Origin of the sequence: Citrobacter sp. CK189 (assembly GCF_030333505.1) — a bacterium.
GTDB classification, from domain to species: Bacteria; Pseudomonadota; Gammaproteobacteria; order Enterobacterales; family Enterobacteriaceae; genus Citrobacter_B; species Citrobacter_B koseri.
This window is the reverse complement of sequence record NZ_JAOWFV010000032.1, coordinates 286,977-402,319: the sequence shown is the minus strand read 5'-3', so window position 1 is coordinate 402,319 and position 115,343 is coordinate 286,977. Positions and strand designations below refer to the sequence as shown.

The window sequence follows — 115,343 nt, the reverse complement described above, 5'->3', positions numbered from 1 at the left end:
AACTTCGCAAAACCTGAAGCAGGTAACTGTTACGCGTAAAAGTAAACACCGTTAAGCGAATGCCAGGATAGTTTATCTGCATATCATAAATGAAATTAAGCGCCTCCAGCGCACTCTCCTCCAGCGTAAAAACTTCCATGACGACATTATCAATAATATGGTTTTCTATTTTGTATTTTGCTTCTCTGAATGTCGGGCTGGTGTGTAATACCAAAGGGTTGATCAGATGTTTGCAAAGAAAATTAATCATATAGTTATCGGTATCAATAATTAACGTTGAATGGAGCGGCTGCGTAACGCTATTTAATGACTTGACAGAGTTTTCTATCATGACTAAATCAAATCTTGCAGTGGAAGGATTACAGGGGGAGTCCTCACTGCTGAGATAAAGAAATTGATCGTTCTGTAGTGTACGCATTATATTTTTCGATCCGCATATCGTTTACAATAATGACAAGATGTAAAATTTAACTGTAACTATTTATAAAATAAGAAAATAATAGTGATGCTATTAAAACACACCATGATAAGGCGTTGATATACACTTCATCCTTCAGACTGCCTATTTGTTGGCTGCGCTCATTCACCCCGGTCACGTACTACGTGTACGCTCCTGGGGGCTCATTCACTTGCCGCCTCGATGCTTCTCAAATGATTTTGTGTATAAATATTTTTCTTTTTTTGTTGAGGCTTCTGATTATTTCAGTAGATGACTATTCTGTTTCTCGCCTTTTATCATGGGTAAATGATATTTACTTTCGCCGTGGTCTGTATTCTGCCTTCCGTCGGTTTTGCACCATAGATGTAATAATATGCTCTCAGTGGAATATCAAAATTACTTCCCCACTGCGCAATCTTATAGAGCTCATACTCGCTGGTAATATTACCTGCGGTAAGCTCTGTCTGGCTGATGGCAATTTTTTTACTGGTATCGGCACGCATAATTCGTACCCCAATATTCCTTGCCGTTCCCTGGGTGTTTTTCAGGGTGTATTTATCCGTATCGACGCTGGCGCTACTGAGATAAAACTGAATGGTGCGTGTACTCATGCCTTCTAACAGGTCGCTGCATTCGGCATGCAGAGTGAAGTTTTCATAAAACTGCGCTTCCTTTCCTGCGGATATCAGGCTGGTAAGATCGGTTTCCGGTAGCGTGACCGTCGTATCCGGGATGCTACAGGTGCTGACATGAGGACGATAATTGATCGTGATATTCTGGTAGAACAGGCGTTTCTCTTCGTCAGAACCGATAAGGCCTAATATCCATTTAATGAATTCGGCTAAATTAACGCCGGGAAACCAGAAATCGATACCTGAAGCATCAACAACGGATATAGCGTGAGCAAGAGTAATACTGGTTGCGTCCGGGCCAACGTTATAGACATAGGCCGGGTTGGCGCCGCTCGGTACGCTTTTGAGTAACTTAGCCTTATAGGTATAGACCACGTTATTCAGCGAAGTACCGGGAATATGACTTTCTCCAGAGCGACTATAGTCTTTTTTCGTGGGTACAATATTGCCGATGGTGAATTGCAATACATAGTTACTATAATTGATATAGGCCGTGCTGTTGGCCATTTCAGAGATAATGGCAACACGGTTAGCATAACCAATCCATTCGCCGGTACAGCTAAACGTACCGGATGACAGCGACAGGTTCTGCGAACCTGTGGTTTCGCTGCTGAGGGAAAGTGAATCCAGGTTGAGCACCAGATTGCTCTCTTTTTGCGCGCCGGAATCGCTTTTACAGGAGGCCTGTACGCCATAGCTTATCGATCCCAGTAGCCAGGCAAGAATTAACGTTATTGTACGCATAGTGATTTTCATCCTCTGCTCCTGCCATTAGCGGCAAATATTTATCTGACCATCGTGGGTCGGCTGGCTAATAACACAGCTTTGGCGGCCGTCACTGCTGGTTTTGATATGTAAACGTGACGGGAGCTGTTCCGTTTTCAGGTACAACATTCCTCCCTGGGCGACATATCCGACGCTGGCGCCAGCATCGTCAAAAATTTCGGTGCCGAAGGGGAGAGGGCGCCCGTTAACGGCCCGTGCTGGCAACATGAACTGCCGCCGTTGGTCGGTATCGAAGCGCACATAGGTGACGGAACCCGCATAAGGCACCACTTCCTGGATATTGCCTTTCAGCTCAACGCCTTCCTTCATATGGGTGGTATCTAACTGGATTCGGTTTTTACGGTACGGGGACAGGTAAGGAACCAACGCTTTCCCGGCGGTATTCGTGGTGCGTGTGCCGTCGCCGCCCAGCGTGGCCCCTTGAGCGCCTGGCGCGTCGATAATTGCGAAGGTATCGCCCAACTGGCTGGACGTCAGCAGGCCGCCCCGATAAGCCACCAGGCTACCGCTGGCTCCCGCGCCGATCTGACGATAGTCTCCTGACTCGCTATAGCTGCCGTTTAAGGTGGTAAACGCAGTGCGATAGCTCAGGCTGCTGCTGGCCGAGTTATTCCCACCGCGACGGTTGCTGCCGCTGACGCTATAGGTCGCCTGATTAAATTCGCCTGCGGTTCCGCTGATCCCCATGTTCGTGTCGGAATAGCCGTCACGATTAAATGTAACGCTGCTGTTGAGGAAGACGGGCCGTTCAAAGAGACTCAGGGGCACCGAGAATGTGAGGTAATAACGTCGCTCTTCGCGCTGATTATCATTACGCATGCTGCTGGCTGAGAGGGTATAACTTACGGCGCCAACGTGGTTGGAATACCCCAGTTGATACTCTTTTGTTGTGCCATGACCATTCCAGTAGTCCCGCCAGGTTCCTGATAAGTAAAGGGAACCCAGTTCCTCACCCAGAGACTGGCTCAGGTTGATATTAAAGGTGTTTTTCTGGCGCATATATCTGGCATTAGGGCTGTCAGCGTTCTCTTTTTGCCAGTTATGCAAAGCGATTGCATCATTGAAGCTGTAATAGTTTTTCGTGGAATAGCGATACGCCGCCAGCGCAAAGTTCGTCCCGGTGACATTGAAGAAGCGGCTAAAGGCGACTTTGTAACTTTGCCCGCGGACTTTTTTATCTGCCGGAATTTGCGTTTGTGACTGTGTGACGTCAAAAGACAGCGCGCCAAACGGGAGATTAAGGCCGCTCCCGAGAAGAAACGCGTTATAGTCTTCGCTGTAAATTACCCCGGTATAACCGGTGATCAGGTTATTGATCCCGTATTGATAGCTGCCCTGGGCAAACTGGGGGCGATAGCGGCTTTCTTCCGTGCGCGCTTCCCCCAGCAACAGACCATATTTCCCAATCCCTTCTTGCAGCATGTTTGGCACCGAAGAAAAGGGGACGATGAAACTGCTGGTGCGCCCGTCTGCTTCAATGACTTCGACATTCAGATCGCCGCCTGAGCCGGTAGGAAGGATATCCGCAATTTCAAATGGGCCAGGCGACACGTTTTTCTGATAAATAACCTGCCCGTTCTGACTAATTTTAACCAGCGCGTTAGACTGTGCGACGCCGCGTACAATCGGGGAAAAGCCCTGCTGAGAATCGGGTAACATGCGCATATCCGTGCCCATGCTGACGCCGCGAAAACGCAAAGAGTCAAAAAGATCGTTGCTGGAATAGCTGTCACCCATGCGGATGATCGATTTAAGCGCAGCGATCCCGCGCTCAACGTAGCGTGTATTGTTTGTCCATGATCCTTCCACGCCCTTGCTTTTGTTATAGCTGGAGCTATCGCGAAATTGCCAGCCAAACGCATTCAGCCCGCTGTTTAACTGGAAATAGGCGTTTTCCTGATTGCGTCCGCCGCCTTTGGCTTCGTTGTAGTTATAGTTGGCATTGTATCCCAGCATCAGCGCCGGAATGCCTTCATCCCAAAAGACAGGATCGACATAGCCGCGCAGCGTCTGGCGAATATACGCCTGGGGAGTGGTCAGACGCAGCGACATATCGGCCGCATTGACTTTCATACTGCCTCCGTGCAGTAACGTATTCACATCCACTCGCTCGCTGGCGCTATTTGCGGCAGGGACTATTGAGGGAAGAAGCCCAAGTTGGGCAATATTCTCATGCTGGAAAAACGTTCCTTCATCCGTGATATAAACGGGAAGCCGGCCTTTCCACTCCTCGTTAATAAAAACATCAAACGGGTATTCACCAGGAGGAAGCGCAGAGGCACGATAAAAACGCGACATATCGGCATTTTTAGAGTCACCGGCTAAAAAGTCAGTATTGAAAGCCACGGCATACGCCCGACTATAAATAGACATCATCGCCAGTATTGGCAATAAACATGCGTATTGACTCTTTTTAACAGCCATTGCCATCCCCATTCATTTGGACATTATTATATTATTTTGTGGTGAATGAATATTTTTGATATGAACCGTAATCATCAACTAACAGAATATCCAAAGCCTGCCCCGATAAAACCGCCCCTGTCGTGGGTATTGTCAGTGTTGACAATGGCGCAATCATTTTCGGTTCGCCAGTAAGAGATTTACCTCGTGAACTCATTGTGGCAATCGATGCGAAATAAGGAGCCCGGTTTGTGGCGACAAGTTGATTACCCTGCGCGCTAAACGATAAATACTTATGTAAATCGCTGACCGGAATCGTGAGTTCGGTAGGGCGATAAAATAATTTGATGCGCGACTTAATGGCGATTTGCATCGTGTTTTTGCCATCAAGATTTTCCTGTTTTGGCGGAATATCCAGCACATTCAGGTAATAAACGGACTCCCTGTCCTGAGGCAGCGCGTTGGCTGAACCGGTATAGCGAATGCGCAGCTGCTGGCCGCTACCGCCTTCAACTTTCACCACTGGCGGCGTCAGCAAAAAGGGAACCTGAGCGGTTTCTGGCGTAGAGTCTGGATTACCTTCGTCTATCCAGGCCTGAATTAACGCCGGACTGTTGCCACGGTTAATCAGCTGAACCGTTGTTTCTTTTTGTTCTTCAGGATAGATAACCCTGGTATTGCTAATAATAACATTCGCCAGACTGCTAAAGCTGAAGGCAATAAGCGTTAGAAAAATGAGAGAACGTTTCATATTAACCTGAAAAAAGAGAGCCTAATCTAATCAATATACCTGGTCGCGTTTATTTTCTCTCTTCCCTTCTGAATTGCAGGTATAAGAATACCTCACCAGAAGGTGAAAATAATTCGCGAATACAATAAGTCAATAATGACGGATCAGGCTCTTTATTTATATGAGTAAATTAACCCGTTGCTTATAAATACGCGACGGTATAAGTCAGCATGGTGTTAACGGCACCGGTATCGGCAGCGTCTGAACCGACTTTATAGTAGTTCGCATACAGATCGACAGTGGCGCTATCACCTTCAACATTCGTATCAAGGTTAGTATGCAGGTTCAGCGGCGTCTGGCTATTGGCCAGCGTGCTGAGTGCGATACCCACGTTTTTCTTCGTGCCGTCGGTTCTCAACTGTGTGTTGTTCAGATACAGACCATCGTTAGAAATACTGTCTGAACTCAGGATCAGATTCAGGGTATTTTTATTTCCCGCGCCATCGTCCTGCCCCAGGGAAGCAGAAGTACAGCCGGTAAATTCCAGAGTAAATTGTTTACGGTTTTTCTGGATCAGACCTGCGGTAGATGCATCGCTAACGGCGATGGGATCTAATGGAATCGTCAGGTCAGCAGAGTTTCCGCCGTTAATTGTACAGGTTGTATCAGTAACCTGGCCGGTAAAGGTGATAGTACCGCCAGAAGCCTCGGTTGCAGCGCTGACATTAAAGGCTGCGAAGGATGACGCGATAACAAAAGAAGAGATAGCGAGCTTTTTCATTGATATTAACTCCAGTATGTTTGCTCCCGTCCTGGGGACGAACATTTCATGTCACAAAACCGTCCTGGTCTTGCTGTCTACATCCGTAAAATCCCTGAAAACGGAAAAATGGAGCCTGCATCATTATTTCCATCAGGTTAGGTGATGATCCTAATTGATGTAACACAATCTTAAAATATCAGTTTAAGAATTTACTTAAATTAAGTGTATAAGTCTGCTGTTTTGGTTTTTTTTCTTGTTTATCAGCATATGGCACTGATCGTGTAACTGAGATGTAACTTTAAATTTTAAAATTCTTATAAAACGAAAGGCAAAATGGAAAAAATCTGATGCTTACATTCAGTAATATTGATTTACACAATCAGGTAACGACAAAAAAAGAGAATATTTTGCGCGCTAATGTTATATTTATAAATAAATATAGTTAAATGTTCTTTATTTGTTTTGTTTTTGTTTCATTGTTCGGGGTGAATTATTTTAATTAATAAGATTTATTAAAATGAAAGTGGGTGAAGAGGATGAGCAAAAGGGATAAAAACGCCCTGGCATGCAATATAAAATGGCGTTTTAATAAAAAGGAGAGAAGAGGAGGATTGCTGCTTATTCTTGCAGGTACGCACTGACGCTAACTAAATAGCGCAATGGCAGGGGAGCAGAGTGTACGGCTTTGCCATATGGGGACTGTTATATACCGCAAACTCCGTATTTTTATAGGCGGGGCTGCGTTCTGTCGTTGCATTCCGGCCTTTATCTGTCCCTTAATTTGCTCCCGATCACCGCAGACTTCCCAGCATTTTATCTTCTTCGGCGCCGCTGATTAACCGGGTTAATTCCTGACAGGCAGCAATACGGCCATTTTCTAATGTGAAACAGGCAAAGACTTCGGTTTGTGCCTGTTCGCCGTTCGTTTTGATGACGGTCACCAGGTGATGGGTCAGAACGTGATTGCCCTGCTGAGCGATGGCCAGAATGTTCACCTTCATGGTACGAGTAACCTGTTTTAGTTTTGCCATGTGCGTGACGAAGTTCTCGTAATCAAGGTCGATGCCATTTACCGTCTGGCGATAATCGGGCGTGAAAAATGATTCGATAGTGTGTTCATCGTGCCCGGGTCGGGAAATAACGGCATCAAGCGCCTGAGCAACGCGTTGCATCATATTTTCCAATGTTCTCTTCCTCATCGTGATTGCGTACAGGGAAGATTACCCTCAGACTGAAGCGGCAAAGTAACCGTAGTAAGACAATAAATACGTTAAATCGGCCATGATGATAGAAAGTATTCAACCTTTACATCACTCCTCTAAGCATACGACTCAGTGGCACCATCACCCTGGCGGGCAGTTGTACTGGATCACGCGTGGCATGGTGATGGTCGAAACGGAGCAAGGGCAGTGGGCGTTGACGCCCGGTTCGGTAGGGTGGATTCCGCCGTCGTTACCCCATTGCGCGTGGATGCCGGTGAGTGCATATGGCGCCAGTCTGCACTTCAGCGCGGAATTTTGCGGGGTCTTTCCCTCCTCACCGTGCGTTCGGGCAGCGTCGCCTTTTTTACTGCTGTTGCTTGAGAAAATTTGTGGGGAGGGAACCATCGGAGAGCCTTCAGAGCGGCTGGCCCACCTGTTGCAGGTTATGGTCGATGAGATTCGCTATGCTGATGCGCTCTCTTCACTATTGATCCTTCCCGACGACAGAAGGGTCAGACAGATTGCGCAAAAAATACTGGCCGACAGGGCCTGTACGCTGAGTCAGGCAGAGCTGGCGAAACAGGCCGGGCTGAGCGTCAGGACGTTGAGCCGCCTTTTTATACAGCAGACGGGTTTAACATTCGGTCAGTGGAAGCAAAAAGCGAAAGTCATTTTGTCGCTGGAATATTTACTGCGCGGAGAACCTGTCAGCCTTGTCGCGCAATTAGCGGGTTATGAGAATGTGAGTGCATTTATTGCCGTGTTCAGGCGTTTTATGGGAATGACGCCAGGGCAGTTCTATCTGCGTTTCGGTCATGGTACGAATGTGGTTTAAAAAAAGGTCGCATAAATAGAGTCACTTATGCGACAAGGCACACGGAGTCAGACATCCCTGCCTGTATAATAGAATCTTATGATTTGTTCTTCGTTTTCTCCAGAATGACGCCTTCCAGAAAAATAATTCTGTTTTCCAGCAGATTAATATAATCCTTCATCAGGACATTTTCTTGTCGCAACGTTTTAAAGACATTAATTTTTAAGCTAAGGTCGTGGTCTATTTTATTTCTTCCTGTTTTTTTTATGTTTAACAGTTCCCTTTTCATAAATATTCCTTATGCTTATAAGGTTATGCCTTTATTTCTTATTGCCCATATTTATGCTGTGTAATTATCTTGTCAAGATTATTATTTTTTCTCATTGGATTTAAGATGCAAGGACAATGTACCGGAGAGAATAAATGAGACTCTGGACTCAGGTGTGTTCTGTTTACATTGATGTATTATGCTTTTATCAGTGTTGACATGTTATCAGTTAGTTGTTTATATAACATATATTTTACAGGGAAAAGTTCATAATTGTGATATGGTCACTTGAACTCTTTTTTATTGGACTGCATGTCTTTCATTTTTTTGCTTATTTAGCACGCTCATACAGATCTTTTCTAAACTTTACCTGATGTGCGCCTGTCTTCTTCTTCCTGAAAAGACGTATAATTGTGAAACACAATTCGTACAAGGATAATAATTATGCCGAAAATCATTCAGTCTTTATTATTATTTATTGCACTAAGTAATATCTCAATGGCATCGACGCAGGAAACGGCGTTTTTGGCTGAACGCGGGCTGGCGGGAAAATCGGTTGAGCAAATGGTGGATGCTATCGATCAAAACCCTCAGGCGCGTCCTTTACCGTATACCGCTTCTGTGACCAGCACGGATCTGAAACTGTCGGCGAATGGCGAAACGTACACCTTTCCGCTGGGTGAGAAATTTTATCTCTCGCTGGCGCCTTATGAATATCAAACCCATCCCTGTTTTAACCACAGTCTTTCAGGTTGCCAGGGAGAAATGCCGGACAGCTGGTTTGATGTGAACGTGACAGATCGGAACGGTACGGTGTTGATACATAAGAAAATGAAAAGTTATCAGAATGGCTTTATCGGGTTATGGCTGCCGCGTAACACTGAGGGGATGATTGAAATCAGTCATGAGGGGAAAAAAGCGGCTTATTCGTTTAAAACCGCGAATGACAGTCAGACTTGCCTGACCGACCTGCAATTACGTGCTGCCTCGTAAAGGGATAAACAGCCTGGAGAGATGACTGACGATGTGCTGCATTCTTCGCCAGTCTCTATCTTCAGGGCGATTCCCTTGCCGGTGACTCAGCCCCGCATCGGGTGTGAATCACGTATCATGTAATGGTGACTTCTTTTCGGATTTTGTTTTGAAATTCCGTAGACAGCGATTTAAATTGCGCTCGCTTTTCTGTCAGTGTGGTAATGACTTTATTGCTGCTGGTACATCTGCCGTAGATAAAGTCAAAATAGATAGAGCAGTTTGAAACTTTACACAGCGTATTATAATCATCCTGTAGATGCGGAAAGTAAATAGATATTAATGCTTTTATTTTGGAGTAAAGTTTGCTGTCGCCGCTTATTGTCGGTTGTGTTATCGGCGTTTCTGTGGCGCTTTTACTCTTCACTTTTGTAATGAAAAACTCAATGGTGGATATTCGATACGTATGCCATTCGATTTCCATTGCTAACAGCTCCTCATATTTTTGCAGAATTTTATTATTCTGATCCTCTTTCCTTTTGAGTTCCAGCCCATCCATTATTTTTTGTTCTATTTTAGCTTCGGCTTTCAGAATGAGTATCCATCCTCCAGACAGTGCCAGGATGCAGCCAATTATGATTAAGGAGATAATAAATATTATGTCCATACATCAGACTCCTTCATTTGTTATTTTGCTCAAATTGCCTGAGTACCATTGCGACACAATCCGGCCTGTACTTAAATCTTATGTTGTATGATTGCTATAAATTCTGTTGATATTTTAAAAAATAGATGCAGAGTTAGCTGATATGTTTCATTAAGTCAAATCAGATCGCCTTGTCAATGTGTAAATAAAGTATTTGTTTTCTGTTCAAGCGTAAGGTTTTTGATTTTTCTTATTTCTGTTAGACATGAGGCAGAGTATTAGTAATTCTCTTAGGGCGTTAATGGACGAACATACAACAAAAGGAGTTTGTTATGGAGTGGAGCGTCGAAAATAACCTGGTGTGCCCGACAACGGGAACCGCCTTTGCGCTGACCAGCGGAGCGGAAAATCTTAAGTTCATTCTGTGGTATAAGGGCGATTATTTTTTACGCACAGGTTCCGTTATCTCCCCGGAGGATTCAGGCGTCCTGGCGAACGGGAAAAAAAGAAACATCAAAATCCTGCACGTTTTCCCCTACAGCAATGCGTTATGGGCCTCTTTTCATAACCGAATTGACTGCCCGGGAAATGGCGTTGTTACCATCAATCACTGTGCGCGACAGCAGCGGTGCGTATTCACGCTTTGTCCGTATGGCGCGAGGACTGTCACCGGATAAAATAATTTATGGCGTGACTATTCTGGCATCGCAGAACGTCGTCGTTACATGCAGATTGGGTATCCATCCTTTTTATTGCTGTCATTTAAGACGGGCCGGTTTTGTGTCGCCTGAATACAGAGTGCCCTGAGTAGAAAAGAAGCGACCTGATATGTCTTTAAGGTTTATAACAAAATCAGATAAAAGAATCCTTACAGCTTCTGTCTTTCTGTTTTTTCTGGTATTTGCCAGCGTGCTGTGGCTGGAGTTAACGAGCGTACAGCAAAGTAAGCAGGCGCTGCTGCAATCTGAGGTCAAAAGTCTGGCTTTTGTCGTCGATAAAGTATTAGGCGATGCCCGACTGGCGATTGCGCAGGCGCAACCGTTACTGGGTCAGCCCTGTAATACGACACTGGAAAAAAAGCTCAATATTATCCCCACACGCTACCCGCATCTTCAGTCGCTTAACTTTACGCAGGGCAATACGATTTATTGTTCCTCGCTACTCTACAACAAAGGGTACACCCTGAGTCCTGCTCTCTCTTTACAGCAGGGCATAAGGGTTGATCGGGTGATCACCTCTCCGCATGATTTCATCATGATGCTTTATGTTTCTTATCCGGCGGGAAGAATATTTGCGGCTTCTGATGTGCGCATTATTGTTGAGCGCATCAAAAATATGGCGTTCAGCGATCGTATTGTTTTACGCACGAACGATAAAATTTTAACCGCCTCTGGCGTTAAACCGGGGAGTTTGCAGGAGTCGCATTTTTCACACTATATAAAAGCGGAAAGTTATAACAAACTTTATACGATTGCCTGGCGAAAAACCGAACTGGGGGATGCGCTGGTCGTGATCGCCCACTCATGGCGCTATATTGCGATGATTATCGCCAGTGCGCTCGTATCATCCATATTGCTCTGGTTACTGTTATCGCATCGGGCATCATTACCTCATCACCTTGCGGTAGCCATCAGAAGAAATGAAATCCAGCCTTACTACCAGCCGATTGTATGCGCCAAAACAAACCGCGTGATTGGCGCGGAAGTTCTGGCCCGCTGGCAACATTGTGAAGCGGGTTCTGTTTCTCCCGATATCTTTATCCCGGTGGCAGAACGTGCCGGGTTGATTGCCGACCTGACGAAAGGATTACTGGATCTGGTGGTTATCGATATTCAACGCTCGGTCACGGTATTTAAACCGGGTTTTAAATTTAACCTGAACATCAGCCATGCTCATCTGGTGAAGGACTCTTTTTATTCATTCATCGGGACGTATTCAGGTGTGTTTCGCGAACAGAACCTGCAACTTGTTTTTGAAATCACCGAGCGTGGAGAGATCGAAGTGAATGATGATATCTCCAATAAAATTGATTATATGAAGATTCATAATGTCGGGCTGTCGCTGGATGACTTTGGCACGGGGTTTTCTAACCTGTCTTATATCACTGGCCTGCGGCCAGAGAATATTAAAATAGGTCGCATGTTTATTAATCTGATTTCGGAAGGGAAAAATACGCCGCTTGTTGATTGTGTGGTCGAGATGGCACAAAGAATGCGTATTCAAACGACTGCGGAAGGGGTGGAGCATAAGTATCAGGTTGATTATCTTCGATCTAAAAATGTTGATTTCTTTCAGGGCTATTTCTTCTCCCGGCCACTTTCATTCGCGAATTTTATCCGCTTTATCAGAGGTTATCAGGTTGTCACGTAACATACTGATTATAGGAATTATATCCTGAAGGACTCTGCGCGGGGGAGGGGGCGTGATATGAACGATAAGCTATCTCAAGTGCGTGACAGATTACCGCTCATAATAATTATGCTGTATAGCGATGATTCAGACTGGCGTCTCTTTACCTAAATCATACTGAATTAACTGCCATTGCACGGGCGAGCCCTGATAATAAGGCATCATTTCCCCTTTTTTTAGGTTCACTACAGCCGATACCGCGGTACTGGACAATTGCCAGTAGCCGCTTTGTGGACTGGCCTGCCCGCTGTTACGCGTGATGCCGAGAGGTTTGCGACTGGCATCGTTTTGTGACGAACCTGAGGAGAGTGTCGAAAGCATGTAATTACTACTGTCTATCTTCATAACCTAACAATCCATGAGGAACACATATTGTTATCAAGCGACATTTACCGGCAACAACTTAAATCAGGGAGGTGATTATTCATAATGTGAATAAAATCTTGTGACTTATTGCAAATAAAACATAATTTAGCCAAAATAAGCCCCTGTATTGGTTAAAGATTATTCATAATGATTGGTCGCCTGATTAACTGTCTGATACTCCTTGTGTCATTCTCCGCTGCCAGCGCTTATGCGGTTAACTGTCAGCGTGCTTCTATGCCTTTAGAAAACACCATTTGTAACAACGACAATCTTCATTGGCTGGACAGCACAATGACGGTTATCTATCACACGATGTTGGTCAGAAACCCTTCTCAACAGGTTCACAAGAAGTACCAGGAATGGGAAAAGTCGCTACAGGCGTGTACCTCCGACAGCTGCATTGAGCGTGCCTACTATCAGGGCATCAGTTCTATTTCAGACGTTGCCCCGGATTTTGACTGGGAAGGGCTGTGGTGGAACACCAGTGTGTCCAATTTAAGTGGCGGAATGATCCAGTTCAGCCGGAGCGCGGAATGGTCAGTCACGACGGATATTCGCGTCTGGTCGGGATTAAATAAAGATGAGTTTACGGCCGAAGCCCGAAAACTGTACGGCATGGCGCTGGTCGAACGTATTGCCGATACCAGTAATTGCAAACTGCTGTTTATCCCCCGTAAAAGCGGCGCGCTTCAGGTCTACAGCAACGCGGACTGGGGATGCCGGATTTCGATGCCGACGGGGGCATTTATTGATGGGCGCTATCTGCGCTCGGATCACGATCCCCGCCCGAAGGCGACGCTGTACTCGCTGGGAATTTTCTCCGACCCCAAAATGGATGAGCGCTTCCGCGCGCTGGTGGGGGATGATTACCAGAAGTTTGTGGATACCGCCAACGTTTACATTTATCAGGATGATATAGATAACATCGGCGCAACGGTCGTCTCTATGTGGGTGCGTGGCGCGGCGAACAACCATACGGCCATTATTATGTACACGCAAAGCAATATCTGGGCGGCGAGGGTAGAACGCGACAGCGCCGGAAAAATGCAGTTGTACTACTTCAGCACCAGAGGTAACGATATCAAGAAAATGCCGCGTACGCTCGCTGGCTGGAAACTGCGTTACCTGGATCAATAAAACCTGTCGTTATGGGAAAGGAGATCGTCATCGCGATCTCCTTTGTCGATCTCCTGCCGGTTATGCCAGCGTCCCTACGACGTTCAGATCCGCGTCATCCGGTACTTCATTATAAGAAAGAATATGCAGCCCGCTGGCGAACAGTCGGCCATAGCGGGAGATCACCGGACGTAGCTGCGGCGTTACCAGCAGCAGCGGCGGCAGCCCTTTCGCCTTCATCTGCTCGTAAATCATCGGCATTGTCGTCTGCAACTGGGTCAGAATGTTCGGATCGACAGGGAAGCTATCCAGCGCCACTTTTCCGGCCTGCTGCGCCTGGTTGAGCGCGCCCAGCAGCATATTCTCCAGCTGGCTGTCGATGGTGTAGGCCGCGAGTTGTTGACGATCGCCGTTAATGGTGTGAACGATGGCGCGGCGCAGAGCATAGCGCACGTCGGAGGTCAGCAGAACGGGATCTTTCGTCACGGTGACGCTTTCCAGCAATGTGGACGCGATGGTGACGATATCCTTCAGTGAAATCTGCTCCAGCAATAACTGGCGATAAATGCGCAGCAGCAGACTGTAGCTAAACGCGGCATTTAAATCCTCCGCCAGCTTTGGTGCCTGGAGCGCCAGGCGCGCATGCAGGTGGGTAATATCGTCATAGTTAAACAGATCTGGCAGATGTTCGCGGGCGACCTTGTTGACGTGCGTCGCCACCACGCTCGCGCAGTCAACCACCTGATAACCAAGATTCAGCGCTTTCGCCTTTTGTTCCGGGTCGATCCAGACAATCGCCATGCCGTAAGCGGGGTCGGTATCCAGTATGCCGTTGATCTCCCCGTACAATTCAGTGCCGGGAATCGCCATCAGTTTTTCAGCCTGGACTTCGCCGATCGCGGTACGAATGCCGTTGATATGAATCGCGTATTGCGCCGGTTTCAGGCGGAAGTTTTCCCGGATGCGGATCTCCGGCAGCAGTACGCCGCAGTGCTCGGAAATGACCTGGCGAACGCCGCGTATACGTTGTGACAACGGACTGCCCTTCGACTCATCCACCAGCGTGACCAGTTTATAGCCGAGATTCAGGCCAATGGGCTCCACCAATGGAATGCTTTCCCAGGAGACGCCTGGCGTCGCATCCGGCGCGATGGCTTCGGTGATGGCCTCCATATCCGTCTCTTCCTGGGCGGGCTGCACCGCTTTGCTCTGCCGCCAGGCGGCAAACAGCAGCAGGGCGGTGAAGCTCAGGAAGGCGATGTGCGGCATTCCCGGCACAATCGCGAGAATAAACATCACGAAAGCGGCGGTATAGAGCACCTTCGGGCGAGAGAGAAGCTGGATTTTAATCTCATCGCTGACGTCATTGCCTTCGCTGACGCGGGTCACGATAATCGCTGCGGCAGTCGCCAGCAGCAGCGACGGGATCTGGGCGACCAGACCGTCACCAATGGTCAGCAGTACGTACTGGCGGAACGCGTGGCTGGCATCGAGATCGTATTTAAAAATACCGATACAGATACCGCCGATCACGTTGATGATCAGCACCATGATCCCGGCGATGGCGTCACCGCGAACAAACTTCGACGCGCCGTCCATCGCACCGTAGAAGTCTGCTTCTTTCGATACTTCCTGTCGGCGGTTTCGGGCCTGCTGCTGGTTAATCAGACCCGCGTTCAGATCGGCGTCGATAGCCATCTGTTTGCCCGGCAACGCATCCAGGGTAAAGCGCGCGGAAACCTCGGAAATACGTTCCGCCCCTTTGGTGACCACCACGAAGTTGATGATCATCAGGATGATAAACACCACGAAACCGACGACGAAATCGCCGCCGATGACCACCTGACCAAAGGCTTCAATGACCTTACCCGCCGCGCCTTCGCCTTCATGACCGTGCAGCAACACCACGCGGGTAGAGGCGACGTTCAGCGTCAGACGCATTAACGTCGTGATCAGCAACAGCGTCGGGAAAATCGCAAAGTCCAGCGGACGCTGCATATTCACCGATACCAGCAGCACGATGACCGCCAGGACGATATTAAAGGTAAACAGAATATCCAGCATCAGCGGCGACAACGGCAGAATAACCATTGCCAGCACGCAGAGAAGCAGAATAGGCACGCCGACTTGCCCCTGACGGAGCACGCTCAGCGCGTTGCGCAATTTACTGTTCGCCATTGGCTTTCAGTACCTCTTGAGGAATGTTGATTTGCCTGTTCAGGCGGGGCTTTTGTTCCACGTTGCCTTCGCGCCAGGATTTTAATTGCATGACGTAGGTCAGTACGTGGGCAATAGCGCGGAAAAGCTGTGTGGGAATCTGTTGGTTAACGCGGGTGGTGTAATAAACTGCCCGCGCCAGCGGCGGAAATTCCACCACCTCGATATTGTGATTAGCGCCCACTTCACGGATCCAGAGCGCAACATCGTCGATTCCTTTAGCAACGATGTAAGGGGCTTCGGCACGCTGTGGATCATATTTCAGCGCAACGGCGTAATGCGTCGGGTTGGTGATGATAACGTCTGCCGTTGGTACGGTTCGCGCGATTTGCCCCATCGCCATCTGACGCTGAAGCTGGCGGATGCGTCCTTTAATCTGTGGATTACCGTCGTTGTTTTTATACTCTTCTTTCACTTCCTGTTTGGTCATGCGCATTTTTTTGGTGAACATGAACTTGCTGAGCGGTACATCCAGCAGGGCGAAAATGACGATAACGGCGATGAAGTAGCTGAAGACGTGACGAAAAATGGCAAACCCTTGTCCGATCGCCTGACGAAGATAAAGCTGTTGCAGGTGCAGCAGAGCGTGCATGGAGTCATGCACCATCATGTACAACACGGTAAGAATAATGCCGCACTTGAGCAGCATTTTGCCGACTTCCGTGTAGTGGCTGGCGGAAAACATCCGCTTGATGCCGCTAATGGGGCTGAGCTTTTTAAAATCCGGCTTCAGTTTTGTGGGGGTAAAAATCCAGCCGCCAGGCACCAGGCTTGCCACTATGCAGCACAGCGGAATCGGAATCAGCGTTGCGATAAAGCGCAGTACAACCCAGACGTTCAGCAGCATAAACTGATTCAGCGCCGTGGGATCGTCGAGCCTGCCCGCCATTTCACCGACAGCGGCAAACGATTCACGGATTAACTGCTGGTAATAGGGCAGAAATGCGGCGAGGGTGAAAAACGACGCCAGCAGTCCCGCCGCCATCGTCAGATCTTTTGAGCGCGGGAGGTCGCCTTTTTCACGCGCTTTGCGCAGTTTTCCGGGGGTGGGTTTTTCGCTTTTGTCGCCGCTGGAGGACATTACGACACCCTTATGGCGTCGAGCTTCGCCAGTATTTCATTGGTGAGATTGAGATAGTGATCAGGAATGTTGGTCACCATCATCGAGATACAGAGCAACCCAAACAGCATACTGATCGGAAAACCCAGCGAGAAAAGGTTCAGCGTCGGTGAAACGCGGTTTAACAGGCCAAATCCGCCCTGCACAATCAGCATGACGAACGTCGTTGGCAGCGCGATAAGCGTCGCGGATGCCATAATCCAGCCCAATCCCTGAACAATCAGCGTCAGCGTTGGCTGGTTAATCGCCTGACCAATAGGCCAGTAGCTAAAGCCTTTGAACAGAATCGTGACCAGCAGCAGGTGCCCATCCATGATGAAAAAGAGCAGTGCGCAGAAAACATAAATGATCTGCGAAATCACCGTAGTGGAGCTGCCGTTGACCGGGTCGTTCATCATCGCCATCCCCAGCCCCATGTTCATCGACAGAATATGCCCGGCGGTTTGCAGCGTGACAAAGACGAGCTGGAGCGCCATGCCGAACAGGAATCCCCACAGGAGCTGCTCGCCGATCAGCAAGACGGTGCGCATCGAAAGCAGTTCGCTGAGCACAACATTATTGGGCAGCATAGGGGTGATAATGATCGACAGCGCCAGCGCTGCGGCAATCTTAATGCGACGGGAAAAAGCCCGGTTGTCCAGCACGGGCGCGAACTGCAAAAACGCCAGGATGCGGAAAAAGGGCAGCACCAGAGCCATCAGCGGCGTGAACAGCGCCTGTATATCGATTCCCATCGCCGCTTAACCGACCAGCGCCGCCGCCTGGTGAAAGATCTGGATCGTAAAATCCACCAGTTGCGTCAGCATCCACTTACCGGCGAAGATCAGCACGCCCAGGGTGACGACCAGTCGCGGCAGAAAGCTCAGCGTCTGTTCGTTAATTTGCGTGGTGGCCTGAAAAATACTGACGCACAGCCCGACAATCAGGCTGGGAATAATGGCGACGGCGGAAATCAGCAGCACCAGATGGATGCCGGTCGCCATGATGTCGCCTGCCGTGTCCATGTTCATCATCGCTAAAGACCCTGAACGCTGGAGGCCAGCGTACCGACGATCAATGTCCAGCCATCGCACAGGACGAACAGCATCAGCTTAAAGGGCAGCGAGACGATCAGCGGCGAGAGCATCATCATCCCCATCGCCATCAGGATACTGGCGACAATCAGGTCGATCACCAGGAAGGGGATATAGATCATAAAGCCGATCTGGAAGGCGGTTTTCAGTTCGCTCAGCAGATAGGCCGGAGTCACGATCGTGAGATCCTGCTCGCGCGCATCGCCCTCGATCCCGGCGATGCTCATCATTTGCGCCATCGCTTTATTGTTCGTCTGGGCCAGCATGTAGTTCTTCAGCGGCACTTCCGCCTTCGCCAGCGCCTGTTTCAGCGTGATTTCATCTTTTTGAAAAGGGTCAATGGCGTCAGTATAAATCGTGGTCCAGACCGGGCGCATCACCAGCAATGTCAGCGCCAGCGCAATCCCGGTAAGAATTTTATTGGGTGGACTTTGTTGCAGCCCGAGCGCCTGGCGCAGAATCGCCAGAACGATAATGAAGCGGGTGAAACAGGTCATCATCAGCACCATGATCGGCAATAAGCCGAGCAAAGTCATCAGGATCAGGATCTCAATTTTAACATTGTAATCCTGACCTGCGCCGTTGGCGGCGGTGCTAAAGAGGGTAATGTCGCCATTTGCAGCCAGTGCCGGTTGTGCGACAAGCAGACCCAGGAGCAGCAGAGCGATGCCGCTTCTGTTAAACAAGCGGTTCATCGCGTGAGCTCACCGAGTTCTTTGGCGTTGAATTCAATGATTCGCAGGCCGTATTTATCGTTGAGCACCACCACTTCTGCTTTACCAAACAGAATGCCGTTCACTTTAATGTCCAGCGGCTCGCCCGCCATCTTGTCCAGTTCGACCACCGAATCGCTGTTGACTGACATTAATTCAGCAAGCGAGATATTTACGGAAGCGACTTCCAGCGTCAGCGTCACGGGAATGCGGCTAAACAGCGCCATTTTACGGATATCCGTCATCGCGGTGTTGCGCGTTTCAGGCTGCAAATCCAGGCGGATATTCCCTTCGACGGTGTCTTCCTGCGTCATATCGCTAAGGTTCAGGTCATCCAGGTCAAGAGACTGGCTTAGCTCGTGTTGCAAATCACTCATATTGCTTCTCGGTTGTCTTATCATAGATATCGCACAAAAACAGCTTGCTACGATCTTCAACGATAGCAGCCTCAAAAATCTGTTCTTTGCCGATAAATACCGGTAAAGGTTCGTTAATGGCGATGGGGATGATATCCCCGGGTTTAATATCGGAAATCTGGGCGACGGTCAGGTTCAGGCTGGCCAGACGCCCGCTCAGTTTTAACGGCAGACTGTCGAACAACCGTTCTATCTGCGCAGGGCTCAGGGGCACGCTTTTCACGGCGCGGCTATCGGCCGCATCTGGCGAACGGAGTATCGCCAGCATCTGATCAACATGGTGGTGATCGAGCAGAATGGTAAAAGAGCCGTGATCGTACCCTTCGAGGGTAAAGGTAATGCACCAGGACCAGTGGCTAATGACCGTTGAATAATCGACCTTAATATCGAGATTTTCGCCAAAGGTTTCTTTGCAAATCACCAGTTGCGTGAGTTCCTGACCCAGTTTACTTCTCAGGCGCTCTTCTGTTTTTGTCACACGCAACGATTCATCTGGCGCAACATGGCTGCTGTCTTTACTTAAACCGTAATAATCATGAAGGATGTTCAGCAATAAGATGCGATCAATAACAAAGGCGACATTTCCGTAAGGCGTCGAAAAAACCTGCGCATTCTTATATTGCTGGTCGATTGCGAAGGTCATCGACTTCAACGCGGCATTAACACGGAGTTTCTTCAGAAAATAAATGCTCAGGCGTGCATCAAGTATGTCAAAACTGTCATTCATCAACTTGGGTAACTTGTGCCACGGCCGACCGAGTTTACTGGTGTCGAGCTTTACCAGAGAGGGTAAATCCTTTCTCTGATGAATTCTGACTCGCTGTGATGCAGGGTTCATGATTATTCCGGGTTACCAAAAGTTTAGATGAAAAATAACGCCACTTTTTGGTTGTTGTGTAGCGTGAACCGTAAAATTTCCTGGAGGTATTTGAGTTTTAAAAATTATGTGTCGCTCTTGAACAACACAGAAGAAACGTCGCTGTCGAAAACTCTCACACATTACGTCAGGATGTAGATTAGACAATCTTAACCCTGCTATTGCAAGCATTCAGGGGTTATTAATCCATTATTTCTCTAGGAATTTTCTCATTAATAACTTTTTTAATTTATTGATTTTTATAGATTAATATTTTAATACCCATTAAAAACAAGACAATTCCTATTCGCTACGTATACTGCCTTTACTTTATGAAAGTTGCCTGATTCATGAGTTAAAAAAACTGTTTATTTTTATTAACATCTTATAAATACCCATTAACAAACTGGGTTTGTGATGTTTTTAAAAGATGCTTTGAATAATGGCTGAACAGCATATTTCTTATTTTGTTTTTTCTGTTGGTACACCTAAATGAGTATTATCATTGAATGCGAAGATCGTAATAGAAATGGCTTTATCGCCGTTTCTCCTGCCAGCGTTAGCGTAATGTCGTTAGCGCGTCGCGTTGCTAAGTATAATGTATCAGTACTGATTACGGGCGAAACGGGAACAGGGAAAGAGTGTATCGCCAAATACATTCACGAGAATGCCTGCGGCAGTGACGCCCCGTATGTCGGCGTTAACTGTGCAGCTATTCCAGAGAGTATGCTGGAAGCCATTTTATTTGGTTACGAGAAAGGCGCGTTTACCGGCGCTGTTGCGAGCGTTGCCGGTAAATTTGAGCAGGCTAATGGCGGCACGCTGCTGCTTGATGAGATTGGCGATATGCCGTTGGCGTTGCAGGCAAAATTACTGCGCGTATTGCAAGAGCAGGAAGTTGAACGTCTGGGAAGCCATAAGCGTATTCCGTTGGATATTCGCCTGATCGCTTCTACAAATAAAGATTTGCAGCAGGAAATTGCCGAAGGCCGTTTCCGCCAGGATCTTTTCTACCGTATTTCCGTCGTGCCTATTCATATTACGCCGCTGCGTGAACGCAGGCAGGACATCCTGCCGTTGGCCCAGCGTTTTATCACTAAATACCGCGCTTTTCATAAAGGCGATCTGCGTCTGAGCGATGAGGCGCGTACCGTCCTGCTCAGATACGACTGGCCGGGTAATGTCCGTGAACTGGAGAATGTGATTCAGCGCGGCATGATTTTGTGCAACGGCGAAGAGATTCACGCCGCCGACTTTGGCCTGGCCGTTCGCGCTTCCCAGCCTGAAGCGGCGGTTATCGAAATGATGCCTGCCTATCGCGAGCAGGAGACGGGCAACCCGTCGATCCGCGATGTCAAACTGCACGGACGGCTGGCGGAATACCAGTACATCATCGATCTGCTTAAACGCCATAAAGGCAACAAATCCAAAACCGCAGAGTTTTTAGGCATCACCCCACGCGCTCTACGTTATCGTCTCGCCTCCATGCGCGACGAGGGTATTGATATTGAATGTTATTCCTGAGGCCAGGAAGGATTGATGAATGGATAAGATTACTGCCGCAGGCATTAACACGACACACCAGGCGTTGCTGAACAGAATGCAGCAAACCGCTTCATTAGCGTCAGCCGGTTCGGTTGACGCCTCTTTAACTATTGCTCCCGCCAGCAACGCGTTTGGCGTCAGTGAACCGATTTCCTTTGCGGGTGCGCTGAATAACGCTATCGATAACGTCGATGCGATTCAACACAGCGCAGGCGCAAAGCAAAAAGCGATTGATATGGGGCTGAGCGACGACTTAGCCGGTGCGATGATCGAAAGTCAGAAAGCCAGCGTGGCTTTTTCGGCCATGATGCAGGTGCGTAATAAGCTCACCACGGCACTGGACGAAGTAATGAATATTCCGCTCTAAGGTTTTAACCGTGCTTACTAAGATTAAAAGTCGTCTCCCTTCCGTGTCGGTGCCATCCGGTCTGAATAAGCCCCAGCTCATGGCGATTGTGGGCGGCGTGGTGCTGGCGGCCGCGATTATTCTGTCGCTGTGGAACCGCAATCAGGGTTATGTCGCGCTCTACGGTTCGCAGGAACATCTGCCGGTGTCACAGGTGGTGGACGTTCTGGGGGCAGAAAACATCGCTTACCGCATTAACCCGGACAATGGCCAGATTCTGGTGAGCGAAAGCAAACTGCCGCAGGCGCGAATGGCGCTGGCGGCAAAAGGCATCAGCGCGGCGACGCCCGATGGCTACGAGTTGATGGACAAAGAAGAGATGCTCGGCAGCAGCCAGTTTATTCAGAATGTCCGTTACAAACGCAGCCTGGAAGGGGAACTGGCGAAGAGCATTATGGCGCTGGACCCCGTGGAAAACGCGCGCGTCCATCTTGGGCTTAACGAGTCCAGCTCCTTTGTATTGACCAATAAACCGACCAGCAGCGCATCGGTCATGGTGCAACTGCACTATGGCAGAAAACTGGATGAGCAGCAGGTCGCTTCTGTCATTCAACTGGTGGCCGGAAGCGTACCGGGTATGCAGCCTGGCGCGGTGCGGGTGGTCGATCAGAGCGGTAATTTGTTGTCTGACGGCATCGAAGGCACGGATGGCGGCATGACGAGCAAGCGCATGGGCGATGACGTCATGCAGCGCATTCGCGAGGATACCACGAAAAATATCACCAGCCTGCTGACGTCGTTAGTGGGGCCGGGCAACTTCCGTATCAGCGTTGCGCCGACCGTAGATTTAAGCCGTGTGGAAGAGACTCAGGAACGGCTGGGTAAAGATCCGCGCGTCAGCGATGAACAACTGAGCCAGGAAAACACCACCAATGAAATGGCGTTTGGCATTCCCGGCTCGCTGAGTAACCGTCCGGTCAACCCGACGCCGCAGGCTCCCGCCAACCCGGCGGAGGGCAATCCGCCCGCTGCAAACGCCGCGAATAACACCGATCCGCGCTCGCTTTCCAGCCGCAGTCAGGAACAGCGTAAGTACGCGTTTGATCGTGATATTCGCCATATCCGCCACCCGGGTTACAAGCTGGAAAAACTGAGTGTCGCGGTGGTGCTGAACCAGGCCGCTCCTGCGCTGGCGAAAATTACGCCGGAACAACTGACGTCGATGACGCGCCTGGTGGAAAGCGCGGCGGGTATCGAAAAAGCGCGCGGCGATGCCTTAACGCTGGATGTTCTGACCTTCACGGCCCCGGCAGACGATGTCATGCCAGACCTGAAATGGTGGCAAGACCCTTCCATGCAGTACTGGGGACAGAATGGCGGAATTGGGCTGCTGGCCTTGCTGACATTGCTGTTTGGCGTTCGCCCGCTGGTACAGCGCTTTGGACGTCGCGACCCGATCACCCTTGATGGCGAGGCGACGAAGAAAGAGCTGGAAGCGCCTGACAATGGGGTGGTGATGAACGATGACGAGTTCGCCAGCCTGTCGAAAGCGGCGTTCAACAATAATGAAGATCTGCTGCCGCCGCAAAGCTCCGGCCTGGAAGCCAAAGTGGAATTCCTCCAGCTGTTGGCCCAGAGCGAAACCGAGCGCGTAGCAGAAGTACTGAAACAATGGATCAACAGCAATGACCGAAGCAACAGTAAGCCGGAATGATAAAAACCACTCAGCCTCAGCCGGGCGCAGCCGTCTGGAGCAGGCGGCGATCCTGCTGATGAGCGTAGGCGAAGAGGCCGCCGCGCAGGTGATGCAGAAGCTGAACCGCGAAGAGGTTATGTTGTTGAGCGAAACGATGGCGCGTCTCCATGATGTGAAGGTGCATCAGGCGCGTCTGGCAATGAACAATTTTTTCTCTGATTACCGCGAACAAAGCGGGATCAACGGTGCCTCACGCACGTATCTGCGCAGCATTCTGGAAAAAGCGTTGGGCGGTGAGATTGCCCGCAGCGTGATCAACGGTATCTACGGCGATGAGATTCGCTACCGTATGGCACGCCTGCAATGGGTCGATATCCCACAACTGGCGGCATTGATTGAGCAGGAACATCTCCAGCTCCAGGCCGTTTTTCTCGCCTTCCTGCCGCCGGATATTGCCGCCAGCGTGTTAAGCGTTCTGCCGCAAGAACGGCAGGATGAAATTATCTATCGCGTCGCGCGTCTGGACGACATCAATCGTGACGTTATCGACGAACTGGACAGACTGATCGATCGCGGCGTTGCGGTGCTTTCCGAGCATGGTTCAAAAGTGATTGGCCTCAAACATGCCGCCAACATCGTTAACCGTATCCCCAGCAATCAGCAACAGCTGCTGGATCAACTGCGCGAGCGCGACGAGAAAGTGGTCGAAGATCTGAAAGACGAGATGTACGAGTTCTACATTCTCAGTCGTCAGACGCCGGTGACGTTGCAGCGTCTGATGGATGAAATCCCGATCGAAGAGTGGGCGGTAGCCCTGAAAGGGACGGAGCCGGTTCTGCGTCAGGCCATCTTTAACGTGATGCCGAAACGCCAGGTCACGCTGCTGCAAAGCACCACGACCCGCCTGGGGCCAGTGCCGATTAGCCGTATAGAGCAGGTGCGCAAAGAGATCATGCAGGTTGTGCGCCAGCTGGCTGAAGAAGGTGAAATTCAGGTGCAACTGTTTGCCGAGCAGACGGTGGAGTAAACCATGTTCAAGAAACGGAGTTTACCGCTGGATGCCCTGACCGCCAGCCGCCAGGCGGTGGTTAAGCCGCGCTTATACCGCTTCCCGCCCCTGCGTAATCGCAGGATGCCTGCCGGTGTTATCGCTGATGAAGACGCCGCACCGACGCTGGACCCCGCCGACTACCAGTTACAGGTAAAAGAGGGGTTCCAGGAAGGGATGAACCGGGGGTTTGCCCAAGGGATGGAAGAAGGCCGGGAAGAGGGCTACCAGGAAGGTATTCGTCTTGGTTTTGACGAAGGGATGCGCAAAGGGCTGATTGAAGGTAAACAGCAGGCGCGCCAACAGTTCCTGGACGCCGCCGCCCCGTTTGAGCGCCTGACCGCAGAGGTGCGGAACTACCTGGAGCGTTACGAGCAGCGTCGCCGCGAAGAGTTGCTGCAACTGGTGGAAAAAGTGACCCGCCAGGTGATCCGCTGTGAACTGGCGTTGCACCCGACGCAACTGCTGGCGCTGGTGGAAGAGGCGTTGACCAGCCTGCCGCATCAGCCGGAGCAGGTGCGTGTTCAGCTGAACAGCGAAGAATTTATGCGCATCAGCGAGGCCGAACCGGAGAAAGCGCGTGAGTGGGGACTGGTTGCCGATCCTTCTCTGGAGCCGGGAGAGTGCCGCGTTATCACCGATACCACGGAGATGGATGTGGGCTGTCAGCACCGTCTCGATCAGTGCGTAGATGTACTGAAAAACAGTTTGCTGCCGGAATCGCCGCATGAGCAGCCTTGATTTTGAAGAGGCGCTGCGCTCTATCGAGCAGATCGATCTGGCGCGCGTCGCCGGGCGGTTGGTCAGGGTCAACGGCATTCTGCTGGAGTGCGTCGGTTGTCGTCTGGCGGTAGGGCAGATGTGCCACGTTGAAAGCGTCGATCAGGAGATGATGGATGCGCAGGTGGTTGGCTTTGATCGTGACGTGACCTACCTGATGCCCTTCAAGCATCCCTCTGGCCTGATCGCTGGCGCCCGCGTGTTTCCCGCAGGCAAAACTGAAGGGGTTATGATCGGCGATCAGTGGCTGGGACGCGTGGTAAACGGTCTTGGCGAACCCCTTGATAATAAAGGAAAGCTCGGTGGCGATACGCTGTTAGCACAGCAGCTTCCGCAGGTGCATCCGCTTAAGCGTCAGCCTGTTCATGCGCCGCTGGACGTTGGCGTTCGCGCCATCAACGGCTTGCTGACTATCGGTAAAGGCCAGCGCGTCGGGCTGATGGCGGGCAGCGGCGTCGGTAAAAGCGTTCTGCTCGGCATGATCACGCGTTATACCCGGGCGGAAGTCGTGGTGGTAGGGCTGATCGGCGAGCGAGGCCGTGAAGTCAAAGAGTTTATTGAAAATGCTTTGCAGGCTGAAGGGCTGGCGAAGTCGGTGATTGTCGCCGCGCCAGCGGATGAATCGCCGCTGATGCGCATTAAAGCCACTGAGTTATGCCACACCATTGCTGGCTATTACCGCGATAAAGGGAAAGACGTTCTGCTGCTGGTAGATTCCCTCACGCGTTACGCGATGGCGCAGCGCGAAATCGCCCTGTCGCTTGGCGAACCGCCTGCGACCAAAGGCTATCCGCCGTCGGCGTTTGGGATGATCCCGCGGCTGGTTGAAAGCGCCGGAAACAGCGAAAGCGAGGGATCGATGACCGCGATCTATACGGTGCTGGCGGAAGGGGACGATCAGCAAGATCCGATTGTGGACTGCGCCCGCGCGGTGCTTGACGGGCATATCGTGCTTTCGCGCCACCTTGCCGAGGCCGGGCATTATCCGGCGATTGATGTCGGCCAGTCTATCAGCCGCTGTATGAGTCAGGTGACGGAGCGTGAGCACCAGCTCGCCGCCCGCACGCTGAAACAGCTGTATGCCGAATACCAAAGTATTAAACCGCTGATCCCGCTGGGGGGATACGTTGCAGGCGCCGATCCGCTGGCAGACAGAGCGGTACGTCTTTCGCCCGCGATCAATCAATTCTTACAACAGGAAGTCCAGGATGCCGCGCTGCTTGAGCAGACAATCAGCGATCTGTGCGCCCTGGCGCAGGCAGGGTAATGCACGATGAGCAAACTGATTTCTACGCTTGAGCAACTTCACCTGCTGCGCGCCCGCGCGGTAGAAGACTTAAGCACGAAGCTGGCATCGCAAAACCAGCTGTGCCAACGGTTTGAGAAAAATATCGATACGCTGACGTCACTTGCTGCGGGTCTGGTGTCTCAGAGCGCCAACAGTGCGGCCATGATGATTAACCAGTCGAAATATAAACATAACATTCAACGCATTATCGACTGGCAAAAACAGGAGCAGGCGCTGGCGCACCTGGAAGCGCAAAAAATTCAGGGCAACCTGCTGGCGGAGGCGAAGCGGGAAAAAAGCATTGAGCTGGTTCTCGACGCTAAACGCGCTGACCGGCAGGCTGAAATCAACCGTCGGGAACAGAAAATGACCGATTCGCTCTCTGCCCAGTGCTGGCTGCGTCAACAACGTCTGATTCGTCAACGATAGCGCTATGAAAAGAAACAAACCGGGTTTCCCGCAAACGTCTTCGCGTTCTCTGATGGGGACGCTGATTCACCGTCAGCAGACGGCACGCGTTCACAGCACGCCGTTCGTTAGCGTCGTCTGCCCGACGTATAACCGACGCGAGTTCCTGCCGTATCTGCTGTATATCTGGCAGTACCAGGACTATCCGGCTGACAAACGCGAACTGATTATTCTGGATGATTCTCCGGTCAGCAATGCCGATCTGATTGAGATGATGACGGACCCGTCGCAGCCCAACGTGCGTTATGTCCACAGTGAAGCGCGCCTGGTACTGGGGCAAAAACGTAACATGCTCAATGCGATGGCGCAGGGAGAGTACATCCTGTGTTTTGACGATGACGATTATTACCCGCCGGATAAAATTTCCTGGCAGGTGGCGCAGATGCAGGCCAGCAACGCGCTGTTCTCCGGCAGCGATCAGATTTATATCTGGTACAGCCATCTGGACAAAATCTATATCACGCACCCTTTCGGGCCGAGACATGCGCTGAACGGCACTTTTGGGTATCACCGCAATTTGTTGAAAAAAAATCGTTATGACGACGATGCGACAAAAGCGGAAGAGACGGGATTCCTGAAAGGCTTTACCACGCCGGTTCACCAGATAGATCCGAAGCGCGCCATTCTTTGTATTTCGCACAGCAGCAATACCTATGACAAAGATTTCATCATGGGCAGCTCCACGCCGGTGGATCTGACGCTGGAAGACATTGTCAATGACGCGAACTTGCTGGCGCACTACCGTCGACTGAGTCATGCGCCGCTGAATGTTCAGGTGAACTGGCAGGCTTTTGAAAAGGTGGCGGTGCTCTACGACCCGGCAAAAGAGGCGGAGCTGGCCCGTCGCTGCGAGGCTTTACTGGATTTTGGCCTGCGTGGCGAACAGATCTGGCCGGTAGCGAAAAACGCGGAGGCGTCGGCGGAACGGGCGGAACTGGCAACGCACTGCCAGGTGCTTGAGCGGGCGCAGAAAGAAGGCTGGAAAAATGTACTGCTGCTGGATGCCGACGTGCAGTTCGTCAAAAAAGAGAACGCCGTTAACGACATCAACAAGCTGCTGAATGGCCTGAACCAGCTTAACTGGCAGGTGCTTCTGCTCGGCGGGCGCTATGAAAACTTTACGCTCACCCAGTCATTGAAGGGCGTAGCGCGGATCTATAACGCGGGCTGCGGCTGCGCGTATGCCGTTAACGCAGGTTATTACGATGCCCTGCTGGACGCCTATCGCCAGGCGATGGACTATCCGGCAAGCCTGGATCGCTGCTGGGCGGCATTAATGAATAAGGGGGATTTGTGGCTGGGATTCAGCCCGAGCTTTGCCTTCCTGCAACATCACCCGGACCCTAAAAGTGGCGAAATCATCGATTGTACGCACTGGTTTTTCCGTAAACACCGCTAACCGCAGGCCAGAATACGCCTGGAGAGAGCAAACATGGAACTGATAGAACATTACCAACCTGAATTTGTGTCACGCTTTGATGCGCGAGAAACCCCGTGCCAGTGCCCGGCTTGCCAGCATGCGCAGCAAAACTGGCCGCGTATTAGCGTGAAGCTGAAAAACCAGCAGCGTGAAAGTCTGGATATCACCTGTGAAGCGGCGGCCAGAGAGATGCTGCTTAACCCGGAGGCCTTTATCCTGCACACCTCGCAAGGGGAGGCGCAGGGCGAAGATGAGTTATCCGCCTGGAGCGAAACCCTGAACCAGCAATGTATTAACCTGGCGGTACATCCTGCGCTGTCGCTGGAAGGCAGCCTGTATGCGATCGGCGTTTTGCTGAGTAAGGCGCAGCAGTATCTGGACGGCGGCGAGCACGATCCGGCCCTGCTGTCCTCTATGGGAGAGCAACTGGCAATGCTGGCAGAACAAGGCGTGCTGACACAGCAGTTTGCGCTGTTGCCTCCGATTGCTGAAAACCGCATTGCCGCGCTAAAAGAGATGGGCCGGGTACGCCTGAATCTGAATCTGCCGCTGACTGAAAAAATGAGCGTGGCGCTGAAAATGAGCGAGCTGTCGGTGATGCAGCCAGCGCGGCTGGCGGATCGTCTTCAGCAACTGGAATCGCTCTGGTCAACCATTCCGCTGTTTGATGAACAGCCGCACATCCTGCGTAATGCGCTGATTTATCAACTGTATAACGATGTATTCCCCGGCATTCAATGCACCAATTACGGTGAGGCGCTACTGGGGCTGGCCAACCAGTTCTTCCAGATCAAAATGCTGTGCGCAATCCGCCGCGAGCAGGGAGCGCTGACGCAGGATGATGTCGTGCTGCTGATTAACGCGCTGAAGGGGTGGCAGCAGCAGAATCCGTTCTCCGCGAATGCGGCGCATACCTCTGACTACAGCCTGCTGTGCGGGTTGTCGCTGTTGTAATAAATCATATGGATACTGTTTATTTACATCTTAATGCTGCAATGGGAGATACCCTGTATCTCCTGGCAGCGTGCAGAGCCATCAAAAATAAAACCGGCGCGAGCATCATTATGTTGAGCCAGCCGCACTTTAGCGCGCTGGCGCGGGCATGCCCGCATATCAGCGAGGTCTGGCCGGTGGACTCTCTTAATGCGGAGCAGCATCAATGCATTCAGCGGGCGCAGGCGCAAGGGCGACTTTTTGACTTTACGCATTGGGCCCATGCGCTCAGACCGCGACATATGATCGATGCTTTTCTCGCGCAGGCAGGGCTTGAGGCGTCCGCAGCGGATAAACACCTCGATTTGGTCATTCCAGAATCTGCCCACAGTGCCGTTGACGCGTTCTGGCAGCAACATAAATTAGAGAACGCGCCGGTGTTATTAATGCACCCTAATATTGGGCACCCAAACCGGACCTGGCCGCAAAATAACTGGCATGAGCTGGCGCAAATGTGGCTGCAAACGGGGTGGCAAGTTGTGTTCATTGGGAGCAATAACAACTCTGAGGCGGGAAAATCGATGGCGGAAGCGTATCCGGCCGGGGTTATCAATGCTATTGACCGCTTTTCAGCGCTGGAAACGGTTGCGCTTATGCAGCGAGCGAACATGCTGGTTTCCTGTGATTCAGGGCCGGTCATGCTTGCGGCGGCAACAGATATCCCTGTGGTAGCCCTCTATTCAACCGTGGCGGCGGAACACCGGTTGCCGTTTCGCCGTGGGGAGGCGGGCTGGCGTTGTATGGGAATTGATCTTGCCTGTAGTCATGGGCCATGTGCGCGTTTGCTGATGAACGATGTCATTTTCACCACCGTGCTTAAACGCCCTTTTGATGTGCCGACGACTCAGGAATTTGCAAACTGGTGCGTTCATAAAACCCCTTTCCGTTGTCTGCGACAATATGAACCGACGATGCTGTATACCCAAATGGTCAGTTTTGTTTTATCGCTCCAGGAATAACGTTATTTCTTGTCGTGTCGGTTCCAGAAGGAATATCTGGTAAAAGCGATTGGCTATGCGGCATAGCCAATCGTATTGCTAAATAGCGTGGTATGAAGACTAAAAACCTTCGGCTAATATTCTTCTTTTGTTCTTTATCGCCAGTTCAATTCTGCCTGATAGCGCGATGAATTCGCTCTCATCAATAATATTGCTGTCGCGAGCAATTTGGTTAATCAAGGCATGCAGCAACACAAGCCCATTCTCTGTTGGCGTGTCTACATACAGTTCATGAAAAATGGATGCCAGATAGTGAATCATCTTCTGTGCGGAAAATAAAGGCAGCGTTTCGGGCAAATTACGGATTATCGCATCCTGATATAGCATACCCGTATATCGGTTTAAACATTGTACGGTTTGGGGATTGCTGATATTTCCGGCCCGGGGAAGCAGCAGTCGGAAGGTATCAAGGATAGCCAGCGCGCGTTTTGCTTTGCTGCTGGAAGTGGTGATTGAGCCGTTACGAATGGTATGGAAATACAGTCTGTCGGCAAGGCACCTTACTTTTGCGTCGGGCACGCTGAGCAGCAATTCAGTGGTGAAGTATTCATCCTCAAAAAACGGTGTCTTAAACCGCATATGAGCATATGTTTTTCGCCGCCAGGCATATCCCCAGACCACAACGGAGTAACCGTGTCCTGTTCGGGCGCGTTCGGTAATGCAGTGATTAAAGAACGTTTCGGCATGAAATGTTTTATTAATCAGATTACGCGGCCGTTGATAATACCCGGAAACCATATTGTTGCTGATATGGTGCAGGTGAAATTCCAGATGGGTGGAGAAAAACAGGACATCCAGGTGGTGCTTTTCCATTTCGCGCACAATGGTTTCGATACCATCCGAAGCGATATGATCGTCAGAGTCCAGGCAATAAATATATTCACCTGATGCGCTTGCTAACGCGGCGTTGCGGGCCTCGGCAAGTCCTCTGTTTTCCTGGTCAACGATACGCATACCCGGCAGACGGCTCTGATAACGCGCCAGAATATCCCGGGAGTTATCTGTCGAACCGTCATTAACCGCGATAATTTCCAGATGCCGCCAGGTCTGCGCAACGAGTGAATCAAGGCAGCGCTCAAGGTATGCGCTGACATTGTAGACCGGCAAAATAATCGATACGACAGGGTGATTCATTGGCTACTCTCCCTGTTGCTATGATTTCAGCTTTTGGATGATTATCTCAATTGCGGATTCAGCAAACGCCGTCCGCGTTTGATCGAATCGAGGCATACCTTTTAAATGGCTATGATTCAGCCTCTCTATTTTCTCAATGCTGAAGTTCCCTGGCAGGGTTTGTAATAACGATAATACGTTGACGGAAACAGGCGACCAGCTCCGATGCTTAAAGGGCGTAAAAGTATGTTTATGATCGTCGTTGAAGGTTGATGGCCAAACGCCTTGCTCGTATAAATCTTCATCTGGAATGGTTAAAACCAGATGACCGCCGGGTTTTACGACCCTTAACCAATGAGGCAGCGCGACGTAAGGGTCCATGACATGCTCCAGGCAATGCCCTGAATAAACGAAATCAAATTCGTTATCCGGTACTCTGGCTAAATACTGCGCGTCACCTTGTTGAAGATCGAATACGGTTATTGATTGGATTAAAGGAAACAGGCTTTGATACAACGCAATACTGTCATCGCCGCCGCCAATATCCAGACCTTTTCCTGACAGCCAGCGAGTACTGAAACGCGCATCAAGCAATCGCCTGTTAATTGACATACAGGTTGATCCTGGTATCCCCGTTCGAAATACGGGGGCCGCAGTCCGGTCCCCTGCCAGAATATGGGTGTTAACGGCGAATTCTCGCCAGCTTTTAGGCCAAAGTACAACGTAGCCCTGGTCATCGGGGTAATGTTTGATGATATGCGTCCCGCTATAGGCCTCAAGCGCTTCCAGAAACGCGTTCTCAGCGTCTTCTGTGGGAGGAGGGAGCGCTTTGCAGCCGGTGGCCTCATGCATAACGCGAAGATAGATACGGCTATCGTCAATAATAATCAGCGCATTATCCGCAAATTCTTTTAGCTGGCGTAACTCATTGAGCAGAGGAAGGCGCGTTTCCTCATTGTATTTATTGCTCTGGTAGTCCTCGAATTTAAAATCCGCGCCGGGGAAGTGTGCATCCAGAAAAACAACGGCGCGCTTGATGAAAAGAGTGCGTTTAATTTCCTCATGGGACAAAAATGTCAGGCTGTCTTCATTGTACAGATGCAGATTGTCTATTTTTGGCGCGGCATCAAATAACGGTTTATAGATTTCACAGGAATAAACTTCTTCAGCACCTGAGCGTAAGGCATATACACTTGATGCACCTTTACCAAAACCTGTTTCAATTACATGAGTAACACGATAGTGACGAATCAGGTGGGGAAGGTTGAAGCGTCGTAATTGCCCCATAATATTGGCCTCGATGAAAATTACGGATAGAACGCAAACGGAACAAAGCTACAAATCAATAAATTACAGTGCATTACCCCTGCTGATACAGCCAGTTTTCGGGTTCGCTGATATTCAACAGATTGGTCAGAATCTCCTGCTGCATATTCATCAGCATGGCGTTGTATTCATTGGTGGCCTGACATTGCGCGACCTGTTGCTGGAGACTTTGCCAGAGAGCGGAAACGGAAGGCTGGTGGGCGGCAGGCAGGCGGGCAATGAGCGTTTGCATGCCCTGCGCGTTGGCGTTAATGCCTAACCGTTCAAGCAGGCGATAACGTTGCTGACTGTGCTGCGACAAGTGCTGGTAGCACGCCATGATTTGCGCGTTCAGCACGTCAAGCTCTGCGGCGCGGCGCGCAATAATGTGGTCGCGCTGCTGTATGAGTAAATCATTCAGGACATGGTAATGCTTACGGTCTTCGGCCATGTCCTGTATCAGTGTTTTAACGCTCTGAGCGGCGTTAGTCATAATTACCTCTGGAAATACTTCTGCATCGCATCCGTCAGCGAATCGAGGTTAACCGCGATTTTACCGCTGCTGATAGCGTCTTTCATTTCAGCTACGCGCGCCATATCCACTTCCGGCAGCGCAGAGAGTTGTGTTTGCGCATCGCCCAGTACCGGATCGATCGCGGCGCTGCGCTCAATTTTCGTGCCTTCCTGAGCGACAGTGCGGGTCTGTTCTGCGGCGCTGCTCTTGTTGATTGCGGTTGCCAGATTGTATTGATTCGCTACTACTTTCATCGCTTCGCCTCTTTTTCATCTTTTCGTTATGGTTGCGGATGAATCCTGCCCTGCGGAAGGAGGACTTCCGATGCCCTCACCGTTAAAGAGCGGCCTGTTGCCGGTAAAACTTAAACCGCGAATGAATATTTTTAGTTTCCGCTGGCGTAGACCATTTTGACGACGCCAGCGTCTGCGACAATTGCGCTGACCACCCGCTCGCTGCTCTCATTTTTCACCTTAATCATTTCGCCTTTACGTCCCTTTTTCATGGCTTCCCCCATCGTACGGGCCTCTACGCCTCCCTGTTCGGCGATCATCAGAACGCGCTGACCGCGTTCAACCAGCACCGGAGATTCCAGTTGCGTCAGGGTGATCGGCTGTAGTTCACGAATGCGGCGCTTCACGGTCAGCCCAATGGCCTCATCCGGGTCGGTGAGGTAGTTGCCGCGCGTGCTGCTGATGTTGAGCTTTTTGATGGATACGTCGCTGGCGGATAACACCTGGCCGCGCTCCAGTGAATTTTTGGCGATCACCACCGGAAGATAGACATCCGGTTTGACGGTGACGGCGACATCCCAGCCTTGCGGCCCTTCACAGCGCACATCAAAACGCAGGCGGTTGAGATCGATGCGTTCGCCGCCGGGCAGCGACACGGTTAGCGCGTCAGGGCAGGGAGCGTACCGGGAGACGTCGGAAGGGATAAACAGGTTCATCTTCGCCTGGTACTCGGGCCACTTGCGGCGCCCGGCCTCCTGGCGAAGGGCTTGCGCTGCGTGATGTTGAACGGCGGCAGTGACCTGCTTACGCGCGCTCTGCACTTTTTCCGGGGCGGCGAAGGATGGCAGCGCCGTAAAAAGCATCAGCAGGAAGGATAACGTTCCAGGGCGGAAGCAACGCTTCACCCGTGTAGGGATAAAACCAATAAATCCATTAAAAATCATGATGTTAAAACCTTGGCATGAATGTTGCTATACAGGGAAGCAGATCATTGCAGGTTTAGCATCACGAGGGTGTGAGTTGTGAGTATTACTTTTGACAAAGCATTGGGCGTTCATCCACAGGCTGTAGCGCTTCGACTTTCCCGAGCAGAGTTGCTGTCAGCCAATCTGGCAAACGTCGATACCCCCAATTTCCAGGCTAAAGATATTGATTTTGCCGCTGAGATGCAACGTTCATCGTGGCGTTTTTCGAATCCGTCAGCGCCGCAAGAGATGTACCGCGTGCCTTATCAGCCCTCTTCCGATGGCAACACCGTTGCGCTGAACGTCGAGCAGGCTGAGTTTGCGAAGAATACCCAGGATTATCAGATGAGCCTGGCATTTTTAAACATGAAATTCACGGGCCTGAAAAAGGCCATTGAAGGTAAGTAATCCTACGCAGGTGATAACGGAATATGGCTTTTACCGATATTTATCGCGTTTCGGGGTCGGCGATGACGGCGCAAACCGTTCGTCTGAATACCATCGCCAGTAACCTCGCTAATGCGGAAACCGCCTCCGCCACCGAAGACGGCGTCTATAAAGCCCGTCGTCCGGTGTTTGCTGCGGTTTATAAGAATGATGAGTTAATGAATAGCAGGGCGTTAACCGGCGCGCGCGTCCAGGTGATGGATGTTGTCGAAACCGGCAATGCCGTACAGCGTTATGAGCCGCATAACCCGATGGCGAATACGGATGGCTATGTCTACTACCCGGATGTCAACGTGGTAGAGGAGATGGCGGACATGATGTCGGCGTCGCGCGGTTTCGAAACCAATGTTGATGTTCTGAACAGTGTTAAAAGCATGCAGCAAAGTCTGCTGAGACTCGGAGAGGTATAAGGATGAATGTAGACGGCACGTCCACCAGAAGCCAGACAGGAATGTCGGATAGCAGCATTGCCAGTAACAACAATAACAGCAGCGCAGCCGGCATGAACACGCTGTTCATGCAGCTTCTGGTCGCGCAGATCCAGAATCAGGACCCGCTGAACCCTACCGATGGCACCGAGTATGTCAGCCAGCTGGCGCAACTGACGCAGGTTCAGTCGATGGAAACCATGTCGCAACTGATGGCGAACAGTTCCGTATTGATGGACAACCTGCAAACGCTCACCACCGGCAACCTGGTCGGGCAGCATGTGATGGTGCAGACCGACGCTATCAACTCTGACGGCGAAACGACGATTAACGGACGTCTGACGCTGGATCACGCTTCCGGTGTGACGACGGTCATCGTCAAAGACGCGGCCGGCACCGAGCACAAAATTGAGCTGGGGAAACAGGACGCCGGGCAGGTGGACTTCACCATTGACCCGCAGGAGCTGGGCCTGAGCGAAGGGAAATACACCCTTAGCGTTGTGACCGATACGGGCGAAGAAGGCATTCCTGTTGAAGTGGGCGGCATCGTCAACAATGTGCGCATCCCGCTTGATGGCAGCGCCATCCAACTGAATCTCACCGGAATCGGTGAAATTGCTTACAACAATATTACCCAGTTTGGCAGCGACTCGCAGAAACGTGCGTAAGTCGGGTTAAGCGTTGAGTTAACAGGAATTTATTATGAGTTTTAATATTGCGACCTCCGGTCTGAATGCGATTACCGAGCAGTTGAACGCCATTTCCAACAACATTGCGAACTCCGGCACCGTAGGATTCAAATCCGGCCGTGCGGAATTTTCCTCACTGTATGCGGAAAGCCAGCCGCTGGGCGTAGGGGTTTCTGGTGTGACCCAGAGTATTACCCGAGGCGGAAACATTTCTACCACCGGAAATGCGCTCGATCTGGCGATCAGCGATAGCGGATTTTTCATGGTGCGTGACAGCACGGGGACCACGGCATATACGCGTGCGGGCTACTTCGGCACCGACAGCAGCGGCAACCTGATCAACAACCTGGGGATGTATCTTCAGGGCTACCCGGTTAATGCTAACGGCGAGATAGAAGTGGGGACGATCGGCAATCTGACGATCAGCAGCGGCTCTATTCCGGCGAAAGCGACCGACAGCCTCGACTTCACCGCCAACCTGGACGCGCGCGCCGCCGAGCCGGAGACGGCGCCTTTCAACCCAAAAGACAGCACTTCCTATAACAATACCTACACCACGCAGGTTTTTGATTCCCTGGGACGCGAGCACACGCTGAACCAGTATTTTGTGAAAACCGGCGAGAACACCTGGCAGGTTCACTATTACATGGACGACGTGGAAATCCCGGACAGCAGCCAGGCGATAGAATTTACCGAGCAGGGCGTCCTGAAAAGCCCGATTGGCCTGACGAACCTGACCACATCGATCTCCGGCGCGGCGGATCTCTCTATCGATCTGAGCTACAACGGCACCAGCCAGTACGGTTCTGACTTCTCCGTCAGCAAAAACAACAGTAGCGGCTACGCATCTGGCGAACGTACCGGTCAGGCGATTGATGAAGACGGCAGCGTTTACGCGACCTTCTCCAACGGCGAACGGATGTTGCAGGGGCAACTGGTGCTGGCGAACTTTGCGAACCCGAATGGTCTGGCGTCAAAAGACGGCACGACGTGGGTACAAACCGCCAGTTCCGGCGCGCCGCTGACTGGAACGCCGGGCACCGGTTTGCTGGGTTCTGTGAAATCCGGTGCGCTGGAATCCTCAAACGTGGATTTGACCTCTGAGCTGGTTGGTCTGATGACCGCGCAGCGTAATTACCAGGCGAACACGAAGGTTATCAGCACTAACGACAACATGATGAACGCTCTCTTCCAGGCGGTGTAATGGATCGTTTGATTTTTACCGCCATGAGCGGCGCATCGCGCAGTTTGTCGCAGCAGCAGATCCATGCAAACAACCTGGCGAATGTGAATACCCAGGGGTTTCGTAGCGATCTTGATAATGCGATTTCCCAGCAGGTTAACGGCGAGGGATATGCCTCGCGTTATATGGCGCTGCCTACTCAGGGCGGCGTGGATATGACGCCTGGCGCGGTACGTGAAACGGGGCGCAATCTGGATATCGCCATTAAAGGCGATGGGCTGATTGCGCTGGCCAGCGGCAACCGTGAGGTTTACACCCGCAACGGGCAGATCGACGTCAGCCCGGAGGGCGATCTGTCGATCAACGGTCTGCCGGTTGAAGGTGACAACGGCCCGATCGTTTTACCGCCGTTCTCGTCCGTCAGCATCGGTGAGGACGGTGTGATCACTATCGTGCCTGACGACGGCGATATTGCCGCGCCAGTTGATGTTGACCGCATCAAGCTGGTGAACATTCCGGTAAGCGACCTGAGCAAAAATGTGGATGGCTTTCTGGTGAGCAACACGGCGATTAACCCACGCGATGAAGAGGTGATGGTGGCGTCCGGGCATCTGGAAACCGCTAACGTCTCGGCCATTAATGAGATGGTCGCCAGCATTGCGCTGAATCGTCAGTTTGAAGCGCAAATCAAGATGATGAAAGCCGCTGAAGATCTCGCTAATTCAGGCAACCGTCTGATTCGTGGCACCTGATAACAATAAGAAGGAATAAAGATGAATCCCGCTTTATGGATCAGTAAAACCGGCCTGGCGGCGCAGGACGCCAAAATGACCGCGATTTCCAACAACCTGGCGAACGTCAACACCACCGGGTTTAAACGCGATCGCGCGATGTTCGCCGATCTGTTTTATCAGAATCAGCGCACGCCAGGCGGGCAGCTCGATCAGAACAATATCGCGCCGACCGGCATTCAGTACGGCACCGGGGTGAAGATCGTCGGGACGCAGAAAGAGTTTACCGTCGGCAGCATCCAGAACACCGGGCAAACCTTCGACGTGGCAATCACCGGGCAAGGGTTCTTCCAGGTGGAAACTGCGGATGGCGATATCGCGTATACCCGCGCCGGTAATTTCCAGAAAACGCCAGATGGCGTGCTGACGAATGCGCAGGGGCTGCCGCTGGTGCCGCAGATTGAATTGCCGGAGAACGTCAAAGATTTGCAGATTGGTAAAGACGGCACTATCACCGCGACGGTGGCAGGCGAAACCGATCCGGTGGAGCTGGGGCAGTTGACGCTGGTGAACTTCGTCAATCCGGCCGGTCTGGAGGCGATAGGCGGCAACTTATACCGTGAAACGGCGGCCAGCGGCGAAGCGGTTGAAGGCGTACCCGGCGAGGACGCGCTCGGACAACTGGAGCAGGGCTCTCTGGAAGGTTCTAACGTACAGGTCGTTGAAGAGATGGTCGACATGATCACCGTTCAGCGTGCCTACGAAATGAACGCCAAGATGGTCTCTGCCGCCGATGACATGTTGAAGTTTGTCACCCAGTCGATGTAACGACAGGGCTTTAAAGTGAAAGAGAAATGAAAAAGCAGTTAGTTATCAGTCTACTGGCGCTGTTTTTGTCGGGCTGCGAAAGCCCGGCGTTGCTGGTGAAAAAAGACGATGCGGCGTATGCGCCGCCGGAAGATATCGTGGTGCCTGAAACGCAGGTGCGCGGCGGTGGGTTATATAACGGCAACTACAACTGGTCGTTGACCCAGGATCGCCGGGCTTATCGCGTAGGCGACATCCTGACCGTTAAGCTGGATGAGTCTACTCAGGCCAGCAAGCAGGCGCGCACTAACTTTGGTAAGAAAAACGATGTTTCCCTGGGGATACCGGAAGCATTCGGCCATTCAATCGATAAGCTTTCCGGCTCGATTGACGGCAACCGAAACTTTAACGGTAATGCCACCTCGCAGCAGCAAAACAGTCTGCGCGGCGCGATCACCGTTGCGGTTTATAAAGTGTTGCCAAACGGCGTGCTGGCGATTCGCGGGGAGAAATGGCTCACCCTCAACCAGGGGGATGAGTATATGCGGGTGACGGGCCTGGTGCGCGCGGAAGATATCGAACGCGACAACTCCGTCTCTTCACAGCGAATCGCCAATGCCCGTATCTCCTATGCCGGACGCGGCGCGCTCAGCGACGCGAATGCGGCAGGCTGGCTGACCCGCTTCTTCAACCACCCGCTGTTCCCAATTTAATGGAGGCCATGATGCGTAAACTGGCACTCTTTTTCCTGCTGATTTGCAGCATGAACGCGGCGGCGCAGCGTCTTGGCGATGTGGTCGATATTCAGGGCGTACGCGGCAACCAACTGGTGGGCTACAGCCTGGTTGTGGGGCTTGACGGTACAGGGGATAAAAACCAGGTCAAGTTCACCAGCCAGTCCGTTACCAACATGCTGCGCCAGTTTGGCGTGCAGTTGCCTGCGAAGATTGATCCGAAGGTGAAGAACGTCGCGGCCGTGGCGATTAGCGCCACGCTGCCGCCGGGCTATGCGCGTGGGCAAAGTATTGATGTAACCGTCTCCTCGATTGGCGATGCGAAAAGCCTGCGTGGCGGTACGCTGCTGCTGACTCAACTGCGCGGTGCTGATGGCGAAGTGTATGCGCTGGCACAGGGGAATGTGGTGGTAGGCGGCGTGAAAGCCGAGGGCAACAGCGGCTCCAGCGTGACCATCAACACCGCGACCGTTGGCCGTGTGCCAAACGGCGGCTCGGTGGAGCGCGAAGTGCCGAGCGATTTCCAGCAGGAGCCGGTGGTGATGCTGAACCTGAAACGTCCCAGCTTTAAGACTGCCAACAGCGTCGCAGTCGCGCTGAACAACGCCTTTGGTTCCGGCACGGCGACCGCGCAAAGCGCGACTAACGTGGCGGTACGTGCGCCGATGGGCGCGGGCGATCGGGTGGCCTTTATGTCCTCTCTGGAAGATGTGCAGATTAACGCCGGTAAACAGCCGCCACGCGTGGTGTTCAACGCCCGAACGGGAACGGTGGTCATTGGCGATGGCGTAGTGGTGCGCGCTGCGGCGGTATCACACGGCAACCTGACCGTCACCATCCGCGAGTCGTCGAACGTCAGCCAGCCTGGCGCATTCAGCCAGGGAAGAACGGTTGTCACGCCGGAAAGCGACGTCAACGTTAACCGTGGCCGGGGTCAGATGGTGACTATTGCGGCAGGAACCAGCCTGCGCAGCATCGTGAATACCATTAACAGCCTTGGCGCGGCGCCGGACGACACGATGGCTATCTTACAGGCGCTGCATGAAGCTGGCGCGCTGGATGCTGAACTGGTCGTGATTTAAGGAAATACCATGCTGAATGCCATTAACCGACAAACCGCGATTCTGCCCGGCGATCTCTCCGGGCAGGTAAAGCCGCAGAATCTTGAACAGGCCGCCGAACAGTTTGAGGCGCTGATGCTGCGTTCCATGCTGTCGCAAATGCGCAAGGCGTCCGATGTGCTGGGGGAAGACAACCCTTTCAACAGCAAACAGCAGCGGATGATGCGTGATTTTTACGATGACCGACTGGCGTCTGACCTGGCGTCTCAGCGCAGCACCGGGATTACCCAGATGATCATCAACCAGCTTTCGCCGCAGGTGAATACGCCGCTTAAGAAAACGGATGAAATGACCGCTTTAGAAGAGCAACCGAAAGAACTTAAAACGCCTGTGGTTCCGGTAATGCGCGGGCAGGAGTAAGCCATGAGTATGATTAATATTGCCTTCAGCGGTTTGCAGGCAGCCCAGGTGGGCATGAATGTCACCTCGATGAACATCGCTAACCTGCTGACGCCGGGGTACAGCCGCCAGGGCATTATCCAAAGCTCCATCGGCCCAATGGGGGAAGCGGGTTTTACCGCCGGGAACGGGGTACAGGTCGACAGTATTCGCCGCATCTCCAGTCAGTATCTGGTTAATCAGGTGTGGCAGACCAACTCGAAAGCCAGCTATTTCGAAACCGGAAATCAATATATTGGCGCGCTGGAACAGGTGATCGGCACCGACTCTACCAGTCTTGGTAACGGGCTGGATGATTTTGTCAGCGCCCTGAGCGCATTGACCCAGACGCCGGAATCCCCGGCGCTGCGTCAGCAGCTTATTAACCAGGCGGGCGCGCTGGCGACCCGTTTCAATAACGTTAACAACTTCATCTCCAGCCAGAAAGAGTCGATCAACACCCAGCGCAACGCGATGGTTGACCAGATCAACACCCTGAGTACCAGTATTGCGGACTACAACAAAAAAATTACCGACATGGAGTCAACCGGCGGTAACAGTAGCGTACTGCGCGATCAGCGTGATGAACTGGTAAAACAGTTAAGTACGCTGGCGGACGTGAAGGTGACGGACGATGGTTCCAGCGGGTACACCGTTTCAATGGCGAACGGTCAGCCGCTGGTGAGCGGTAAGGTCGCCGGGCAGCTCAGCGCGGGGCAGGACGCCAACGGTAACTCCACGCTGACGCTGAAATTTTCCACCAGCGAGTTCACGCTGAACCCGTCGGCGGGCGGTCAACTTGGCGCGCTGTATGATTATGAAACCGGCACCCTCCAACAGATGAAAGATTCGGTGCAAGGGATGGCGGAATCGGTGGCAAAACTGTTTAACGATCAGCTGGCGAAGGGCTATGACCTGAATGGCAATTCAGGCAAGCCGCTGTTTACTTTCGATCCGAGCAATCCTGCGGGCATGTTGCAGGTGACGGATCTGAAGCCTGAAGAACTGGCACTATCCGGCATCCAGGCCGACGACGGCACGGGCGTACCGGGCAACGGCGATAACCTGAAGGCGCTGATCGAACTGAAAAACCAGAAAACGGATATTCCGGGTCTGGGAAATATGAGCCTGAGCGAAGGGGCTGCGGCGATCATTTCCACTATCGGTATTGCCAGTAAGCAGAGCAAAACAGAAATGGAAGCGGCGTCGACGGTGCGCGACCAGGCGCAGAATCAGCGCGATAACCTGAGCGCGGTAAACCAGGATGAAGAGGCGATTAATCTACAGATCTACATGCAGGCTTACCAGTCGAACATGAAGGTGATCTCCACCGGAAATCAGATCTTCAGCGACCTGCTGGGGATGTTTTAAGCGCCATCAGAGAATTTAAATTATGCGTATTAGTAGTCTTTACAACTCAAATGCCATGCTGGCGCAATTAGGCGTTAACGGCACGCGTATCAGTAAGTTGATGGAGCAGATGTCGACGCAAAAGCGCATTAATGTGCCGTCTGACGATCCTGTTTCCGCAAGTCGTCTGGTGCAACTGAACCGTGAGCAGTCTGCGATTAAACAGTATCAGAGCAATATTTCCAGCCTGAGCGGCGCGCTGTCGATTCAGGAGTCGAACATCACCGCGCTCAGTAACCAGATGCTGGCGGTCGGCGATAAGCTGAAGCTGGCGAATAACAGTACGCTCAGCCAGAAAGATATGGCGGGTTACGGCATGGAGCTTTCTTCAATGCTGGATTCGCTGGTCGCCACCCTGAACGCTAAAAATGAAAACGGCAGCTATCTGTTTTCCGGCACGCAGACCGACAGCCAGACGGTAACGTGGGATGAGGCGAAAGGGCAGTATGTGTATGGCGGCAATGACAGCAGCCGCGAAACGATTGTCGCGAACGGCGTCTCTATTACGGAAAACACCCAGGTTGCTCAGGCATTCTCCGGTTCAGGAAACGACCTTGAGATGCTGAATAAATTGAAAGCGCTCAGCGACAAAATGCAGGACCCGAACGCGAATTACGCTGACTATAAAGACGAACTGGAGGAGATGATCGGTGTCGCGCAAAATACCAGCGATAACATCTCCAGCCTCTTCACCGATCTTGGCGGCCGTCAGAACCGCCTGACGCTGCTCAGCGATGCGCACAGCGATGTCAGCCTTGCGAACGATCAGGTTGTACGGGACCTGTCCGAAACGGACTGGGCGACCACCAGTATCAACCTGCAACTGTATACGCAGTCGGTGCAGATCACTAATAAGGCTTACAGTATGGTGAGTCAGCTTAACTTGTTTAGTCTGTTGTAATTGTTATGCAGGTAGGTTTAAAAACAACGTCCCTTACGACTTCTGCGCCCGCAACCGGGCGCGGAAGCATTGATGCGCCGCAAACGGTCGGCCGCGTCAACGCGCCAGAAATCACCGCGACCCGCAATGCGTTCCCCGAATCGGCGCTGTTGTCCCGCCGTCCGATGCGCTACAACGTACAGCTAAATCAACAACTCACGGCAGTGCAGCAGGCTGACAGCTATCTGGCGCAGACGGAAACACAATTGTTGCAGGTGCGTCAGTCGTCGCTTCGCGGCGATGCGACGCAGCCGGCGAATACGCTGCAAAAGCATTTGATGCGTCGGACGCAGCTTTCCGGCGGCACTGTCGATCGCCATCTGACCGCGTCGCTGGAGCAAAAAAGCACGGTTAACTTTACGCTTCCCGGCAGTGAGAAACTTCTCAGCCAGCCGGGGGGAGAAACGCTGGTATTTTCACTGGGCGGGCGGCAGCGTGAGATGACCGCCATTTCGTTGCCGGAAGAGGCGACGCCGCGTCAGACGTTGACCCAGTTGAATGTGGGACTGGGCCGTCTGGGGATTCATGCGCGTCAGACGGCAAACGGGCAACTGATGTTCAGCGTGGATGAAAGCCGTTGGGAGCGGGTCAGCCAACAGCTCACCGTGCGCGGAGAGGGCAGACATTTCCCCGCCGATGCGTTTACGTTGCTCACGCCACAGGCGGAAACGGCAAGCAGTGATGAGGTTGTTTCGCTGGCGACGCGTCGGGAAAGGGAAAGCCAGGTAAAGCTGCAAAATACGCTGGAGCACATTACCACCCAGCGCAGCAGGCTTCGCCAACAGCAGGAGCGTGTGGCGTCGCGCATCAATGATATGGCGACGGTATACAGCCCGGCGCAGGCCCGGGAAACCGCGCGCGGCCTGGGGGAAGCGCTGGCGAGCAGCGCCAGCAGCTACAGCACCCTCTCCAGGGCGCTGGGCGCGCAGGCCAACGTCAGGCTGGCGACGGTAAAAAATTTGCTGGGGTGATTATCGTAACCGGAAGCGGGCCTCCGCCTCCGGTTTTGACTTACTGCTGGATAGGGTAGAGAAAAATCGACCCGCTTTGCCCTACCACTAGCGGTTGCCCGTTAAATGCCAGCGGCTCCATCCAGAAATTGGTGTTCATCAACATATCGACCAGACCATCTATCATCAGCCCCTTGTGCGTGGTGGTGTAGTAGATGGGCGTCAGGTAAAAATAGAGTTTGCCGTTTTTCCCTGACGTCGGCGTAAATTTTTCCTTTAGTACGAAACGATTGTCATCAGGGCTGGTAATGGTCGCCAGAATGGTGCCTTTCGTTGTTTTCATCCGCGAATTATAAATTTCTTTCGTCTGCGACATCAGGTCATAGAAACCAAGCTGGAAAGTCCCTTCCACATCCGTATTGGGTCGCTCTGCGCCGCCTGTGAGGGTGCTGGTGCCGAATGCGATGGCGAGAAGCACGGAAATACTCAACAAAATCACAAGATTAACTTTCTTTGCATGTTGCCATTTCATTCAGTTTTCTCCGGGTTTCACGCATAATCAGGTTGTTCAGCCGTGTCGGATCGATACGCCAGTGATAAATCGTCATCGCTAACTGCTTTTTGTCGCACTGGCTGGTAAGGGCGAACGTGTAGTTCAGCGATGAATTGGTGATGCTAAAGTAGACGCTCATCCTGACTGACTGCATTTTGATCTGCTGATTAATGGTATAAAAAGTGTCTTTCAGCTTGGTGTACAAGTTATTGGCGTCATAAGACGGCTCGCTGCTCGTCCCAATGGAATACAGGTTGATGTTGCTGTAAACGTTAGGCTGTATCTCCTGGGCGACCAGATGTTCATGACCTTTCAGTTTCATGTACCAGCCGGTAAAGAGTATGCTGCCGATCGCCGTCAGCGCGAGCAGTAAAAACACGGTGGTCCAGTGGATGGATTTTTTCACTGGCCTGGTCGTTGCAGGCGGCGTTACGCGGACGATATCGTTCACTTGTTCCGCGACAGGAAGTGACGTCTCGTCGACAACCTCATATTCCCCGGCTAAATCGGAGGGGGCGTTTTCTTCCAGCGGAAGATGATTTTCTTCGGGGTCGCGAATCTCGCTCTCTTCTTTTTCGATAAAGCAGCAATAATCAGGCTCAAGCAAATACCCTTTTTTAGGGATGGTTTTGATGATTTTTTGCTTTTTGCCGTCGTCTTCCAGTGCCGTACGCAGCGCGTGGATGGCATTGGGCAGACTGTTATTACCGATGACGCGGCGTTCCCAGACCAGCGTGGTGAGTTCTTCACGCGTAAAGATCTTTCCCGCATCTTGCATGAGCGTTTCAAGGAGCTTGAGTTGATATTCTCCCAGACGTTTACGTTCCCCTGTTGTTAAATGGAGAATAGATCCCGAGGGGATATCAACCAGCCAGTTATTAACGGAGTAATAGCGTTTATTCATTTATTCATCGATGGATATACCACCCCAGTAAATGCAACGGCTAAATATCGCAAGAAAATATAGCCTGAACACGGATGTTGACTATCTGTTAATTCCATTTGAAATTCTTAATGAATGCCGCTTGCCTGCGGGAGGTGAGGAAACGAAAAGCGCTTTTGCCGATGACTGAGTTTGTTTTTCAGCCTGAACAGCACTCAGAAACAAGACACCAGCGGCCTGCTGTTGTTCTGATTATCGCGGAATCATCTTTTCCTGGCGCTCTTTTTACGCGATAAAAATGTGATGTGCAACCTCATTTGCAGTGAAAGATTCGCCTTATTATTAATTCTTCTGATTAAAAGTTAATCGAAATAGTTAAAAGATCCTTATGTAAAATCAGGCCCTGCGAATGTGAAAAATTTGTGTTCATCAATCTCCTTTCATGGGGTGTGGGTATATTTTGGGCAGATTAAAACAATAAACAAGAAAAAATAAAGGAGCGGAGTTAATTTTTTTATCGTTTGTGTCGCCTGATTGCATAATTATGGGGTTGGTTTTATTGCCGGGCTAAAGGTGGTTTATTGAGGATGGTATAATAAGAATAATTAATTGGATATTTTTCGTCTTGAAAAAAGAGGGTGACAAATCTTTAAATAAATTTTCATTAAATGAATTTAATTTTTCGTTGTGGTGGGTCGTTTTTATCAGTCAGCAACGACAAGAACCTGATAAAACAGACAGGTAATCCAAGGAGAAATATATTATGTCGCTTTCGATTTTCACCAGTGCTTCTTCTATGGCATCCACCAATGCCCTGAATAAATCCAACAATCTGCTGTCTACCGCAATGGAGCGTCTGGGCACCGGCAAACGCATCAACTCCGCAGCGGACGATGCGGCCGGCTTGCAGATTGCCACTCGCCTTCAGGGTCAGACCAACGGCATGGCCGTTGCGCAGCGTAACATCTCTGATGCCACCGCATTGCTGCAAACCGCAGAAGGCGCGTTCGACGAAGTGAGCAACATCATGTACCGCATGAAAGATCTCGCCACCCAGGCAGCGAACGACACCAACACCACCAAAGACCGTGATGCCATCAACGCTGAAATGAACGACCTGAATGCCGAACTGAAAAACATCATGGGCAACACGTCTTATGCGGGCGATAAATTATTCGGTACCGGCGGTAAATTTGCCGATTCCCTGAACTTCCAGATTGGTTCTTCCTCTGGAGAAACCATGACCGTGAGCCTGGGTGATGAACTGGGCGGTACAGCGAGTGGCCTGTTTAGCGCTTCTGGTTTCTCGGGTATCGGTGACTGGAACAATACCGCTTCCGGTATCAATATCGGGAGCGCCTCCGACGCTACGGCGATGATGAACTCTCTGGAAACGGCGCTGAATGACGTCGGTGCCGTGCGTTCCAAAATGGGTGCGAGCATTAACCGTCTGGGCCACACCGCGGCCAACCTGGCAAACATGAAAGACAACACCGATCTGGCGCTAAGCAATATTCAGGATGCGGACTTCGCCAGCGAAGCCTCCTCCATGACGCGTAACCAGATGCTGGCGCAGACCAGCATGTCCATGCTGAAACAGTCCAACAGCATGTCCAGCATGGTGATGTCTCTGCTGGGTTAACAGTAAGCCGCCGCTTGCCTGGAAAGGCAGGCGATGTGTTCTTATGACGCTGCATCCTGCACGGGGTGCGGCTTTTTTTGTGTCTGCTGTTGCCGTGCAGATCCTTTTGCCGTCTTTCTTCGCCATTTTTTTCCCCGGGTTGCCTGAAAAATGGTCATTCGAACGTCGTCGGATTTAATTTTCGAAATGGATGTGTCGTTTTGAATCAGTACAACGAATGAATGACCTGAATGAATAAGGAATATCTATGTCGCTTTCTATTTTCACCAGCGCTTCTTCCATGGCATCCACCAATGCCCTGAATAAATCCAACAATCTGCTGTCCACCGCAATGGAACGTCTGGGTACTGGCAAGCGTATTAACTCCGCAGCGGACGATGCGGCGGGTCTACAGATTGCCACCCGTTTGCAGGGCCAGACCAACGGCATGGCCGTTGCACAGCGCAACATCTCTGATGCCACTGCGCTGCTACAGACCTCCGAAGGTGCGTTCGACGAAGTGAGCAACATCATGTACCGCATGAAAGACCTTGCCACCCAGGCAGCGAACGACACCAACACCACCAAAGACCGCGATGCCATCAACGCCGAGCTGAACGACCTGAACTCTGAGTTGCAGAACATCATGAACAACACCTCCTATGCAGGTGACAAACTGTTCGGCGCTTCCGGTAAGTTTGGCGAAGCGATGAACTTCCAGATTGGCTCTTCCACCGATGAAACCATGCAGGTTGATCTGTCTAAAGAGCTGAAAGGTTCTGGCACCGACTCGCTGATTGATGCCAGCGGCGGTTTTGGCACGATTAGCGATACAGGCAGCAGCTACTACTCGGCCAGCGGCATCAACATTACTGACGCTGCCGGCGCGAAAGATCTGATGAACAACCTGGAAACTACGCTGAATGACGTCGGTGCCGTGCGTTCCAAAATGGGTGCGAGCATTAACCGCCTGGGCCACACCGCGGCTAACCTGGCGAACATGAAAGACAACACCGATCTGGCTCTGAGCAACATTCAGGATGCGGACTTCGCCAGCGAAGCCTCCTCTATGACCCGTAACCAGATGCTGGCGCAAACCAGCATGTCCATGCTGAAACAGTCCAACAGCATGTCCAGCATGGTGATGTCTCTGCTGGGTTAATCCTTCGCGGATATCTGCCCCTAAAACACCGCTGTATGGCGGTGTTTTTGTATCCGGCAATGCGCTTCCTTCTGCCGGAAATTGCGGAAGGGGACATTCCTCCTCTTACGTAACTCATTGATAAATACTTATTAAAAAATTGGCACGATAGTTGCTTTATCTACTGTATGTTGAAAGCGGCGCGCGTGCCCGGAGAAACCCACTATGTCTGATTTTGATCCAACGGCACTGGCCACACAGTTGGCAGGCTATGACATTCTTGCGCTGCAAACCTCGCTGAAATCACAGACTTCCACGCTGGAAGCGCAGAAAAAAGCGCTTTCCTCGCTGCGTACCGCCCTGTCGGATTTCCGTTCGGCAATCACCGGGCTGAATTCCTCCAGCACCAGCGTGCTGAAAAATACCGCGACCATGAACCAGGAAGGGATCGCGACCATCACCGCCAGCGCGTCTGCCCGTAAAGGGACATACAGCCTGAACGTCACCCAACTGGCTTCTGCGCAGCAGAAAGGGTTTGACGGGCTTGATGATGAGGCGATTAAAAACGCCAGCGGTACGCTGAAGATCAATCTCAACGGCGAGAGCCTTGAAATTGAGATGGATGATTTAGACAGCCTCGCTGATTTTGCCGACGCCATCAATAATGCGGATTTCCCGAGCGCGTCTGACACCGCGACCTCTGACGACGGTCAGAACGGCGTTACCGCTTCGCTGATGCGTATTGATGGCAAGGTGACGCTGATGATGAGCAGCGATCAGAGCGGCGAGAAATACGATATTCAGCTGGATACCAGCGGCATGACCAACGGTCAGGATATCTTTAATGGCGAGAATGTGATTACCGCCGGTAAAGATGCCAAATTCACCGTTGGCGATTCCAGCACCGTTTACTCCAGCAGCTCCAATACCCTGGATAACCTGGTAGACGGCGTTTCGATCAAACTGACCGGCACCACCGAAGCCAACAAGCCGCTGGTTATTTCAGTCGACACGGATGCCACGGGGACAAAGGAGCAAATCCAGGCCTTTATCGATGCCTATAACACGTTGCAGGACACCATCTCCGGGCTGACGGCGACCGGCAGCAGCTCTGATTCGCGCGGCGCGTTTGCCGGTGATGCCAGTATCTCCTCGTTAACCAACGATCTGAGCAACATGCTGCGCGGCACCTTCGGCGATCAAAACATGACGAAGTTCGGCATTACTGCCGACAAAGACGGCAAGCTGTCGATCGACGCCGACACGCTCAATGAGCAACTGAAATCAAATCCGCAATCGGTCGCTGATTTCTTCAACGGGAATAACGGGCTGATTAAAGCGATGGATAAATCGCTGGATAAATACCTGAACACCAGCACCGGTTTATTAAAAGGTCGCCAGGAAACGCTCGACAGACAGCAGCGCGACATCGACACCAAAACCGAAAAAATGAACACGCGTTATGAGTCCTCCTATAACCGCTACCTGAAGCAGTTCACGCAGTTACAGTCGATCATGACGCAGATGAATAACACCATGAGTATGTTTAGCTAATTCTTAGGGAATTTAACTTTCAATGTACGGTAACGAGCAGGAAGGCTTCGGCCTCTATCACCAATCTGACCTGGCGATTCAGGCCGCAGCAGCGAATCCGCATCAGTTAGTGCTGATGTTGTTCAATGGCCTGATGGACGAACTGGTACGCGCGAAAAGCCATATTGCGGCGCGTCGCTACGAACGTAAGGCGCAAAGCATTAATAAATGCATCGACATCCTGAACGCGCTGACCAGCGCGCTGGATTTTGAAAAAGGCGGCGAGCTGGCATTAAGTCTGGCGAATCTTTATGACTACTGCGTTTACCGCCTCTATGACGCCAGCCACAAGCTGTCTGTCGAAAATATTGAAGAGGTGGAAGTTATCCTCGGCAATATTCAGGACGGCTGGGAAAAAATGGGTCAGGGAACATGAGCTATGCGTTGACGATGCGAACGCTGATGCAGGCGTTACGCCAGGCCGCAGCCGACCATAACTGGTCTGCCGTACGGAATGTTGACCTGAAGATTGCTGAATTGCTTACCGCTGTCCGGGGTAAACCCCTGGATGCGGCAGACAGCAAAGCCCTGGACGAGCTGCGGGAGATTCACCGTCAGGTGCGCGATTACTGTCAGGGGCAGAGCGACATTATTGCGAACAAAATGGCGCTCGCCATGCGCAATCGTGAAGGTGCGACGGCGTATGCCGCGTTTATGGACGCAGAGGATATGGGGTAATGGATATTCTCAATCTTTCTCAAAATGCGGGGCACGCTTCCGGTTTGCCGATGCAGGCGGAGACGATCGCCGGGCAGAGCGGCGCTCAGTCATCTGCCGGGCAGACGCAGCCAGGATTCAACGATGCGTTGATGAATGTTGTCAGCACGCTGATGGGCGGGCAGGGCAAAAATGCCCTGGGGATTACCGTCAGCGCGCAGCCGGTGAGCGTGCAGGACGAGGACGATACGGGCGATCGGCATCAGAAGGATGCCTCTCCGTTGAAAGACGATGCGCAGCAGCAGCTGTTGCAGGCGCTGTTGATGACCGGGCAGATGCCGGTTAAACCCGTCAGCTACGCGGGTCGTTCGCAAAACGAGATGAATGCGCTGACGTTGCAGACGCAGCCGTTACTGGCGGGACAGTTGCAGGATAAGGGGGCGTTATCGCCAACGCTGCGCCCGATGCTGGCGGCAGGGGTTAACGTAACGCCTGCGACCGAGTCGCCGCAGACGCCAACCGCAGGGTTGCAGCACATTACGCCGCAGCTTATGACCGCAGTCGCTGTGGCGACGCCGACAGTGAATGCGCAGCCGGTCTCCGTTGTCTCCACGACGCCAACGGCGGCGGTGACGCCTGATGCAATGTTTGCGCATACCTCGACATTAAAACTTGATACGGAAACCTCCCGCTGGACGCAGCAGTTGCAAAGCGCGTTGGGCGATCGTCTGCAACTTCAGGTGAAGAACCAGATCCAGCACGCCACTATCCGTCTCGATCCGCCTGAAATGGGCAAGATCGACATCTCGTTGCAGCTTGATAACGGGCGCGTACAGGTACAAATCAACGCCAGCCATGCTGAGGTCTATCGTGCGCTTCAGCAAACGAGCAACGATCTGCGCCAGAGCCTGACCGAACAGAACTTTGTTCAGGTAAACGTGCAGGTCTCCTCTCAGTCAGGGCAGCAGCAGGGCAAAGAACAGCAGTTCGCACAACAACACGCCATCATTCAGGCGGGAGATGAGATCGCGGCAGGTCTGCCGGAATCAGAAAGCACCCGCCGTGAAGATGATTCGGTATTACTGACCGTTTAACAAAAAGACATTTATGAACGCAAAAACAATCTCCTTTGGGCTGGCGATCGCTTTGGTTACCGCTTTACTGACGGCATGTTTAACCGTTGCCGGCACCTGGCTACTTCGCGCGGACACGGCATCGGAGAGCAATCCGTTGACGAGCTTATTTAAATCCTCCACGCCGCAACAGGTGGAGTTCGTGGAAATTAAAAACATCCTCATCACCCTGAAAGGGAAAGGTAATGCGGAGCGTTATCTGATGCTGGAACTGAACCTGGCGACCATGAGCGCGGAAAACGCGCGGACGGCGCAAGACATGATCCCTGCGATTCGTGGAGCGACCGTCAATCTGTTTTCCGAAATGGACTATGACGCCGTGCGTGCGCTAAGCGTCAGCAACCTGCACGACAAACTCAAAGCCGCCTATGCCGCCAGATTTGACAGCCTGAAGATGGACGTCCCCTTTGATGACGTCATCATCAGCAAAATGGTCTTCCAGTGATTGATAAGCCGTATTGGACATGATGGATTTTATCGCAAGTGAAACGCTGACGCCTGCGGATGAAGCGCGCTATGTCAGCACGTATCTGCCGCTCGTCAACAAAGTGGTGAAGCAACTCGCTTACCAGACCAGTAGCGTTATTGATCGGGATGATATGGAACAGATCGCGCTAATGGGGTTATTAACCTCGTTGCGCCGTTACGGTCATCCTGATGAGCAGTTTGCCGCTTATGCCATACAACGCGTTCGCGGCGCGGTACTGGATGAGCTGCGGTTGCTTGACTGGCGTCCGCGTCGTTTGCGACAGAAAACGCATAAGCTCAATGACGCAATCCGCGAGATTGCGCGTCAGCTGGGGCGTACGCCCAGCTTTGAGGATATCAGCCACCATCTTTCCATTACGGCTGAAGAGTATCAGGAATATCTCTTACTCGATTGCGCCAAAACGCTGGAGAGTCTCGACGATCTTCTGGGTAATGACGTATATGCGGGGGCGCTGGATAGCCGTCCGCTTGAAGAAGAGATCATCGTCAGCAGAACGCTACGCAACGCGTTGGCGAGTCTTGATGAGCGTGAGCAACTTATTCTCACGCTCTATTACCAGCATGAAATGAGCCTGAAGGAAATTGCGCTGGTCCTCAATTTAACCGAGGCCAGGGTATGTCAGCTCAATAAAATCATTGCGCAAAAAATTCAGTCTTTTTTCCAGAAGTGAAAGGTTTATGCAGAAATTCTTAGGTATTCTCATCATCATGGGGTGTGTTGTCGGCGGCTTTATTCTGTCAGGCGGACACCTCGCCTCATTCTGGCAGCCGGGTGAAATCATCATTATTCTTGGCGCGGGACTGGGGGCGATGGTACTGGCGAACCCCAAAGCGGTGCTGAGCGAAATGTACCGTCAGTTTCGCGGCATTATGCGCAAAAACGAATATACCGATGAGTATCAGCGCCAGCTGCTGATGCTGCTGTATGAACTGCTGGAACTGGTGCAGGACGGTGGCCTGAAGGTGCTGGATGAGCATATCGAAGCACCGGAAAACAGCGCGTTATTCCAGAAATACCCCCTCATGCTGCACGACAAAGCGCTGGTGACGTTCATCTCCGATAACTTCCGCCTGATGGCGATGGGGAAAATCAACGAGCACGAGCTGGAAGGGATTCTCGAACAGGAACTGGTGGCAATGGAAGAGAACCTTCTGCAACCATCCCGCTCTTTGCAACGTACTGCGGAAGCGATGCCTGGATTCGGCATCTGTGCGGCGGTACTTGGCATCATCATTACCATGCAATCCATTGACGGCTCGATTGCGGTCATCGGCGTGAAGGTTGCGGCCGCTCTGGTGGGAACCTTCCTCGGCGTATTCTTCTGTTACTGCCTGATGGACCCGGTGGCGAACGCCATGGAGCAACGCACCAAAAAGCAAATCTCGGTGCTGGAGTGCGTGCGTACCGTACTGGTGAACCACGTTGCCGGTAAGCCGACGCTGCTGGCGGTCGATGCCGGGCGCAAAATGCTGCCGATGGACACGAAACCGACATTCGCGACGCTGGACGGTTGGGTAAACCAGATGATGGGTGATGCCTGATGCGTAACCGCAGCAAAGAACATACCACGATCATCAAACGCTCCTCGCGTAAAAGCCATGATGAATTTCATGGCGGCGCCTGGAAAGTGGCCTTCGCAGACTTCACGCTGGCAATGATGGCGCTGTTTATGGTGCTGTGGATCATGGGCGCGGTAACGGAAGAAGAACGTAAAGAGATTGTCTCCATGCTTAATGGCGAGTCGGTCTTTGAAGGCAACTCATTAACGCCCATTACGCAAAAAGAGGGGCAGGGCGGGCAGCTTTCGCTGATTGACAGCCGTCATCCGAAAACGCCTAAACCGTCGAAAACGGCAGAGTCGTCAAAACCGTTGACCGATGCGGAGAAGCAGGTTGCTCAGCAGGCGAAACAGACGGAAAGCCTGGACGACGTGAACGCCCGCTCGCGTAATGAGATTGAAGATCTGGCGCGCATTATCATGAAAATCACCTCGACGTACGATGCGCAAGCCAACCTGAAAATGGAAATTGTGCCGCAGGGGCTGCGTATTCTGGTCTCGGACGATCAAAAACGCGAGATGTTCCAGCGCAGTAGCGCAATCCTGACGCCGTTTTTCAAGCGCTTACTGACGGAGTTCGCGCCGGAGCTGAACAAGATCGACAACAAGATCATCATCACCGGCCATACCGATGCCACGCGTTTTCGCGATCAGGTGCTTTATAACAACTGGAACCTGTCCGGCGAACGCGCCATGCAGGCGCGGGCGGTTCTGACCACCGGGGGGCTGGATCAAAGCAAAATTCTGCAAGTGAGCGGCATGGCGGATCAGATGTTGCTTGACCCGCAACATCCGCTGAGTTCCGCGAACCGCCGCATTGAAATTATGGTGCTGACGCATTCCGCCAGTGATTCTCTGTACCAGTTCTTTGGGCAGCATGGCGAAAAAGTCATTAAACCGCTGACCGATAAACTGACGAAAAACCATTAATCAGATCGTTATTGCTGTGAAACGTTTCATCCGTTCTGTCCGTTTTGTACCTGCCCGGCATGTTCTGTGCCGCCAGGTACCTTTTTTTTCTCTCATCCTGTTATTGCTGATGCCGACGGGTTACAGCATCGCAAAGCCGAAGCCTGTAGAAGCGGGTATGACGCAGCAGGAAAACGCGTTGCAGATGCGGAAAAAAAATCGCGAGCGGCTGATGGCGAAAGTGAAAAAACGGACTGCCGTCGTACCGTTAACGCCGGAACAAAAGCAGCGGGAAACGGCGCAAAAACTGGCTGACCGCACTAAAAACCGCGAGATGCTGGCAATGCATGCTCGCTGGCAGCCCGGTAGCCTGGGAAGCTCCGACACACTGTGGAGTCAGGCGCGCAAAGGGAAGGACAAAACGGGGCGCATCAGCCCGAAACTGGCGTCCCGATTACATACCGTCATCAAGCGTCTGGAAGACCAGTTAGGTAAGCCCTATGTCTGGGGCGGTAAAAATCCGCTGGAAGGATTTGATTGCAGTGGCCTGGTTTTCTACGCCTTCAATCATGTGCTGGAGCGCAAGCTACCCCGCACGGCAAACGGCATGTATCAGGACCCCACTCTTAAACATATTCGCGTAGATAAACTCCGTCGCGGCGATCTGGTGTTTTTTAACATTAACCAGCGACCGGGCGCCGACCATGTTGGCGTCTACCTTGGAAACGATGAGTTTATTGAGGCCCCGCGTAGCGGGCTAAATATCCGCATTAGCCAGCTTTCAGATGATTTCTGGCAATCGCATTACCTCGGCGCTCGCCGCATTCTGACGGAAGAGGCGACGCTGTAAAAATGACCCTTAGATTGAGTTAAAACCCATGACCGCAACACGTATGAAATTCGCCATTGATGATGGCTCAACCAATGTGAAAATTAGCTGGATTGAAAACGGTACGCTGAAGACCGTTGTTTCGCCGAACTCCTTCCGTAAGGACTGGAAAAGCGCGGCGTTGCTGCGTGGTCAGTCGGTATACAACTACACCATCGGCACCACGAAATACACCTATGATGCGACCTCGGATAAAGCGCTTTCCACGACGCACATCGAATACCAGTATGACGATTTGAATCTGCTGGCGGTTCATCATGCGCTGCTGCAAACCGGCCTGACGCCGCGTGACGTTGAAGTTATCGTCACACTGCCGATTACGCAATTCTACAAGCCGGACGATTGCCAGCGTAACGATGAGCGCATCGAAGCGAAACGTCGCAACCTGATGCGTGAGATCTCGCTGAATAAAGGCGAGCTGTTCCGTATCGTTGATGTGCATGTTATGCCGGAGAGCCTGCCTGCGGCGCTGTCGCATCTGCTTAACTCCAACGTGAATGAATTCACCAAGTCGCTGGTCATCGACTGCGGCGGGACAACGCTGGACATGGGGGTGATTGTCGGCGAGTTTGACGATGTTTCCGCAATTTACGGCAACAACGAAATCGGCGTGGCGATGGTGACGGACGCCACGCGTAAATTACTGGCGGCGGCGGACAGCGACTCCAGCTACCTGGTGGCGAACGAGCTGATCAAGCGTCGCAACGATCTGGATTTTGTCAGAAGCGTCATCAACGATGAATCGCGGATTGACGAGATCCTTGAACGGATCGAGATCAAGATTCAGGAACTTGGCGATCAGGTGGCTTATGAAGCGAAGAAATTCGCTAAGAACCCTAACCGCGTTTATCTGGTCGGCGGCGGCGCGCATCTGATCGAATCCGCTCTGCGTCAGGCCTATTCGACGCTCGGCGAACGCGTGGTGACGCTCGACAACCCGCAAAGCGCGCTCTCTCGCGAGATCTGCCTGTACCATGCTGAGTCAGGCGTTGAGCAGATTGATTCGCCGCAAATGGTTGAGGTAGGCGACGATGAGTAACAGGCAGATCCGCCGTGTTAACCTCTCATTGCATTTGTCGCCAGAGCGATCGCGCGCGGATTTGCGCGCGATGCTGCAACTAAAAAAATGGTATGGCGCAGTGCAGCGGGACGGGAGCGACGTCAATGACGCCAACATGGAGATCCGCCAGTTTCATCGCAATATCTATCTGTCCGGCCTGCAATTGCATCTTCTCAACCCGCAATTGTGCAGCCATGTTGCAGAATCCCTGAGCCGGGAAGGTTTGAGCCTCGAATCCCTTTGCGCGGAATTGCAGGAGAGCAATTTGCTGCCCGTCGCCCTCATGACCGGCGATGGCGATGCAGAAAAAGAGAAAGACTTCAGCGAACAGCAGCTGGCGCAAATGCGTACGCTGATGGCGCAGGCCCTGCAAAAACAGCAGGTCGCCGCAGCGCCATCGGATAACACGCAGCATGAGGAGACAGCAAAACTGCGCGAAGAGGTCGCCCAGCTCAAAGTCTTGCTGGAACAGCAGCATCTGCTGTTGCAACAGCTGCGCGTGACGGGGCGCACGTCAGCGGCGGAACCGGCTAAATCCGTAAATGCTGAAGAAGTCGATCTCAGTACCGTAGACGCGCCGACGCAGAAGATGAGTAAAGTGCGTCAGAAAGGGATCTTTTAGACTTTCGCCCGGCGCGTCACCAGTGTTGAAAAGGGAACCCGGCGGTTCCCTTTTTATTTTATGCCGCCGCGCATGGCGTACTACCGGTATACCGGCAGAAGGTTAATGCTGGATAGAATATGGATAAGCGCGTTAGCTGCCCCAAAGCATAAAATCAGGACGATCATCGCGTTGCCTCCCCATACCCGATAGTGCGGGCTGTTAAAGCGTTTGCGCGATGCGCGCGCCAGCAGCGCCGGGACAATCGCCGCCCAGACGGTGGCGGCCAGCCCGGCAAAACCGATGGCGTAGATAAACCCATTTGGCCAGATTAAACCGCCGGTGATGGGCGGCAGAAACGTGACCAGCGCAGTTTTGAAACGTCCTTTTGGCGAGTCGTCGAACCTGAAGAGATCGGCGAGGTAATCAAATAATCCCAGCGTAACGCCGAGGAACGAACTGGCGACGGCAAAGTTGGAGAAGACGGTCAGCAGCAGATCGAGCGTTGAGCTGTTCAGCAAACCGCTCAGCGTCTGTACCAGCACGTCGATATTGCCGCCTTTTTCGGCGATCTCAATAAACGCCGGACGCGGAATATTCCCCATCGTACCGACCAGCCAGATGATATACAGCACCAGCGCCATCAACGTTCCCAGTAGCAGGCAGCGGCGGATGGTCAACGGATCTTTGCCGTAATATTTCATCAGGCTGGGCACGTTGCCGTGATAACCAAATGAGGCGAGACAGAACGGCAACGTCATCAGGACGTAGGGCAGGTAGCTGGGGCTGACTTCAGCGGTATTGAGTAAAATCGTCGGCTGGACGTGCCAGAGCAAACCGCCAAACGTCATAAAGAAGGTGAGAATTTTGGCGCCCAGCACAATGGTCGTCATACGGCTCACCGCCCGGGTGCTTAGCCAGACAATAAACGCTACCGCCAGGGCGAATAATAACCCGCCGAGCCTGGCCGGAAAGACGATCCCCATTTGTGCAAAGGTATGGTGAATAACCGAACCGCTGGCGGAAATATAGGCGTAAGTCAGAATATACAGCACGAACGCGACGGTCAGACCGTTAATAATATTCCAGCGATTTCCCAGCAGGTCTTTGGTAATCGTGTCGAAGCTGGCGCCAATATGATAATTCAGGTTTGCTTCCAGGATCATTAACCCGGAATGCAGCATACAAAACCAGGTAAAAATTAATGCCAGCAGTGACCAGAAAAACCAGGCGCCAGACATCACCACCGGGAGAGAAAACATGCCCGCGCCAATAATGGTTCCACCGATAATCATTGCCCCGCCGATCAGCGACGGCGCTTTATTTGCGACCGATAATGTAGCCATAGTGCGTTTTCCTCGCGTGGCTATGCCCGTCATTGTGCAGAGAAAAGGGCGATCCCGCTTTTCTCATGCCTGAATGCGTTGAATATCGTATTAAATAGCGGAATCGCGCTCCCGCAGGGGAGCGCGTATCAGAACGTTATTTCACCGGTTTCAGCCGGGCCACAAAGTGGCGCAGCACCGGCGGTTCATAGGTGAAAGTCAGCCCTTTGATCGATGCGGCGCGGGCTTTTACGGCGATTAACGCATCCGCGATATAGTCCATGTGATCGTTGGTGTAGACCCGGCGGGGGATCGTCAGACGCAGCAACTCCATTGGCGACGGTTTTTGTTTGCCAGTGGCCGGATCGCGCCCAAGCAGCAGAGAGCCAATTTCCACGCTGCGAATCCCGGCTTCCAGGTACAATTCGTTATTCAGCGCATGAGCCGGGAACTGTTCTGCCGGAATGTGCGGCAGCAGCAGCTTCGCATCGACAAATACCGCGTGGCCCCCGGTTGGATACTGGATTGGAATCCCCCCTTCGCGCAGCCGTTCGCCCAGGTATTCCACCTGGTTAATCCGATAGGCGAGGAAATCTTCATTCATCCCTTCTTCGAGGCCGATCGCCAGCGCTTCCATATCGCGCCCCGCCAGCCCGCCGTAAGTGACAAACCCTTCCATTGGCACGCAGCGAATGCGCACGTCGTTGAACAGATCTTCATCATCACGGAAGCAGCACAGCCCGCCGATATTGACCATCGGATCTTTCTTCGCCGACATGGTCAGCATATCCCCATACTGGTACATCTCACGGACGATCTCTTTCACCGTTTTATCCGCGTATCCCTCTTCGCGCTGTTTAATAAACCAGGCGTTTTCGCAGAAGCGGGCGGAGTCGATGACCACCGGAATATTGTGCCGCTTCGCTATTTGATACACCTCGCGCATATTGGCGATGGAAACCGGCTGGCCGCCTGAGCTGTTGCAGGTGACGGTGGTGATAATCGCCGCGACGTTTTCTGCGCCATGTTCCGCGATAGTGGCGTTGAGCAGGTCGATATCAAAGTTGCCTTTCCAGTCGTACCATGAGGTGGTGTCGAACGCTTTTGGCGTCACCACGTTGATGGCTTTCGCGCCGTTTAATTCGACATGGGCGGCGGTCGTATCAAAGTGGAAGTTGGAAATAAAGACCGGTTTTTCAGCGTTGCGGCGGGCAATCAGGCAGGGAAACAGAATTTGCTCGGCGCCGCGTCCCTGGTGTGTTGGGATCGTAAACGGGTAGCCGATCAGCTCTTTTACTTTGTCGCACAGATGGTAATAGTTGCGTGAGCCGGCGTAGGCTTCATCGCCCATCATCAGGCCAGACCATTGACGATCGCTCATTGCGCCAGTGCCGGAGTCGGTCAACAGGTCGATATATACATCATCGCTTTTGAGCAGAAAAGGGTTATATCCCGCTTCTTCAAGCGCTTTAACACGGTCGTCCCAGGTGGTCATACGAATGTTTTCTACCATTTTAATGCGGAACGGCTCAGGAATACGTTTCATATTATTTCTCCAATAGCATGTCGCGCTACGTGAACGTTATTTTTGTGCCTTTAACAGGCGCAAGAAATACCGACCAAACGTAGTGTTCAGTTAATTTTTTATTGATGTTGAACGGCTAAGGAGAATTAACGCGGGAAGTCGTTAGAAATACGCGGATCGAGGTTATACCAGAAGTGCAGACCGCCTGCGGCAATGAGGCGATAAAACGATTTGTGTTTCATTACATCGTCCTCCATGAGTGAAAGGGAATTTAAAAATAGCGGAAGATTAAAATTTATCCGCGATAAAAATCACAAAATGTTAAATCTGATACAGTTCAGTTAAGAAAGTTGATGAGGCGCGCATTTTTGCGTTCATTGGGCGGTGTGAGTTTATTCATCTTAATGTGAGGGAATAGCGGGAATACCCTGCCAGAATTGACAGGGTATTTGGATGAGAAGGATCAGAACTCCATTTTTACCGTGAACTGAACTTCACGCGGGTCGCCAATCTGATTACCCAGATTATTGGTGGCAATGGATGAGGTGTAATACGTTTTATCAAACACGTTTTTCACGTTGAGTTGCAGAGTCACCGGGTATTGCAGTTTCATCTTATAGGCTGCAAAGGCATCGGCCACAAAATAACCAGGCAGATAATAGTCCGCGCCGTTGGTGGCGGAGCGACGGCTTACGCCATGTCCGCCGCCGCCAATGGTCAGCGTATTGCCCATAAAGGCGTTGTGAATGTCATAGGTCAGGAACAATGAACCGGTATGACGCGGTACGTTAGGCAGCGGTTTCCCTTTGTAATCGGGATCTTCCGTGACTTTTGCTGCGGTATAACCGTAGCTGGCGATGATATTGGTATTGGGCGTCAGCGAGCCTGCGACATCCACTTCCACCCCCTGTGAGCGTACGCGCCCTGCGGTTTTCGCCACGGTTTCGCCATCCACGATTTCGTTGTACAGCACGTTGCGCTTATCAATATTGAACAGGGCGATATTGGCGGTGATGCCGTCAAAGAGATCGAATTTCGCCCCCACTTCATAGGCGGTAGAGGTTTCCGGCGGCAGATCGCCAATGTAGCTGGCAATAGAGTATTGCGGCATAAAGGCGCGCGATACGTTACCGAACAGCGACACAGAAGGGGTCAGCTTATAGACCATGCCGAATTTCGGCACCCACTGCTGGTCCGTGCTGTCGGTGTTGACGTTGAACGGGCGGCCCTTCCCGGCATATTCGGTGTAGTACTGATAGCGCATCCCGGCGACGGCGATCCACTTATCGGTCAGATACAGCGCATCCTGTACGTAAGCGGAATAGCTCTCCTGCTTAATCGTCTGGTCGCTGTCGGAGGCCGAGACGCTGGTGCATTTGCCGAGCGTACCGTAGACCGGATTGTAAATATTAAAGCCTTTCACGTTCTTACAGCGAATCATATCCGTGCGCAGCAGATCGTAATTCTCATAAGAGACGCCGGTCAGGATCTCGTTATAGAAACCAGCGATATCCACGTTTCCTTGTAAATCGGCGCGGGTCGCATGCATCCGTTGGGTGGAGCCTTGCGTCGCATCCACGCGGCGGGTCAGGTTCCCGGTAGCGGAATCATAAGCCATCACGCGAGCCTGGTTATCGCTGTATTTATCCTGGCTGAAGCTGTAATCAAACTTCGCCGTCCACGCGCTGTTGAAGCGATATTCGGCATTGAGCTGCGCCAGATCCGATTCGCCATCGGTGATATTGAATTTCTCATCAAAGCGGGTTTTCCGATCCACGTTAACCGGCTGTTTAGTATTGAGATCGAAAATGGTGCCGCGATCGAACGGGGCTTTGTAATTACGGTGCGAATAGAGCACGTTGACCGTCGCGTTGTCGCCAAACCAGGTCAGGGAAGGGGAGATGAAGCTGCTCTGGTTAGTACCATAGTTGCGCCAGTAGTCCTCGTGCTGATACTCACCGATCAGGCGATACGCCAGTTGGGTGCCTTCAATCGGCCCGGTGATGTCAAACTGGCCTGTGCCGCCGCCGAAGCTGGAGGAGGTGGCGGAAATTGAGCCGCCAAATTGCGTTTGCGGACGTTTGGTTACGACGTTAATCAGGCCGCCGGGATCGAGAATACCGTACAGCGTGGAGGCCGGGCCTTTCAGCACTTCCACCCGCGACGTGGCCGCGTTGAAACTGCGCGGCAATACGGTTTTAAGACCGTTGGTCATCACGGAACCGTCACGATTCGCGCCGAAACCACGGCGAACAAACGCATCCTGCGTTCCGCCCAGCGTGTTGGTTTGCACAACGTTGCTGACGTTATACAGCGCTTCATCGAGGGTTGTGGCGTGCTGATCTTCCAGCACTTTGTCGCTGACGGTATTGACCACCTGCGGGATATCCAGCAGCGGCATCGACGTCAGCGTGGCGGTGGACGAACTCAGCGGTTGATAACCTGACGTGACGGCCTGATCGGCAGAAGAGGCGTCTGCGCGCACGGTCATCGTCTCTTCATTTTTGAGCGGCGAGTTTTCTTTTTCCGCCGCCATGACCGCAGGAGCCGTCGTGATACCCAAAAACAGAGCGGAGCACAGCGCTCGCCCTTTCATCCCAGAAAAATAAGGAGTTAACTTAGCCATCTTTTATTTATTCCGCAAAATACCCTGCCAAAAACGGGAGGGTAAACAGGTTTATCCAGTTCATTGCCCGGCTTGCTAGCCATGCGTTTTATCCATCTTTTAACCAACGTAAACGGCGTCAGATGTGTAATTGAGAATCATTCAATCATGGGCGTTTGTAGTAGTAAACGTAAAAATGAAAAAGAAACTACAGCGGGGTTAACGTCATAAAACCGTAGTGTTATTGCGGGAAAATAATTTTTAATTTATTGATATATATTTATTTTTATAAGTTTGTTCGTCTTTTTCTGCGGCGTTTTTGTTGCGTGCGTACGGTGATGTAACTACAGGGCGTAATTGCTTGACTACTACAGCGCAACCCAGCAAGATCTTAAAGAGAATGAGTTTTATTTTTATTTGAAAGGCTGCGCGCGCTGGCTTTGCCAGGCTGCGACGGCGCAGGAGTGAACATGCCACAGCATGTGGAAAACACCGCCCACAGAACGGGCATTGAGCTGAAACAGCTTTCTGCTGGCTATCGTCACCACGCTATCGTGCATGACGTCTGCCTCACTATCCCGCAAGGTAAAATGACGGTGCTGGCCGGGGCGAACGGCTCAGGCAAATCCACCTTATTAAGTACGATTGCCCGAATGCTGAAGCCGTTGGGCGGCAGCGTGCTGCTTGATGGTAAAGCGATTCATCAACAGCCGACCAAAGCGGTTTCGCGTCAGCTTGGCATCCTGCCGCAATCTCCGCTGGTGCCGGAGGGATTAACGGTTTTTGAACTGGTTTCGCGCGGGCGTTTTCCCTGGCAGAATTTTCTCCAGCAATGGACCGATGATGACGCACAGGCCGTAGAGCAGGCGTTGCAGCTCACCGGAACAACCGACTTCGCCCATTTGCCGGTAGAGAGTCTCTCCGGCGGGCAGCGGCAGCGGTGCTGGATTGCAATGGCGCTGGCGCAGCAAACGCCGTTTATTCTGCTGGATGAGCCTACAACCTTTCTCGATCTGCGTTATCAGGTAGAGATCCTTGAGCTTCTGCACTCCCTGACCCGCCATCATGGTCGTACCGTGGTGGTGGTGTTACATGATCTCAATTTCGCGGTGAATTACGGCGATATGCTGGTCTTTCTCAGACAGGGGCGGCTGGAGGGGATCGTACATGAAGGAGAGCACTGTACGCCGGAGCTGATCAAATCGGTGTTTGACGTCGATGTGCAGATGTCGGTGAATCCGTTGACCGGAAAGCCGTTCTTCATGCCGTTTCGTGCCAAGGCTGGAGCGGAAGAATGACGGATATGGTCATTGCATCAGGCCGCCGTCGTGGTCGATTTCTGCTGGCGCTTCCTGTCTTGCTACTGCTGCTGTTTATGCTGGCGGTGATTCATCTGGGCGTCGGGGCGCGTGCCGTCAGTCCGCAGACCGTCATTCAGGCGTTATTTCACTTCGATGCCAAAAACTTTGATCACCGAATCGTTATCTCTCTGCGTCTGTTGCGTATGGCTGCGGCCATGCTGGTTGGCGCGGCTTTGGGCGTAGCCGGCGTTCTGTTACAGGCATTGATTCGCAACCCGCTGGGCGAACCGCACATTCTGGGGCTGAATGCGGGGGCCGCGTTCTCCGTGGTGCTGTGTACCGCGCTGGGCGTCGCGGGGCTCAGTCAGTCACTGGTTGCGGCAGGGGGCGCAGCGGCACTCTTTTCGCTGGTGATGGCGCTCTCTTCCGCCGGGCGTGGCGGACTGACGCCGCTGAAGGTCACGCTCTGCGGCGTGGCGCTGTCGGCGATGGTGTCGTCGCTCACGGCGGCAATCCTTATTCTGGATGAGCAGACGTTGCTGGCGATGCGCACCTGGCTGGTGGGCGATCTCGCGGGGATGAGTTGGGAAAAAGTACGCCAGGCTCTCCTGCCGTCGCTGGTTGGCGTCGTACTGGCGGTAGCGATAGCGCCGGGGCTGAATATTCTGGCGCTAGGCGACCAGATGGCCTGTGGGTTGGGCGTTAATATTCTGCGCATTCGTCTGATGGCGATGATCGCCATTGCGCTGCTGTGCGGCGCGGCGGTATCCGTCGCCGGGCCGCTGGGTTTTATCGGGCTGTTGGTTCCGGGCGTCATCAGACGCCTGGTGACGGAAGACATTCGCCAGATGCTCCCGCTGGCGGCGCTGCTGGGGGCGGCAGTGCTGCTACTGGCGGATATCGTTGCCCGAACCCTGCTTGCCCCGCAGGAGCTGGCTACAGGAGTGATGACCGCGCTGGTCGGCGCGCCGGTGTTTATTTTCATTGCGTCGAGATTTCTTAAATGAGCGTTGTTCTGGCGCGTGCCGGGCTGCGCGCATGGCGGGTGGGAAAATTCTCACGCCTTGTCCGGCTGAAAACGGTGTGGTGTGTGCTGGGGTTTGCCACGCTGGCCGCCGTACTGCTGGTTTCGGGCGTGTTGCAGGGGTCGCTTCCCGTTCCGGCTTCCGCCATCGGGCGTGCGTTGTTCTCTCCGCAGGCGTTAACGGAGCAGCAGCAGTATGTTGTCTGGGATGTCCGTCTTCCGCGTTTGCTGATGGCGCTGCTGTGTGGAGCAATGCTGGGGCTGGCTGGCGCGGCGATGCAGTCGATTACCCGTAACGGCCTGGCTGACCCCGGTCTTATCGGCGTGAAAGAGGGGAGTAGCGTGGTGGTACTGGCGTTAGTGCTGCTCTTCCCGTCGGTCAGCCTGGTCTGGCGACCGCTGGCGGGTATTGCTGGCGGATTACTGGTCGCCGCGCTGGTCATGCTGCTGGCCCGTGATTTCTCCCGCCCGCGATTTGTGCTGATCGGCATTGGCGTCTCGTGGTTCTTTGCTGCGGGAATGGGCGTTTTTATGACGACAGCCGATGTCCGCGATGTGCAAACGGCGCTGGTCTGGCTGGCCGGAAGCCTGCACGCCGCCACCTGGCCGTTGCTGTGGGTGGCGCTGGGGTGGGCGTTGCCTGCGGCTGTTCTGCTGTTTGCGACGGCGAGAGCATCGGATGTGGCGCTGCTGGGTAATCACACCGCGACCGGGCTCGGGGTGCGTCTGTCTCATCTGGCGCTGCTGCGTTTTATGGCGCCGGTCTTTCTGACCGCCGCCAGCGTCTCCTGCGTGGGCAGCCTGGGGTTTGTCGGCCTGATGGCGCCGCATATGGCGCGTTTTTGCCTGCGCGGAGGGCAAATGGCGCTGCTGTGGGGCAGTGCGCTCATTGGCGCTCTGCTGGTGCTGCTCACGGATACCATCGGGCGTCTGGCCTTTGCGCCGCTGCAAATACCGGCGGGGATCGTGATTGCGCTGGTCGGCGGCCCTTTCTTTTTACTGTTGCTCTGGCGTCGTCGGGATCGTTTGTAATTTTTAAGAGGGTGTATGCGTTTACTTTTTTCGCTGTTGCTGCTGCTGGGGGGCTCTGTACAGGCAGAGGTTGCCACCAGGCCTTTTACCGACGATCTCGGACGCGTGGTGAACGTGCCGCTGCATCCGCAGCGCATTGTGTCGCTACACGATCTTGATATCACCATTCCGCTGATTGAGCTGGGCGTTCCGCCGGTCGCCAGCCACGGCAGAACGCGTCCTGACGGCAGCCATTTCCTGCGTTCGGGCGCGCTGCTGACCGGCGTCGATTTTGATCATTCAACGATAAAGTTTATTGGTACGGCGGACATTGATATTGAAGCGATTGTCGCCGCGAAACCCGATTTGATCATCACCGAGCCGAGTCGCCATACGCCCATCGAACAACTGGAGAAAATCGCCCCGACGGTGAGCATTGATCATCTCGACGGCGGCGCGCCGGAAATTTACCGCAAGCTCGCGCAGCTTACCGGAACTCAGGCGCGACTGGCTATCCTGGAGCGTCGCTACCGGGAAGAGATTGACCGGTTGAAGCACACGGTGGATACCCAACACATTACGGTGTCAGTCATTCAGGCAAATCAGGGAAAAATCAATGCGTTGCACACCTATCATTCGTTAGGACGCGTCCTGCGCGATGCCGGGTTTTCCTTCCCGAAACTGATCGACAGCATTCCGCCGGGAGGGCGGATTGACGTGAGCGCGGAGCGTCTGCCAGAGATGGATGCGGATTTTGTTTTTGCTACCTGGCGCGGTGATACCGGTGGTAAGCCGCAGGATGAAATTGCCGCGATGGATGCCGTGTTGCCGGGCTGGTGCGAGTTTCTTACCGCTTGCCAGCGCGGGCACTACGTTTTGATCTCCCGTGAAGAGGCGATTTCGAACTCCTTTGCATCACTCAGCCTGATGGTTGCACAGGTACAGTCGCATATTGCCGGGCGCCACTTACCGGAGGGGAAATAACCATGCTGACGGCGAAGAAAGTGAAAAATCGTATTGATGTCTACGGCGATCGCTTCCGGGCGCGGGCGCATCTGCTTCCGCCGAGGATGCAGGCGGTGGCGCGTTATATCCATGAGAACCGGGAAGTGGTACTGGAATTTACGGCGATAGAAATTGCGGCCGCCACTCAAACTTCTGACGCGACGGTTGTCCGGGCGATTCAGGCATTGGGGTTTGCCGGGCTGCGCGATTTAAAACAGACCATCGAACACTGGTTTGGCCCGGGTATCACCTCGGAAGAGAAAATGACGACCACGGTGAATACGCTTTCCTGCGATGTAAATTCGAGCATTGATTTTGTTCTGCAAGGGCATCAGCGCACCTGCGACGTGCTGTCTACGCCGCAAAACCGTTACGCGATTGCGCAGGCGGTCGCACTGTTGGTGGAGGCGCGTCAGGTGGGGATATTTGGCATTGGCGCATCCGGGATCCTTGCGGACTACACGGCGCGTCTGCTCAGCCGTATTGGCTTGCCGTCGGTGGCGTTTAATCGTACCGGGATTAACCTGGCGGAACAGCTGATTGCGCTACAGCGGGGGGATGTGCTGATTATGATGGCGCAGAAATCGCCGCATCGCGAAGGGTTGACGACCATCCGCGAGGCGAAGCGATTAGGCGTGCCGGTGATTTTACTGACCAATGCGCTGGAATCACGTTTTAGCAAGGAGGCGGATGTGGTGATCAATGTGCCGCGCGGCGGTGAGAACGGGAAAATGCCGTTGCACGGTACGGTGCTGGTTTGCCTGGAAATGATTGTGTTGTCTGTCGCTTCGACAGCCCCGCAGCGTTCGATTAAGTCCGTTAAACGCATCAATGAATTGTACCGGGGAATTGGAAAGTCAGGGGCAAAGAAATAAATTTAAATATTCTCTCCATCTGATTTTCCGATTTTTTTCATTAAATCTCCATAATCTCTCCATTATTTTCCTGGCAAATAATGCAGGAAAATAATAAGCAAAAAAATCCTTTTCAATGTGCGCAGGAGACGTATAATTAGCCAAAATGAGAACGATCATTCTCACTTTTGAGGTGACGAGGAGATGCGATGAGCAGCAAGCTGGAAATCCGCCAGAAACAACGACAGGATGAGATCATCAACGCCGCGCGCCAGTGCTTTCGCGCCAGCGGATTTCACGGCGCCAGCATGTCGCAGATCGCTGCTGAAGCCCGTCTCAGCGTGGGGCAAATCTATCGCTACTTCGCCAGTAAAGATGCCATTATCGAAGAGATGATCCGCCGTATTATCGACTATCGCATCACGCAGATAGAAGATAAAACCCAGACGGAGCGTATCCCCGGAATCCTGGCCTGGCGGCAAACGCTGAGCGAGGATGATGATGCGCTGATGCTGGAGATGGCGGCTGAATCGACCCGCAATCCTCATGTTGCCGCGATGCTCGAAGAGGCGGACGCGCGGATGTTCGACAACGCCTGCGCGCACCTGAGAAAAACGTGTCCGCAACTCAGCGAAGCCCGCATCCGTTGCTGTGTTGAAGTGATTGCAACCATGATGGAAGGGGCGGTTTACCGTCGCCTGACGCCGCAAAAAAGTGACCCTGATGCGTTACAGGAGATATATCGGGATATCGTTACCATGCTTGTGAATGGCTGAATAAAGAATCTAATAATCAAAGGGAAATAAATTATTTCCCTTATTGTCGTTGTGAGAAATACCTCATGACGCGATACCGCTGTACCTGAAATAACGTTCAGTCGCCTGGTGCTACCTTGTTAATTTTAACGGGGCAGGCGTTTCTCACCCTGGAAAAAAGATGAAATACATAACAACATCAATTATCGCGCTATTGTTATTATCCGGCTGTGATAATACGCAAACCGACAATACCGCTTCTCCGTCTCAGGAAGTGGGCGTCGTGACCCTTAAAACAGAACCCGTTTCTGTGGTCAGTGAACTGACCGGACGCACCAGCGCAGCGCTCAGTGCCGAAGTTCGCCCGCAGGTGGGGGGCATTATTCAAAAACGCCTGTTTAATGAGGGCGATATCGTCAAAGCGGGGCAGGCGCTGTATCAGATCGATCCCGCCAGCTATCGCGCCGCATGGAACGAAGCGAATGCCTCGCTCAGACAGGCGCAGGCGCTGGTGAATGCCGACTGCCAGAAGGCGCAACGTTACGCGCGGCTGGTTAACGATGACGGTGTTTCCCGCCAGGATGCCGATGATGCGCAGGCTACCTGTGCTCAGGACAAAGCCAGCGTGGAGGCAAAGAAAGCCGCATTAGAAAGCGCGCGTATCAATCTGGACTGGACCACCATTACCGCCCCGGTTTCCGGGCGCATTGGTATCTCATCCGTCACGCCCGGCGCGCTGGTGACGGCTTCACAGGAGACGGCGCTGGCGACCATTCGTGGGCTCGACACCATGTATGTCGATCTTACCCGCTCCAGCGTGGATTTGCTGCGCCTGCGTAAGCAGTCTCTGGCGACCAACAGCGATACCCTGAACGTGACGCTGACGCTTGAAGATGGCACGACCTATAGCGAAAAAGGAAAGTTAGCGCTGACGGAAGTGGCGGTAGATGAGTCTACAGGCTCAGTCACGCTGCGGGCGATTTTCCCCAACCCTCAACAGCAGCTGTTACCTGGTATGTTCGTTCGTGCCCACATTGATGAAGGGATCATGAACGATGCGATCCTCGCGCCGCAGCAGGGGATCACGCGCGATGCGAAAGGCAATGCGACAGCGCTGGTGGTCACTAAAGACAATAAAGTGGCGCAGCGTACCCTGGAAACAGGCGATACCTATGGGGATAAATGGCTGGTGCTGGACGGTTTGCGTAGCGGCGACCGGTTGATCGTTGAGGGATCAAGTAAGGTCACGCCGGGTCAGCAGGTTAACGCCGTTGATGTACAACTGAACGGAGGCAAAGGCTGATGTTCTCCCGTTTCTTTGTGCGCAGACCCGTTTTCGCCTGGGTTATCGCCATTCTGATCATGCTGGCTGGTATTCTGGCGATTAAAACGCTGCCGGTTGCGCAGTATCCTGACGTGGCGCCGCCGTCGGTGAAAATCTCGGCGACCTATACCGGCGCTTCCGCCGAAACGCTGGAAAACAGCGTGACTCAGGTGATTGAACAGCAGCTTACCGGGCTGGATAACCTGCTCTATTTTACCTCGACCAGCAGTTCCGATGGTTCGGTCAGTATTGATGTCACCTTTGAACAGGGCACCGACCCTGACACCGCGCAGGTGCAGGTACAGAACAAGGTGCAGCAGGCGGAATCCCGCTTGCCGAGCGAGGTTCAACAATCCGGCGTCACGGTGGTGAAATCGCAAAGTAACTTCCTGCTGATTGCCTCCGTGTATGATAAGTCCGACCGGGCGAGCAGCTCAGATATCGCTGACTGGCTGGTGAGTAACGTACAGGACCCGCTGGCACGCGTGGAAGGGGTCGGGAGCCTACAGGTGTTTGGGGCGGAATACGCCATGCGTATCTGGCTGGACCCGGCGAAACTGGCCTCCTATTCTTTGATGCCGTCGGATGTGCAGAGCGCCATTGAAGCGCAAAACGTTCAGGTTTCCGCCGGGAAAATCGGTGCGTTACCTTCCCCTGACACACAGCAATTGACCGCTACGGTTCGCGCGCAGTCGCGCTTGCAGACGGTAGAACAATTCAAAAAGATCATTATCAAAAGCCAGTCTGACGGGGCCGTGGTACGCATCCAGGATGTGGCGCGCGTGGAGATGGGCAGTGAAGACTACACCGCCATCGCTAAACTCAACGGTCATCCGGCTGCGGGGGTTGCGGTCATGCTTGCGCCGGGGGCGAACGCGCTGGATACCGCCACGCTGGTAAAAGATAAAGTCGCTGAATTTAAACGGGATATGCCGCAGGGCTATGACGTGGCGTATCCGAAAGACAGCACTGAATTTATTAAGATCTCCGTAGAAGATGTGGTTCAGACGCTGTTTGAAGCCATCATTCTGGTGGTCTGCGTGATGTACCTGTTCTTGCAGAATCTTCGCGCCACGCTGATTCCGGCGCTGGCGGTTCCGGTCGTGCTGCTCGGTACTTTTGGCGTGCTGGCGCTGTTTGGTTACTCCATCAATACGCTGACGCTGTTTGCAATGGTGCTGGCGATAGGTCTGCTGGTCGATGACGCCATTGTGGTGGTGGAAAACGTCGAGCGTATTATGCGCGATGAAGGGCTGCCCGCGCGCGAAGCCACCGAAAAATCGATGGGGGAAATCGCTGGCGCGCTGGTGGCTATCGCTCTTGTTTTGTCTGCGGTATTCCTGCCGATGGCGTTCTTTGGCGGCTCTACCGGCGTCATTTATCGCCAGTTCTCTGTGACGATTATCTCAGCAATGCTGCTCTCGGTCGTGGTGGCGTTGACCCTGACCCCAGCCCTGTGCGGTTCGATTCTTAGCCATACCGCGCCGCATAAAAAGGGCTTCTTCGGGATATTCAACCGATTCTATAGCCGAACTGAACAGGGTTATCAGCGCGGCGTCCTGCATGTGCTGCGTCGCAGCGTCAGCGTGATGGGCGTTTATGCGCTGTTATGCGGGGCGATGGCGCTGGCGATGTGGAAGCTGCCCGGCAGCTTCTTACCGACCGAAGATCAGGGTGAAATTATGGTGCAGTACACCCTGCCCGCAGGGGCGACGGCGTCGCGAACCGCAGAGGTCAATCGTCAGGTGACAGACTGGTTTCTCAATAAAGAGAAAGCCAATACGGACGTTATTTTTACCGTCGATGGTTTTAGCTTCAGCGGCAGCGGGCAGAATGCCGGGATGGCGTTCGTTTCGCTGAAAAACTGGTCGGAGCGTAAAGGCGAAGAAAATACCGCACAGGCTATTGCGCTGCGTGCCAGTAAAGAACTGGGCGCTATTCGCGATGCGACGCTTTTTGCGATGACGCCGCCGTCGGTTGAGGGGCTGGGGCAAAGCAACGGCTTCTCTTTTGAGCTGATGGCGAATGGGGCGACCGATCGCGATACCCTGTTACAGATGCGTAATCAGCTGATCGCCCAGGCAAACCAGAGCGATATTCTGCACGCCGTGCGCGCAAATGACCTGCCGCAAATGCCGCAGCTTCAGGTGGATATCGACAGCAATAAGGCCGTCTCGCTGGGGCTTGGCTTAAGCGATGTGACCAGCACATTATCCAGCGCCTGGGGGGGAACCTATGTCAATGACTTTATCGATCGCGGCCGCGTGAAGAAGGTCTACATTCAGGGCGACAGCGAGTTCCGTTCTTCGCCTGCGGATCTGGGCAAATGGTTCGTGCGCGGCAGCGATAACAGCATGACGCCCTTTTCCGCCTTCGCCACTACCCGTTGGGAGTACGGCCCGGAAAGTCTGGTGCGCTACAACGGCTCTGCCGCCTATGAGATTCAGGGAGAAAACGCCAGCGGTTTCAGCTCCGGCGCCGCGATGGACAAAATGGAAGCGCTGGCAAACAGCTTGCCTGCTGGCACCACATGGGCGTGGAGCGGGTTGTCATTGCAGGAAAAGCTGGCCAGCGGTCAGGCTATGAGCTTGTACGCCATCTCTATTCTGGTGGTTTTCCTCTGCCTGGCGGCGCTGTATGAAAGCTGGTCGGTACCGTTTTCGGTGATTCTGGTCATCCCTCTGGGGCTGTTAGGCGCAGCGCTGGCGGCCTGGATGCGTGATTTAAATAATGATGTTTACTTCCAGGTCGCGCTGCTGACCACCATCGGCCTGTCGTCGAAAAACGCCATTCTGATCGTCGAATTTGCCGAAGCTGCGGTTGCGGAAGGCTATTCCCTGAGCCGGGCTGCGCTGCGAGCGGCGCAGACCCGTTTGCGCCCAATCATTATGACCTCTCTGGCCTTTATTGCCGGGGTTACGCCGCTGGCTATCGCCACAGGGGCCGGGGCGAACAGCCGTGTGGCGATCGGGACCGGAATCATCGGTGGGACATTAACCGCCACGCTGTTGGCTATCTTCTTTGTCCCGCTGTTCTTCGTGCTGGTTAAGCATCTGTTTACCCGCAAGTCCCGTCGTCAGGAGTAAGTTATGTTGCGTATTTTTCTCTTTGTTTTCGCTCTCCTGAGCGCAGGGTGTGTGTCGCTTGATCCGCACTACAGCACGCCCGATGCGCCGGTTCCGGCAAGTTTACCGGGCGCGCAGGGGCAGGGGAACGCTGTCAGCCGCGACTGGCAGCAGATTGTTAACGACGCGCGGCTGCAACAGGTGGTGAACACCGCCCTTAACAGTAACCGTGATGTACAAAAGGCGATTGCTGATATCGACTCCGCACGGGCGTTGTATGGCGAAGCGCGTGCCTCGTTGTTCCCGACGGTGAATGCTTCACTCAGTTCTACACGCAGCCGTACGCTGGCGAACGGAACCGGAACGAGTGCTGAAGCCGATGGCGCGGTGTCCAGCTTTGAGCTGGATCTGTTTGGCCGCAATCAGAGCCTGTCGCGGGCGGCGCGAGAAACCTGGCTTGCCAGCGAATTTACCGCGCAGAACACCCGTTTGACGTTAATTGCCGAGATCAGCACCGCGTGGCTGACCCTGGCGGCAGATAACAGCAATCTGGCGCTGGCCAGGGAGACGATGGCCAGTGCGGAAAACTCGCTGAAAATTGTTCAACGTCAGCAGCAGGTCGGGACAGCCGCCGCAACGGATGTCAGTGAAGCGATGAGCGTTTACCAGCAGGCGCGCGCCAGCGTAGCCAGCTATCAGACTCAGGTGGCGCAGGATATCAACGCCCTGAACCTGCTGGCGGGCACAACGCTGCCGGAAAGCGTGCTGCCCGGTACGCTGGAAAGCCTTGATGCGCAGGTGATTACGCTGGTGCCCGCTGGCGTCTCTTCTTCCGTGCTGTTGCGTCGGCCGGATATTCAGGAAGCGGAACATAACCTGAAAAGCGCCAATGCCGATATTGGCGCGGCGCGAGCGAATTTCTTCCCGACCATCTCCCTGACGGCAAGCGCCGGTGTTGGCAGCGATGCGCTCTCGTCCTTGTTCAGTCATGGCATGAAGGTGTGGTCGTTTGCGCCTTCCATTACGCTGCCGCTGTTTACTGGCGGCAGCAACCTGGCGCAGCTCCGCTATGCCGAAGCGCAAAAACGGGGACTCATTGCTACCTATGAAAAAACGGTGCAAAGCGCGTTCAAAGATGTGGCTGATGCGCTTGCCCGGCGTGCGACGCTGGATGAACAGCTGGATGCCCAGCGCCAGTATGTCGCCGCAGAACAAAAAACGCTGGATGTCGGGATGCGTCGTTATCGCGCCGGGGTCGGGGATTATCTGACCGTACTGACGGCGCAACGCACGCTGTGGTCGGCGCAGCAGACGCTTATCGCCCTGCAACTGACGGACAATGAAAACCGCATAACGCTCTGGCAGTCGCTCGGCGGCGGGGCCCGGTAATCAGAGGGAGGTGTTTTTATGGCGCGTGTGTCGCTTTCGTGGGTGCTGATCCTCGGTTTGTTAACCGGGATCGGGCCGCTGTGTACCGATCTTTATCTGCCCGCTCTGCCGGAGATGTCCGAACAGCTGGCAACGACGACCACCCTGACGCAACTGACGCTGACGTCTTCGCTGATCGGCCTTGGGCTTGGGCAACTGCTGTTTGGCCCGCTCAGCGACCGGATTGGTCGTAAGGTTCCGTTGATCCTGTCGCTGTTGCTGTTTATTGCCTCTTCGGTACTGTGCGCGACAACTCAGGATATTCACTGGCTGATCGTCTGGCGTTTTGTGCAGGGCGCGGCGGGGGCCGGTGGTTCGGTGCTCTCGCGCTCTATTGCGCGGGACAAATATCAGGGCGTGACCCTGACCCAGTTCTTCGCGCTGCTCATGACGGTGAACGGCATCGCCCCGGTGCTTTCTCCGGTTCTGGGCGGCTACATTGCCACCGCGTTTGACTGGCGTATGTTGTTTTGGGTAATGGCGGGGATTGCGACACTGCTTTTGCTCTGCTGCATCCTGTTTATCAGTGAGACGCTGCCGCAGCGAACGCGCGGCGCATCGTTATTTTCGACCGGGCGCAGCGTGGTGAAAAATCGTCTCTTTATGCGCTTCTGCCTGATGCAGGCCTTCATGCTGGCGGGGTTGTTTGCTTATATCGGCTCTTCGTCATTTGTGCTGCAAAGCGAGTATGGCTTAAGCCCGATGCAGTTCAGCCTGCTGTTTGGTCTTAATGGGATCGGGCTGATCGTCGCCTCGCTGATTTTTTCCCGTCTTGCGCGTCGAATCACGGCAATGACGCTGCTGCGCGGCGGCTTGCTGTTGGCCGTCATCTGCGCGTTAATCACCTTGCTCTGCGCCTGGCTACAGCAGCCGGTTCTGGCGCTGGTGGCGCTCTTTTTTACCGTCGCCTTTTGCAGCGGAATTGGCACCGTGGCGGGCGCAGAGGCGATGAGCGTGGTGGACGTTCAGGAGTCAGGAACCGCCTCCGCGTTGATGGGGATGAGCATGTTTGTTTTCGGTGGCATCGCCGCGCCGTTGTCGGGGCTGGGCGGCGAAACCATGCTGAAAATGAGTCTGGCGGTGGCGCTCTGTTATGTGGCCGCTCTGCTACTGGCTAGCGGTGGTTCACGCCTTCGTAAATCAGCCTGAGGGCGAACACGCCGATGATCGCGCCAATCACCCTGCTGGCAATGCGCTGAATCCGCCCGTAAGCGCGGCGTACCGCCGGTAGGGAAAAGGCCTGGCTCAGGAAGATGCGCCAGATGACGGAAGAGAGCACGATGCCGGCCCAGGCCATCAGTCTTGCCCATGTCGGGGTTTCCGTGCTGAGCGTGACCGAGAAAATACTGATGAAAAACAGCACCGTCTGCGGATTTGACAGATCGGTTAACAGTCCCCGGCGGAAGAATACGCTCCAGGGGGCGGAAATGGGCTGTTGCAGAGTCGGCATTTGCGGGGTGGCCTGATGGCGGATGCTGTTCCAGGCAAACCATAACAAATATGCGCCGCCGACGATTTTGATCAGTGAGAAAATTTCTTCGCACTGGGTAATCAGGGTCGCCATGCCAAACAGTCCCAGCCCGGAATAAATCGCATCGCCAAGCGCCACGCCCAGCCCTGTTAATACACCGGCCCGACGCCCGGAGGCGAGGCTGGTTTGTACCACCACAAAGAGGTTTGCGCCGGGGTTAAAGAAGGTTAAGACGAACAGGCTGACGGTCAGGACAACCGCGTGCAGAGGTTCCATAGTGAGATTTCCAGGGCCTGATAGTTAACGCCATACTATTTATAGTAAAAGTGCAGGGGTGAGAGAAAGATCACAAATTATGATACATCCGGCTGACTGGATTTTTCCGCTAATCTCAACTAGTTATTTAATCACTCAGAACAGAGCATCCGTTCCGAGAAGGCGATGATAGCGTAATAACACAACCGGAGCTTTTATATGAAGACAGGATATAAAGTATTGATTGGTGCGTTAGCGTTTGTCGTAACCAACGTCTATGCCGCGGAGCTGTTGACAAAGGTCGAGTTTGAGAAAGTGGAGTCGCAATACACGAAGATAGGCACCATTAATACCAGCAACGAGACGTCAACTATGCAGGCAAAAGAGGATCTGCTTAAAAAGGCCGATGAAAAAGGGGCTGATGTGGTCGTACTGACCTCCGGGCAAACCGATAATAAAATTCATGGTACTGCGGATATCTACAAGAAAAAATAAGCTGTCATTGTGCCGGATGGCGACGTAAAACGTCTTATCCGGCCTACGGTTCAGTGCTGCTCGTAGCTCGTAGGCCGGATAAGCGTTAGCGCCATCCGGCGATAAGTTCTCACTCTGCTCGTAGGCCGGATAAGCGTCAGCGCCATCCGGCGATAAACCTTCACTCTTTTAATCGTCGCCAGAATGTCGTCCGGCTAATACCCAGATATCGCGCCGCCGCGGTTTTATCGCCGTTAAACTGCGCCAGAACCTGCTGCGGCGTAAGCGCTGATGGCGCTTCGGGAATCGTCGCCAGCTCGGGTAAAAACTGCTGTAAAAACTGGCTATCCAGACTGGGCTGCGGCTCGACGCTTAAAAAAAGCGCCAGGCGCTCCATCATATTACGCAGCTCGCGAATATTGCCGGGCCAGGCATAGCGCAGAAGAATGGTCTGGCTTTGCGCCAGCCCCTCGCGCACCGATTCGCCAAACGGCGCGTCTAATGCAGCCAGGGACTGTTTCAAAAATCCCTCTGCCAGCGGCACGATATCTGACGGGCGCTCCCGAAGGGGCGGAAGCGTCAGGCGCAGAATGCTGAGACGATAAAACAGATCGGTGCGAAATTGCCCCTGCTTTATCGCCTGTTCCAGATTGCAGTGCGTGGCGCTGATAACCCGTACATCCACCGGGACAGGCTGATGCCCGCCAACGCGCGTCACCTCTTTCTCTTCCAGTACGCGCAGCAGGCGGGTCTGTAAGGGCAGGGGCATTTCCCCGATCTCATCCAGAAACAGCGTCCCGCCGTGGGCGATTTCAAACAGACCGGCGCGTCCGCCGCGTCGGGAACCGGTAAATGCCCCCTCCTCATAACCGAATAACTCTGCTTCAAGCAGCGATTCGGTAATTGCGCCGCAGTTAATGGCCACAAACGGAGGCGTTTTTTTACCGCTGCGCTGGCCCCGACGGGCAAAAAACTCGCGGTGAATCGCCTGCGCCGCCAGCTCTTTACCGGTGCCGGTCTCACCCTGAATCAACACCGCCGCGCTGGAGCGGGCGTACAGCATGATCGTATGGCGAACCTGCTCCATTTGCGCGGAATGGCCGCGCATATCTCCCAGATCGTAGCGGGTGCGCAGCCCGTTGCCGGAGGCATATTGGCCGCCATGTTGCAGCGTCAGCCGGGTCATATCCAGCGCATCGCTAAACGCCTGACGCACGGTGGCCGCAGAATAGATAAAAATGCCGGTCATCCCGGCTTCTTCCGCCAGATCGGTAATTAGCCCTGCGCCGACTACCGCCTCAATGCCGTTGGCTTTCAGTTCATTAATTTGCCCACGGGCATCCTCTTCGGTGATGTAGCTGCGCTGTTCCAGACGCAAATTAAACGTTTTTTGAAAGGCGATCAGCGCGGGGATCGTCTCCTGGTAGGTGATAACGCCAATGGACGAAGTCAGTTTTCCGGCTTTCGCCAGCGCCTGGAGCACGTCGAATCCGCTGGGTTTTATCAGGATCACCGGTATGGAGAGGCGGCTTTTTAAATAAGCGCCGTTGGAACCCGCCGCGATAATGGCGTCACAGCGCTCGGTCGCCAGTTTTTTACGGATATAGTTCACCGCTTTTTCAAACCCAAGCTGGATGGGGGTGATGGTCGCCAGATGGTCGAACTCCAGGCTGATGTCGCGAAACAGCTCGAACAGACGCGTTACCGAGACCGTCCAGATCACCGGCTTGTCATGATTATCGCGAGCGGGAAGGTGCGTGTCAGCCATAGCAGTTGATGTTGTATTGAGGGACCGAGATTTTGTTTTAGTCGTGTTTCATAAATGTTGCAATGAAACAGCGCGAACCGTTTCATGAAACGTTAGCTGACACGCTTTTGTCCTGATGAAAGGTATGGTTAAGTTTGTATTTTTTGTTATTTGTTTGAATTATAAGAAAAAACAAAATTCTCTCTTTTTCAGCGACCGCTCTGGCATTCCCTTTGCTTTATGTGAATCAACATTAAATAACAAGTTGATAACAAGAGGACGGGATATGTCTCTACACTCTCCGGGCCAGGCGTTTCGCGCTGCGCTCACCAAAGAAAACCCCTTACAGATCGTCGGCGCCATCAATGCCAATCACGCATTGCTGGCCCAGCGCGCAGGCTATCAGGCGATTTACCTTTCCGGCGGCGGCGTGGCGGCGGGATCGCTGGGTCTGCCGGATCTGGGGATCTCCACGCTGGATGATGTGTTGACCGACATCCGCCGTATTACCGACGTTTGCCCGCTGCCGCTGCTGGTGGATGCCGACATCGGCTTTGGTTCCTCCGCCTTTAACGTGGCGCGTACGGTGAAGTCGATGATCAAAGCCGGCGCCGCTGCGCTGCATATCGAAGATCAGATCGGCGCGAAACGCTGCGGCCATCGCCCGAATAAGGCGATCGTGTCCAAAGAGGAGATGGTGGACAGGATTCGTGCGGCGGTGGATGCGCGTACCGATCCTGACTTCGTGATCATGGCGCGTACCGATGCGCTGGCGGTGGAAGGACTAGAGGCGGCGATCGATCGCGCGCGGGCTTATGTGGAAGCGGGGGCCGACATGCTGTTCCCGGAAGCGATTACTGAGCTGTCAATGTATCGCCAGTTCGCCGATGCCGTACCGGTGCCGATCCTGGCGAATATCACGGAGTTTGGCGCGACGCCGCTGTTTACCACCGACGAACTGCGCAGCGCTAACGTGGCGATGGCGCTCTACCCGCTGTCGGCATTTCGCGCCATGAATCGCGCTGCCGAGCGTGTCTATAACGTGCTGCGCCAGGAAGGCACGCAAAAAAACGTTATCGACATCATGCAGACCCGCAACGAGCTGTACGAAAGCATCAATTATTACCAGTACGAAGAGAAGCTGGATGCGCTGAACCTGAAGTAGACCCGTAGGCCGGATAAACGAAGTGCCATCCGGCAATGCCTGATGGCGGCTGCGCCTTATCAGGCCTACGGCGGCGAAACGTACACCCTCAATACCCTACATATAACAATGACGAGGACAACATGAGCGATACGACGATCCTGCAAAACAACACCCATGTCATTAAGCCCAAGAAATCTGTCGCATTATCGGGCGTTCCGGCCGGAAATACCGCGTTGTGTACCGTGGGAAAAAGCGGCAACGACTTACACTATCGCGGGTACGATATTCTCGATCTCGCGGAGCATTGTGAATTTGAAGAAGTCGCGCATCTGTTAATTCACGGCAAATTGCCCAATAGTGACGAACTCCATGCCTATAAAAATAAGCTGAAAGCATTGCGTGGATTACCGGCCAATGTACGCACCGTGCTGGAAGCATTGCCTGCGGCGTCGCACCCGATGGACGTCATGCGCACCGGCGTGTCGGCTCTCGGCTGTACGCTGCCGGAAAAAGAGGGGCATACCGTTTCCGGCGCGCGCGATATCGCCGACAAACTGCTGGCCTCGCTCAGTTCCATCCTGCTCTACTGGTATCACTACAGCCATAACGGCGAACGTATTCAGCCGGAAACTGACGACGACTCCGTCGGTAGCCATTTCCTGCATCTGCTGCACGGCGAGAAGCCGTCGCAAAGCTGGGAAAAGGCGATGCACATCTCGCTGGTGCTGTATGCCGAGCATGAATTCAACGCGTCCACTTTCACCAGCCGGGTGATTGCAGGGACGGGCTCCGATGTCTACTCCGCCATCATCGGCGCGATTGGCGCGCTGCGCGGCCCGAAGCACGGCGGGGCGAATGAGGTATCGCTGGAAATTCAGCAGCGCTACGAAACGCCGGAGGAAGCCGAGGCGGATATCCGCAAACGCATTGAAAATAAAGAGGTGATCATTGGTTTTGGCCATCCGGTCTACACCATTGCCGATCCGCGCCATCAGGTGATCAAACGCGTGGCGAAACAGCTTTCGGAGGCCGGTGGTTCGCTGAAGATGTACAACATCGCCGACCGTCTGGAAAACGTGATGTGGGAATCGAAAAAGATGTTCCCCAACCTCGACTGGTTCTCGGCGGTCTCCTACAACATGATGGGCGTCCCCACCGAAATGTTCACCCCGCTGTTTGTGATCGCCCGCGTCACCGGCTGGGCGGCGCACATCATCGAACAGCGTCAGGACAACAAAATTATCCGACCTTCCGCCAATTATACCGGCCCGGAAGATCGCGAATTTATTCCGCTGGATCAGCGCCAATAACTTTATTTCTCTAACGATAAAACGCAGGAAATGTACCCTATGTCCGCACAAATAATGAACATTCGCCCGGAATTTGACCGTGAAATCGTGGATATCGTCGATTACGTCATGAACTACGACATCACCTCTAAAGTGGCCTGGGACACCGCCCACTACTGCTTGCTCGACACGCTGGGCTGCGGTCTGGAAGCGCTGGAATATCCGGCCTGTAAAAAACTGCTGGGGCCGATCGTTCCGGGCACCGTCGTGCCAAACGGCGTACGCGTACCGGGCACCCAGTTTCAGCTCGATCCGGTGCAGGCGGCGTTTAATATCGGCGCGATGATCCGCTGGCTCGACTTCAACGATACCTGGCTGGCGGCAGAGTGGGGCCACCCCTCTGATAACCTCGGCGGGATTCTGGCAACCGCGGACTGGCTGTCGCGTAATGCGGTTGCCGCAGGCAAAGCGCCGCTGACCATGAAGCAGGTGCTGGCCGGGATGATCAAAGCCCATGAGATTCAGGGCTGCATCGCGCTGGAAAACTCCTTCAACCGTGTCGGCCTGGATCACGTACTGCTGGTCAAAGTGGCTTCGACAGCGGTTGTCGCCGAAATGCTGGGGCTGACGCGTGATGAGATCCTCAACGCGGTGTCGCTGGCGTGGGTGGATGGTCAGTCGCTGCGTACCTATCGCCATGCGCCAAACACCGGAACACGTAAGTCCTGGGCGGCGGGCGATGCCACCTCCCGTGCGGTGCGTCTGGCGCTGATGGCAAAAACCGGTGAGATGGGCTATCCGTCGGCGCTGACGGCGAAAACCTGGGGCTTTTATGATGTCTCTTTCAACGGCGGGGCGTTCCGCTTCCAGCGTCCGTATGGTTCTTACGTCATGGAAAACGTGCTGTTCAAAATCTCCTTCCCGGCGGAGTTCCACTCGCAGACGGCGGTTGAAGCCGCCATGACCCTTTTTGAACAGATGCAGGCGGCGGGCAAAACGGCGGCGGATATTGAGAAAGTGACGATTCGCACCCATGAAGCCTGCATTCGCATCATCGATAAAAAAGGGCCGTTGAATAACCCGGCCGACCGCGACCACTGCATTCAGTACATGGTGGCGATCCCGCTACTGTTCGGGCGCTTAACGGCGGCGGATTATGAGGACGGCGTAGCGCAGGACAAACGCATTGACGCCCTGCGCGAGAAGATAACCTGCTTTGAAGACCCGGCGTTTACCGCCGACTACCACGACCCGGAAAAACGCGCCATCGCCAACGCTATCACCCTTGAATTTACCGATGGTTCACAGTTTGCCGAGGTGGTCGTAGAGTACCCGATTGGCCACGCTCGCCGCCGTACCGACGGCATTCCGAAGCTTATCGATAAATTCAAAATCAACCTGGCGCGTCAGTTCCCGACTCGTCAGCAGCAGCGCATTCTGGATGTCTCCCTGGACAGAACTCGCCTGGAGCAGATGCCGGTCAATGAATACCTCGACTTATTTGTCATCTGAGCCAACAGGCAGTAAGTTCAACAGGAGAGCTTCATGTCTTTTAGCGAGTTTTATCAGCGTTCCATTACGCAGCCGGCGTCGTTCTGGGCCGAGCAGGCCCGACGTATCGACTGGCAGCAGCCGTTTACCCAAACGCTGGATCACAGCCATCCGCCGTTTGCCCGCTGGTTTTGCGGCGGAACCACTAATTTGTGCCATAACGCTATCGACCGCTGGCTGGACAAGCAGCCGGATGCGCTGGCGCTGATTGCCGTCTCCTCTGAAACGGAAGAGGAGCGCACGTTTACCTTCAGCCAGTTGTATGACGAAGTGAACGTGGTGGCGTCGATGCTTTTGTCGCTGGGCGTGCAGCGCGGCGACCGGGTGCTGGTTTACATGCCGATGATTGCCGAGGCGCACATTACGCTGCTGGCCTGCGCGCGGATTGGCGCGATTCATTCGGTGGTGTTCGGCGGTTTTGCCTCGCACAGCGTAGCGGCGCGAATCGACGACGCTAAGCCGGTGCTGATTGTCTCGGCAGACGCCGGGGCGCGCGGCGGTAAGATTCTGCCGTATAAAAAGCTGCTGGATGATGCCATCGCGCAGGCGCAGCATCAGCCGCGCCACGTTTTGCTGGTGGATCGCGGGCTGGCGAAAATGGCGCGAGTACCGGCGCGCGATCTCGATTTTGCGTCGCTGCGTCAGCAGCATCTCGGGGCGCGGGTGCCGGTGGCCTGGCTGGAATCCAATGAGATCTCCTGCATTCTTTATACCTCCGGCACGACCGGAAAACCGAAAGGCGTACAGCGCGACGTCGGCGGCTATGCGGTGGCGCTGGCAACCTCGATGGACACTATCTTCGGCGGCAAAGCGGGCGGCGTGTTCTTTTGCGCGTCGGATATCGGCTGGGTTGTGGGGCACTCCTATATTGTCTACGCGCCGTTGCTGGCAGGCATGGCAACCATCGTTTATGAAGGGTTGCCGACGTACCCGGACTGCGGCGTCTGGTGGAAGATCGTAGAGAAATACCGCGTCAGCCGGATGTTCTCTGCGCCAACCGCCATCCGCGTGTTGAAAAAGTTCCCGACGGCGCAGATCCGCAATCACGATCTCTCCTCGCTGGAGGTGATCTATCTGGCCGGTGAGCCGCTGGATGAGCCGACGGCCGCCTGGGTGACGGAGACGCTGGATGTGCCGGTTATCGACAACTACTGGCAGACCGAGTCCGGCTGGCCGATTATGGCGATCGCCCGCGCGCTGGACGACCGGCCTTCACGGCTGGGCAGCCCTGGCGTACCGATGTACGGCTATAACGTGCAGTTGCTCAACGAGGTCACTGGCGAACCTTGCGAGGTGAACGAGAAAGGGATGCTGGTCATTGAGGGGCCGCTGCCGCCTGGCTGCGTTCAGACTATCTGGGGGGACGATGCGCGTTTTGTGAATACCTACTGGTCGCTGTTCTCACGTCAGGTGTACGCCACTTTCGACTGGGGGATTCGCGACGCGGACGGCTATTATTTCATCCTCGGGCGCACCGATGATGTGATCAACGTCGCCGGGCACCGTCTGGGCACGCGCGAGATCGAGGAAAGCATTTCCAGTTACCCGAACGTAGCGGAAGTGGCGGTGGTGGGGGTGAAAGATGCGCTGAAGGGACAGGTGGCGGTAGCGTTTGTGATCCCGAAACAGAGCGACACGCTAGAGGACAGGGACGTGGCGCAAACGGAAGAGAAGGCGATTATGTCGCTGGTGGACAGTCAGATCGGTAATTTTGGCCGCCCGGCGCACGTCTGGTTTGTTTCACAGTTGCCGAAAACACGTTCTGGCAAAATGCTGCGTCGTACGATCCAGGCGATTTGCGAAGGCCGCGATCCGGGCGATTTGTCCACGCTTGACGATCCCGCTTCATTGCAACAAATCCGTCAGGTGATTGAGGAGTAACCGAGGTGCCCGATGGCGTTATCGCTTATCGGGCCAGGAAGAAAATGTATCGCAGGCCGGATACGGTGCTTGCACCGTCATCCGGCAGTTTCCCTTTTACCGCCAGCTTATCTGGTAGTGGTAGCGCCCGGCGCTGAGCTGATATTCCGCAGAGACAGAAGGGCTCCAGGAGTCATCGCCGCCCACGCCCATATGGAAACCGTCAATATTGAGCCAGGTGCCCGCTTCCGGCTGGAGCAGATGGCGGTGGCTGGTTTCCATCAGCTGTTTCTGGCTATAGCGACCGATGTTGAACTGAAAATCGCCGCGCCACTGATGCGCGCCATAGCGCAATTCACGCGTTCCGCAGCGCAGGCCGTTTTCGCTCGGGAAAACATACGGGGTGTACATCTCTTCCAGCGGCAGATCCCAGCGATCAAAGCAGGCGGCAGAGAGACGATCCGGGTAGTTTTCGTGCGGGCCTAACCCCAGCCAGTTAACCCGCTCCGCCACCTGCGCAAGCTGGCAGCTCAGGCCGATGCGCGCCGGATGCGGTGTCCCGCTGGCGACGTCAACATCTACCGTTATCTGCATTTCACCGTTGCCGTCGATACGGTAGGTTTTCCGGCTGATGAACAGCGTCTCGCCCTGATACTGCCAGGCGTGGGCGGTGGTAATCAGTACCGCGCTGGCAAGCGTGTCGGCATCGCATTGCAGTAATACCGCTTTTGCCTGGTAATGGCCGGCGGCCTTCCAGCGTTCAACCCAGGCGTTAGGGTCGATACGGGTTGCCTCGCTCACGCCGATGTCGTTGTCCAGCGGCGCGCGGGTGAACTGATCGACAAGCGGAGTCAGCAACTGTGCCTCTTCGCCAATCCAGAATTGCGTCAATACGCCCTGCTGGCGGCTGAACTCCCAGCGTTTCTCGCCTGCGACAATACGGAATGCCGTCCCGCTGCTGGTGAGCTGTGGCGCGTTGCCAGCGTGCTGCGGCCACTGCGTAGCGAGTTTTTCGCCGAGCTTCCACTGTTGCCAGGCGCTGATATGTCCGGCTTGCGACCACGCGGTTGCCTGCGGCTGTTCAACGCGTACCGTCAGCCACAGCTGGCCTGCGGTTTCCGCTTCCGGGAGCGCTGGCAGTGTGATGATCTGACGTCCCTGCGGCGGGATATCCAGCGTCACAACGCCTGCGGTCAGCGGGTTGCCATCCAGCGCCAGTGACCAGTGGAGCACCTCGTTATCGCTATGGCGGAACAGGTATTCGCTGGTCACTTCAATCTGGCATTCGGCTCCCGGCAGCAGCGCAAACTGGAAAAACTGCTGCGCGTGTTTGGCTTCATACAGTGACGGATGCGGCGTTCGGTCGGCGAACACCAGGCCGTTCATACAGAACTGACGGTCGTTAGGCGCGTCGCCAAAGTCGCCGCCGTAGGCTGACCACGGCCGACCGTCGTCGTCGTATTTGATAAGCGACTGATCCACCCAGTCCCAGACAAAACCGCCTTGCAGGCGCGGATACTGGCGAAACGCCTGCCAGTATTTCGCGTAACCGCCGAGGCTGTTGCCCATCGCGTGGGCGTATTCACACAGGATCAGCGGGCGCTGCTCGCCCGGCATCGACAGCCATTTTTTGATCGACCATTTCGGTACGGCGGGGAAGGGCTGATCCTGATCGACGCGGGCGTACATCGGGCAAATGATGTCGGTTGCCGCCGTATTCGCGCCGCCGCCTTCATACTGCACGGGACGGGAGGGATCTTCCGACTTAATCCAGCGGTACAGCGCGTCGTGGTTGGCGCCGTGCCCGGACTCGTTGCCCAGTGACCAGATAATAATGCTCGGATGGTTGCGGTCGCGCTGTACCATCCGCGTCACGCGCTGGCTCATGGCGGGCAGCCAGACCGGATCGTCGCTCAGGCGATTCATCGGCACCATGCCGTGGGTTTCGATATTAGCCTCATCCACCACGTACAGGCCGTAGCGATCGCACAGGGTGTACCACAGCGGGTGATTCGGATAATGGGAGCAGCGCACGGCGTTAAAATTGTTCTGCTTCATCAGCAGAATGTCTTTAATCATGGTCTCTTTATCCATCACCTGGCCGTTTTCCGGGTGATGTTCATGGCGGTTGGCGCCGCGGATCAGCAGCGGCTTACCGTTTAACAGCAGCAGACCGTTTTCAATGCTGACCTGACGGAAACCGACGTCGCAGGCTTCGGCTTCAATCAGCGTGCCATCGGCGGCGTGTAGCTGCACAACGGCACGATACAGATGCGGGGTCTCCGCGCTCCACAGCACCGGGTGTTCGACATTCAGACGAAGGGTTGTGCGATCAGGGTAAGCGCCGCGCTCATCAATGATCCCGCTGCCGAGCGGAGCGGTTTTTTCTCCGACGAATGTTTCGCTATCCCACAGCTGTACCGTCACGCGTAAATCATCGCATCGTTCCCCCGTTGTTCTGACCTCCGCTTCCAGCACTGCGCGGCTGAAATCATCGTTGAAGCGGGTGTTGATGCGCAGGTCACGGATTTGCGTTGCCGGTTTATGCAGCAGCGAGACGTCGCGAAAGATGCCGCTCATCCGCCACATATCCTGATCTTCCAGATAGCTGCCGTCACTCCAGCGCAGCACCATTACCGCGAGGCGGTTTTCACCCTTAAGCAAAAAATGCGTGAGATCGAATTCAGACGGCAGACGGCTGTCCTGACCGTATCCGACCCAGCGACCGTTGCACCACAAATGGAAGGCGGAGTTCACGCCATCAAAAATGATCCGCGTCTGGCCTGCCTGTAGCCAGTCTGCGTCAATACTGAATGTGAGCGAGTAACATCCGGTTGGGTTATCTGCCGGAACGAACGGCGGGTTAACCGGAATGGGATAGGTGACGTTGGTATAAATGGGGGCGTCGTAACCGTCCATTTGCCAGTTAGACGGCACGCGCACGCTATTCGCCTGTTGCAGATCGCTTGTCCGCCAGCTCTCTGGTACTGCTTCAGGCGCCGAAAACCAGGCAAACGTCCATTCACCGTTCAGGCTATGCTTTTGTGCGGAGTCACGGTTCGCGCGGGCGTCATCGGCATTACGCCAGCTGCAAAAAGGAGGGTGCGCCTCCAGGCGATTAAGTTGTGTTACGCCAGGGTTTTCCCAGTCGCGACGTTTCAGAACGACGGCGAGTGAATCTGCATTCTGGGGCATAGCGGTATCCTGATTGGGTTTGTTATTCGCTCACAATTTCAGTCAAAATACGAAGAAGGGATTCCTGCTGTAAAGGACAGGAGGTTCAATGAGTGAACTGACTCACACAATTGTTATGCGTTCACATTTTCGGCGCTAACAGCGAAACCTGACGAGCCAGTTGGATCAGGGAGTCGGCCAACGCCTGCGGAGAAGTGACCTGAGCATTGGGGGGCTGCACGGTTTTACGCTGAACCAATGAAACGGGGAGTCGCTGGTTATCGGTGGCGGGCTCGCCACGGGAGAGTTGCAGCAGTTTGTCGACGCTGGTTGCGCCAAGCAGGGGGAAATTCTGTCTGATGGTGGTCAGCGGTGGGATGTAGCAGGCGCTGTCTTCGGTGTCATCGTAGCCTATCACCGAGATATCCTGCGGGATGCGCAGGCCAAACTCGGCGATCGCCCGCATGGCGCCCAGCGCCATCTGATCGTTAGCCACCAGTATTGCGGTGGGCATCGTTCCGTCATTGAGCATCTGCATGGTTTGCTGGAAGCCGGACATCGCGCTCCAGTCGCCTTCCGTTTCTGCCACCGGTCGCAACTGATAGTGGGTCAGATATTTATGCCAGCCCGCCAGTCTTAGCCGCGCAGAGACGGACGAGTGCGGCCCTGTCAACAGCGCGATGCGCTGGTGCCCGTGTTCTACCAGATGCTCAACGCCCAGACGCGCGCCGTCGTCATGGGAAAAGATAATGCTGTTAACGGGGAACCGATCGGACACGTCGAGAAACAGTACCGGCACGTTGCCGCAGGCGGCGGCAACGGCAATGGCATCGTTCTCATCAAGCGGGTAGTTGATGATCAACCCGCTTACCCGCTGCGCCAGCAGGTTATGTACCGCCGCTTTGCAGGCGTCTACTCCGTTGCGCTCCACCATCGCGATCACCACGCTGGCGCCTGACCTGTCGGCGCGGGATTTAATCGCCGCGACAATTTGCGACGGCGCGTGCAGCGCGAGGTTAGCGGTGGCGACGCCGATGAGCGGAGTTTGTTTACCCGCCAGCTGCTGCGCGACGCGATTGGGAATGTAATTCAGCTCCGCCATCGCGGCTTCGACTTTTTCACGGGTTTTGGCGGAAACGTGGCTGGCCTGATTCACCACGCGAGAGACGGTCTGATAAGAGACGCCTGCACGGTCTGCAACATCATAGAGCGTTACCGGTTTCACATTCATCACCCTGAATTTGTTGTTATCTGCGCGTTATGATGCCACACCCTGAAGGTTTTTCGCCATTCTGCCGGGCTGACGTCAGTTTGTCGGCTGATATCGACCCCGGTTCCTGACGTTGTCCTCATTCCGTCGTATGAGTGGGGACGGTATGTTCCCACTTCTGTCTGAGCGCCGGTGCGCCGCCTTGTTGCCAGAGTTGTAAGAGATTCTGGCAGCGGAGGTATTATGAGCTGGCGACCCTTTCTTTACCTCATTGTTACTCCTCACCCGGTGCTGAGCGCCCGGCGCGCGCGTTTGCGGCTGGTACAAGGCTGACGGGTCTTTAATAATTGCGTAGCGCTCCCGATTACCGCCCGGCGCGCTGTGTTATGGTGCTTGTTTCATTGCCGATTTCATAAGCAGAAACAGGAGCCAGACTATGTCGCAACATAATCCGTTGAGCGCCATCCTCGATAAACAGGATTTCCTGTTGCTGGACGGGGCGATGGCGACGGAACTGGAAGCGCGCGGCTGTGATTTAGCCGATAGCCTGTGGTCAGCGAAGGTGCTGGTAGAAAACCCGGCGCTGATCCGCGAAGTCCACCTTGATTACTACCGGGCGGGGGCGCAATGCGCGATTACCGCCAGCTACCAGGCAACGCCCGCAGGACTTGCCGCGCGTGGGTTTGATGAAGCGCAGTCGAAAGCGCTGATCGGCAAGAGCGTGGAACTGGCGCGCAAAGCGCGGGAAGCGTATCTGGCTGAGAACCCGCAGGCGGGCACGCTGCTGGTGGCGGGTTCCGTCGGGCCATATGGCGCGTATCTGGCCGACGGTGCGGAATATCGCGGGGATTACGTATGTACTCCCGAAGCGTTCCAGGCTTTTCATCGCCCGCGTGTGGAAGCGCTGCTGGATGCGGGCGTTGACCTGCTGGCCTGCGAAACGCTGCCGAATTTTATTGAGATTAAAGCGCTGGCTGAGTTGTTAACCGAATATCCACGGGCGCGGGCATGGTTTTCGTTTACGCTGCGCGACAGTGAGCATCTGAGCGACGGTACGCCGCTGCGTGACGTGGCGGCGTTCCTCAACGCCTGCCCGCAGGTTGTGGCGACTGGCGTAAACTGTATCGCGCTGGAAAACGTCACCGCCGCATTGCAGCATTTGCACGGGCTGACCGCGCTGCCGCTGGTGGTTTATCCCAATTCGGGCGAGCGGTACGATGCGGTAAGCAAAACCTGGCATCATCACGGCGAAGCGTGCGCCACGCTGGCGGAGTATTTACCGCAGTGGCTGGCGGCGGGTGCGAAGCTGATTGGCGGCTGTTGCCGGACGACGCCGAAAGATATTGCTGAATTGAACGCGCAACGTTGAGTGTGCGCCGGGTGGCGGCTGATGCCTTACCCGGCCTACAACGTGCACGAACCGTAGGCCGGGTAAGCGGTAGCGCCACCCGGCATCAATTACACTGCGTCTGCTAAAACAAACATCCCGTACGGGTGGATTTCGAGGTAATAGTTTTCCCCCACGTCCGGCTGCAATCGGGTGGCGTTAACCTGCAATAAAATCTCCTGTCCGTGCCACGCTACCGTCACCTCATACTGCGGCCCCATATAGGCGACATGCTGAATCACACAGCGCTGGCTCTCTTCGCCGCGATCGCTCAAGGTAATCGCTTCCGGGCGCACGCCAACGGTGCCGGAACCCTGGGCGGCAAAGTGCGCCGGGCGCGGCAGTCGATAGCCGTAGATATCCACATACTCCTGACTGAACGTCGCCGGGAACAGGTTGGCATCGCCCATAAAGCTCGCCATAAAGCGTGACGCAGGTTGACGGTAGAGATCCTGCGGCGAACCGATCTGCATAATATGCCCCTTGTTCATCACCAGTACGGTATCGGAAACCGCAAAGGCTTCGCTCTGATCGTGGGTAACGTACAGCGAGGTGATATCAAACTGCTTTTGCAGTTCGCGGATCTTGTCGCGCATGCTGCGGCGCAGGTTGGCGTCGAGGTTACTTAACGGCTCATCAAACAGCAGCACCTTCGGCTTGAGGATCAGCGCGCGCGCCAGCGCCACGCGCTGCTGCTGACCGCCGGAGATCTGATCAACATAGCGGTCTTCGAATCCTTCCAGATCCACCATCGCCAGCGCCTCTTGCACACGGGCTTTCACTTCGCTGCGCGACACGCCAAGCATCTTCAGACCGTAGCCGACGTTTTCCCCCAGCGACATGTGCGGGAACAGGGCATAAGACTGAAAGACCATACAGATATCACGCTGCTGAATAGAGCGATGGGTGACGTCTTCGCCATCAATGAAAATCTGTCCTTCGCTCGGTTTTTCCAGCCCGGCCACCAGACGCAAAATGGTCGTTTTGCCGCAGCCGGAAGGGCCGAGCAGCGTCACCATTTGCCCCTGCGGGATGGTGAGATTGATATTATCGATAACCGTGTTGCTGCCGAATCGTTTGGTGACGTTGCGCAGTTCAACAAAATTTTTCTGACTCATAGTGCGCTCCATTACGCCTGGTTTTTGGCTTTTGAACGGGAGATTCGCGCTTCCCCGATCAGCCAGTCAAAGATGAAAATAATCGCCAGCATCACCACGATCAGAATCGAGCCGTAGGCGATCGCCACGCCGTATTCGCCGTCTTCCACGCGGTTGAGGATGTAGGCCGTCGCCACGCGGGTGTCTGGCGTGACGAGGAACACAATGGCGCTGACGGTAGTAATGGCGCGCACAAAGCTGTAGATCAGCGCCGAGAGGATCGCCGGGCGCAGCAGCGGCAGCAGGATGTGCGTGATGGTGCGTAAGCTCCCAGCGCGCAGGCTGAGCGACGCTTCATCCAGCGATTTATCGATCTGGCCTAATCCGGCGATCCCGGCGCGAATCCCAACCGGCACGTTACGCATCACCATCGAAATAATCACAATCGCCGCCGTTCCGGTGAGGTACACCGGGGCGCTGTTAAAGGCGAGGATGTACGACACGCCCGCCACGGTGCCCGGTACGGCGAAACACAGCATGGTGGTGAACTCGATAGTCTTTTTGCCTTTGAACTGCTGGCGTACCACAATCCAGGCGATCAGCAGACCGAAGATGGCGGTGATCGGCGCGGCAATTCCGGCGTAGAGCAACGTATCAAGCAGGGAAGGCCACGCGCCGTCGCTCATACCCTGGCCGAACAGCTTGATAAAGTTCGCCAGCGTCAGGGTGTAATCCACGCCCCAGTTGACGGTGAAGCTACCGTAGAAAATGCTGCCGTAGAGCAGGGCGTTGAAGGCTATCCACACGGCCAGAATGGCGATGACGCTCCACACCAGGGTAACCGGCAGCGGCTGGACGTCGCCACGGTACGATTTCCCGGAGACCGTGACGTAAGAGCGCTTACCGATCCACATATACTGCACACAGAACACCAGCAGCGAGAACAGCAGCAGGAACGCGCCCAGCGTACTGGCGGCCTGATAATCAAGCTGCGAACCTGTGATATAGAAATAGATCTGCGTCGCCAGCACGTCGAAGTTACCGCCGAGCACCAGCGGGTTACTGAAGTCGGCCAGCGACTGCACCACCACAATTAAAAAGGCGTTCGCCAGCGCCGGTTTCAGCAGCGGGACAAACACACCGTTAAAGGTCTGCCAGCGGCTGGCGCGCAGGGTGTACGAGGCTTCTTCCAGCGATGGATGGATAGTTTTGATCGCCCCGTCGAGGATCATAAACGCCATCGGGGTAAAGGCCAGCACCTGCGCCAGCCAGATGCCGGTAAACCCGTACAGCCAGTTGGTGTTGGTTAGCCCGAACCACTCGACCATAAATTCGGTGACGTAGCCGGAGCGTCCCATCATCAGCGTAACGCCTAAACCCACTACGAACGGCGGCGTGACGATTGGCAAAATCGAGAAGATGCGGCCAATAATGGCGCTGCGTTTGGCAATGCGGGTGGTGTAAATCGCCAGTACCAGGCCGAAGAAGGTACAGCCCACGCCCACCGCAATCGACAGGGCGATGGAGTTGAGGATCACCTGGATGATATGCGCCTGCGACAGCACCGTCATAAACGCCAGCGGCGCGAATTCCCCTGCATCGTTGGTGAACATCGGGATGAAAATCGCGATACTCGGCCAGACGATAAAGATGCCGATCAGCGCCACAATGGCGGTAAGTGAGCCGATCACGAAGCGGTCGCCGCCCAGCCATTCCAGACGGGTCAACGCCAGCGTCATGATCGCGCCCAGCGCGACGAACAGCACGATAGTGGCGTAGCCTAAACCACGGCCTTCAACGGTGGCGCTGATGACGATAAAGGCCATACACAACAGCGCCCAGCCCGCATCAAGGTAATGGCGGCTGCGCTGTTCGCGCCTGGCTTCATGGAACGGGCGAATCAGCAGCAGGCTTGGCAGCAGATACCACAGCCAACTGATATTGCGCTGTGACCAGCCGTAGGACTCAAGGATTTCATCGCCCGTGGACTCCAGCAGGCCGTAATCCAGGCTCCAGCTCGGCAGCAGGGCAAACGCCAGCCAGCCCAGCAGAACCCAAAAGAATATCGCATCCCGTTTTTTCACGGGATGGTGTGCAAGTGTGTGTGACATAGCGGTTCCGGTATTGTGGGCCGGGTACGGCGTTACGCCGCCACCCGGCAAATGAACGCAATGTGGGCTTATTTACCCATCTTCACTTCGCTAACCCACTTATTGATAAGCTGCTTACGGACGTCGGTAGAACCGTATTTATCCATGTCGTAGTTGATGAGCTTCAGGTCGTCGAGCTTCAGCGAGTTCGGTGATGTTTCCGCTGTGGTGTTGGTCAGGATCTGATAAGACTTGCCTTTCTTCCACGCCAGCTCTTGTGCTTCTTTTGACAGCACCCAGTCCACGAACAGTTTGGCGTTGTCGAGATTGCGCGCGCCTTTCAGGATGCTGACGCCGCCAATTTCATAGCCGGTGCCTTCGCACGGAGAGATCAGCTCCAGCGGCGCACCCTGTTCTTTTTCCAGCGAATAGTCGTGCAGGAAGCCGATGCCGATAGCGGTTTCGCCACGGGCGGCGTTACGTGCCGGGGCAATACCGGATTTAGTGTACTGAGACACGTTGGCGTTGAGCTGTTTCAGGTAATCAAAGGCCTGATCTTCTCCCCACAGCTGGGCGAAGGTCGCCAGTGCGGTATACGCGGTTCCTGAACTTTGTGGGTCGGCAATCTGAATTTCGCCTTTGTATTCCGGTTTGGTCAGATCCTTCCAGCATTTTGGCACCGGCAGATTTTTCTCTTTCAGGCGCTGGGTATTGACGCCAAAGCCGAGAATACCGACATACACCGCTGAAGAGAGGTTGCCTTTTACTTTCGCCGGATCGCGGAATTTCTCCATGACCTGCTCAAGATTGGGAGACTTGTAGGGTTGCAGCAGCCCCATTTCACCCGCCTGGGACTGAGGGTCCAGCGTCCCGCCGTACCAGACGTCCGCCTGCGGGTTTTTCTTCTCGGCATCCACTTTCGCCAGCGTACTGCCGGAGCCGTTGCGGATGAACGAGGTTTTGACGTCATATTTGTCGCCAAACGCTTTGGTTTCTGCTTCGCACATTTCGTTGGTGGCGCTGCAATAAACCACCAGGCGGCCTTTGGCCTGCGCGGCGCCGGTTAAGGTTGCCAGCGCAATGCCGGATGCAATCAGGGTAGAGGTAAGCGTCAATTTCATTGTTTTATCCTTTGACTGAGCGAGGTGGTGATGCCCGCCATCAGCAGCGGCATCAGCAATAAACCCATAAGTACCGCGGCGACCGAGAGCAAACTGAACATGCCCGACCAGCCGTAGCGTTCAATGACCAGCGACAGAGGCCAGCCCGCCAGCGCTGCCCCCAGATAGGCGAACAGGCCGAGAAACCCGGTGATGGAACCGGCCGCCGCTTTGTGCCCACACTCGACGGCGGCAAGGCCAATCAACATTTGCGGGCCAAAAACGAAAAAGCCCACCGTGAAGAAACAGACCGCCAGCAGTGCGTAATGGTGTACCGGCGCTAACCACAACGCGGCGACGGACACCATCAGCCCCAGCGTGAACAGCAAAATCATCGGCGCGCGCTGGCCGCTGAACAGCAAATCCGACCCCCAACCGGCGAACAACGCGCCGAGCAGACCGCCAACTTCAAACAGCATCACCGTGGCGTTGGCGCTGAGCAGATTGACGCCGTGGCTTTCCGTGAGCCAGATGTTGCCCCAGTCGTTGAGGGCGATGCGGATCAGATAGACCAGCACATATGAGACGCCCAGCAGCCAGATCATCGGGTTTTTCAGCATCGTGGTGCGCAACATCTGCCACAGCCCCATCGGCGGGCTTTGCTGCTCCTGGCGCAGCTCCAGCGGGTCATGACGCCATGCGCCGACCGTTGGCAATCCCTCTTCCTGCGGCGTGCCTTTCAGCTGTAGCGTGAGCCAGATACCTAATGCCATGCTGATGATCCCCGGCGCCAGCATCGCCGCCTGCCAGCCCCACCAGTGGGCGGCGAAAGCGCTAATCAGCGGGATAATCGCCCCGCCGATGTTGATCGACATATTCCAGCAGCCCCACCAGAAGCCGCGCTCGTTGCGCGAATACCAGTGGGTCAGCAGTCGGGCGCAGGGCGGCCATCCCCAGCCCTGAAAGAAACCGTTCAGCGTCCAGACCGCCAGCAGCAGCGTCAGCGACTCGCCAAAGGCGAACACCACATTCAGCAGGCCGGTGGCGAACAGGCCGACGCCCATAAACCAGCGATGCCCGTGGCTGTCGTGCCACAGCCCGGCGGTAAACTTCGACAGGCCGTAGGTCAGGTAAAACAATGAACCCAACAGGCCGATATCGCCTTTATCGAGTCCCAGATCCGTTTGCAGCGCCGGAAGCACGTAATTCACGCTTTTTCGCGTCAGGTAAAACGCGGCATACCCAATGACCATGCACATCAGCAACCGCAGGCGTAGCGCCCGGTATCGTTGGTCTGTTTCGCTTATTGAACGTGGGTGCATGGCCGTCTCCGTTTGTGCTGACTATAGGAAAGTGAAAACCAAAGGGGATGAGAGAAAGTCCGCAGTGACTAAGACTTTTTCCTGGTCAGGACGTGGTTTGTTGCAAAATTGTGGGCAAGTTAACAATTACCCGCGTGCCGTGCAGCGATTCGAGCGTCAGTTCGCCGCCCAGCGCGCTGACCCGTTCGCGCATCCCCTGAATACCGAATCCCGGCATTTTTTCAGGCTGGATGCCGGTGCCGTTGTCCCGAACTTCCAGATGGAGGGTCTGTTTCTGCTGGCTTAACAGAATCGTGACCTCGCTGGCTTCGGCATGTTTACAGACGTTGTTCAGCAGTTCCTGCAACAGGCGGTAGAGGGTAAACCTGACGGTTTCATTTTCCGGGGTAAGCGTAAGGCGATACTCAAACTGGCAGCGAATCCCACGTTCGGGGAACGCGAATTCGTTGACCAGATGATGCAGCGCCTCTTTGAACGACAGCTCATCCAGCGCGGGGGGACGTAGCTGGCGTAACAGCTGGCGGGTAGAGTGGTGAATACGGCGGGCGAGATCGTTTATCTGGCTGGCGGCGGCCTGCGTCTGCGCCGGATCGCGCGCGCGTTTCACGAGCTGTGACTGGATCTGAATGGCGGTGATGTTCTGCCCGATCTCGTCGTGCAGCTCGCGCGCCAGGTTTTTGCGCGTATCCTCTTCGGTATGGATCAGCTTTTCGGTCAGCGCCCGGCGTGCCGCCAGCTCCGCCTCCAGACGCTGGCGATAGTGGTGCAGGTTTTGCGCCAGATGCTGCTGGCGGCTGATGGCGATCCCAAGACCTATGCCGAGTAGCGCCTGGGTGGCGAGGAAAATCTCCAGCTCGACCAGGTTGTTAAACCCGACGCCGACCTGGCGAGCGATGGTGATCATCATGCTGCCCAGCAGACCGGAGAGCACGCCGCCCTGCCAGCCAAACTTCCACGCCATCACCACGTTAGGCAGGAACACCACGATCAGCAGCAGGCGTTCAATTTCCGGCGACAGCACCATTTGCGTGCCGATGCCGATAATAAAGAACAGGCTGCACCAGATGATCAGCGAAGTGCGCAGCGGCGGGTTGTTGGTATCCAGCCCCAACAGATGATAACGGTGCTGCTGGCGTAAAAATTCAAATACCAGATAAACAAAGGGGGTGAGCAGCACGCCGCCGGTAAACGACGCCAGGCCAGTCAGCATTGCCGGGCTTTTTATAAAGGGCGACAGCAGGGCGGTATTCAGCAGCGAGGCCAGCGTGACGGCGGCCAGCAGCAGCGTGAGACGCTGCCAGTACAGGGGAAAACGGTGCCAGAATTTTTGTCCGATGCTGGCCGGGATCAGGCAGATCAGCGGCGCCGCCAGCAGGACGTAGCCGCTGAGCAGTTGCTCGCTATGGAGCCATAACGGCATCAGCACCGGCGGCAGTATCAGCGCGGGCCAGTAACGGCGGGAGAGTAAAATCAACAGCGCAAGATAAACGCCGTGCGGCAAAAAGAGCGCCGCCTGTTGGCCGTTATGGGTCAGGTAAAAGCCCAGCGTCCATAGCATCAGCCAACCTGTTCCCCAGGCCAGCAGGATAAACAGTGAGATCACCCAGTAACGCACGCCGCGAGACATCAGTGCCCCGTCAGCAACTGGTGGTCGAGGGCGAAATGCACCAGCTCGATGGTACTGTGGCACTGCAATTTACCCAGTACGTTAGCACGGTGGACGTGAACGGTTTTATGGCTGAGGTCGAGCTTAAATGCGATCTCTTTGACGCTGTCGCCTTTGACCAGTAAATCAAAAACTTCTCGCTCACGGGGGGTTAATACCTCCAGCACCTGCGCCGGCTGTTCACCGCCGCGCAGCGCCCGCAACGCATCGGCGCACAGATAGTGGCCGCCCATACCGACGGAACGCACCGCCTGAACCAGCTCTTCCGGCCCGCAGCGTTTGGTCAGATAGCCGCTGGCGCCTGCATCCAGCGCGCTTTGTACAAACGCTGGCGTGTCGTAAATGCTGAGGACGATGGCGCGAAACGTGGGTTTTTGCGCGCGTAGCCGCTTTAACAGACTCAGCCCGTTTTCGTCCGGCATCGCGATATCCAGCACCGCGACGTTAACGTCATCGCGCAATAATGCGGGCCAGGCTTCCGCCGCGCTGCTGTACTGGCCTGCTACGTCCAGATCGTCTTCAAGACTTAATAATTGCGCAAAGCCGGAACGCACCACCACATGGTCATCAACCAGCACCACACGAATCATATGCTTACTCTCTTGCCGAATAATGCCTCTATGATGCCTGCCCCCGCTGCGCTGGCAATCATCCGGGTGTGGTTATGGAATGAATGTAACAAAATCGCAATAATTTGCAGGGTGTTGTTGTCGTGGTAGGCGCTGATAAGCGCAGCGCCATCAGGCATGGATTGCCGGATGGCGGCGCAAGCGCCTGATCCGGCCTACAACTCAATGCTAAATACATTTCCACACTAACCATTCCCGTTTTTTTTCTAAAAACGCTTTGCTATTAGCAAGAATTTTTAATTCCTTTATCAAACTCGGCCGCAACGAAATACTGCCCCCATAACAAGACAGGGGAGCAGACAATAATGGGTATTTCATCGCGTAACACACTTCTCGCCGCACTGGCGTTTATTGCATTCCAGGCGCAGGCGGTTAACGTCACCGTCGCGTATCAGACATCCGCCGAACCGGCGAAAGTGGCGCAGGCGGATAACACCTTCGCCAAAGAGAGCGGGGCGACCGTTGACTGGCGTAAATTCGACAGCGGCGCGAGCATCGTGCGCGCGCTGGCTTCCGGTGATGTACAGATCGGCAACCTTGGCTCCAGCCCACTGGCGGTCGCCGCCAGCCAACAGGTGCCGATTGAGGTTTTCCTGCTGGCGTCAAAACTGGGGGAATCCGAAGCGCTGGTGGTGAAGAAAACGATCGCTAAGCCGGAGGATCTCATCGGCAAACGCATTGCGGTGCCGTTTATCTCCACCACCCATTACAGCCTGCTGGCGGCGCTGAAACACTGGGGCATTAAGCCCGGGCAGGTCGAAATCATCAATCTGCAACCACCGGCGATCATTGCCGCCTGGCAGCGTGGCGATATTGACGGCGCTTACGTCTGGGCACCCGCCGTTAACGCGCTGGAAAAAGACGGGAACGTGCTGACAGACTCAGGGAAAGTCGGCGAATGGGGCTCGCCGACGCTGGATGTGTGGGTAGTGCGTAAAGACTTCGCGGAAAAACATCCAGAGGTGGTCAAAGCATTCGCGAAAAGCGCCATCGACGCGCAGCAACCCTATATCGCCAATCCTGAGGCGTGGCTTCAGCAGCCGGATAACATCAGCAAACTGTCGCGCTTAAGCGGCGTGCCGGAAACGGACGTGCCGGGGCTGGTGAAAGGCAATACCTACCTGACGGCGCAACAGCAGGCCGTTGAGCTGAACGGGCCGGTCAATAAAGCGATTATCGACACCGCGCAGTTCCTGAAAGAGCAGGGCAAAGTGCCCGCCGTCGCGACGGATTACAGCCAGTACGTCACCGATCGCTTTGTGCAATAAGGAGGCGCGGATGCTGCAAGTTTCCCATCTCTTTGCCGATTACGCCGGTAAACCGGCGCTGGAAGATATCAATCTGACGCTCGACAGCGGTGAGCTGTTAGTGGTGCTGGGCCCGTCAGGGTGTGGGAAAACCACGTTGCTGAATCTGATCGCCGGTTTTCTGCCTTATCAGCACGGCACGATCCAACTGGCGGGCAAACGGGTCGATGGGCCGGGTGCGGAGCGCGGCGTCGTCTTTCAGAACGAAGGGCTGCTGCCCTGGCGCAACGTGCAGGATAACGTCGGACTTGGCCTGCAACTGGCGGGAGCGGACAAAACCCGGCGTCGGCACGTTGCGCAGCAGATGCTGAAAAAAGTCGGGCTGGAAGGGGCGGGAAAACGCTTTATCTGGCAGCTTTCCGGCGGGCAGCGCCAGCGTGTCGGCATCGCCCGCGCGCTGGCGGCAAATCCTCAACTCCTGCTGCTGGATGAGCCTTTCGGCGCGCTGGATGCTTTCACCCGTGAGCAGATGCAAACGTTGCTGCTGAAACTCTGGCATGAGACCGGCAAACAGGTGTTGCTCATTACGCATGATATTGAAGAGGCTGTGTTTATGGCGACGGAGCTGGTGCTGCTTTCTCCTGGCCCCGGTCGCGTGCAGGAACGGCTGTCGCTTGATTTCGCCCGCCGCTTTGTGGGGGGCGAATCCTGCCGCAGCATTAAATCCGATCCGCAGTTTATCGAGACGCGGGAGTATGTGTTAAGCCGCGTCTTTGAACAACGGGAGGCCTTCTCATGAGCGTGGTCATCAACGATAAGCTGCGTCAACGCGGGTTGAAATGGCGCTGGCCGTTCTCTCGTCGCATTACCCTGAGTATCAGCACATTAGCGGTGATTCTGGCCGTGTGGTGGAGCGTAGCGGCGTTGCAGTTAATCAGCCCGCTGTTTCTGCCGCCGCCGGGGCAGGTGCTGCAAAAACTGATCGCCATCGCCGGGCCGCAAGGGTTTATGGACGCCACGCTGTGGCAGCATCTGGCGGCGAGCCTGACGCGCATTCTGCTGGCGCTGTTGGCCGCCGTGATTATCGGCATTCCGGTGGGCATTGCGATGGGGCTAAGCCCAACGATACGCGGCATTCTCGATCCGATCATTGAACTCTACCGACCTGTTCCGCCGCTTGCGTATTTACCGCTGATGGTGATCTGGTTCGGGATTGGCGAGACCTCCAAGATCCTGCTGATCTATCTGGCGATTTTCGCCCCGGTCGCCATGTCGGCGCTGGCGGGCGTCAAAAGCGCGCAGCAGGTTCGCATTCGTGCGGCGCAGTCGTTAGGCGCCGGACGAGTACAGGTATTGTGGTTTGTGATTCTGCCCGGCGCGCTGCCGGAGATCCTCACCGGATTACGCATTGGCCTGGGCGTGGGCTGGTCAACGCTGGTGGCGGCTGAGCTGATTGCCGCCACCCGGGGTTTAGGGTTTATGGTGCAGTCCGCCGGGGAATTTCTGGCAACCGACGTGGTGCTGGCGGGGATCGCGGTGATTGCAGTGATCGCGTTTATTTTAGAACTGGGTCTGCGTGCGCTTCAGCGCCGCCTGACGCCCTGGCATGGAGAAGTACAATGAGTGAACGTCTGAGCATTACCCCGCTGGGGCCGTATATTGGCGCGCTGGTTTCCGGCGCGGATCTGACCCGCCCGCTGAGCGATAATCAATTCGAACAGCTGTATCACGCGGTGCTGCGCCACCAGGTGGTTTTTCTGCGTGAACAAGCCATTACGCCACAGCAACAGCGCGCGCTGGCACAGCGTTTTGGCGATCTGCATATTCATCCGGTCTATCCCCACGCCGAAGGCGTCGAAGAGATTATCGTGCTGGATACCCATAACGATAACCCGCCGGATAACGATAACTGGCACACCGATGTGACCTTTATTGAGACGCCGCCAGCAGGGGCGATTCTGGCGGCAAAGGAACTGCCCTCTACCGGCGGGGATACGCTATGGACCAGCGGTATTGCCGCATATGACGCGCTTTCCGAACCGTTTCGCCAGTTGCTGAGCGGTTTGCGGGCGGAGCATGATTTCCGTAAATCGTTCCCGGAATACAAATACCGCAAAACTGACGAGGAGCATCAGCGCTGGCTTGAGGCGGTAGCAAAACATCCACCTTTGCTGCATCCGGTGGTGCGTACCCATCCGGTGAGCGGCAAACAGGCGCTGTTTGTGAATGAAGGCTTTACCACGCGGATTGTCGATGTGACGGAAAAAGAGAGCGAGGCGCTGCTTGGATTCTTGTTTGCGCACATCACAAAACCGGAGTTTCAGGTGCGCTGGCGCTGGCAGCCTGATGACGTAGCCATCTGGGATAACCGCGTCACCCAGCATTATGCCAACGCTGATTACCTGCCGCAGCGGCGCATTATGCACCGGGCGACGATTCTGGGAGATAAGCCGTTTTATCGCGCACCGTAATAGATAATCACACTATTCGGTTAGGGAACGGTTAGGGAAATGCAGACCTGGTAAGCGCAGCGCCATCAGGCACGATGTGGCACCGCGCCGGATGGCGGCGTAAACGCCTTATCCTGCCTGGAAACCCAAATGCGCGCCAATATAGCGCTGATACCTGTTTGCCTTCAGATAGGTTAAATCGACCAGCACCAGACCATCCACGCAGTTGCTGAATGCCGGATCGTTACCGAAATCAATAAACTGCACGCCGCCGGGGTCGCAAAGTTCGGAGTACTGTTTGTAGAGCGGGGGAATACCGCAGCCCAGATTGCCGAGCAGCGATTTCAGCCGCGTCAGATCGTCGTTGTAGCTTTTGCCTTCAAACTGCGCCAGTACGTCCGGCAATGACGCGGGGTAGGGCTGGCGTGATATCGCCAGCGGGTGCGTCGGCGGGAACCACAGGCGATAAAAGGCCACCAGTAAATCCCGCGCATCCGCAGGCAGACCGCCGGAAATAGACACCGGGCCGAACAGGTATCGGTATTGCGGATAGCGCGCCAGATAAGCGCCAATGCCAGACCAGAGATAGTCCAGCCCGCGACGTCCCCAGTAACGCGGCTGGATAAAACTGCGACCCAGCTCAATGCCGTGCTGCATCACTTGCGCCATCTGCTCGTCGTAATGGAACAAACTGTAGCTGTAAAGCCCTTCTATGCCGCGTTTTTCCTGCTGCTGCGCGCAGGGAATGAACCGATAGGCGCCAACAATTTCCAGATCGTCTTCGTCCCATAAAATCAGGTGCAGATAGTCGTCATCATAGCGGTCGGTGTCCCGACGCTTTCCGCTGCCTTCGCCAACCGCGCGAAAGGCGATTTCACGCAGCCGCCCCAGTTCCCGCAGGATGGGGACATCCTCTTTGCCGTTGCGCTGCCAGAGGTAAATGTGCTTCCCGTCGGCGGTGTGCCCAAGGCATTCCGCCTGGGCGAGATCGCGTTTGAGGTGCGCTCTGTCTTCTGCGCGGGCTATCGTACTTTCGGTGGTGAATAACCCAGGGCGTCCTTTACCTAATGCCGCGACGTGCTGACGGCATTTTTCGGCCTGCTCGCGGACGTTGGTTTTCGTGGCGGACCACTGTGTCCAGGCGATTTGTTGGCCGATGCGGAGCGGCAGGCTGCTGCGACGCCGACGAAACATCTGCTGCATCAGGAGCAGCAATGCGAAGGTGGGGGACACCAGGCTGCTGGCGTAAAACAGCGAGCTGTTACGCGCGTTGATATGTACGGGAAGCAGCGGCGTGCGGTATTTCTCCGCCACCCGGATAAACCCGGAATGCCATCGGCCTTCCCTGATTCCCTGCGATGTGAAGCGCGCTACTTCGCCCGCCGGAAAGAAAATTAACGCTCCGCCAGCCTGTAAGTGCGCATCTATCTGTTGTAGCGATGATTTTGGCGTGCGCCCGCCGATGTTGTCCACGGGAATGAAAAGTGAGCTGAGCGGTTGCAGATGTGAGAGCAGGCGGTTGGTCACTACTTTCACGTCACGGCGCACACGCGAGATGGCATACAGCAGGGCCAGCCCATCAAGCGTGCCTGTCGGGTGGTTGGCAATGATGACCAGCGGGCCATGTGCGGGGATGTTTTCGAGGTCGTGTGCGGGGATATCGCAGCGTATTTCAAGGTGTTCGAGAACCTGTTCCACCATGTCCACCCCTTTCAGATGGGGATGGCGGGATGCAAATTGCTGAAATTCTTCTTCATACAGCAACCGCCTGAGCAGATTTTTTTGCCAGGGTGTCGGCCTCGCCTGAGGCCACAGGTCGTCGAGTACGTTATCGAGACTAAACATAGCGGCTCCTCCTCCCGTCCTGTGCTGACAGTAGAAGGTACAAATGTCGTTTGTATGACGATGAGGTGACGTTTTGTGACAGTGCCGGATGGCGGCACCCGGCCTACAGATGTCAATCCCGTAGGCCGGATAAGCGCGGCGCCAACAGGCACCGCAGGTCAGAAAGGATTAACGCAGGATTTTTTTCTCCGCCAGATCCAGCGCGAAGTAGCTGAAGATCAGATCCGCGCCCGCGCGTTTGATCGAGCCTAAGCTTTCCAGCACCACTTTCTCTTCGTCGATCGCGCCCGCCATCGCGGCGAATTTGATCATGGCGTATTCGCCGCTGACCTGATACGCGCCGAGCGGTAATTCGGTACGATCGCGGATATCACGCAGAATATCCAGATAAGCGCCAGCAGGTTTCACCATCAGGCAGTCCGCGCCCTGCGCTTCGTCGAGCAACGACTCGCGAATCGCTTCACGGCGGTTCATCGGATTCATTTGATAGGTCTTACGATCGCCTTTCAGTGCCGTACCGGCCGCTTCACGGAACGGGCCGTAGAAAGAGGAGGCGAACTTGGTGGAGTAGGACATGATGGCTGTATCCGTAAACCCGGCGGCATCCAGCGCCTGGCGAATCGCCTGCACCTGACCGTCCATCGCGGCGGAAGGGGCAATAAAATCAGCGCCCGCAGCGGCGGCGACCACCGCTTGTTTACCGAGGTTCGCCAGGGTTGCATCGTTGTCGACGCCGTGTTCGCACAGCACGCCGCAGTGACCGTGGGAGGTGTACTCACAGAAACAGGTGTCAGACATCACGATCATTTCCGGCACGGTTTGCTTGCAGATGCGCGACATGCGCGCCACCAGGCCGTCTTCTTTCCAGGCATCGCTGCCGGTGTCGTCGGTATGGTGGGAAATGCCGAAGGTCATCACTGACCGAATGCCGGCGTTGGCGATGCGTTCAATCTCGCGCGCCAGGTGTTTTTCAGGAATGCGCATGACGCCAGGCATGGCGTCGATCGCTTTGTAGTCGTCGAGTTCTTCTTCAACAAAAATCGGCAACACCAGGTCGTTTAAACTGAGTGTTGTCTCTTCAAACATGGCGCGCAGCGCAGCGGATTTGCGCAGGCGACGGGGGCGTTGGATTAGGTCTGTCATGGTATGCCTGATGTTTGTGGAATCGAAACGTCGAGTATACCTGAACCTGCCGCGAGGTGTTTTACGAAAGTTGTCCTTATGTGAAGTATTGCGGGTTGCTGTTAATGAAGCGATTAAATATTCGCAATTAGTATTTCTATGAATAAGATTATTTTTGTTAGTGATACATTTATTTCTGGTTTTAATTTTATTAAATGTTGTTTTAAGCTCTTCTGTCCTTTATTTATTGGTGATTTCTTTATTTCTTCATCATATATCATTCAGTTAAATAAGTAACTTCTATTTCCCTTTCTAATTTATTGAAAACTGGCGATTTAAAAAATATCTGTGATTTTGCTGGTGATTTTTTAATTGTCCGCTTTCGGACATTAAACAAAGAATAATTGAACCTTTCAATGCTGACGCCGCATAATCGACCTGCGAAACATAAAATGTTTTCTATGCATTGATAATTGATGGATCAACTATATTACGTCCCTGAGGAGGGATGACAAATGCACTCCTGGAAAAAGAAACTTGTAGTCTCACAATTAGCACTGGCCTGCACTCTGGCAATCACCTCTCAGGCAAATGCTTCTACGGATATTTCTGGAACCACCTACACAACATTCAACCACTATAACGACGCAACCTACGCTGATGGTGTTTATTATGATGGTTACGTAGGCTGGAACAACTACGCGACCGATAGCGTTTATAACGGTGATATTTATCCGGTTATCAACAACGCTACCGTTAACGGCGTAATCTCAACCTACTATCTGGATGATGGTCTTTCTACCAACACCAACAGTAATAGTCTGACAATCAAAAACAGCACCATTCACGGGATGATCACCTCTGAGTGCATGACCACCGATTGCGTGGGTCGCGATGCGACCGGTTATGTTTATGACCGTCTGGCGCTGACTGTTGATAACTCAACCATCGATGATAACTACGAGCATTATACCTATAATGGCACGTACACTGATGGTACGGCGGATACGCATGTTGTTGACGTTTACAACCTGGGTACTGCGATTACGCTGGATCAGGAAGTTGACCTGGTCATCAAAAATAATTCCCACGTTGCGGGTATTACGCTGACTCAGGGTTATGAGTGGGAAGACATTGACGATAATACCGTTAGCACCGGCGTCAACAGCGCTGAAGTGTTCAACAACACCGTCACGGTGACTGACTCTACGGTGACCTCTGGCTCATGGTCAGATGAAGGGACTTCCGGTTGGTTCGGTAATACCAACAACGCGAGCGATTACAGCGATTCTTATACTGCTGATGACGTGGCGATTGCGGCGATTGCGCATCCGAATGCGGATAACGCAATGCAGACCACTGTTAACCTCAGCAATTCTACCCTGATGGGCGACGTTGTTTTCTCCAGCAACTTTGACGAAAACTTCTTCCCGAACGGGGCGGATACTTATCGCGATACGGACGCTGACCTGGACACCAACGGTTGGGATGGCACTGACCGTATGGATGTTACGCTGAACAACGGCAGCAAGTGGGTTGGCGCGGCAATGTCCGTACATCAGGTTGATTCTGATGGCGATGGCGTGTACGACAGCTTTGCTGCGGGCACCGATGCCACTGCGACGCTGATCGACATTGCGGCTAACAGCCTGTGGCCTTCCTCTACTTACGGCATTGACAATAATGACACCGCGTATGGCGAAGATGGTCATGTTGTTGGTAACGAAGTCTATCAAAGCGGCCTGTTCAATGTGACGCTGAACGGTGGTTCACAGTGGGATACCACGAAAACCTCGCTGATTGATACGCTGAGCATCAACAGCGGTTCCGTCGTGAATGTGGCAGACTCTGATCTGGTTTCTGACAGCATCTCCCTGACCGGCGGCGCGGCCCTGAATATCAATGAAGATGGTCATGTTGCAACTGATGAACTGACAATCAACAACAGTACCGTCACGATTGCTGATGATGTGTCTGCTGGCTGGGGCGTGTACGATGCCGCACTGTATGCAAACACCATCAACGTCACCAACAACGGCGTTCTGGATGTGGGCAACAGCACCGCGTATGCGCTGCAAGCTGATACCCTGAATCTGACCAGCTACACCGATGCTAACGGTAACGTGAATGCCGGTGTCTTCAACGTTCACAGCAACAGCTTTGTGCTGGATGCCGATCTGACTAACGATCGTACTAACGACATCACTAAGTCTAACTACGGCTACGGTGTGATCGCGATGAACTCTGATGGTCACCTGACCATCAACGGTAATGGCGATGCCTGGACTGGCGATCAATCTGAAGTCGATAACGCGGGTGATAACGTTGCTGCGGCAACCGGTAACTACAAAGTGCGTATCGATAACGCGACCGGTGAAGGTTCTGTCGCTGATTACAAAGGCAAAGAGCTGATCTACGTTAACGACAAGAACAGCAAAGCCACCTTCTCCGCAGCGAACAAAGCTGACCTGGGGGCATACACCTATCAGGCTCAGCAGGAAGGCAACACTGTTGTTATGCAACAGATGGAACTGACCGACTACGCGAACATGGCGCTGAGCATCCCGTCTGCAAACACCAATATCTGGAACCTGGAACAAGACACCGTTGGTACTCGTCTGACCAACTCTCGTCATGGTCTGGCTGATAACGGCGGCGCATGGGTGAGCTACTTTGGCGGCAGCTTCGATGGCGACAACGGCACCATTAACTACGATCAGGATGTGAACGGCATCATGGTCGGTGTTGATACCAAAATTGACGGTAACAACGCTAAGTGGATTGTCGGTGCGGCGGCTGGCTTTGCGAAAGGCGACATGAGCGACCGTACCGGTCAGGTGGATCAGGACAGCCAGTCTGCCTATATCTACTCTTCCGCTCGCTTTGCCAACAATGTCTTTGTTGATGGTAGCCTGAGCTACTCTCACTTCAACAACGATCTGTCTGCCAACATGAGCAACGGCCAGTATGTTGATGGCAACACCTCTGCGGATGCGTGGGGCTTTGGTCTGAAACTGGGTTATGACTGGAAACTGGGCGACGCTGGCTATGTCACGCCGTACGGTAGCGTATCCGGCCTGTTCCAGTCCGGCGACGATTATCAGCTCAGCAACGACATGAAAGTTGACGGTCAGTCTTATGACAGCATGCGTTATGAACTGGGTGTTGATGCAGGTTATACCTTCACCTACAGCGAAGATCAGGCGCTGACGCCTTACTTCAAACTGGCCTATGTTTATGACGACGCGAATAACGACGCCGACGTAAATGGCGATTCCATCGATAACGGCGTAGAAGGTTCAGCGGTGCGTGTTGGTCTGGGCACTCAGTTCAGCTTCACCAAAAACTTCAGCGCTTATACCGATGCCAACTACCTCGGTGGTGGTGATGTCGATCAAGACTGGTCCGCGAATGTGGGCGTTAAATACACCTGGTAATTGTTTTTCATGATGAAAACACAGGTGATTTAATCAAAGGAAATGCCCGTCATGGATATGGCGGGCATTAATGCAAGGATGCGCATATGCTGTCTCTGAATAAACCACTTCAGGAATTTAGTAAGCTCGATAAGTGCCTGTCTAAATACGGCACGTACTTTGAATACGCCGATGAAAAGCAGGTTGTCTATTCGAATGATGCCAATCAAGGCGATACGTTTGTCATTTTAGACGGTCTCATCTCTTTGCGCAGAGGGGAGAACGTGCTTATGGGGATAACGCAGGCTCCCTTTATTATGGGTATTGCTGATGGCGTGATGAAAAATGATATCGAATATAAATTAGTCACGGAAAGTCGTTGTACCGGTTATTTTCTTCCTTCTTCCCACGCGATAAAAATCCTTGAGCAACACCAGTTATGGCGTGAAGCCTTTTGCTGGCTGGCATGGGAAAACAGAACTCTGGAACTGCGCGATCTGCAATTAATTGGCAACAACTCGTATGATCAAATTCGGGCGACGTTGATCGCGATGGTTGACTGGGATGAGGGCCTGCGAGCGCGTATTGGCGTGATGAACTACATTCATCAGAGAACGCGAATTTCCCGTTCCGTAGTGGCTGAAGTGCTCGCCGCGTTACGCAAAGGGAACTACATCGAAATGAAAAAAGGCAAACTGGTCAATATCAACCATTTGCCTTCAGAGTATTGATCAGGACGCTGGCACGATCAGCGGTTTATTTCCGCTCAATTCTGTTACCAGGTCGTTGATGCCATCGCTCATATTAGTAAATCGCGTAAGCGGTGAGCGAGTGACGACCACAAAAGCGCCAACGTTGTGTTGCGGAATCATCGCCATATAGGTGATGAAACCACCGCCGCCGCCGGTTTTTTGAATAATCCCCGGACGTCCGTTTTTAGGCGCCATATAGACCCAGCCTAAGCCCAGCGCATCGGCTTTGCCCGGCACGTCCATACCTGTCACCCGTGTGAGCTGAGTTCGCTGATAAATCAGCGTCTGCATACGATCGGCCTGATTACTGCGATGATAAAAGTCGGATGAGAGATATTGCTGCATCCAACGCATCATATCTCCCGGCGTGGAATAGACGCCGCCGCTGCCAATTGCTGCCAGCGTGTTGTTACAGGGACTGGCCCCTTTCTCCGCCACCATCAGGCGCTTGCACTGATCGGGGGAGGGGGTAAAGGTTGTGTCTTTCATCCCCAATGGGCGCGTAATCTGTTCTTCAAATAACTGCGTGTAGGGTTTGCCGGATGCGGTTGCCAGCGCGTCAGCCAGCAGGTCAAACGCAAGGTTGGAATAAGACGCCTGCGAGCCAGGAGCCGCTTTTAGCGTTGCGGTAGAGAGGTAGCTCCAGCGCTGTTCGCGGGTTGGCCAGACAAATACCGGGCGATGCGGCGCGCCGCCGGGTTGCTCACGCGGCAGGGCGCTGGTATGGGTCGCCAGATTCACCAGGGTGATAGGCGTTCCGTTGTAGGTCGGTACACGCGCACCGGGCGGGGCATACTTGCTCAGTGGGTCGTGTAATTTCACCGTCCCCTGATCGAGCAGTTTGACCAGCATCTCGCTGGTCATGAGTTTCGTGATAGACGCAATGCGAATAACGGAGTCCAGTTGAGGATGTACGTTATTGCCGGGGCGAGTCTCCCCGAAACTGCGGAACACGCGTTGATTACCATCAATCACCACCAGCGCCATTCCCGTCGCGCCGCTGCCGTAAAAGATGTGGTTGGCATAACGATCAACGATATCGGAAGCGAAAACCGGATCGGTGATTGGCTGTGCCGCCTGGACAGATGTCAATGACGCCGCGCACAGCACGGCAGAAAAAAGCAGACTACGTTTCAACGGTTGTGTCCATCAGTTAAATGAAAAAACTATGCGTATTTATACTACCTGGCGGCGCGTTGCAAAGCGCTAAAAAGACAATAATAGTGTGAAAAACGTAACGACGAGTAAACAGGGCATTTTTTCCCAATCGCGAATGTCCGCTTTTGTGATCCCGCGCTTGTGGTAACCTTGGTCGGTTTTTGGGTTTCGCCTTCCTGTTGTCGTTGAAGGGGAGCCGAAACTCGCTGAAACAATTCTGAAAAAATGATGTGCGAACTAAGCTGGCGAATACGGGTCACAATGCTCGGTTTCCGTCGCGGTTTTGTTGGGCCAGGCCCGTCTTGTCGCGCTCAGCGCTGCGGCAAAAGCACAGCAGTCGTCATAACGATAAGAAGTTAGCAGGAGAGCATCATGTTTAAGTCTTTTTTCCCAAAGCCGGGGCCGTTTTTTATCTCGGCGTTTTTTTGGGCGCTTGTCGCCGTCATTTTCTGGCAAGCGGGCGGAGGCGCCTGGGTTGCGCATCTTACTGGCGCTTCCGGTGATGTTCCCATCAGTGCCGCACGCTTCTGGTCGCTGGACTACCTGATTTTCTACGCATATTACGTCCTTTGCGTCGGATTGTTTGCGATGTTCTGGTTTATTTATAGCCCGCATCGTTGGCAATACTGGTCGATTCTGGGCACCTCGTTGATCATCTTTGTGACCTGGTTTTTGGTGGAAGTGGGCGTGGCGGTTAACGCCTGGTACGCGCCGTTTTACGACCTGATCCAGACGGCGCTGAGCTCGCCGCATAAGGTCACTATCGAACAGTTTTACCGTGAAGTCGGCGTGTTCCTCGGGATAGCGCTGATTGCCGTAGTGATTGGCGTGATGAACAATTTCTTCGTCAGCCACTATGTGTTTCGCTGGCGTACCGCGATGAACGAGCACTACATGGCGCACTGGCAGCATTTGCGCCATATTGAAGGCGCCGCGCAGCGTGTGCAGGAAGATACGATGCGTTTTGCCTCTACGCTGGAGAATATGGGCGTAAGCTTTATCAATGCCATCATGACGTTGATCGCCTTTTTACCCGTACTGGTTACGCTGTCTGCGCACGTACCGGATCTGCCGATCGTCGGGCATATTCCTTATGGGCTGGTTATCGCGGCTATCATCTGGTCGCTGATGGGAACAGGATTGCTGGCCGTGGTGGGGATCAAACTGCCGGGGCTGGAGTTTAAAAACCAGCGGGTTGAGGCCGCTTACCGTAAAGAGCTGGTCTACGGTGAAGACGACGCCAGCCGCGCTACGCCGCCCACCGTGCGTGAGTTGTTCAGCGCGGTGCGCCGGAACTATTTCCGTCTCTACTTCCACTATATGTACTTCAACATTGCGCGCATTCTCTATCTACAGGTGGATAACGTTTTCGGTCTGTTCCTGCTGTTTCCGTCGATTGTTGCCGGTACGATTACGCTGGGCCTGATGACGCAGATTACCAACGTGTTTGGTCAGGTGCGCGGTTCCTTCCAGTATCTGATTAACTCCTGGACCACGCTGGTGGAACTGATGTCCATCTACAAACGTCTGCGCAGCTTTGAGCGCGAACTGGATGGACAGGATATCCAGGAAGTGACGAATACATTTAGCTAACAAACAAAAGGAAACGTTATGTCGGCGGCGTCCCGTCTTTACCCTTTGTCATTCCTGGCTGCGTTGGTGCTGGCAGGGTGTAGTAGCCAGCCTTCGCAACCGCTGAAAAAAGGGGAAAAACCTGTCGATGTGGCAAGCGTGGTGCGCCAGAAAATGCCCGCCAGCGTAAAAGACAGGGACGCGTGGGCGCAGGACATTGCAAAGGCCTTCGAAAGCCAGGGGCTGGCGCCAACGGTTGAGAATGTCTGCTCGGTGCTGGCGGTGGCGCAGCAGGAGTCTAACTATCAGGCGGACCCGGTGGTGCCGGGGTTGAGCAAAATCGCCTGGCAGGAGATCGACAGGCGTGCTGAGCGGATGCATATCCCCGTTTTTCTGGTGCATACCGCGCTGAAAATTAACTCCCCGAATGGAAAAAGCTACAGCGAACGTCTGGACGCGGTGAAAACGGAAAAACAGCTCAGCGCGATTTTTGATGATTTTATTAATATGGTGCCGATGGGGCAGACGCTGTTCGGTTCGCTTAATCCGGTGCATACCGGCGGGCCGATGCAGGTCAGCATCGCCTTTGCCGAACAGCACACAAAAGGTTATCCGTGGACCATGAACGGGACGGTTCGCCAGGAGGTCTTTAGCCGCCGTGGCGGACTGTGGTTTGGAACCTGGCATCTGTTGAACTATCCGGCGAATTACAGCGCGCCTGTATTCCGTTTTGCTGATTTTAATGCCGGTTGGTACGCCAGTCGTAATGCGGCATTTCAGAATGCGGTCAGTAAAGCCAGCGGCGTTAAGCTGGCGCTGGACGGCGACTTGATTCGTTATGACAGCAAAGAGGCCGGGAAAACGGAACAGGCAATCCGTAAGCTGGCGGGCAAACTGGACATGAGCGACAGCGCGATTCGACGTCAACTGGAAAAGGGAGACAGCCTCGCTTTTGAGGAGACGGCGTTGTACGAGAAAGTGTATAAGCTGGCGGAAGCCAAAACCGGTAAGGCATTACCGCGCGAGATGTTGCCAGGTATTCAACTGGAAAGTCCGAAGATCACCCGTAATCTCACTACCGCGTGGTTTGCTAAACGTGTGGATGAGCGTCGGGCGCGTTGTATGAATTTGTAGGCCGGATAAACCTGGCGTCATCCGGCACAGGGAGGGTTACTGATGACGGTGACGCCAGCGCAAAATTACGGCAATGACGCCAAAAATCAGGCAACCTGTCAGGAAAGGCACCAGTCCGAAAATGGTGCCGACGCCTAATCCAATTTCCACGCGGGGGCGTCCGGTCTCTTGCATCTGCATCAGATGTTCATAAACGCCAGGCGCGTGAACCAGAAGGTTCAGGATCTGCGCCCCTGCCCAAAAGCAAAACAGCACAAACACGGCATAGGCGATATTACCTGGCGTGGAGGAGGTATCTCGATGTTTCCCGCTAAACAGGGATTTTGAGAGGGTAAAGTCAGCCATAAAGACCTCCGGGATAGTCTTCTGCACGAATCTGGCGTCATGCCAGCGGCTTATCGTGAAGTCTGACAGGTCATCGTGTTTGTCAATATCAGAATGATGGTAATTTCACTCAGGGATGACTCCTGGATTGCGGATTTTTTGTCTGATGTCACAATTTTGTTACCTTAATCTAAATTGATTAACATTTGAGAAATTCCGCACAGGCCACAGACGCTCAGGCAGAAATGTGCGAGGATGATTTTTTATTGTTTTAGCGTCGGAGCTGTCATGAACCTGCCTGTAAAAATTCGCCGTGACTGGCACTATTATGCTTTCGCCATTGGGCTGATCTTTATTTTGAATGGCGTGGTGGGGTTGTTGGGCTTTGAAGCAAAAGGATGGCAAACCTACGCGGTAGGCCTGGTGACGTGGGTATTCAGTTTCTGGCTTGCCGGACTGATTATTCGTCGCCGTGAGGATGATAAAACCGAAGAAGCTTAATGCGGTGTGTGCCGGATGGTGGCATCGGCCTACGGGCGTAAAACGTCGTAGGCCTGATAAGCCAAAGCGCCATCAGGCGGTCAACACCAGATGGCGCATCGTCATCATGACATGCTGGTTTTCAGGGCGTTATCCGCCGCATGACGTTCCAGCGCCAGTTCAATCAGACGGGTAATCAAATCGGTATACCCTAAGCCACTTGCCTGCCAGAGTTTCGGGTACATGCTGATGTTGGTGAATCCCGGCAGCGTATTGATCTCGTTAATCACCACCTCGTTTTCCGCCGTTAAGAAGACGTCCACGCGCGCCATTCCCGCGCAACCTAACGTCTGGTACGCCTGAATGGCGATCTGGCGGATCTTGTCGTTCACCTCTTGCGGGATTTGGGCGGGAACCACGACCTGCGCCCCGTTGTCGTCGATATATTTGGTATCGTAAGCGTAAAAATCGCTGTTCAGGACGATCTCGCCGCAGGTGCTGGCCTGCGGGTGATCGTTGCCCAGCACGGCGCACTCGATCTCACGGCCTTTGATCCCTTGCTCAACAACCACTTTGTGATCGAATTCGAACGCCAGCGCGACGGCCTGTTCATATTGCGCTTCGCTGGTGACTTTGCTGACGCCCACAGAGGAGCCCTGATTTGCGGGTTTCACAAACAGCGGCAGACCCAGACGGGACGCCACTTCCGCAAAACGGATCGCATCGCGATTCGCGCGAGTCAGCGTAATAAACGGCGCGATGTTCAGCCCGGCATCGCGCAGCAGACGTTTGGTAACGTCTTTATCCATGCAGGCGGCGGAACCCAGCACATCGGAGCCGACAAACGGTAAATTCGCTACGCGCAGCATCCCTTGCAGCGAGCCGTCTTCCCCCAGCGTGCCGTGTACGATCGGGAAAATGACGTCCACCGTCGGCAACGGCTGGCCGTTCTGTGCGTCAATTAACTGGTGTTCGTGTTTGCCCGGAACCTGCGCCAGGCTGGTAGAAGAGGGGCGCAGCGCAATGTGCGCGGGATCGTTTGCATTCAGCAGATAGTTTTCGGCATCGCTGACATGCCATTGCCCTTGTTTATCAATGCCTAACAGCACAACGTCAAAGCGGGCTTTGTCGATGGCATCGACAATATTTTTTGCCGATTGCAAAGACACTTCATGTTCCGCTGATTTACCACCAAATACGATACCTACCCGCAATTTTGCCATCTTAAAAACCCATTCCATCGAACGCAAAGCGTATACATTACCACGACAAAACGTCGGATTCGCGGGCTTCTGCCATAATGTTTAAGGGAATCAGAGAGGAGGGGGCGTGAAAGGTAAGGATTGGCTTGCGATTGTGCTGCTGGGGGCCGTGGGTGTGGTGGGTTACCGCTCTCTTCCGTCGCATTACAATCCTTTTGTTTCCCTGCAACTGTCCGATCCTCCGGGCTGGCTCACCAAATTCAAACTACAGCGTCTGACGCCGCAACAGTGCCAGGGATTACTTGAGCAGGCCAATCGCCAGGGAATGATCTCGTCGCAACCCGTTGCCGACAGCGCGGGCGAATGTCCGCTGTCAGATGTGGTACGGGTC

Annotated in this window: 109 protein-coding genes (2 of these 109 cut by a window edge); 67 read left to right on the top strand and 42 right to left on the bottom strand. The window is 54.0% G+C overall.

The genetic code is table 11. The features are described from left to right. The 6 genes from OGV83_RS03370 to OGV83_RS03345 form a co-directional block, all read right to left on the bottom strand. Nucleotides 1-418: the 5' portion of a hypothetical protein gene (locus tag OGV83_RS03370; protein WP_123907353.1), read on the bottom strand. 365 nt of this gene lie to the left of the window's left edge; 418 of the gene's 783 nt are visible here — the first part of the coding sequence; its start codon is at nucleotides 416-418; its stop codon lies off the left edge, out of view. A gap of 317 nt (nucleotides 419-735) precedes the next feature. After that, a complete protein-coding gene (locus OGV83_RS03365; RefSeq protein WP_286463143.1) occupies nucleotides 736-1,827 on the bottom strand; it encodes a fimbrial protein in 1,092 nt (363 codons plus the stop codon). A gap of 15 nt (nucleotides 1,828-1,842) precedes the next feature. Continuing rightward, nucleotides 1,843-4,203 (bottom strand): fimbria/pilus outer membrane usher protein, encoded by a 2,361-nt coding sequence (locus OGV83_RS03360; protein WP_286463141.1) that lies wholly within the window; start codon nucleotides 4,201-4,203, stop codon nucleotides 1,843-1,845. Nucleotides 4,204-4,312: 109 nt separating this feature from the next. Then, nucleotides 4,313-5,011, bottom strand: coding sequence for a fimbrial biogenesis chaperone (locus OGV83_RS03355; protein ID WP_286463139.1), 699 nt, complete (start codon nucleotides 5,009-5,011; stop codon nucleotides 4,313-4,315). Nucleotides 5,012-5,192: 181 nt separating this feature from the next. Further along, a complete protein-coding gene (locus OGV83_RS03350; RefSeq protein ID WP_024130637.1) occupies nucleotides 5,193-5,771 on the bottom strand; it encodes a fimbrial protein in 579 nt (192 codons plus the stop codon). Between the two features lie 773 nt (nucleotides 5,772-6,544). Continuing rightward, nucleotides 6,545-6,928, bottom strand: coding sequence for a nuclear transport factor 2 family protein (locus OGV83_RS03345; protein ID WP_047463755.1), 384 nt, complete (start codon nucleotides 6,926-6,928; stop codon nucleotides 6,545-6,547). A 106-nt stretch (nucleotides 6,929-7,034) separates the two neighbouring features. On the opposite strand from OGV83_RS03345, the gene OGV83_RS03340 reads away from it, so the two are divergent. Further along, nucleotides 7,035-7,790 carry a helix-turn-helix domain-containing protein gene (locus OGV83_RS03340; RefSeq protein WP_153258144.1) on the top strand — a complete coding sequence of 252 codons (756 nt, stop codon included), beginning with the start codon at nucleotides 7,035-7,037 and terminating at the stop codon, nucleotides 7,788-7,790. Between the two features lie 76 nt (nucleotides 7,791-7,866). Here the strand turns inward: OGV83_RS03340 and OGV83_RS03335 are convergent, their stop codons facing one another. Next, the gene (locus OGV83_RS03335; RefSeq protein WP_286463137.1) at nucleotides 7,867-8,058 is read right to left on the bottom strand and encodes a hypothetical protein; all 192 of its coding nucleotides are present in this window, start codon (nucleotides 8,056-8,058) and stop codon (nucleotides 7,867-7,869) included. A gap of 423 nt (nucleotides 8,059-8,481) precedes the next feature. Between OGV83_RS03335 and cueP the strand changes: the two genes are divergently transcribed. Then, nucleotides 8,482-9,030 carry a copper-binding periplasmic metallochaperone CueP gene (cueP, locus tag OGV83_RS03330; protein ID WP_071260005.1) on the top strand — a complete coding sequence of 183 codons (549 nt, stop codon included), beginning with the start codon at nucleotides 8,482-8,484 and terminating at the stop codon, nucleotides 9,028-9,030. 115 nt (nucleotides 9,031-9,145) lie between these two features. On the opposite strand, the gene OGV83_RS03325 is transcribed toward cueP, so the two are convergent. Further along, entirely contained in the window at nucleotides 9,146-9,676 is a 531-nt protein-coding gene (locus OGV83_RS03325; RefSeq protein WP_012133729.1) for a hypothetical protein, read from the bottom strand. Nucleotides 9,677-9,987: 311 nt separating this feature from the next. On the opposite strand from OGV83_RS03325, the gene OGV83_RS03320 reads away from it, so the two are divergent. After that, nucleotides 9,988-10,332, top strand: coding sequence for an anti-adapter protein IraM (locus OGV83_RS03320; RefSeq protein ID WP_047458657.1), 345 nt, complete (start codon nucleotides 9,988-9,990; stop codon nucleotides 10,330-10,332). Between the two features lie 151 nt (nucleotides 10,333-10,483). Beyond that, nucleotides 10,484-12,025 carry an EAL domain-containing protein gene (locus tag OGV83_RS03315; protein WP_286463135.1) on the top strand — a complete coding sequence of 514 codons (1,542 nt, stop codon included), beginning with the start codon at nucleotides 10,484-10,486 and terminating at the stop codon, nucleotides 12,023-12,025. A 126-nt stretch (nucleotides 12,026-12,151) separates the two neighbouring features. Here OGV83_RS03315 and OGV83_RS03310 read toward each other — a convergent pair whose 3' ends face one another. Next, the gene (locus tag OGV83_RS03310) at nucleotides 12,152-12,409 is read right to left on the bottom strand and encodes a hypothetical protein (RefSeq protein WP_024130634.1); all 258 of its coding nucleotides are present in this window, start codon (nucleotides 12,407-12,409) and stop codon (nucleotides 12,152-12,154) included. Nucleotides 12,410-12,577: 168 nt separating this feature from the next. Here OGV83_RS03310 and OGV83_RS03305 point away from each other — a divergent pair, with 168 nt between their 5' ends. After that, the gene (locus tag OGV83_RS03305) at nucleotides 12,578-13,567 is read left to right on the top strand and encodes a lysozyme inhibitor LprI family protein (protein ID WP_012133726.1); all 990 of its coding nucleotides are present in this window, start codon (nucleotides 12,578-12,580) and stop codon (nucleotides 13,565-13,567) included. Nucleotides 13,568-13,627: 60 nt separating this feature from the next. On the opposite strand, the gene OGV83_RS03300 is transcribed toward OGV83_RS03305, so the two are convergent. From OGV83_RS03300 to OGV83_RS03270, 7 genes are read right to left on the bottom strand one after another with little or no spacing between them, the layout of a single operon-like run. Beyond that, complete coding sequence (locus tag OGV83_RS03300) at nucleotides 13,628-15,724, bottom strand: flagellar biosynthesis protein FlhA (RefSeq protein ID WP_047458653.1); 2,097 nt, start codon at nucleotides 15,722-15,724, stop codon at nucleotides 13,628-13,630. Then, nucleotides 15,711-16,844, bottom strand: coding sequence for a flagellar biosynthesis protein FlhB (gene flhB / locus OGV83_RS03295; protein WP_012133724.1), 1,134 nt, complete (start codon nucleotides 16,842-16,844; stop codon nucleotides 15,711-15,713). The genes OGV83_RS03300 and flhB overlap by 14 nt, the downstream gene beginning before the upstream one ends. Further along, nucleotides 16,844-17,617: a flagellar biosynthetic protein FliR gene (gene fliR / locus OGV83_RS03290; protein WP_012133723.1), complete on the bottom strand. Its 774-nt coding sequence runs from the start codon at nucleotides 17,615-17,617 to the stop codon at nucleotides 16,844-16,846. Before fliR ends, flhB begins: the two co-directional genes overlap by 1 nt. A 6-nt stretch (nucleotides 17,618-17,623) precedes the next feature. Then, on the bottom strand, nucleotides 17,624-17,896 hold the full coding sequence (fliQ, locus tag OGV83_RS03285) for a flagellar biosynthesis protein FliQ (protein ID WP_012133722.1): 273 nt from the start codon (nucleotides 17,894-17,896) through the stop codon (nucleotides 17,624-17,626). 2 nt (nucleotides 17,897-17,898) lie between these two features. Then, entirely contained in the window at nucleotides 17,899-18,651 is a 753-nt protein-coding gene (fliP, locus tag OGV83_RS03280) for a flagellar type III secretion system pore protein FliP (RefSeq protein WP_047458650.1), read from the bottom strand. After that, on the bottom strand, nucleotides 18,648-19,046 hold the full coding sequence (fliN, locus tag OGV83_RS03275) for a flagellar motor switch protein FliN (protein WP_012133720.1): 399 nt from the start codon (nucleotides 19,044-19,046) through the stop codon (nucleotides 18,648-18,650). The genes fliP and fliN overlap by 4 nt, the downstream gene beginning before the upstream one ends. Then, nucleotides 19,039-19,812 carry a FliM/FliN family flagellar motor switch protein gene (locus tag OGV83_RS03270; RefSeq protein ID WP_223849117.1) on the bottom strand — a complete coding sequence of 258 codons (774 nt, stop codon included), beginning with the start codon at nucleotides 19,810-19,812 and terminating at the stop codon, nucleotides 19,039-19,041. Before OGV83_RS03270 ends, fliN begins: the two co-directional genes overlap by 8 nt. 621 nt (nucleotides 19,813-20,433) lie before the next feature. Between OGV83_RS03270 and OGV83_RS03265 the strand changes: the two genes are divergently transcribed. The 10 genes from OGV83_RS03265 (at nucleotide 20,434) to OGV83_RS03220 (ending at nucleotide 30,484) form a co-directional block, all read left to right on the top strand. Further along, complete coding sequence (locus OGV83_RS03265; RefSeq protein ID WP_049009539.1) at nucleotides 20,434-21,465, top strand: sigma-54 interaction domain-containing protein; 1,032 nt, start codon at nucleotides 20,434-20,436, stop codon at nucleotides 21,463-21,465. Nucleotides 21,466-21,484: 19 nt separating this feature from the next. Beyond that, complete coding sequence (gene fliE, locus OGV83_RS03260; RefSeq protein WP_047458644.1) at nucleotides 21,485-21,853, top strand: flagellar hook-basal body complex protein FliE; 369 nt, start codon at nucleotides 21,485-21,487, stop codon at nucleotides 21,851-21,853. Between the two features lie 10 nt (nucleotides 21,854-21,863). Further along, a complete protein-coding gene (gene fliF, locus OGV83_RS03255; RefSeq protein ID WP_104869032.1) occupies nucleotides 21,864-23,546 on the top strand; it encodes a flagellar basal-body MS-ring/collar protein FliF in 1,683 nt (560 codons plus the stop codon). Further along, a complete protein-coding gene (locus OGV83_RS03250) occupies nucleotides 23,518-24,555 on the top strand; it encodes a flagellar motor switch protein FliG (RefSeq protein ID WP_012133715.1) in 1,038 nt (345 codons plus the stop codon). The genes fliF and OGV83_RS03250 overlap by 29 nt, the downstream gene beginning before the upstream one ends. Before the next feature lie 3 nt (nucleotides 24,556-24,558). After that, nucleotides 24,559-25,317, top strand: a complete 759-nt coding sequence (gene fliH, locus OGV83_RS03245) for a flagellar assembly protein FliH (RefSeq protein WP_286463131.1) — start codon at nucleotides 24,559-24,561, stop codon at nucleotides 25,315-25,317. Beyond that, complete coding sequence (fliI, locus tag OGV83_RS03240; RefSeq protein WP_134769702.1) at nucleotides 25,304-26,623, top strand: flagellar protein export ATPase FliI; 1,320 nt, start codon at nucleotides 25,304-25,306, stop codon at nucleotides 26,621-26,623. The genes fliH and fliI overlap by 14 nt, the downstream gene beginning before the upstream one ends. A 6-nt stretch (nucleotides 26,624-26,629) precedes the next feature. Next, entirely contained in the window at nucleotides 26,630-27,073 is a 444-nt protein-coding gene (gene fliJ / locus OGV83_RS03235; RefSeq protein WP_049009295.1) for a flagellar export protein FliJ, read from the top strand. 4 nt (nucleotides 27,074-27,077) lie between these two features. Next, nucleotides 27,078-28,511 carry a glycosyltransferase family 2 protein gene (locus OGV83_RS03230; RefSeq protein WP_053090068.1) on the top strand — a complete coding sequence of 478 codons (1,434 nt, stop codon included), beginning with the start codon at nucleotides 27,078-27,080 and terminating at the stop codon, nucleotides 28,509-28,511. A gap of 33 nt (nucleotides 28,512-28,544) precedes the next feature. Next, a complete protein-coding gene (locus OGV83_RS03225) occupies nucleotides 28,545-29,486 on the top strand; it encodes a hypothetical protein (RefSeq protein ID WP_071259990.1) in 942 nt (313 codons plus the stop codon). A 110-nt stretch (nucleotides 29,487-29,596) separates the two neighbouring features. Continuing rightward, nucleotides 29,597-30,484 (top strand): glycosyltransferase family 9 protein, encoded by an 888-nt coding sequence (locus tag OGV83_RS03220; protein WP_200026834.1) that lies wholly within the window; start codon nucleotides 29,597-29,599, stop codon nucleotides 30,482-30,484. 99 nt (nucleotides 30,485-30,583) lie between these two features. Here OGV83_RS03220 and OGV83_RS03215 read toward each other — a convergent pair whose 3' ends face one another. The 5 genes from OGV83_RS03215 to flgA all read right to left on the bottom strand — a co-directional run bounded on the left by OGV83_RS03215 (nucleotide 30,584) and on the right by flgA (nucleotide 34,632). Then, nucleotides 30,584-31,657: a glycosyltransferase family 2 protein gene (locus OGV83_RS03215; RefSeq protein ID WP_049009293.1), complete on the bottom strand. Its 1,074-nt coding sequence runs from the start codon at nucleotides 31,655-31,657 to the stop codon at nucleotides 30,584-30,586. A gap of 18 nt (nucleotides 31,658-31,675) precedes the next feature. After that, a complete protein-coding gene (locus OGV83_RS03210) occupies nucleotides 31,676-32,923 on the bottom strand; it encodes a class I SAM-dependent methyltransferase (protein WP_286463129.1) in 1,248 nt (415 codons plus the stop codon). Between the two features lie 73 nt (nucleotides 32,924-32,996). Continuing rightward, nucleotides 32,997-33,434 carry a flagella synthesis protein FlgN gene (locus OGV83_RS03205; RefSeq protein ID WP_012133706.1) on the bottom strand — a complete coding sequence of 146 codons (438 nt, stop codon included), beginning with the start codon at nucleotides 33,432-33,434 and terminating at the stop codon, nucleotides 32,997-32,999. Nucleotides 33,435-33,436: 2 nt separating this feature from the next. After that, complete coding sequence (gene flgM / locus OGV83_RS03200; RefSeq protein WP_012133704.1) at nucleotides 33,437-33,709, bottom strand: flagellar biosynthesis anti-sigma factor FlgM; 273 nt, start codon at nucleotides 33,707-33,709, stop codon at nucleotides 33,437-33,439. A 131-nt stretch (nucleotides 33,710-33,840) separates the two neighbouring features. Beyond that, complete coding sequence (flgA, locus tag OGV83_RS03195) at nucleotides 33,841-34,632, bottom strand: flagellar basal body P-ring formation chaperone FlgA (protein WP_047458630.1); 792 nt, start codon at nucleotides 34,630-34,632, stop codon at nucleotides 33,841-33,843. A 78-nt stretch (nucleotides 34,633-34,710) separates the two neighbouring features. Between flgA and flgB the strand changes: the two genes are divergently transcribed. The 12 genes from flgB to OGV83_RS03135 are packed head-to-tail and all read left to right on the top strand — an operon-like array spanning nucleotide 34,711 to nucleotide 44,492. Then, on the top strand, nucleotides 34,711-35,061 hold the full coding sequence (flgB, locus tag OGV83_RS03190) for a flagellar basal body rod protein FlgB (protein WP_286463128.1): 351 nt from the start codon (nucleotides 34,711-34,713) through the stop codon (nucleotides 35,059-35,061). 23 nt (nucleotides 35,062-35,084) lie between these two features. Next, nucleotides 35,085-35,510 carry a flagellar basal body rod protein FlgC gene (gene flgC, locus OGV83_RS03185; RefSeq protein WP_012133700.1) on the top strand — a complete coding sequence of 142 codons (426 nt, stop codon included), beginning with the start codon at nucleotides 35,085-35,087 and terminating at the stop codon, nucleotides 35,508-35,510. A gap of 2 nt (nucleotides 35,511-35,512) precedes the next feature. Then, entirely contained in the window at nucleotides 35,513-36,196 is a 684-nt protein-coding gene (gene flgD, locus OGV83_RS03180) for a flagellar hook assembly protein FlgD (protein WP_286463127.1), read from the top strand. A gap of 34 nt (nucleotides 36,197-36,230) precedes the next feature. Then, nucleotides 36,231-37,421, top strand: coding sequence for a flagellar hook protein FlgE (gene flgE, locus OGV83_RS03175; RefSeq protein WP_047458627.1), 1,191 nt, complete (start codon nucleotides 36,231-36,233; stop codon nucleotides 37,419-37,421). After that, complete coding sequence (locus OGV83_RS03170; RefSeq protein WP_012133697.1) at nucleotides 37,421-38,152, top strand: flagellar basal body rod protein FlgF; 732 nt, start codon at nucleotides 37,421-37,423, stop codon at nucleotides 38,150-38,152. The genes flgE and OGV83_RS03170 overlap by 1 nt, the downstream gene beginning before the upstream one ends. Nucleotides 38,153-38,173: 21 nt before the next feature. Beyond that, complete coding sequence (flgG, locus tag OGV83_RS03165) at nucleotides 38,174-38,959, top strand: flagellar basal-body rod protein FlgG (protein ID WP_012133696.1); 786 nt, start codon at nucleotides 38,174-38,176, stop codon at nucleotides 38,957-38,959. A gap of 26 nt (nucleotides 38,960-38,985) precedes the next feature. Beyond that, nucleotides 38,986-39,651, top strand: coding sequence for a flagellar basal body L-ring protein FlgH (flgH, locus tag OGV83_RS03160; RefSeq protein WP_012133695.1), 666 nt, complete (start codon nucleotides 38,986-38,988; stop codon nucleotides 39,649-39,651). Beyond that, on the top strand, nucleotides 39,651-40,754 hold the full coding sequence (locus OGV83_RS03155; RefSeq protein ID WP_012133694.1) for a flagellar basal body P-ring protein FlgI: 1,104 nt from the start codon (nucleotides 39,651-39,653) through the stop codon (nucleotides 40,752-40,754). Before flgH ends, OGV83_RS03155 begins: the two co-directional genes overlap by 1 nt. 9 nt (nucleotides 40,755-40,763) lie before the next feature. Then, entirely contained in the window at nucleotides 40,764-41,153 is a 390-nt protein-coding gene (locus OGV83_RS03150; RefSeq protein ID WP_012133693.1) for a rod-binding protein, read from the top strand. Nucleotides 41,154-41,156: 3 nt separating this feature from the next. Then, a complete protein-coding gene (gene flgK / locus OGV83_RS03145; RefSeq protein ID WP_012133692.1) occupies nucleotides 41,157-42,542 on the top strand; it encodes a flagellar hook-associated protein FlgK in 1,386 nt (461 codons plus the stop codon). 22 nt (nucleotides 42,543-42,564) lie between these two features. Continuing rightward, nucleotides 42,565-43,482, top strand: coding sequence for a flagellar hook-associated protein FlgL (flgL, locus tag OGV83_RS03140; RefSeq protein ID WP_071818870.1), 918 nt, complete (start codon nucleotides 42,565-42,567; stop codon nucleotides 43,480-43,482). A gap of 5 nt (nucleotides 43,483-43,487) precedes the next feature. Then, entirely contained in the window at nucleotides 43,488-44,492 is a 1,005-nt protein-coding gene (locus OGV83_RS03135) for a hypothetical protein (protein ID WP_049011795.1), read from the top strand. A 40-nt stretch (nucleotides 44,493-44,532) separates the two neighbouring features. On the opposite strand, the gene OGV83_RS03130 is transcribed toward OGV83_RS03135, so the two are convergent. Together OGV83_RS03130 and OGV83_RS03125 are read right to left on the bottom strand one after the other, a co-directional pair. Next, on the bottom strand, nucleotides 44,533-45,003 hold the full coding sequence (locus tag OGV83_RS03130; RefSeq protein WP_012133689.1) for a hypothetical protein: 471 nt from the start codon (nucleotides 45,001-45,003) through the stop codon (nucleotides 44,533-44,535). Continuing rightward, a complete protein-coding gene (locus tag OGV83_RS03125) occupies nucleotides 44,975-45,928 on the bottom strand; it encodes a winged helix-turn-helix domain-containing protein (protein WP_286463126.1) in 954 nt (317 codons plus the stop codon). Before OGV83_RS03125 ends, OGV83_RS03130 begins: the two co-directional genes overlap by 29 nt. Before the next feature lie 742 nt (nucleotides 45,929-46,670). Here OGV83_RS03125 and OGV83_RS03120 point away from each other — a divergent pair. The 14 genes from OGV83_RS03120 (at nucleotide 46,671) to OGV83_RS03055 (ending at nucleotide 57,580) form a co-directional block, all read left to right on the top strand. Further along, nucleotides 46,671-47,549, top strand: a complete 879-nt coding sequence (locus OGV83_RS03120; protein WP_024130628.1) for a flagellin N-terminal helical domain-containing protein — start codon at nucleotides 46,671-46,673, stop codon at nucleotides 47,547-47,549. Between the two features lie 43 nt (nucleotides 47,550-47,592). Then, nucleotides 47,593-47,727 carry a hypothetical protein gene (locus OGV83_RS03115; RefSeq protein WP_269779992.1) on the top strand — a complete coding sequence of 45 codons (135 nt, stop codon included), beginning with the start codon at nucleotides 47,593-47,595 and terminating at the stop codon, nucleotides 47,725-47,727. Between the two features lie 69 nt (nucleotides 47,728-47,796). Further along, nucleotides 47,797-48,690, top strand: coding sequence for a flagellin N-terminal helical domain-containing protein (locus OGV83_RS03110; RefSeq protein ID WP_058668671.1), 894 nt, complete (start codon nucleotides 47,797-47,799; stop codon nucleotides 48,688-48,690). 204 nt (nucleotides 48,691-48,894) lie between these two features. Next, nucleotides 48,895-50,223, top strand: a complete 1,329-nt coding sequence (fliD, locus tag OGV83_RS03105; protein ID WP_286463125.1) for a flagellar filament capping protein FliD — start codon at nucleotides 48,895-48,897, stop codon at nucleotides 50,221-50,223. A gap of 22 nt (nucleotides 50,224-50,245) precedes the next feature. Then, nucleotides 50,246-50,638, top strand: a complete 393-nt coding sequence (fliS, locus tag OGV83_RS03100) for a flagellar export chaperone FliS (protein WP_012133681.1) — start codon at nucleotides 50,246-50,248, stop codon at nucleotides 50,636-50,638. Further along, nucleotides 50,635-50,940, top strand: a complete 306-nt coding sequence (locus OGV83_RS03095; protein WP_012133679.1) for a hypothetical protein — start codon at nucleotides 50,635-50,637, stop codon at nucleotides 50,938-50,940. The genes fliS and OGV83_RS03095 overlap by 4 nt, the downstream gene beginning before the upstream one ends. After that, nucleotides 50,940-52,013: a flagellar hook-length control protein FliK gene (locus tag OGV83_RS03090; protein WP_286463124.1), complete on the top strand. Its 1,074-nt coding sequence runs from the start codon at nucleotides 50,940-50,942 to the stop codon at nucleotides 52,011-52,013. Before OGV83_RS03095 ends, OGV83_RS03090 begins: the two co-directional genes overlap by 1 nt. Before the next feature lie 13 nt (nucleotides 52,014-52,026). Next, on the top strand, nucleotides 52,027-52,497 hold the full coding sequence (locus OGV83_RS03085; RefSeq protein WP_012133676.1) for a flagellar basal body-associated FliL family protein: 471 nt from the start codon (nucleotides 52,027-52,029) through the stop codon (nucleotides 52,495-52,497). 19 nt (nucleotides 52,498-52,516) lie between these two features. Further along, complete coding sequence (locus OGV83_RS03080) at nucleotides 52,517-53,212, top strand: FliA/WhiG family RNA polymerase sigma factor (protein ID WP_012133675.1); 696 nt, start codon at nucleotides 52,517-52,519, stop codon at nucleotides 53,210-53,212. 7 nt (nucleotides 53,213-53,219) lie between these two features. Beyond that, complete coding sequence (gene motA, locus OGV83_RS03075; RefSeq protein WP_012133674.1) at nucleotides 53,220-54,083, top strand: flagellar motor stator protein MotA; 864 nt, start codon at nucleotides 53,220-53,222, stop codon at nucleotides 54,081-54,083. Continuing rightward, nucleotides 54,083-55,030 (top strand): putative lateral flagellar export/assembly protein LafU, encoded by a 948-nt coding sequence (gene lafU / locus OGV83_RS03070; RefSeq protein WP_012133673.1) that lies wholly within the window; start codon nucleotides 54,083-54,085, stop codon nucleotides 55,028-55,030. Before motA ends, lafU begins: the two co-directional genes overlap by 1 nt. 16 nt (nucleotides 55,031-55,046) lie before the next feature. Continuing rightward, a complete protein-coding gene (locus OGV83_RS03065) occupies nucleotides 55,047-55,859 on the top strand; it encodes a C40 family peptidase (protein WP_353654425.1) in 813 nt (270 codons plus the stop codon). A gap of 43 nt (nucleotides 55,860-55,902) precedes the next feature. After that, nucleotides 55,903-56,937, top strand: a complete 1,035-nt coding sequence (gene parM / locus OGV83_RS03060) for a plasmid segregation protein ParM domain-containing protein (RefSeq protein ID WP_196491298.1) — start codon at nucleotides 55,903-55,905, stop codon at nucleotides 56,935-56,937. Beyond that, a complete protein-coding gene (locus tag OGV83_RS03055; RefSeq protein ID WP_146209151.1) occupies nucleotides 56,930-57,580 on the top strand; it encodes a hypothetical protein in 651 nt (216 codons plus the stop codon). The genes parM and OGV83_RS03055 overlap by 8 nt, the downstream gene beginning before the upstream one ends. An 80-nt stretch (nucleotides 57,581-57,660) precedes the next feature. Here OGV83_RS03055 and mtr read toward each other — a convergent pair whose 3' ends face one another. From mtr to OGV83_RS03035, 4 genes are all read right to left on the bottom strand, one after another. Then, complete coding sequence (mtr, locus tag OGV83_RS03050) at nucleotides 57,661-58,905, bottom strand: tryptophan permease (protein WP_024130622.1); 1,245 nt, start codon at nucleotides 58,903-58,905, stop codon at nucleotides 57,661-57,663. Nucleotides 58,906-59,041: 136 nt separating this feature from the next. Beyond that, nucleotides 59,042-60,430: a tryptophanase gene (tnaA, locus tag OGV83_RS03045; RefSeq protein ID WP_071259965.1), complete on the bottom strand. Its 1,389-nt coding sequence runs from the start codon at nucleotides 60,428-60,430 to the stop codon at nucleotides 59,042-59,044. A 125-nt stretch (nucleotides 60,431-60,555) separates the two neighbouring features. Continuing rightward, entirely contained in the window at nucleotides 60,556-60,651 is a 96-nt protein-coding gene (gene tnaC, locus OGV83_RS03040; RefSeq protein WP_024130621.1) for a tryptophanase leader peptide, read from the bottom strand. A 221-nt stretch (nucleotides 60,652-60,872) separates the two neighbouring features. Then, nucleotides 60,873-63,035 carry a TonB-dependent siderophore receptor gene (locus tag OGV83_RS03035; RefSeq protein WP_115615033.1) on the bottom strand — a complete coding sequence of 721 codons (2,163 nt, stop codon included), beginning with the start codon at nucleotides 63,033-63,035 and terminating at the stop codon, nucleotides 60,873-60,875. A 449-nt stretch (nucleotides 63,036-63,484) separates the two neighbouring features. Here OGV83_RS03035 and OGV83_RS03030 point away from each other — a divergent pair, with 449 nt between their 5' ends. The 10 genes from OGV83_RS03030 (at nucleotide 63,485) to OGV83_RS02985 (ending at nucleotide 75,930) form a co-directional block, all read left to right on the top strand. Continuing rightward, the gene (locus tag OGV83_RS03030; RefSeq protein ID WP_047458610.1) at nucleotides 63,485-64,312 is read left to right on the top strand and encodes an ABC transporter ATP-binding protein; all 828 of its coding nucleotides are present in this window, start codon (nucleotides 63,485-63,487) and stop codon (nucleotides 64,310-64,312) included. After that, nucleotides 64,309-65,322, top strand: coding sequence for a FecCD family ABC transporter permease (locus OGV83_RS03025; protein WP_286463123.1), 1,014 nt, complete (start codon nucleotides 64,309-64,311; stop codon nucleotides 65,320-65,322). Before OGV83_RS03030 ends, OGV83_RS03025 begins: the two co-directional genes overlap by 4 nt. Beyond that, the gene (locus tag OGV83_RS03020; RefSeq protein WP_047458603.1) at nucleotides 65,319-66,371 is read left to right on the top strand and encodes a FecCD family ABC transporter permease; all 1,053 of its coding nucleotides are present in this window, start codon (nucleotides 65,319-65,321) and stop codon (nucleotides 66,369-66,371) included. The genes OGV83_RS03025 and OGV83_RS03020 overlap by 4 nt, the downstream gene beginning before the upstream one ends. Before the next feature lie 15 nt (nucleotides 66,372-66,386). Further along, complete coding sequence (locus OGV83_RS03015) at nucleotides 66,387-67,334, top strand: iron-siderophore ABC transporter substrate-binding protein (protein ID WP_115626408.1); 948 nt, start codon at nucleotides 66,387-66,389, stop codon at nucleotides 67,332-67,334. 2 nt (nucleotides 67,335-67,336) lie between these two features. After that, nucleotides 67,337-68,230 carry a MurR/RpiR family transcriptional regulator gene (locus tag OGV83_RS03010; RefSeq protein WP_286463122.1) on the top strand — a complete coding sequence of 298 codons (894 nt, stop codon included), beginning with the start codon at nucleotides 67,337-67,339 and terminating at the stop codon, nucleotides 68,228-68,230. 188 nt (nucleotides 68,231-68,418) lie between these two features. Next, nucleotides 68,419-68,985, top strand: coding sequence for a TetR/AcrR family transcriptional regulator (locus tag OGV83_RS03005; RefSeq protein WP_049009383.1), 567 nt, complete (start codon nucleotides 68,419-68,421; stop codon nucleotides 68,983-68,985). A gap of 160 nt (nucleotides 68,986-69,145) precedes the next feature. Beyond that, nucleotides 69,146-70,267, top strand: coding sequence for an efflux RND transporter periplasmic adaptor subunit (locus OGV83_RS03000; protein WP_286463121.1), 1,122 nt, complete (start codon nucleotides 69,146-69,148; stop codon nucleotides 70,265-70,267). Then, on the top strand, nucleotides 70,267-73,374 hold the full coding sequence (locus OGV83_RS02995) for an efflux RND transporter permease subunit (protein ID WP_101743918.1): 3,108 nt from the start codon (nucleotides 70,267-70,269) through the stop codon (nucleotides 73,372-73,374). The genes OGV83_RS03000 and OGV83_RS02995 overlap by 1 nt, the downstream gene beginning before the upstream one ends. A gap of 3 nt (nucleotides 73,375-73,377) precedes the next feature. Then, nucleotides 73,378-74,742: an efflux transporter outer membrane subunit gene (locus OGV83_RS02990; protein WP_012133654.1), complete on the top strand. Its 1,365-nt coding sequence runs from the start codon at nucleotides 73,378-73,380 to the stop codon at nucleotides 74,740-74,742. Nucleotides 74,743-74,760: 18 nt separating this feature from the next. After that, nucleotides 74,761-75,930, top strand: coding sequence for a multidrug effflux MFS transporter (locus OGV83_RS02985; protein WP_115181930.1), 1,170 nt, complete (start codon nucleotides 74,761-74,763; stop codon nucleotides 75,928-75,930). On the opposite strand, the gene OGV83_RS02980 is transcribed toward OGV83_RS02985, so the two are convergent. After that, nucleotides 75,896-76,528, bottom strand: coding sequence for a LysE family transporter (locus tag OGV83_RS02980; protein WP_283315309.1), 633 nt, complete (start codon nucleotides 76,526-76,528; stop codon nucleotides 75,896-75,898). The two genes, OGV83_RS02985 and OGV83_RS02980, sit on opposite strands and share 35 nt — an antisense overlap. A gap of 198 nt (nucleotides 76,529-76,726) precedes the next feature. Here OGV83_RS02980 and yahO point away from each other — a divergent pair, with 198 nt between their 5' ends. Further along, a complete protein-coding gene (yahO, locus tag OGV83_RS02975; RefSeq protein WP_286463120.1) occupies nucleotides 76,727-77,002 on the top strand; it encodes a DUF1471 family periplasmic protein YahO in 276 nt (91 codons plus the stop codon). Nucleotides 77,003-77,162: 160 nt separating this feature from the next. On the opposite strand, the gene prpR is transcribed toward yahO, so the two are convergent. After that, complete coding sequence (gene prpR, locus OGV83_RS02970) at nucleotides 77,163-78,749, bottom strand: propionate catabolism operon regulatory protein PrpR (RefSeq protein WP_012133650.1); 1,587 nt, start codon at nucleotides 78,747-78,749, stop codon at nucleotides 77,163-77,165. Between the two features lie 265 nt (nucleotides 78,750-79,014). On the opposite strand from prpR, the gene prpB reads away from it, so the two are divergent. The 4 genes from prpB (at nucleotide 79,015) to prpE (ending at nucleotide 84,596) form a co-directional block, all read left to right on the top strand. Continuing rightward, nucleotides 79,015-79,893 carry a methylisocitrate lyase gene (prpB, locus tag OGV83_RS02965; protein WP_024130618.1) on the top strand — a complete coding sequence of 293 codons (879 nt, stop codon included), beginning with the start codon at nucleotides 79,015-79,017 and terminating at the stop codon, nucleotides 79,891-79,893. Nucleotides 79,894-80,015: 122 nt separating this feature from the next. Continuing rightward, a complete protein-coding gene (gene prpC, locus OGV83_RS02960) occupies nucleotides 80,016-81,185 on the top strand; it encodes a bifunctional 2-methylcitrate synthase/citrate synthase (RefSeq protein WP_047458582.1) in 1,170 nt (389 codons plus the stop codon). Between the two features lie 39 nt (nucleotides 81,186-81,224). Continuing rightward, complete coding sequence (locus tag OGV83_RS02955) at nucleotides 81,225-82,676, top strand: bifunctional 2-methylcitrate dehydratase/aconitate hydratase (RefSeq protein WP_104869023.1); 1,452 nt, start codon at nucleotides 81,225-81,227, stop codon at nucleotides 82,674-82,676. A 33-nt stretch (nucleotides 82,677-82,709) separates the two neighbouring features. Beyond that, the gene (gene prpE, locus OGV83_RS02950; protein WP_286463119.1) at nucleotides 82,710-84,596 is read left to right on the top strand and encodes a propionate--CoA ligase; all 1,887 of its coding nucleotides are present in this window, start codon (nucleotides 82,710-82,712) and stop codon (nucleotides 84,594-84,596) included. A gap of 96 nt (nucleotides 84,597-84,692) precedes the next feature. Here the strand turns inward: prpE and OGV83_RS02945 are convergent, their stop codons facing one another. Continuing rightward, nucleotides 84,693-87,770, bottom strand: coding sequence for a beta-galactosidase (locus tag OGV83_RS02945; protein ID WP_286463118.1), 3,078 nt, complete (start codon nucleotides 87,768-87,770; stop codon nucleotides 84,693-84,695). Nucleotides 87,771-87,891: 121 nt separating this feature from the next. Then, nucleotides 87,892-88,974, bottom strand: coding sequence for a LacI family DNA-binding transcriptional regulator (locus OGV83_RS02940; protein WP_112002472.1), 1,083 nt, complete (start codon nucleotides 88,972-88,974; stop codon nucleotides 87,892-87,894). Between the two features lie 421 nt (nucleotides 88,975-89,395). Between OGV83_RS02940 and mmuM the strand changes: the two genes are divergently transcribed. Further along, nucleotides 89,396-90,328, top strand: a complete 933-nt coding sequence (mmuM, locus tag OGV83_RS02935) for a homocysteine S-methyltransferase (RefSeq protein WP_134769687.1) — start codon at nucleotides 89,396-89,398, stop codon at nucleotides 90,326-90,328. Nucleotides 90,329-90,417: 89 nt separating this feature from the next. Here the strand turns inward: mmuM and fbpC are convergent, their stop codons facing one another. The 6 genes from fbpC to OGV83_RS02905 all read right to left on the bottom strand — a co-directional run bounded on the left by fbpC (nucleotide 90,418) and on the right by OGV83_RS02905 (nucleotide 98,211). Beyond that, a complete protein-coding gene (gene fbpC / locus OGV83_RS02930; RefSeq protein WP_024130614.1) occupies nucleotides 90,418-91,464 on the bottom strand; it encodes a ferric ABC transporter ATP-binding protein in 1,047 nt (348 codons plus the stop codon). 11 nt (nucleotides 91,465-91,475) lie between these two features. Further along, on the bottom strand, nucleotides 91,476-93,554 hold the full coding sequence (locus OGV83_RS02925) for an ABC transporter permease (protein WP_012133639.1): 2,079 nt from the start codon (nucleotides 93,552-93,554) through the stop codon (nucleotides 91,476-91,478). A 68-nt stretch (nucleotides 93,555-93,622) separates the two neighbouring features. After that, nucleotides 93,623-94,654 (bottom strand): ABC transporter substrate-binding protein, encoded by a 1,032-nt coding sequence (locus tag OGV83_RS02920; RefSeq protein ID WP_012133638.1) that lies wholly within the window; start codon nucleotides 94,652-94,654, stop codon nucleotides 93,623-93,625. Then, nucleotides 94,651-95,955: an MFS transporter family glucose-6-phosphate receptor UhpC gene (uhpC, locus tag OGV83_RS02915; protein ID WP_200028350.1), complete on the bottom strand. Its 1,305-nt coding sequence runs from the start codon at nucleotides 95,953-95,955 to the stop codon at nucleotides 94,651-94,653. Before uhpC ends, OGV83_RS02920 begins: the two co-directional genes overlap by 4 nt. Nucleotides 95,956-96,040: 85 nt before the next feature. Further along, entirely contained in the window at nucleotides 96,041-97,582 is a 1,542-nt protein-coding gene (locus OGV83_RS02910; RefSeq protein ID WP_012133636.1) for an MASE1 domain-containing sensor histidine kinase, read from the bottom strand. Further along, entirely contained in the window at nucleotides 97,582-98,211 is a 630-nt protein-coding gene (locus OGV83_RS02905) for a response regulator transcription factor (RefSeq protein WP_047458568.1), read from the bottom strand. Before OGV83_RS02905 ends, OGV83_RS02910 begins: the two co-directional genes overlap by 1 nt. Nucleotides 98,212-98,555: 344 nt before the next feature. Here OGV83_RS02905 and tauA point away from each other — a divergent pair, with 344 nt between their 5' ends. Genes tauA through tauD form a run of 4 tightly spaced genes read left to right on the top strand, consistent with a single transcriptional unit; the run spans nucleotide 98,556 to nucleotide 101,968 of the window. Beyond that, a complete protein-coding gene (gene tauA / locus OGV83_RS02900) occupies nucleotides 98,556-99,518 on the top strand; it encodes a taurine ABC transporter substrate-binding protein (RefSeq protein WP_012133631.1) in 963 nt (320 codons plus the stop codon). 10 nt (nucleotides 99,519-99,528) lie between these two features. Beyond that, the gene (gene tauB, locus OGV83_RS02895) at nucleotides 99,529-100,296 is read left to right on the top strand and encodes a taurine ABC transporter ATP-binding subunit (protein WP_286450923.1); all 768 of its coding nucleotides are present in this window, start codon (nucleotides 99,529-99,531) and stop codon (nucleotides 100,294-100,296) included. After that, nucleotides 100,293-101,120: a taurine ABC transporter permease TauC gene (gene tauC, locus OGV83_RS02890; RefSeq protein WP_012133629.1), complete on the top strand. Its 828-nt coding sequence runs from the start codon at nucleotides 100,293-100,295 to the stop codon at nucleotides 101,118-101,120. Before tauB ends, tauC begins: the two co-directional genes overlap by 4 nt. Beyond that, a complete protein-coding gene (gene tauD / locus OGV83_RS02885) occupies nucleotides 101,117-101,968 on the top strand; it encodes a taurine dioxygenase (RefSeq protein WP_112002459.1) in 852 nt (283 codons plus the stop codon). Before tauC ends, tauD begins: the two co-directional genes overlap by 4 nt. 108 nt (nucleotides 101,969-102,076) lie before the next feature. On the opposite strand, the gene olsF is transcribed toward tauD, so the two are convergent. Together olsF and hemB are read right to left on the bottom strand one after the other, a co-directional pair. Continuing rightward, the gene (gene olsF, locus OGV83_RS02880; RefSeq protein WP_049011960.1) at nucleotides 102,077-103,792 is read right to left on the bottom strand and encodes a bifunctional ornithine lipid synthase OlsF; all 1,716 of its coding nucleotides are present in this window, start codon (nucleotides 103,790-103,792) and stop codon (nucleotides 102,077-102,079) included. Nucleotides 103,793-103,960: 168 nt separating this feature from the next. After that, nucleotides 103,961-104,935: a porphobilinogen synthase gene (gene hemB, locus OGV83_RS02875; RefSeq protein ID WP_012133626.1), complete on the bottom strand. Its 975-nt coding sequence runs from the start codon at nucleotides 104,933-104,935 to the stop codon at nucleotides 103,961-103,963. A gap of 494 nt (nucleotides 104,936-105,429) precedes the next feature. On the opposite strand from hemB, the gene ehaB reads away from it, so the two are divergent. Both ehaB and iprA read left to right on the top strand, forming a co-directional pair. After that, nucleotides 105,430-108,351: an autotransporter adhesin EhaB gene (gene ehaB, locus OGV83_RS02870; RefSeq protein ID WP_012133624.1), complete on the top strand. Its 2,922-nt coding sequence runs from the start codon at nucleotides 105,430-105,432 to the stop codon at nucleotides 108,349-108,351. 86 nt (nucleotides 108,352-108,437) lie between these two features. Continuing rightward, nucleotides 108,438-109,061, top strand: coding sequence for a hydrogen peroxide resistance inhibitor IprA (iprA, locus tag OGV83_RS02865; protein WP_047458555.1), 624 nt, complete (start codon nucleotides 108,438-108,440; stop codon nucleotides 109,059-109,061). On the opposite strand, the gene ampH is transcribed toward iprA, so the two are convergent. Further along, nucleotides 109,062-110,219 (bottom strand): D-alanyl-D-alanine-carboxypeptidase/endopeptidase AmpH, encoded by a 1,158-nt coding sequence (gene ampH / locus OGV83_RS02860; RefSeq protein WP_049011959.1) that lies wholly within the window; start codon nucleotides 110,217-110,219, stop codon nucleotides 109,062-109,064. 393 nt (nucleotides 110,220-110,612) lie between these two features. Here ampH and sbmA point away from each other — a divergent pair, with 393 nt between their 5' ends. Then, nucleotides 110,613-111,833, top strand: coding sequence for a peptide antibiotic transporter SbmA (gene sbmA, locus OGV83_RS02855; RefSeq protein WP_049011958.1), 1,221 nt, complete (start codon nucleotides 110,613-110,615; stop codon nucleotides 111,831-111,833). An 18-nt stretch (nucleotides 111,834-111,851) separates the two neighbouring features. Further along, a complete protein-coding gene (locus OGV83_RS02850) occupies nucleotides 111,852-112,946 on the top strand; it encodes a DUF1615 domain-containing protein (protein ID WP_110494604.1) in 1,095 nt (364 codons plus the stop codon). A 36-nt stretch (nucleotides 112,947-112,982) separates the two neighbouring features. Here the strand turns inward: OGV83_RS02850 and OGV83_RS02845 are convergent, their stop codons facing one another. After that, nucleotides 112,983-113,291 carry a YaiY family protein gene (locus OGV83_RS02845; protein WP_024130611.1) on the bottom strand — a complete coding sequence of 103 codons (309 nt, stop codon included), beginning with the start codon at nucleotides 113,289-113,291 and terminating at the stop codon, nucleotides 112,983-112,985. A 267-nt stretch (nucleotides 113,292-113,558) separates the two neighbouring features. Here OGV83_RS02845 and OGV83_RS02840 point away from each other — a divergent pair, with 267 nt between their 5' ends. Next, a complete protein-coding gene (locus OGV83_RS02840) occupies nucleotides 113,559-113,771 on the top strand; it encodes a DUF2754 family protein (protein ID WP_024130610.1) in 213 nt (70 codons plus the stop codon). Nucleotides 113,772-113,875: 104 nt separating this feature from the next. On the opposite strand, the gene ddlA is transcribed toward OGV83_RS02840, so the two are convergent. Beyond that, nucleotides 113,876-114,973, bottom strand: coding sequence for a D-alanine--D-alanine ligase (gene ddlA, locus OGV83_RS02835; protein WP_104869010.1), 1,098 nt, complete (start codon nucleotides 114,971-114,973; stop codon nucleotides 113,876-113,878). A gap of 106 nt (nucleotides 114,974-115,079) precedes the next feature. Here ddlA and OGV83_RS02830 point away from each other — a divergent pair, with 106 nt between their 5' ends. Next, nucleotides 115,080-115,343 carry the beginning of an extensin-like domain-containing protein gene (locus tag OGV83_RS02830; protein ID WP_115615018.1) on the top strand. It continues 420 nt past the right edge of the window, so the window shows 264 of its 684 coding nt (coding positions 1-264); it begins with the start codon at nucleotides 115,080-115,082; its stop codon lies beyond the right edge, outside the window.

Coding starts and splice junctions, on each gene's coding strand:
- OGV83_RS03365 (WP_286463143.1), bottom strand. CDS start 1,827: ATGAAAATCACTATGCGTACAATAACGTTAATTCTTGCCTGGCTACTG.
- OGV83_RS03355 (WP_286463139.1), bottom strand. CDS start 5,011: ATGAAACGTTCTCTCATTTTTCTAACGCTTATTGCCTTCAGCTTTAGC.
- OGV83_RS03350 (WP_024130637.1), bottom strand. CDS start 5,771: ATGAAAAAGCTCGCTATCTCTTCTTTTGTTATCGCGTCATCCTTCGCA.
- OGV83_RS03345 (WP_047463755.1), bottom strand. CDS start 6,928: ATGATGCAACGCGTTGCTCAGGCGCTTGATGCCGTTATTTCCCGACCC.
- OGV83_RS03340 (WP_153258144.1), top strand. CDS start 7,035: ATGATGATAGAAAGTATTCAACCTTTACATCACTCCTCTAAGCATACG.
- OGV83_RS03335 (WP_286463137.1), bottom strand. CDS start 8,058: ATGAAAAGGGAACTGTTAAACATAAAAAAAACAGGAAGAAATAAAATA.
- cueP (WP_071260005.1), top strand. CDS start 8,482: ATGCCGAAAATCATTCAGTCTTTATTATTATTTATTGCACTAAGTAAT.
- OGV83_RS03325 (WP_012133729.1), bottom strand. CDS start 9,676: ATGGACATAATATTTATTATCTCCTTAATCATAATTGGCTGCATCCTG.
- OGV83_RS03320 (WP_047458657.1), top strand. CDS start 9,988: ATGGAGTGGAGCGTCGAAAATAACCTGGTGTGCCCGACAACGGGAACC.
- OGV83_RS03315 (WP_286463135.1), top strand. CDS start 10,484: ATGTCTTTAAGGTTTATAACAAAATCAGATAAAAGAATCCTTACAGCT.
- OGV83_RS03310 (WP_024130634.1), bottom strand. CDS start 12,409: ATGAAGATAGACAGTAGTAATTACATGCTTTCGACACTCTCCTCAGGT.
- OGV83_RS03305 (WP_012133726.1), top strand. CDS start 12,578: ATGATTGGTCGCCTGATTAACTGTCTGATACTCCTTGTGTCATTCTCC.
- OGV83_RS03300 (WP_047458653.1), bottom strand. CDS start 15,724: ATGGCGAACAGTAAATTGCGCAACGCGCTGAGCGTGCTCCGTCAGGGG.
- flhB (WP_012133724.1), bottom strand. CDS start 16,844: ATGTCCTCCAGCGGCGACAAAAGCGAAAAACCCACCCCCGGAAAACTG.
- fliR (WP_012133723.1), bottom strand. CDS start 17,617: ATGGGAATCGATATACAGGCGCTGTTCACGCCGCTGATGGCTCTGGTG.
- fliQ (WP_012133722.1), bottom strand. CDS start 17,896: ATGATGAACATGGACACGGCAGGCGACATCATGGCGACCGGCATCCAT.
- fliP (WP_047458650.1), bottom strand. CDS start 18,651: ATGAACCGCTTGTTTAACAGAAGCGGCATCGCTCTGCTGCTCCTGGGT.
- fliN (WP_012133720.1), bottom strand. CDS start 19,046: ATGAGTGATTTGCAACACGAGCTAAGCCAGTCTCTTGACCTGGATGAC.
- OGV83_RS03270 (WP_223849117.1), bottom strand. CDS start 19,812: ATGAATGACAGTTTTGACATACTTGATGCACGCCTGAGCATTTATTTT.
- OGV83_RS03265 (WP_049009539.1), top strand. CDS start 20,434: ATGAGTATTATCATTGAATGCGAAGATCGTAATAGAAATGGCTTTATC.
- fliE (WP_047458644.1), top strand. CDS start 21,485: ATGGATAAGATTACTGCCGCAGGCATTAACACGACACACCAGGCGTTG.
- OGV83_RS03250 (WP_012133715.1), top strand. CDS start 23,518: ATGACCGAAGCAACAGTAAGCCGGAATGATAAAAACCACTCAGCCTCA.
- fliH (WP_286463131.1), top strand. CDS start 24,559: ATGTTCAAGAAACGGAGTTTACCGCTGGATGCCCTGACCGCCAGCCGC.
- fliI (WP_134769702.1), top strand. CDS start 25,304: ATGAGCAGCCTTGATTTTGAAGAGGCGCTGCGCTCTATCGAGCAGATC.
- fliJ (WP_049009295.1), top strand. CDS start 26,630: ATGAGCAAACTGATTTCTACGCTTGAGCAACTTCACCTGCTGCGCGCC.
- OGV83_RS03230 (WP_053090068.1), top strand. CDS start 27,078: ATGAAAAGAAACAAACCGGGTTTCCCGCAAACGTCTTCGCGTTCTCTG.
- OGV83_RS03225 (WP_071259990.1), top strand. CDS start 28,545: ATGGAACTGATAGAACATTACCAACCTGAATTTGTGTCACGCTTTGAT.
- OGV83_RS03220 (WP_200026834.1), top strand. CDS start 29,597: ATGTTGAGCCAGCCGCACTTTAGCGCGCTGGCGCGGGCATGCCCGCAT.
- OGV83_RS03215 (WP_049009293.1), bottom strand. CDS start 31,657: ATGAATCACCCTGTCGTATCGATTATTTTGCCGGTCTACAATGTCAGC.
- OGV83_RS03210 (WP_286463129.1), bottom strand. CDS start 32,923: ATGGGGCAATTACGACGCTTCAACCTTCCCCACCTGATTCGTCACTAT.
- OGV83_RS03205 (WP_012133706.1), bottom strand. CDS start 33,434: ATGACTAACGCCGCTCAGAGCGTTAAAACACTGATACAGGACATGGCC.
- flgM (WP_012133704.1), bottom strand. CDS start 33,709: ATGAAAGTAGTAGCGAATCAATACAATCTGGCAACCGCAATCAACAAG.
- flgA (WP_047458630.1), bottom strand. CDS start 34,632: ATGATTTTTAATGGATTTATTGGTTTTATCCCTACACGGGTGAAGCGT.
- flgC (WP_012133700.1), top strand. CDS start 35,085: ATGGCTTTTACCGATATTTATCGCGTTTCGGGGTCGGCGATGACGGCG.
- flgD (WP_286463127.1), top strand. CDS start 35,513: ATGAATGTAGACGGCACGTCCACCAGAAGCCAGACAGGAATGTCGGAT.
- flgE (WP_047458627.1), top strand. CDS start 36,231: ATGAGTTTTAATATTGCGACCTCCGGTCTGAATGCGATTACCGAGCAG.
- OGV83_RS03170 (WP_012133697.1), top strand. CDS start 37,421: ATGGATCGTTTGATTTTTACCGCCATGAGCGGCGCATCGCGCAGTTTG.
- flgG (WP_012133696.1), top strand. CDS start 38,174: ATGAATCCCGCTTTATGGATCAGTAAAACCGGCCTGGCGGCGCAGGAC.
- flgH (WP_012133695.1), top strand. CDS start 38,986: ATGAAAAAGCAGTTAGTTATCAGTCTACTGGCGCTGTTTTTGTCGGGC.
- OGV83_RS03155 (WP_012133694.1), top strand. CDS start 39,651: ATGGAGGCCATGATGCGTAAACTGGCACTCTTTTTCCTGCTGATTTGC.
- OGV83_RS03150 (WP_012133693.1), top strand. CDS start 40,764: ATGCTGAATGCCATTAACCGACAAACCGCGATTCTGCCCGGCGATCTC.
- flgK (WP_012133692.1), top strand. CDS start 41,157: ATGAGTATGATTAATATTGCCTTCAGCGGTTTGCAGGCAGCCCAGGTG.
- flgL (WP_071818870.1), top strand. CDS start 42,565: ATGCGTATTAGTAGTCTTTACAACTCAAATGCCATGCTGGCGCAATTA.
- OGV83_RS03135 (WP_049011795.1), top strand. CDS start 43,488: ATGCAGGTAGGTTTAAAAACAACGTCCCTTACGACTTCTGCGCCCGCA.
- OGV83_RS03130 (WP_012133689.1), bottom strand. CDS start 45,003: ATGAAATGGCAACATGCAAAGAAAGTTAATCTTGTGATTTTGTTGAGT.
- OGV83_RS03125 (WP_286463126.1), bottom strand. CDS start 45,928: ATGAATAAACGCTATTACTCCGTTAATAACTGGCTGGTTGATATCCCC.
- OGV83_RS03120 (WP_024130628.1), top strand. CDS start 46,671: ATGTCGCTTTCGATTTTCACCAGTGCTTCTTCTATGGCATCCACCAAT.
- OGV83_RS03115 (WP_269779992.1), top strand. CDS start 47,593: ATGACGCTGCATCCTGCACGGGGTGCGGCTTTTTTTGTGTCTGCTGTT.
- OGV83_RS03110 (WP_058668671.1), top strand. CDS start 47,797: ATGTCGCTTTCTATTTTCACCAGCGCTTCTTCCATGGCATCCACCAAT.
- fliD (WP_286463125.1), top strand. CDS start 48,895: ATGTCTGATTTTGATCCAACGGCACTGGCCACACAGTTGGCAGGCTAT.
- fliS (WP_012133681.1), top strand. CDS start 50,246: ATGTACGGTAACGAGCAGGAAGGCTTCGGCCTCTATCACCAATCTGAC.
- OGV83_RS03095 (WP_012133679.1), top strand. CDS start 50,635: ATGAGCTATGCGTTGACGATGCGAACGCTGATGCAGGCGTTACGCCAG.
- OGV83_RS03090 (WP_286463124.1), top strand. CDS start 50,940: ATGGATATTCTCAATCTTTCTCAAAATGCGGGGCACGCTTCCGGTTTG.
- OGV83_RS03085 (WP_012133676.1), top strand. CDS start 52,027: ATGAACGCAAAAACAATCTCCTTTGGGCTGGCGATCGCTTTGGTTACC.
- OGV83_RS03080 (WP_012133675.1), top strand. CDS start 52,517: ATGATGGATTTTATCGCAAGTGAAACGCTGACGCCTGCGGATGAAGCG.
- motA (WP_012133674.1), top strand. CDS start 53,220: ATGCAGAAATTCTTAGGTATTCTCATCATCATGGGGTGTGTTGTCGGC.
- lafU (WP_012133673.1), top strand. CDS start 54,083: ATGCGTAACCGCAGCAAAGAACATACCACGATCATCAAACGCTCCTCG.
- parM (WP_196491298.1), top strand. CDS start 55,903: ATGAAATTCGCCATTGATGATGGCTCAACCAATGTGAAAATTAGCTGG.
- OGV83_RS03055 (WP_146209151.1), top strand. CDS start 56,930: ATGAGTAACAGGCAGATCCGCCGTGTTAACCTCTCATTGCATTTGTCG.
- mtr (WP_024130622.1), bottom strand. CDS start 58,905: ATGGCTACATTATCGGTCGCAAATAAAGCGCCGTCGCTGATCGGCGGG.
- tnaA (WP_071259965.1), bottom strand. CDS start 60,430: ATGAAACGTATTCCTGAGCCGTTCCGCATTAAAATGGTAGAAAACATT.
- tnaC (WP_024130621.1), bottom strand. CDS start 60,651: ATGAAACACAAATCGTTTTATCGCCTCATTGCCGCAGGCGGTCTGCAC.
- OGV83_RS03035 (WP_115615033.1), bottom strand. CDS start 63,035: ATGGCTAAGTTAACTCCTTATTTTTCTGGGATGAAAGGGCGAGCGCTG.
- OGV83_RS03030 (WP_047458610.1), top strand. CDS start 63,485: ATGCCACAGCATGTGGAAAACACCGCCCACAGAACGGGCATTGAGCTG.
- OGV83_RS03025 (WP_286463123.1), top strand. CDS start 64,309: ATGACGGATATGGTCATTGCATCAGGCCGCCGTCGTGGTCGATTTCTG.
- OGV83_RS03020 (WP_047458603.1), top strand. CDS start 65,319: ATGAGCGTTGTTCTGGCGCGTGCCGGGCTGCGCGCATGGCGGGTGGGA.
- OGV83_RS03015 (WP_115626408.1), top strand. CDS start 66,387: ATGCGTTTACTTTTTTCGCTGTTGCTGCTGCTGGGGGGCTCTGTACAG.
- OGV83_RS03010 (WP_286463122.1), top strand. CDS start 67,337: ATGCTGACGGCGAAGAAAGTGAAAAATCGTATTGATGTCTACGGCGAT.
- OGV83_RS03005 (WP_049009383.1), top strand. CDS start 68,419: ATGAGCAGCAAGCTGGAAATCCGCCAGAAACAACGACAGGATGAGATC.
- OGV83_RS03000 (WP_286463121.1), top strand. CDS start 69,146: ATGAAATACATAACAACATCAATTATCGCGCTATTGTTATTATCCGGC.
- OGV83_RS02995 (WP_101743918.1), top strand. CDS start 70,267: ATGTTCTCCCGTTTCTTTGTGCGCAGACCCGTTTTCGCCTGGGTTATC.
- OGV83_RS02990 (WP_012133654.1), top strand. CDS start 73,378: ATGTTGCGTATTTTTCTCTTTGTTTTCGCTCTCCTGAGCGCAGGGTGT.
- OGV83_RS02985 (WP_115181930.1), top strand. CDS start 74,761: ATGGCGCGTGTGTCGCTTTCGTGGGTGCTGATCCTCGGTTTGTTAACC.
- OGV83_RS02980 (WP_283315309.1), bottom strand. CDS start 76,528: ATGGAACCTCTGCACGCGGTTGTCCTGACCGTCAGCCTGTTCGTCTTA.
- yahO (WP_286463120.1), top strand. CDS start 76,727: ATGAAGACAGGATATAAAGTATTGATTGGTGCGTTAGCGTTTGTCGTA.
- prpR (WP_012133650.1), bottom strand. CDS start 78,749: ATGGCTGACACGCACCTTCCCGCTCGCGATAATCATGACAAGCCGGTG.
- prpB (WP_024130618.1), top strand. CDS start 79,015: ATGTCTCTACACTCTCCGGGCCAGGCGTTTCGCGCTGCGCTCACCAAA.
- prpC (WP_047458582.1), top strand. CDS start 80,016: ATGAGCGATACGACGATCCTGCAAAACAACACCCATGTCATTAAGCCC.
- OGV83_RS02955 (WP_104869023.1), top strand. CDS start 81,225: ATGTCCGCACAAATAATGAACATTCGCCCGGAATTTGACCGTGAAATC.
- prpE (WP_286463119.1), top strand. CDS start 82,710: ATGTCTTTTAGCGAGTTTTATCAGCGTTCCATTACGCAGCCGGCGTCG.
- OGV83_RS02945 (WP_286463118.1), bottom strand. CDS start 87,770: ATGCCCCAGAATGCAGATTCACTCGCCGTCGTTCTGAAACGTCGCGAC.
- mmuM (WP_134769687.1), top strand. CDS start 89,396: ATGTCGCAACATAATCCGTTGAGCGCCATCCTCGATAAACAGGATTTC.
- fbpC (WP_024130614.1), bottom strand. CDS start 91,464: ATGAGTCAGAAAAATTTTGTTGAACTGCGCAACGTCACCAAACGATTC.
- OGV83_RS02925 (WP_012133639.1), bottom strand. CDS start 93,554: ATGTCACACACACTTGCACACCATCCCGTGAAAAAACGGGATGCGATA.
- OGV83_RS02920 (WP_012133638.1), bottom strand. CDS start 94,654: ATGAAATTGACGCTTACCTCTACCCTGATTGCATCCGGCATTGCGCTG.
- uhpC (WP_200028350.1), bottom strand. CDS start 95,955: ATGCACCCACGTTCAATAAGCGAAACAGACCAACGATACCGGGCGCTA.
- OGV83_RS02910 (WP_012133636.1), bottom strand. CDS start 97,582: ATGTCTCGCGGCGTGCGTTACTGGGTGATCTCACTGTTTATCCTGCTG.
- OGV83_RS02905 (WP_047458568.1), bottom strand. CDS start 98,211: ATGATTCGTGTGGTGCTGGTTGATGACCATGTGGTGGTGCGTTCCGGC.
- tauA (WP_012133631.1), top strand. CDS start 98,556: ATGGGTATTTCATCGCGTAACACACTTCTCGCCGCACTGGCGTTTATT.
- tauB (WP_286450923.1), top strand. CDS start 99,529: ATGCTGCAAGTTTCCCATCTCTTTGCCGATTACGCCGGTAAACCGGCG.
- tauC (WP_012133629.1), top strand. CDS start 100,293: ATGAGCGTGGTCATCAACGATAAGCTGCGTCAACGCGGGTTGAAATGG.
- tauD (WP_112002459.1), top strand. CDS start 101,117: ATGAGTGAACGTCTGAGCATTACCCCGCTGGGGCCGTATATTGGCGCG.
- olsF (WP_049011960.1), bottom strand. CDS start 103,792: ATGTTTAGTCTCGATAACGTACTCGACGACCTGTGGCCTCAGGCGAGG.
- hemB (WP_012133626.1), bottom strand. CDS start 104,935: ATGACAGACCTAATCCAACGCCCCCGTCGCCTGCGCAAATCCGCTGCG.
- ehaB (WP_012133624.1), top strand. CDS start 105,430: ATGCACTCCTGGAAAAAGAAACTTGTAGTCTCACAATTAGCACTGGCC.
- iprA (WP_047458555.1), top strand. CDS start 108,438: ATGCTGTCTCTGAATAAACCACTTCAGGAATTTAGTAAGCTCGATAAG.
- sbmA (WP_049011958.1), top strand. CDS start 110,613: ATGTTTAAGTCTTTTTTCCCAAAGCCGGGGCCGTTTTTTATCTCGGCG.
- OGV83_RS02850 (WP_110494604.1), top strand. CDS start 111,852: ATGTCGGCGGCGTCCCGTCTTTACCCTTTGTCATTCCTGGCTGCGTTG.
- OGV83_RS02845 (WP_024130611.1), bottom strand. CDS start 113,291: ATGGCTGACTTTACCCTCTCAAAATCCCTGTTTAGCGGGAAACATCGA.
- OGV83_RS02840 (WP_024130610.1), top strand. CDS start 113,559: ATGAACCTGCCTGTAAAAATTCGCCGTGACTGGCACTATTATGCTTTC.
- ddlA (WP_104869010.1), bottom strand. CDS start 114,973: ATGGCAAAATTGCGGGTAGGTATCGTATTTGGTGGTAAATCAGCGGAA.